At 47.1% G+C, this 115,343-nt stretch carries 113 protein-coding genes, 3 tRNA genes and 1 other annotated feature (2 of these 117 running past the window's edge); of the genes, 9 read left to right on the top strand and 107 right to left on the bottom strand.

Going from position 1 to position 115,343, the window contains the following annotated elements; genetic code table 11:
- The 11 genes from MKY73_RS08580 to MKY73_RS08530 form a co-directional block, all read right to left on the bottom strand.
- Positions 1–509 carry the start of a DNA polymerase gene (locus MKY73_RS08580; protein WP_339306848.1) on the bottom strand. It extends 577 nt beyond the left edge of the window, so only the first 509 of its 1,086 coding nucleotides appear in the window; the start codon lies at positions 507–509; its stop codon lies off the left edge, out of view.
- Positions 503–1,051 carry a hypothetical protein gene (locus MKY73_RS08575; RefSeq protein ID WP_339306847.1) on the bottom strand — a complete coding sequence of 183 codons (549 nt, stop codon included), beginning with the start codon at positions 1,049–1,051 and terminating at the stop codon, positions 503–505. Before MKY73_RS08575 ends, MKY73_RS08580 begins: the two co-directional genes overlap by 7 nt.
- A gap of 2 nt (positions 1,052–1,053) precedes the next feature.
- Positions 1,054–2,826, bottom strand: a complete 1,773-nt coding sequence (locus tag MKY73_RS08570; RefSeq protein WP_339306845.1) for a DNA polymerase — start codon at positions 2,824–2,826, stop codon at positions 1,054–1,056.
- 100 nt (positions 2,827–2,926) lie between these two features.
- Positions 2,927–4,384, bottom strand: a complete 1,458-nt coding sequence (locus MKY73_RS08565) for a hypothetical protein (RefSeq protein ID WP_339306844.1) — start codon at positions 4,382–4,384, stop codon at positions 2,927–2,929.
- 71 nt (positions 4,385–4,455) lie between these two features.
- On the bottom strand, positions 4,456–4,884 hold the full coding sequence (locus tag MKY73_RS08560) for a hypothetical protein (RefSeq protein ID WP_339306843.1): 429 nt from the start codon (positions 4,882–4,884) through the stop codon (positions 4,456–4,458).
- Positions 4,885–5,160 carry a hypothetical protein gene (locus tag MKY73_RS08555; RefSeq protein ID WP_339306841.1) on the bottom strand — a complete coding sequence of 92 codons (276 nt, stop codon included), beginning with the start codon at positions 5,158–5,160 and terminating at the stop codon, positions 4,885–4,887.
- Between the two features lie 34 nt (positions 5,161–5,194).
- Positions 5,195–5,989 carry a hypothetical protein gene (locus MKY73_RS08550; RefSeq protein WP_339306840.1) on the bottom strand — a complete coding sequence of 265 codons (795 nt, stop codon included), beginning with the start codon at positions 5,987–5,989 and terminating at the stop codon, positions 5,195–5,197.
- A 132-nt stretch (positions 5,990–6,121) separates the two neighbouring features.
- Positions 6,122–6,694, bottom strand: coding sequence for a hypothetical protein (locus MKY73_RS08545; RefSeq protein ID WP_339306838.1), 573 nt, complete (start codon positions 6,692–6,694; stop codon positions 6,122–6,124).
- Complete coding sequence (locus tag MKY73_RS08540) at positions 6,694–6,891, bottom strand: hypothetical protein (RefSeq protein WP_339306836.1); 198 nt, start codon at positions 6,889–6,891, stop codon at positions 6,694–6,696. The genes MKY73_RS08545 and MKY73_RS08540 overlap by 1 nt, the downstream gene beginning before the upstream one ends.
- A gap of 206 nt (positions 6,892–7,097) precedes the next feature.
- The gene (locus tag MKY73_RS08535) at positions 7,098–7,766 is read right to left on the bottom strand and encodes a hypothetical protein (protein WP_339306834.1); all 669 of its coding nucleotides are present in this window, start codon (positions 7,764–7,766) and stop codon (positions 7,098–7,100) included.
- Between the two features lie 398 nt (positions 7,767–8,164).
- Positions 8,165–9,154, bottom strand: a complete 990-nt coding sequence (locus tag MKY73_RS08530) for a toprim domain-containing protein (RefSeq protein ID WP_339306832.1) — start codon at positions 9,152–9,154, stop codon at positions 8,165–8,167.
- Positions 9,155–9,279: 125 nt separating this feature from the next.
- On the opposite strand from MKY73_RS08530, the gene MKY73_RS08525 reads away from it, so the two are divergent.
- Positions 9,280–9,492: a helix-turn-helix transcriptional regulator gene (locus tag MKY73_RS08525; protein WP_339306830.1), complete on the top strand. Its 213-nt coding sequence runs from the start codon at positions 9,280–9,282 to the stop codon at positions 9,490–9,492.
- A gap of 7 nt (positions 9,493–9,499) precedes the next feature.
- Here the strand turns inward: MKY73_RS08525 and MKY73_RS08520 are convergent, their stop codons facing one another.
- From MKY73_RS08520 to MKY73_RS08440, 17 genes are all read right to left on the bottom strand, one after another.
- Positions 9,500–10,858, bottom strand: a complete 1,359-nt coding sequence (locus MKY73_RS08520; protein ID WP_339306828.1) for a DnaB-like helicase C-terminal domain-containing protein — start codon at positions 10,856–10,858, stop codon at positions 9,500–9,502.
- A gap of 263 nt (positions 10,859–11,121) precedes the next feature.
- Positions 11,122–11,898, bottom strand: a complete 777-nt coding sequence (locus MKY73_RS08515; RefSeq protein WP_339306826.1) for a DNA replication protein — start codon at positions 11,896–11,898, stop codon at positions 11,122–11,124.
- Between the two features lie 17 nt (positions 11,899–11,915).
- Positions 11,916–12,161 (bottom strand): DUF3850 domain-containing protein, encoded by a 246-nt coding sequence (locus tag MKY73_RS08510; RefSeq protein WP_339306824.1) that lies wholly within the window; start codon positions 12,159–12,161, stop codon positions 11,916–11,918.
- Positions 12,162–12,343: 182 nt separating this feature from the next.
- Positions 12,344–12,712, bottom strand: coding sequence for a hypothetical protein (locus tag MKY73_RS08505; protein WP_339306823.1), 369 nt, complete (start codon positions 12,710–12,712; stop codon positions 12,344–12,346).
- A 14-nt stretch (positions 12,713–12,726) separates the two neighbouring features.
- Positions 12,727–13,161 carry a hypothetical protein gene (locus MKY73_RS08500; RefSeq protein ID WP_339306821.1) on the bottom strand — a complete coding sequence of 145 codons (435 nt, stop codon included), beginning with the start codon at positions 13,159–13,161 and terminating at the stop codon, positions 12,727–12,729.
- A 212-nt stretch (positions 13,162–13,373) separates the two neighbouring features.
- Positions 13,374–13,847, bottom strand: coding sequence for a hypothetical protein (locus tag MKY73_RS08495; RefSeq protein WP_339306820.1), 474 nt, complete (start codon positions 13,845–13,847; stop codon positions 13,374–13,376).
- Positions 13,847–14,212, bottom strand: coding sequence for a hypothetical protein (locus MKY73_RS08490; RefSeq protein ID WP_339306818.1), 366 nt, complete (start codon positions 14,210–14,212; stop codon positions 13,847–13,849). The genes MKY73_RS08495 and MKY73_RS08490 overlap by 1 nt, the downstream gene beginning before the upstream one ends.
- Positions 14,213–14,283: 71 nt before the next feature.
- Complete coding sequence (locus MKY73_RS08485) at positions 14,284–14,565, bottom strand: hypothetical protein (RefSeq protein WP_339306816.1); 282 nt, start codon at positions 14,563–14,565, stop codon at positions 14,284–14,286.
- A gap of 4 nt (positions 14,566–14,569) precedes the next feature.
- Positions 14,570–14,968 (bottom strand): hypothetical protein, encoded by a 399-nt coding sequence (locus tag MKY73_RS08480; protein WP_339306814.1) that lies wholly within the window; start codon positions 14,966–14,968, stop codon positions 14,570–14,572.
- A 102-nt stretch (positions 14,969–15,070) separates the two neighbouring features.
- Complete coding sequence (locus MKY73_RS08475) at positions 15,071–15,418, bottom strand: hypothetical protein (protein WP_339306812.1); 348 nt, start codon at positions 15,416–15,418, stop codon at positions 15,071–15,073.
- Between the two features lie 123 nt (positions 15,419–15,541).
- Positions 15,542–15,904, bottom strand: coding sequence for a hypothetical protein (locus tag MKY73_RS08470; RefSeq protein ID WP_339306810.1), 363 nt, complete (start codon positions 15,902–15,904; stop codon positions 15,542–15,544).
- Between the two features lie 22 nt (positions 15,905–15,926).
- The gene (locus MKY73_RS08465; RefSeq protein WP_339306808.1) at positions 15,927–16,112 is read right to left on the bottom strand and encodes a hypothetical protein; all 186 of its coding nucleotides are present in this window, start codon (positions 16,110–16,112) and stop codon (positions 15,927–15,929) included.
- A gap of 287 nt (positions 16,113–16,399) precedes the next feature.
- Positions 16,400–16,912, bottom strand: a complete 513-nt coding sequence (locus MKY73_RS08460) for a hypothetical protein (RefSeq protein ID WP_339306806.1) — start codon at positions 16,910–16,912, stop codon at positions 16,400–16,402.
- Positions 16,909–17,301, bottom strand: a complete 393-nt coding sequence (locus MKY73_RS08455) for a DUF2726 domain-containing protein (RefSeq protein ID WP_339306804.1) — start codon at positions 17,299–17,301, stop codon at positions 16,909–16,911. Before MKY73_RS08455 ends, MKY73_RS08460 begins: the two co-directional genes overlap by 4 nt.
- Before the next feature lie 743 nt (positions 17,302–18,044).
- Positions 18,045–18,941, bottom strand: a complete 897-nt coding sequence (locus MKY73_RS08450) for a tyrosine-type recombinase/integrase (RefSeq protein ID WP_339306802.1) — start codon at positions 18,939–18,941, stop codon at positions 18,045–18,047.
- Positions 18,942–19,158: 217 nt separating this feature from the next.
- A tRNA-Leu gene (locus MKY73_RS08445) sits at positions 19,159–19,244 on the bottom strand.
- A gap of 429 nt (positions 19,245–19,673) precedes the next feature.
- Positions 19,674–20,123, bottom strand: coding sequence for a hypothetical protein (locus MKY73_RS08440; protein ID WP_339256380.1), 450 nt, complete (start codon positions 20,121–20,123; stop codon positions 19,674–19,676).
- Positions 20,124–20,330: 207 nt separating this feature from the next.
- Between MKY73_RS08440 and MKY73_RS08435 the strand changes: the two genes are divergently transcribed.
- Complete coding sequence (locus MKY73_RS08435; RefSeq protein ID WP_339256381.1) at positions 20,331–20,555, top strand: hypothetical protein; 225 nt, start codon at positions 20,331–20,333, stop codon at positions 20,553–20,555.
- 118 nt (positions 20,556–20,673) lie between these two features.
- On the opposite strand, the gene MKY73_RS08430 is transcribed toward MKY73_RS08435, so the two are convergent.
- The gene (locus MKY73_RS08430) at positions 20,674–21,156 is read right to left on the bottom strand and encodes a NucA/NucB deoxyribonuclease domain-containing protein (RefSeq protein WP_339306801.1); all 483 of its coding nucleotides are present in this window, start codon (positions 21,154–21,156) and stop codon (positions 20,674–20,676) included.
- Between the two features lie 109 nt (positions 21,157–21,265).
- Positions 21,266–22,414 carry an ATP-binding protein gene (locus tag MKY73_RS08425; protein WP_339306799.1) on the bottom strand — a complete coding sequence of 383 codons (1,149 nt, stop codon included), beginning with the start codon at positions 22,412–22,414 and terminating at the stop codon, positions 21,266–21,268.
- A gap of 643 nt (positions 22,415–23,057) precedes the next feature.
- On the opposite strand from MKY73_RS08425, the gene MKY73_RS08420 reads away from it, so the two are divergent.
- Positions 23,058–24,281, top strand: coding sequence for an MFS transporter (locus MKY73_RS08420; protein ID WP_339306797.1), 1,224 nt, complete (start codon positions 23,058–23,060; stop codon positions 24,279–24,281).
- A 39-nt stretch (positions 24,282–24,320) separates the two neighbouring features.
- On the opposite strand, the gene MKY73_RS08415 is transcribed toward MKY73_RS08420, so the two are convergent.
- The 21 genes from MKY73_RS08415 to pyrR form a co-directional block, all read right to left on the bottom strand.
- Entirely contained in the window at positions 24,321–24,650 is a 330-nt protein-coding gene (locus tag MKY73_RS08415; RefSeq protein WP_339306796.1) for a DUF1904 family protein, read from the bottom strand.
- A 159-nt stretch (positions 24,651–24,809) separates the two neighbouring features.
- Positions 24,810–24,929 (bottom strand): YjcZ family sporulation protein, encoded by a 120-nt coding sequence (locus tag MKY73_RS08410; RefSeq protein WP_339306794.1) that lies wholly within the window; start codon positions 24,927–24,929, stop codon positions 24,810–24,812.
- Between the two features lie 116 nt (positions 24,930–25,045).
- Entirely contained in the window at positions 25,046–25,720 is a 675-nt protein-coding gene (locus MKY73_RS08405; RefSeq protein WP_339306792.1) for a hypothetical protein, read from the bottom strand.
- Positions 25,721–25,890: 170 nt separating this feature from the next.
- Positions 25,891–26,070: a hypothetical protein gene (locus tag MKY73_RS08400; RefSeq protein ID WP_339306791.1), complete on the bottom strand. Its 180-nt coding sequence runs from the start codon at positions 26,068–26,070 to the stop codon at positions 25,891–25,893.
- A 145-nt stretch (positions 26,071–26,215) separates the two neighbouring features.
- A complete protein-coding gene (locus tag MKY73_RS08395; RefSeq protein ID WP_339306790.1) occupies positions 26,216–27,772 on the bottom strand; it encodes a tetratricopeptide repeat protein in 1,557 nt (518 codons plus the stop codon).
- A gap of 236 nt (positions 27,773–28,008) precedes the next feature.
- Complete coding sequence (locus tag MKY73_RS08390; RefSeq protein ID WP_339306789.1) at positions 28,009–28,431, bottom strand: hypothetical protein; 423 nt, start codon at positions 28,429–28,431, stop codon at positions 28,009–28,011.
- A gap of 184 nt (positions 28,432–28,615) precedes the next feature.
- Positions 28,616–28,689 (bottom strand) — tRNA-Ile (locus MKY73_RS08385).
- Between the two features lie 56 nt (positions 28,690–28,745).
- A tRNA-Met gene (locus MKY73_RS08380) sits at positions 28,746–28,819 on the bottom strand.
- A gap of 71 nt (positions 28,820–28,890) precedes the next feature.
- Positions 28,891–29,082, bottom strand: a complete 192-nt coding sequence (locus MKY73_RS08375; protein WP_047843730.1) for a hypothetical protein — start codon at positions 29,080–29,082, stop codon at positions 28,891–28,893.
- 107 nt (positions 29,083–29,189) lie between these two features.
- Positions 29,190–30,641: an extracellular solute-binding protein gene (locus MKY73_RS08370; RefSeq protein ID WP_339306787.1), complete on the bottom strand. Its 1,452-nt coding sequence runs from the start codon at positions 30,639–30,641 to the stop codon at positions 29,190–29,192.
- Between the two features lie 21 nt (positions 30,642–30,662).
- Positions 30,663–31,526, bottom strand: a complete 864-nt coding sequence (locus MKY73_RS08365) for an ABC transporter ATP-binding protein (protein WP_339306785.1) — start codon at positions 31,524–31,526, stop codon at positions 30,663–30,665.
- A 2-nt stretch (positions 31,527–31,528) separates the two neighbouring features.
- Entirely contained in the window at positions 31,529–34,435 is a 2,907-nt protein-coding gene (locus MKY73_RS08360) for an FtsX-like permease family protein (protein WP_339306783.1), read from the bottom strand.
- Complete coding sequence (locus tag MKY73_RS08355; protein ID WP_339306780.1) at positions 34,435–35,544, bottom strand: efflux RND transporter periplasmic adaptor subunit; 1,110 nt, start codon at positions 35,542–35,544, stop codon at positions 34,435–34,437. The genes MKY73_RS08360 and MKY73_RS08355 overlap by 1 nt, the downstream gene beginning before the upstream one ends.
- Positions 35,507–36,454 carry an ABC transporter ATP-binding protein gene (locus tag MKY73_RS08350; RefSeq protein WP_339306779.1) on the bottom strand — a complete coding sequence of 316 codons (948 nt, stop codon included), beginning with the start codon at positions 36,452–36,454 and terminating at the stop codon, positions 35,507–35,509. Before MKY73_RS08350 ends, MKY73_RS08355 begins: the two co-directional genes overlap by 38 nt.
- A gap of 272 nt (positions 36,455–36,726) precedes the next feature.
- Positions 36,727–37,368 (bottom strand): orotate phosphoribosyltransferase, encoded by a 642-nt coding sequence (gene pyrE, locus MKY73_RS08345; protein WP_036674850.1) that lies wholly within the window; start codon positions 37,366–37,368, stop codon positions 36,727–36,729.
- Entirely contained in the window at positions 37,365–38,105 is a 741-nt protein-coding gene (gene pyrF / locus MKY73_RS08340) for an orotidine-5'-phosphate decarboxylase (protein WP_339306777.1), read from the bottom strand. The genes pyrE and pyrF overlap by 4 nt, the downstream gene beginning before the upstream one ends.
- Before the next feature lie 102 nt (positions 38,106–38,207).
- Positions 38,208–41,426 carry a carbamoyl-phosphate synthase large subunit gene (gene carB / locus MKY73_RS08335; protein WP_339306775.1) on the bottom strand — a complete coding sequence of 1,073 codons (3,219 nt, stop codon included), beginning with the start codon at positions 41,424–41,426 and terminating at the stop codon, positions 38,208–38,210.
- Between the two features lies 1 nt (position 41,427).
- Entirely contained in the window at positions 41,428–42,570 is a 1,143-nt protein-coding gene (gene carA / locus MKY73_RS08330; protein ID WP_062835434.1) for a glutamine-hydrolyzing carbamoyl-phosphate synthase small subunit, read from the bottom strand.
- Between the two features lie 425 nt (positions 42,571–42,995).
- On the bottom strand, positions 42,996–44,300 hold the full coding sequence (locus tag MKY73_RS08325) for a dihydroorotase (RefSeq protein WP_339235870.1): 1,305 nt from the start codon (positions 44,298–44,300) through the stop codon (positions 42,996–42,998).
- A 127-nt stretch (positions 44,301–44,427) separates the two neighbouring features.
- Positions 44,428–45,342: an aspartate carbamoyltransferase catalytic subunit gene (locus MKY73_RS08320; RefSeq protein WP_339306772.1), complete on the bottom strand. Its 915-nt coding sequence runs from the start codon at positions 45,340–45,342 to the stop codon at positions 44,428–44,430.
- Positions 45,339–45,902: a bifunctional pyr operon transcriptional regulator/uracil phosphoribosyltransferase PyrR gene (gene pyrR / locus MKY73_RS08315; RefSeq protein WP_017687330.1), complete on the bottom strand. Its 564-nt coding sequence runs from the start codon at positions 45,900–45,902 to the stop codon at positions 45,339–45,341. The genes MKY73_RS08320 and pyrR overlap by 4 nt, the downstream gene beginning before the upstream one ends.
- Before the next feature lie 708 nt (positions 45,903–46,610).
- On the opposite strand from pyrR, the gene MKY73_RS08310 reads away from it, so the two are divergent.
- On the top strand, positions 46,611–49,286 hold the full coding sequence (locus MKY73_RS08310; protein ID WP_339306771.1) for a YhgE/Pip domain-containing protein: 2,676 nt from the start codon (positions 46,611–46,613) through the stop codon (positions 49,284–49,286).
- 91 nt (positions 49,287–49,377) lie between these two features.
- Here the strand turns inward: MKY73_RS08310 and MKY73_RS08305 are convergent, their stop codons facing one another.
- From MKY73_RS08305 to lspA, 8 genes are all read right to left on the bottom strand, one after another.
- Positions 49,378–50,682, bottom strand: coding sequence for a DUF6080 domain-containing protein (locus tag MKY73_RS08305; RefSeq protein WP_339306769.1), 1,305 nt, complete (start codon positions 50,680–50,682; stop codon positions 49,378–49,380).
- A 218-nt stretch (positions 50,683–50,900) separates the two neighbouring features.
- Complete coding sequence (locus MKY73_RS08300; RefSeq protein ID WP_339235883.1) at positions 50,901–51,221, bottom strand: EamA family transporter; 321 nt, start codon at positions 51,219–51,221, stop codon at positions 50,901–50,903.
- Positions 51,208–51,537: an EamA family transporter gene (locus MKY73_RS08295; protein WP_339306768.1), complete on the bottom strand. Its 330-nt coding sequence runs from the start codon at positions 51,535–51,537 to the stop codon at positions 51,208–51,210. Before MKY73_RS08295 ends, MKY73_RS08300 begins: the two co-directional genes overlap by 14 nt.
- Positions 51,525–52,157, bottom strand: a complete 633-nt coding sequence (locus tag MKY73_RS08290; protein ID WP_339306766.1) for an HAD family hydrolase — start codon at positions 52,155–52,157, stop codon at positions 51,525–51,527. Before MKY73_RS08290 ends, MKY73_RS08295 begins: the two co-directional genes overlap by 13 nt.
- 18 nt (positions 52,158–52,175) lie before the next feature.
- A complete protein-coding gene (locus MKY73_RS08285) occupies positions 52,176–53,066 on the bottom strand; it encodes a decaprenyl-phosphate phosphoribosyltransferase (protein WP_339308529.1) in 891 nt (296 codons plus the stop codon).
- Positions 53,067–53,279: 213 nt separating this feature from the next.
- A complete protein-coding gene (locus MKY73_RS08280) occupies positions 53,280–54,533 on the bottom strand; it encodes an LL-diaminopimelate aminotransferase (protein ID WP_339306764.1) in 1,254 nt (417 codons plus the stop codon).
- Between the two features lie 110 nt (positions 54,534–54,643).
- On the bottom strand, positions 54,644–55,615 hold the full coding sequence (locus MKY73_RS08275) for an RluA family pseudouridine synthase (RefSeq protein ID WP_339308527.1): 972 nt from the start codon (positions 55,613–55,615) through the stop codon (positions 54,644–54,646).
- Positions 55,599–56,093, bottom strand: a complete 495-nt coding sequence (lspA, locus tag MKY73_RS08270; protein WP_091028497.1) for a signal peptidase II — start codon at positions 56,091–56,093, stop codon at positions 55,599–55,601. The genes MKY73_RS08275 and lspA overlap by 17 nt, the downstream gene beginning before the upstream one ends.
- A 221-nt stretch (positions 56,094–56,314) precedes the next feature.
- On the opposite strand from lspA, the gene MKY73_RS08265 reads away from it, so the two are divergent.
- The gene (locus tag MKY73_RS08265; protein WP_339306762.1) at positions 56,315–57,052 is read left to right on the top strand and encodes a TraR/DksA C4-type zinc finger protein; all 738 of its coding nucleotides are present in this window, start codon (positions 56,315–56,317) and stop codon (positions 57,050–57,052) included.
- Between the two features lie 30 nt (positions 57,053–57,082).
- On the opposite strand, the gene MKY73_RS08260 is transcribed toward MKY73_RS08265, so the two are convergent.
- From MKY73_RS08260 to MKY73_RS08080, 37 genes are all read right to left on the bottom strand, one after another.
- Entirely contained in the window at positions 57,083–57,439 is a 357-nt protein-coding gene (locus MKY73_RS08260; RefSeq protein WP_339306761.1) for a DUF5665 domain-containing protein, read from the bottom strand.
- A 165-nt stretch (positions 57,440–57,604) separates the two neighbouring features.
- Positions 57,605–60,703 (bottom strand): isoleucine--tRNA ligase, encoded by a 3,099-nt coding sequence (gene ileS / locus MKY73_RS08255; protein ID WP_339306759.1) that lies wholly within the window; start codon positions 60,701–60,703, stop codon positions 57,605–57,607.
- 429 nt (positions 60,704–61,132) lie between these two features.
- Positions 61,133–61,424 (bottom strand) — a binding site (T-box leader).
- Positions 61,425–61,481: 57 nt separating this feature from the next.
- Positions 61,482–61,991: a DivIVA domain-containing protein gene (locus MKY73_RS08250; RefSeq protein ID WP_339235898.1), complete on the bottom strand. Its 510-nt coding sequence runs from the start codon at positions 61,989–61,991 to the stop codon at positions 61,482–61,484.
- Between the two features lie 147 nt (positions 61,992–62,138).
- Positions 62,139–62,921, bottom strand: coding sequence for a YlmH/Sll1252 family protein (locus MKY73_RS08245; RefSeq protein WP_339256407.1), 783 nt, complete (start codon positions 62,919–62,921; stop codon positions 62,139–62,141).
- 15 nt (positions 62,922–62,936) lie between these two features.
- Positions 62,937–63,197 (bottom strand): YggT family protein, encoded by a 261-nt coding sequence (locus MKY73_RS08240; protein ID WP_090810047.1) that lies wholly within the window; start codon positions 63,195–63,197, stop codon positions 62,937–62,939.
- Positions 63,198–63,213: 16 nt separating this feature from the next.
- Positions 63,214–63,681 carry a cell division protein SepF gene (locus tag MKY73_RS08235; RefSeq protein WP_253439303.1) on the bottom strand — a complete coding sequence of 156 codons (468 nt, stop codon included), beginning with the start codon at positions 63,679–63,681 and terminating at the stop codon, positions 63,214–63,216.
- Positions 63,672–64,373 (bottom strand): YggS family pyridoxal phosphate-dependent enzyme, encoded by a 702-nt coding sequence (locus tag MKY73_RS08230; protein ID WP_339306758.1) that lies wholly within the window; start codon positions 64,371–64,373, stop codon positions 63,672–63,674. The genes MKY73_RS08235 and MKY73_RS08230 overlap by 10 nt, the downstream gene beginning before the upstream one ends.
- A 6-nt stretch (positions 64,374–64,379) precedes the next feature.
- The gene (pgeF, locus tag MKY73_RS08225; RefSeq protein WP_339306756.1) at positions 64,380–65,279 is read right to left on the bottom strand and encodes a peptidoglycan editing factor PgeF; all 900 of its coding nucleotides are present in this window, start codon (positions 65,277–65,279) and stop codon (positions 64,380–64,382) included.
- Positions 65,280–65,330: 51 nt separating this feature from the next.
- The gene (locus tag MKY73_RS08220) at positions 65,331–65,723 is read right to left on the bottom strand and encodes a YlmC/YmxH family sporulation protein (protein ID WP_339306754.1); all 393 of its coding nucleotides are present in this window, start codon (positions 65,721–65,723) and stop codon (positions 65,331–65,333) included.
- 174 nt (positions 65,724–65,897) lie between these two features.
- A complete protein-coding gene (sigG, locus tag MKY73_RS08215; protein WP_017687309.1) occupies positions 65,898–66,680 on the bottom strand; it encodes an RNA polymerase sporulation sigma factor SigG in 783 nt (260 codons plus the stop codon).
- A gap of 111 nt (positions 66,681–66,791) precedes the next feature.
- Entirely contained in the window at positions 66,792–67,514 is a 723-nt protein-coding gene (gene sigE / locus MKY73_RS08210; protein WP_017687308.1) for an RNA polymerase sporulation sigma factor SigE, read from the bottom strand.
- An 11-nt stretch (positions 67,515–67,525) separates the two neighbouring features.
- Positions 67,526–68,506, bottom strand: a complete 981-nt coding sequence (gene spoIIGA, locus MKY73_RS08205) for a sigma-E processing peptidase SpoIIGA (RefSeq protein WP_339306752.1) — start codon at positions 68,504–68,506, stop codon at positions 67,526–67,528.
- Between the two features lie 262 nt (positions 68,507–68,768).
- Positions 68,769–69,884 carry a cell division protein FtsZ gene (ftsZ, locus tag MKY73_RS08200; RefSeq protein ID WP_253439311.1) on the bottom strand — a complete coding sequence of 372 codons (1,116 nt, stop codon included), beginning with the start codon at positions 69,882–69,884 and terminating at the stop codon, positions 68,769–68,771.
- 150 nt (positions 69,885–70,034) lie between these two features.
- Positions 70,035–71,321, bottom strand: coding sequence for a cell division protein FtsA (gene ftsA, locus MKY73_RS08195; protein ID WP_339235912.1), 1,287 nt, complete (start codon positions 71,319–71,321; stop codon positions 70,035–70,037).
- 294 nt (positions 71,322–71,615) lie between these two features.
- The gene (locus tag MKY73_RS08190) at positions 71,616–72,383 is read right to left on the bottom strand and encodes an FtsQ-type POTRA domain-containing protein (RefSeq protein ID WP_339235914.1); all 768 of its coding nucleotides are present in this window, start codon (positions 72,381–72,383) and stop codon (positions 71,616–71,618) included.
- Positions 72,384–72,441: 58 nt separating this feature from the next.
- Entirely contained in the window at positions 72,442–73,725 is a 1,284-nt protein-coding gene (gene murA / locus MKY73_RS08185) for a UDP-N-acetylglucosamine 1-carboxyvinyltransferase (RefSeq protein WP_339306750.1), read from the bottom strand.
- Positions 73,726–73,742: 17 nt separating this feature from the next.
- Entirely contained in the window at positions 73,743–74,648 is a 906-nt protein-coding gene (murB, locus tag MKY73_RS08180) for a UDP-N-acetylmuramate dehydrogenase (protein WP_339306748.1), read from the bottom strand.
- 147 nt (positions 74,649–74,795) lie between these two features.
- Positions 74,796–75,905, bottom strand: a complete 1,110-nt coding sequence (gene murG / locus MKY73_RS08175; protein ID WP_339235919.1) for an undecaprenyldiphospho-muramoylpentapeptide beta-N-acetylglucosaminyltransferase — start codon at positions 75,903–75,905, stop codon at positions 74,796–74,798.
- Positions 75,906–75,912: 7 nt separating this feature from the next.
- Positions 75,913–77,010, bottom strand: coding sequence for a stage V sporulation protein E (spoVE, locus tag MKY73_RS08170; RefSeq protein ID WP_278298912.1), 1,098 nt, complete (start codon positions 77,008–77,010; stop codon positions 75,913–75,915).
- A gap of 48 nt (positions 77,011–77,058) precedes the next feature.
- Entirely contained in the window at positions 77,059–78,480 is a 1,422-nt protein-coding gene (murD, locus tag MKY73_RS08165; RefSeq protein WP_339306746.1) for a UDP-N-acetylmuramoyl-L-alanine--D-glutamate ligase, read from the bottom strand.
- Between the two features lie 3 nt (positions 78,481–78,483).
- A complete protein-coding gene (gene mraY, locus MKY73_RS08160; RefSeq protein ID WP_278298911.1) occupies positions 78,484–79,452 on the bottom strand; it encodes a phospho-N-acetylmuramoyl-pentapeptide-transferase in 969 nt (322 codons plus the stop codon).
- Between the two features lie 12 nt (positions 79,453–79,464).
- Entirely contained in the window at positions 79,465–80,877 is a 1,413-nt protein-coding gene (gene murF, locus MKY73_RS08155) for a UDP-N-acetylmuramoyl-tripeptide--D-alanyl-D-alanine ligase (protein WP_339308526.1), read from the bottom strand.
- Positions 80,877–82,364: a UDP-N-acetylmuramoyl-L-alanyl-D-glutamate--2,6-diaminopimelate ligase gene (locus MKY73_RS08150; protein WP_339256427.1), complete on the bottom strand. Its 1,488-nt coding sequence runs from the start codon at positions 82,362–82,364 to the stop codon at positions 80,877–80,879. The genes murF and MKY73_RS08150 overlap by 1 nt, the downstream gene beginning before the upstream one ends.
- Positions 82,365–82,504: 140 nt before the next feature.
- Positions 82,505–84,457, bottom strand: a complete 1,953-nt coding sequence (locus tag MKY73_RS08145; RefSeq protein ID WP_339256429.1) for a stage V sporulation protein D — start codon at positions 84,455–84,457, stop codon at positions 82,505–82,507.
- Positions 84,458–84,551: 94 nt separating this feature from the next.
- The gene (locus MKY73_RS08140; RefSeq protein WP_339306744.1) at positions 84,552–86,885 is read right to left on the bottom strand and encodes a penicillin-binding transpeptidase domain-containing protein; all 2,334 of its coding nucleotides are present in this window, start codon (positions 86,883–86,885) and stop codon (positions 84,552–84,554) included.
- Between the two features lie 12 nt (positions 86,886–86,897).
- Positions 86,898–87,326, bottom strand: a complete 429-nt coding sequence (locus tag MKY73_RS08135; protein ID WP_339235933.1) for a hypothetical protein — start codon at positions 87,324–87,326, stop codon at positions 86,898–86,900.
- Positions 87,327–87,353: 27 nt separating this feature from the next.
- Positions 87,354–88,304: a 16S rRNA (cytosine(1402)-N(4))-methyltransferase RsmH gene (rsmH, locus tag MKY73_RS08130; protein ID WP_339256432.1), complete on the bottom strand. Its 951-nt coding sequence runs from the start codon at positions 88,302–88,304 to the stop codon at positions 87,354–87,356.
- Between the two features lie 18 nt (positions 88,305–88,322).
- A complete protein-coding gene (mraZ, locus tag MKY73_RS08125; RefSeq protein ID WP_017687291.1) occupies positions 88,323–88,760 on the bottom strand; it encodes a division/cell wall cluster transcriptional repressor MraZ in 438 nt (145 codons plus the stop codon).
- Between the two features lie 273 nt (positions 88,761–89,033).
- Positions 89,034–90,299 (bottom strand): adenosylhomocysteinase, encoded by a 1,266-nt coding sequence (locus MKY73_RS08120; RefSeq protein ID WP_278298908.1) that lies wholly within the window; start codon positions 90,297–90,299, stop codon positions 89,034–89,036.
- A 44-nt stretch (positions 90,300–90,343) separates the two neighbouring features.
- On the bottom strand, positions 90,344–91,975 hold the full coding sequence (gene bshC, locus MKY73_RS08115) for a bacillithiol biosynthesis cysteine-adding enzyme BshC (protein WP_339306742.1): 1,632 nt from the start codon (positions 91,973–91,975) through the stop codon (positions 90,344–90,346).
- A gap of 157 nt (positions 91,976–92,132) precedes the next feature.
- Positions 92,133–93,902, bottom strand: a complete 1,770-nt coding sequence (locus tag MKY73_RS08110; RefSeq protein ID WP_339306740.1) for an ABC transporter ATP-binding protein — start codon at positions 93,900–93,902, stop codon at positions 92,133–92,135.
- Between the two features lie 17 nt (positions 93,903–93,919).
- Complete coding sequence (locus MKY73_RS08105) at positions 93,920–94,846, bottom strand: ABC transporter permease (protein ID WP_339306739.1); 927 nt, start codon at positions 94,844–94,846, stop codon at positions 93,920–93,922.
- A gap of 2 nt (positions 94,847–94,848) precedes the next feature.
- Complete coding sequence (locus tag MKY73_RS08100; protein ID WP_339235945.1) at positions 94,849–95,781, bottom strand: ABC transporter permease; 933 nt, start codon at positions 95,779–95,781, stop codon at positions 94,849–94,851.
- Positions 95,782–95,971: 190 nt separating this feature from the next.
- A complete protein-coding gene (locus MKY73_RS08095) occupies positions 95,972–97,669 on the bottom strand; it encodes a peptide ABC transporter substrate-binding protein (protein ID WP_339235947.1) in 1,698 nt (565 codons plus the stop codon).
- Between the two features lie 153 nt (positions 97,670–97,822).
- Positions 97,823–98,197, bottom strand: a complete 375-nt coding sequence (locus MKY73_RS08090) for a DUF3397 domain-containing protein (RefSeq protein WP_339235950.1) — start codon at positions 98,195–98,197, stop codon at positions 97,823–97,825.
- On the bottom strand, positions 98,197–99,156 hold the full coding sequence (locus MKY73_RS08085; protein WP_339306737.1) for a 2-dehydropantoate 2-reductase: 960 nt from the start codon (positions 99,154–99,156) through the stop codon (positions 98,197–98,199). The genes MKY73_RS08090 and MKY73_RS08085 overlap by 1 nt, the downstream gene beginning before the upstream one ends.
- 150 nt (positions 99,157–99,306) lie before the next feature.
- The gene (locus MKY73_RS08080) at positions 99,307–99,957 is read right to left on the bottom strand and encodes an RsfA family transcriptional regulator (protein WP_215077527.1); all 651 of its coding nucleotides are present in this window, start codon (positions 99,955–99,957) and stop codon (positions 99,307–99,309) included.
- Between the two features lie 313 nt (positions 99,958–100,270).
- On the opposite strand from MKY73_RS08080, the gene MKY73_RS08075 reads away from it, so the two are divergent.
- Both MKY73_RS08075 and MKY73_RS08070 read left to right on the top strand, forming a co-directional pair.
- Complete coding sequence (locus tag MKY73_RS08075; protein ID WP_076332330.1) at positions 100,271–100,507, top strand: DUF2626 domain-containing protein; 237 nt, start codon at positions 100,271–100,273, stop codon at positions 100,505–100,507.
- Positions 100,508–100,690: 183 nt separating this feature from the next.
- The gene (locus MKY73_RS08070; RefSeq protein ID WP_339306736.1) at positions 100,691–101,770 is read left to right on the top strand and encodes a hypothetical protein; all 1,080 of its coding nucleotides are present in this window, start codon (positions 100,691–100,693) and stop codon (positions 101,768–101,770) included.
- Here MKY73_RS08070 and MKY73_RS08065 read toward each other — a convergent pair.
- Together MKY73_RS08065 and MKY73_RS08060 are read right to left on the bottom strand one after the other, a co-directional pair.
- Positions 101,762–103,039 (bottom strand): ABC transporter substrate-binding protein, encoded by a 1,278-nt coding sequence (locus tag MKY73_RS08065; RefSeq protein WP_339306735.1) that lies wholly within the window; start codon positions 103,037–103,039, stop codon positions 101,762–101,764. The two genes, MKY73_RS08070 and MKY73_RS08065, sit on opposite strands and share 9 nt — an antisense overlap.
- A gap of 223 nt (positions 103,040–103,262) precedes the next feature.
- The gene (locus MKY73_RS08060) at positions 103,263–104,597 is read right to left on the bottom strand and encodes a PhoH family protein (protein ID WP_024628438.1); all 1,335 of its coding nucleotides are present in this window, start codon (positions 104,595–104,597) and stop codon (positions 103,263–103,265) included.
- A 152-nt stretch (positions 104,598–104,749) separates the two neighbouring features.
- On the opposite strand from MKY73_RS08060, the gene MKY73_RS08055 reads away from it, so the two are divergent.
- The gene (locus MKY73_RS08055) at positions 104,750–105,448 is read left to right on the top strand and encodes a YhcN/YlaJ family sporulation lipoprotein (protein ID WP_339306733.1); all 699 of its coding nucleotides are present in this window, start codon (positions 104,750–104,752) and stop codon (positions 105,446–105,448) included.
- 7 nt (positions 105,449–105,455) lie between these two features.
- Here the strand turns inward: MKY73_RS08055 and MKY73_RS08050 are convergent, their stop codons facing one another.
- The 6 genes from MKY73_RS08050 to MKY73_RS08025 all read right to left on the bottom strand — a co-directional run bounded on the left by MKY73_RS08050 (position 105,456) and on the right by MKY73_RS08025 (position 111,228).
- Complete coding sequence (locus MKY73_RS08050) at positions 105,456–105,908, bottom strand: pyridoxamine 5'-phosphate oxidase family protein (RefSeq protein WP_339306732.1); 453 nt, start codon at positions 105,906–105,908, stop codon at positions 105,456–105,458.
- A gap of 98 nt (positions 105,909–106,006) precedes the next feature.
- Complete coding sequence (locus MKY73_RS08045; RefSeq protein WP_339235969.1) at positions 106,007–107,068, bottom strand: LCP family protein; 1,062 nt, start codon at positions 107,066–107,068, stop codon at positions 106,007–106,009.
- A gap of 91 nt (positions 107,069–107,159) precedes the next feature.
- Positions 107,160–107,456, bottom strand: coding sequence for a YlaH-like family protein (locus MKY73_RS08040; protein ID WP_339235971.1), 297 nt, complete (start codon positions 107,454–107,456; stop codon positions 107,160–107,162).
- A 298-nt stretch (positions 107,457–107,754) separates the two neighbouring features.
- Positions 107,755–109,599, bottom strand: coding sequence for a translational GTPase TypA (gene typA, locus MKY73_RS08035; protein WP_339306730.1), 1,845 nt, complete (start codon positions 109,597–109,599; stop codon positions 107,755–107,757).
- A 176-nt stretch (positions 109,600–109,775) separates the two neighbouring features.
- On the bottom strand, positions 109,776–110,270 hold the full coding sequence (locus tag MKY73_RS08030) for a hypothetical protein (protein ID WP_339256452.1): 495 nt from the start codon (positions 110,268–110,270) through the stop codon (positions 109,776–109,778).
- Positions 110,271–110,568: 298 nt separating this feature from the next.
- Complete coding sequence (locus MKY73_RS08025; RefSeq protein WP_339256454.1) at positions 110,569–111,228, bottom strand: TerC family protein; 660 nt, start codon at positions 111,226–111,228, stop codon at positions 110,569–110,571.
- An 87-nt stretch (positions 111,229–111,315) separates the two neighbouring features.
- Between MKY73_RS08025 and MKY73_RS08020 the strand changes: the two genes are divergently transcribed.
- Positions 111,316–112,026 carry a TerC family protein gene (locus tag MKY73_RS08020; RefSeq protein ID WP_339235981.1) on the top strand — a complete coding sequence of 237 codons (711 nt, stop codon included), beginning with the start codon at positions 111,316–111,318 and terminating at the stop codon, positions 112,024–112,026.
- Positions 112,027–112,148: 122 nt separating this feature from the next.
- Here the strand turns inward: MKY73_RS08020 and thiI are convergent, their stop codons facing one another.
- From thiI to MKY73_RS08005, 3 genes are all read right to left on the bottom strand, one after another.
- Positions 112,149–113,390 carry a tRNA uracil 4-sulfurtransferase ThiI gene (gene thiI / locus MKY73_RS08015; RefSeq protein WP_339308525.1) on the bottom strand — a complete coding sequence of 414 codons (1,242 nt, stop codon included), beginning with the start codon at positions 113,388–113,390 and terminating at the stop codon, positions 112,149–112,151.
- A 6-nt stretch (positions 113,391–113,396) separates the two neighbouring features.
- Positions 113,397–114,545 (bottom strand): cysteine desulfurase family protein, encoded by a 1,149-nt coding sequence (locus MKY73_RS08010; protein WP_339306728.1) that lies wholly within the window; start codon positions 114,543–114,545, stop codon positions 113,397–113,399.
- Between the two features lie 171 nt (positions 114,546–114,716).
- A protein-coding gene (locus MKY73_RS08005; RefSeq protein ID WP_339306726.1) for a lytic transglycosylase domain-containing protein crosses the window boundary here: on the bottom strand, positions 114,717–115,343 show its 3' portion. 126 nt of this gene lie beyond the right edge of the window; only the last 627 of its 753 coding nucleotides appear in the window; its start codon lies off the right edge, out of view; the stop codon is at positions 114,717–114,719.

The following is a 115,343-nucleotide window of genomic DNA, read 5'->3' as shown; positions in this document are numbered from 1 at the left end:
CGGATATCGGCCACCATCGTTTTAAACGACGGAAACGTTTGGTCGAAGTTTTCGAAGAACATCTGCGCAACGTCGTCCATAACCTGCATCTTCTTCGCGAAAGACTTAACGGATTGGTCGTACGAGACCGCTAGCTGACCGGTCTTCATCATGGCGCGCGGCTTGAACTTGCCGGTCGGATCGTACGCTTTGTCGACGCAATATTCTTCCTCCAGACCGAATGTCATCATCGCCATCGTCGTATAAAGGTCAACGCCGTCTACGAAGATTTGACGCATCGAGTTGTCGCTGTAACGCGTATACATGATGTGCGCCATTATTCGCGGTTCGATCTGTCCGAGGTCGGCGCCGACAAACGTGTAGCCTTCCCGCGGTACGAATTGATTACGGACACGGCTGCCTGCGCCTTTAGATGGTAAGTTCTGTAAATTCTGGCCGCGTCTTACCTTACGGTTGTCGGAGATTAGCTTCTTTACTACCGCATGGTAGTTATTATCCGTAATCAACAAACGCGTTGCCCCCTCTGTAGAGGCTCGTATGTTCCTGCACGGATTTCCTCCGCGCACTTAACCGCCTCGTCAAAATCCTTTCTCTTGGCTCGTGTTACAACGCCGTTCCTCATTACGGAAGCAATCCAAACATCCTCGAATCGGTTATAGTGCACGTTCAAAACTCCTGACTTACTATTTCGACTAGCTTCCTGAATGTTTTGGGCATTTCCGAACAAGTCAGTAACTCGAAGATTTGATTTACAGTTGTTAAGCGTGTCGCCGTCGATATGGTCAACAACCTTTCCGAGTGGTGCATCCATCAAGACTCGGTGAAGTTTTACAAACTCTCGTCCTCCGCCTTCTTTCGCCGCATTACGAATCGCATACGGCTTTCTTGCGGCATCCTTCGGGTTGTACGGAAGGTCTACGCACCAGGAACCGCCATCCTCTAGTAAACGTGGTAAGTCATCCGTGTCTATCAAGAACTCGTAAACATCGCCATTTCTCCGCTTGATGAAAATCACGGTCGTATCTCCGCGGATCTCATAATCGTTTTTCAACGTCATTCCTCCGTTTCAAATTCGCGTAATATATCGATCGGTCTTCCGCTGTATCCTGACGAACTGTAACGCCCTGTTGCGGTTCCTCCCGCTTTAAACTCCGAATGTACGCGCCCATCCACTTCGATAATGGACGATTTGCCCGCGCTTCCTAACATCGGTTGAATATACGTTGTTAGCAGCTTCTCGTACGCAGCGACGGTCGCCAGCGGTTTGAGCGCTTCTTCCTCTTCGTAATACGCCTCCATGACGTCAGCCGCCGTGCTACGTGTCTTACCGCGCTTAAACTGTCCGGTGCGGTCGCGTATTCCGAGGTGGTCGTAGATCAGATACGCAAGGTGGTTGCCGTTCGTAATCGAAAACTCCGTTATATTAAGTGGCGCGTGCTCTTCGTCAGCCGGCGCTAAGTTCTCCGCCTTCAATTGCGCAAGCCTATCGAGTGCATTCGTATACTTCTTGAGGTGCGTTTTGCCCTCGGCTTTGCATTCGGATATAATTGCGAGCTGTTTCGCCTGAGCTTCCGTATTCCTTGCGATCCTCTTGCGCTGCTTCTCGATCCAGTCCGCAACCTTAGTCGCGTTAATCGTCCGGTCCATCTCACGTACAAACGCGTCGTCAATCTGGTACGCGTCAAATACGTCGGCACGCGCCTTCTCAAGTAGCGGTTCGAACTCGGTCTCTAACGCGGCGAGTCCGTCAATGTCGACGCAGAAGCCGGAACGCGCCAGGAATACGTCTGTTTCCGGTAGCTTCGAGTCTATTTGCGCATAACATTCGAGGAGCTTGCCGGGCTTCTCTGCGGACGGCGTAACGCGCATCTGTTCGAATTGCCATTCCGTAAGACGCCAGCCGTAAAGTACATCCTTGATCGCGTAGATTCCGACGAGTTCGATACTGAACGGAGCCGGCGAACGGTTTCCAAACATGTCTTCAAACGTGTAGACCGGACCGTCAATTCCGAAATAGCGTCCATACTTCGCGGTTAGCGGCTTGAGACCGAAATACTCTTCGTGTTCATTCAGCGAGTTCATCGCGTCTAACGAATCCCATACGCAGCCGTGAATTTCGTATCCGTCCTTAATCGCAACATGTAAGTCATAGCGCGCCGATCCCATATGAAACGATTTACCGTGCGTTGGTTGCGATAGATAAGGCGCGATTGCCGCGAGTACTTTAGACCGCGTGAGTTGACGGTCGGCAGCTTTATGCGCGCTCATATCGTCTAAGAACTCGAAGCCCGATTCGCCGCGCATATCAACGTGTCCATACGGAAGGTAATAACCTTCGTCAAGTAGCGGAAGCCACACGCTGTAACCGATAGAAACGTCGATGTACGTATCGACTCCGGTTCCCTCGAAGTCATTCGCGGTCAGCGACTTTACGCCAAGTATCGCCCACCGGTCCGGCCACTCCGCCATTTGACGCCGGCACTCTTCGCGAATCCGCTCTACGAACGCCGGTAACTCCGCGTCATCCGTTACGATGTTGAAATTATCCGGCTTCGACCGCAGCGTCTCCGCAACTTTCTCCGCGCGCTCATCCGTCTGCCTTTGCCGTTGCATCTGTTCAGCCGCGCGGATTACGTCTTCTTTCGTAACTTGGCCGCCGGAGGTACGGAGAGTCGGACGATTGCCTGTTTCGCCCGATTCGTATACCTTCCGTAGACCCTCGACAACTTCGCGTTGCTTATCCGTTAATGACATCCGCAGTACGCGGTCGATCGCCTCTTCGTCCGTCTCCTGCGCCGCCTTCTTCCGTTTGGTTGCATCGGCCACCCGTTCGGCGGCTCCGTCATCGGCGGGTGGCCGTAAGTTTAACGTTAGTTTCGGTATGATATGCGTCACTCCCTTCGTTCAGATTGCGTGGAGCTTGAGGTTACGCGGCGTACACCTCCCGGTCAAAGCGTTGTTCTACCGGGACGATTAGCGTAATTGTGTCGCCAGAATACATAAATGCTCCGTAATATCTGGTTCCATCCGTGTAAGCTTCCGAAGCCATCCGCACGCCTACCGCTTGATCTCCCACATCCTCCACCGCGCCCACTCCGCGTACGGAATCTCTCTTACGTACGATCTCAACGATATCCCCGCGCTTATACTCGTTCACCTTACGGCCGATTGCGTTCCAACGGGCCTCCTCAGCGCGTTTGGCGTCTTCTTCCGCTTGCTTACGTTCGATTTCCGCGATTTCGGCTGCGGTGAGTTTAACGATTTGCTTAGCGGTTACGTATGCGGTCGGTTGCCCTCCGCCAGTGATCTCGATTTTGTCTTCGCGCCCCCATATCGGATTACTTACCGTGTAAACTTCGCCGTTAACGTAATGCCAAACGCCAGGTGTACCGCCTCCGCTAACCAACCGCACCTTATCGCCAACCGCGAATTGACTACGCGGATCTTTAGCGGCCGCCACTTCTTCGTCTGTTGCGCGGACTAATTTATCAGCAGGTGCCCACGCTATATAACCGTCAGTCAAGCGTTTAACACGATAGGGAACGCGGCTTTGATCAACGTCTACAATCTCTACTACGTCTCCGGTAACCATCGCGGAAAGTCCGTCTTTTACGTAGCGTACATAATCTCCGACGGCCAGGCGTTCAGGTTTCGTCGGTTCCCCGGACTTCGTTACCGGCTCAAGTACGACGTATTCGCGATGGTAGATTGCGTTATTAACTCCGCGTACTGAAACGGCCCGTCCGTTGTTCCATCTATCCTCGTCAGTAACAACGTACTCTTCGCCGTCTACGTAAAGTCCGCCGCTCTGTTCCGCTGCTACGATCCTAATCCGCTCGCCTACGTTAGCTTTCCGCTTAACCTCGCGATATTCGACCGCCGCGCTATCCGTTACCTTCTCGTAGACTTCGTAGTCGTCTCCTCCCGCGTCGTAGCTGTCTTCGTCATCATCCGTAATATGCGGGTCGCTATTGAAATCAACCTCGTTTACAACGTACAGCTCCGCTTCGGTCAAGTAGCTCGAACGGTCCTCATCCGTAAACTTAACCGCATCACCTTCGCGAACATCGCGGTCGACTTTGCGCCAGATTGCGCCTTGGAACGTGATCGTGTCCGTTGTAGAGTCGCTGATTGGCGCGTAGACTTCGAAGTCCTCTCCGGCGGTATCGTAATCATCATCGCCGTAATCGTCAGTAATCCGCGCGTCACCGAAACTATCAATTCTGTTCACCGCGTAAAATCCTCCGCTAGTGATTTCCTCTACGTCAGTTTCGTTATCAAACCGGATAATATCTCCCGCCTGCGCCTTGCGGTCAACCTTGCGATAAGTCACGCCATCCACCGTTACTTCTACTGCCGGTATTACTACGCTCAACTTCGCCATATTATTTATCGTTCTCCTTCGCGTGGGCTGTCCGTAGGGACCTCCGCCCGGTATTGCGTTGAGTTAGCGTACTAGGCCACTGTCTCCGCTTCTAACAACGCGAGCATCCGACGGTCAAGCGATATTGGCAACTCAGGCCACCGCTCAGCCAAGCGCGACTCTACGCACCAGTATTCGGATTGACACGTGTTCTCCAAAAGGAATACGCGAGGCGGCGCGCCATCTTCCGCAAGTACGCCCGCGATCCAGTCCGCCTCGGCCAAGTCGTACGTCGTTCCATTACCTTTCCGCGTATAGATGACGAGGTCACCGTTGCGGTCCGTCCGGCGCCGGATCGTTTTGACCTGTACTTTTTCTGCGCGTCCGGTAGCCGGATTCGTAGCGAGGATATCGTACGCCTCTTTTGTACGTGGCACATGCGTTGTCCATCCGTTAGCCAATAACGCTGTCTGCGCAATCAGCTCCGAATACATGGCGACTGTTTCCGTAATATGGGCCAATTAATCGTCCTCCTCGTCATACTCGTTTTCTACCGTCTGTGGCGCTGTGAATCCGACAATTGACGAACCATCTGCGTTCTTACCTGGCGTCGGTCTCGGGGCAACTGCAGCCGCGATATTCACGACGTAATCAATACCGGTTAGTTCGCGGATCGTATTAACGAACTCAGATACGTTAACTGCGGCTTGCGGCAATTCAGCCGCTCTGCCAACGTTGAGTGCCACGGTCAATTCCGATGTTAAAACTTCGTAGCTTACTTCGGTTTCTTCGCTCATACATCCGCCTCCTTAGCGTTCAGTTCGCGTTAAGTTAGAACGGGAGAGATTCGTCATCAATTTCGGCAGGCGCGTCATTATCGGAAGGAGCTGGCGCAGTATTAGTGCTGGCACCGATCGAGAGACCGAGACGTCCGATATCAAAGCCCGCGATTACGAGGTTCTTAACCTGTTCCGCTTCGTCAGCTACGTACAAGCACGTTTCGAAATCCGCGAAGTCGAACGGTTCGTCTCCGATCTTGGTGAAGTTGGCGCGCTCCTCATCCGTCAGGTCGCGGTCCATTTTAACGATTGCGTTAAGCGATACTACGGCGGCCGTGCTTGCGCCTTTCTTGGCGAGTTTAAACGCGATTACGTCCAGGTCGTCTACGTTGTCCTCGATGACGGATTTAAGCGTTTGTTCCTGTTTCGGCGATAAGTCAACTACGATATCTTTGCCGGTAGTCAGATCGTAGAATGAGCGTAGGTAGCGCTTCTTGCCTTTGTATAGGTACGCTTCGTCCGTAATCTCTTTGACTGCGTCCTCACTTGCGCCCGCTTCTTTCGCTGCGTTTGCTTCCGCGTAGAGAAGTTCGGAGGCTTTATCCCATACCGTGTGGCCGCCGGTGATATAACCTTTAGCGTTACGAGCTGCGGGACTTTTCGGTACGAACGTGTTTACTTTGTTGTAAATGCTGTAACCGTAATACTCCGCGACATTGTTGATTGACTTGACGCCGACTTTGAAGAGGCTGCCGGACTTAAAAGATACAATCGGACTTTCTTTCGCGGCTCCTTCGTTGTTACCTGCCGCTGCTGCCTCTGCGCCAACCTTCGTAAACATTGACATTCGATCACGTTCCTTTTCGATTTATTTTCGGGTCGCGTTGTTCCTACGCCCGCTGTACGGTACTAAACGTTAATACCGAGCAGCCGACGTAGGGGCCGACTTGTTACGCTATTTAATAGGAAATGACGCGGTTCAAACGTAAGCAACTACGCTTTTCATAACGTTAGTTTTCTCGCGCTGCACCTGCAATAGTTCGCGTTCCAACGCCTTCAATTCGGAGTCAATTTCGTTGATCCGCGCAACCATCTCGGCGACAATGCGGCCCGACTCGGATTTAACGCGGCGCAATTCGGCCTGTGCGCGTTCAACGGTGAGCTCCGCCATGCGTACATTAATCCGTTTGACCTCGCGCTTTTCCTTACGTTCAGCCGCCTTCATTGCGCGGAGAATGATTCGTTCGATCGGGTTGCGAACGGATTCGTGCGCCTTGTGTTGCGGATACAGCGTGATCACCGTGTCTTCCGTTGGGTGAACGATGAATACCGTACGGCGGTACGAAAACATGCGGCCGGGATTGCCTTCTTCGTCGACTACGTGTTCGGATACGAGCGACGCCTTACGCAACATATCCATTACGTACATCGGCGCCTTACTCCGCTCAATACCGAAATGTTCAACCGCGCGGTCGCAAGCGTGAGGTCTAACGAATATCTTGCCGACGAAGTGCGTGCCCGCCTTCGGATCAATAGCGTACATAACGGTCATTACGCAATCACCCGTCCTCTCGTAATAGCGCGGACATCAACGTAATCAGCGGCGTCTTCGTATTCGCGCACGCCTCCGTTGTAGCATACGTCAGGGTAACGGCGGGACTGTAGGCGTTGTTCCGGGGAATATTTGTTAATAAAACGTGAAACTTCGTTGTTAGATGAACGTAAATTATTAGCAAGGGCGCGTTTCAAGGCGGCCACCTCCGGGTATAATATAGTTAGATAGCGTTGACAAGCGTTATCAACCGTGGTAACATGCTAATTGTGAGTTAAGCGCGTTACCAAAGATTTACAACATAAACGATACATACGTGTTACGTAATTGTTAAAAAAGTGTGATATACTCTTTTTGAGCAAGGTCGGGCTTCGTGCCTGAAACTCCGACCAAGCTTAAAACATTAGGCAGGAATGTGTTGTTGTTTTACTCGCAGTCCTACTGGAAAGAAGTCGCGAATGTCTCCGTCTTTATCTGGTCTGTACTGCTGAGCTAAAACTTTCAACTTTCTTGCGAACGTCTTATGGCACATATTTAGCTCTTTGGCGAGAGCATTGTCCGTAAGATGGGTTGTAATGGTTGGTTGGTTGAAGTTATGTGTAGCGATGGCTGTCGCTACAGGGTCGTTGGCACGATCCGCTAGGATGTCCAGGAGTTGGCGCTTCTGGGCATCTTTTGTTTCTAGGGCAGTTATATCAGTTAATGACTCGTCAACAACTTCGTACGTTGGCGCATACTGGTCGTCGTCTTTGTCTCTCTGGGAGTCTACGGAAAGAACGAATCGCTCTGTTCGGCGTTTTGTTTTACGCAACAATTCCAGTCTCAAGAGCTTTAACCTTCCAGAGAGCATCGCGCCGTGGTTGTGGTCACCTTGCAAATCCGCGATGTACATTACTGCATCATTGAAAGTCTCAAGAGCGTCGTGTTCAGAAAGAGTTTTAGTCGCCACCACAGCATTTGTATGTAGGCGTAACAGTGAGGATTTTGCCTCAGTGTACAGGTCCGCGAAAGTTTCTTGTGATGGGGTTGCTTGGTATGCGGCAACTCGTTTATTCAGTTGTTCAAAGGTCACATGTACCATCTCCTTATTGGCTTATATTGTATTAATGCCGTCCGACTAAAATCTCGGGCGTTCATTATAAATAATTTTCTGATTATTCTGTGGAGGCGTTTATGACTTCTCGTAAAGTCACTAAATGCCTACTCGGTAACATCTTAGAAGAGGTTGACATGTCCCAAATCGAGCTTTCACGTCGAACCGGTATCCACAAGAGTCAGATTAGCTCATACGTTAATACGCGGTATGGAAAGACGATGGAGCTGGCTCACGCTCGTAAGATATGTAAGGTCTTAGGAATAGACAACCCCTATGACCTCTATGAATGGAGCGATAATGTAACGAGTAGGCGCACGGACGATTAATCGTCTTGTGTGTCTGAGCGGACGTGATTCACGTCCAATTTCCTTATATTACATTATTCGACGATATGTGTCGATACTATGTTGCGCCATTATGAAAATATTTCTTCTAACAGCGTGTGCAACCGCATTCCGCACCGCAATCTCATCGCCTACCTCGTTCGCATCCTTCACGCCATCCGGCCACCTCGCGTCATATAACTCGCAATATCCGCGCATCTTATCCGCAACCTCTTCGCGTAGCTTCTCGCCGGCCGCATCGTTATCCGTCCCGATCACAAGCGCCGTCACCGGAGACATACGCAGCATTTCCGCCTGGTCATCCGTAAATGTCGAACCGCCGACCGCAATCGCAGGTACTCCGCAGCTCCACAGATATAGCGCGTCGGTTTCGCTCTCTACGATAACTACACGGCCGATCTTCCGCGCATAAACGAGGTGTATTCCGTATATCATGTTACGGACAGGCGCGCCGCCCTTAGCGTAAAAGAAGACCTTCGACCACGTTGCGCGCCACTTAGCGTTAATAATCGTACCGTCCGGAGCGTGCCACGGCATAACTACCGCGTTCTTCTCGGTATCAAAGCCGCAATTGAAGTCGCGCTGTACTTCCGGATCGATTCCGCGTCCGGTTAGATACGGAACGGCTTCGGTCTTATACGCGCTCACATCGATCGGCTGCGGCTTAGGCGGTGGGCCGGGCGGTACGAGTTTAACCCGGAGTTTAGGCGGACCATCCTCCATCACCTCACCGCTTATCAGTTCGTCGCGCGCCTCTTCGTATGTGATATTACGGAGAAACGCGTAGAGCTTAACCGGACCGCCGCGGGCAAAGTCCGGATTATTAGCGCCTGAGTCACGCCAGCAACCGAAGTCGGCCGAGTCCGGATCTATAATTACGCTGAATGACGGCGTCTTATCATCGCGGAGACCGAACGGTGATGATGCGTTGAGGCGGCCGCGTGTATTCGGTTGTACGTTGCGCCAGTCGTGCGAGTCGAGTGCGGCAAGGAACGTGTCAACGTTTATGACATTGGTCAAGGTTTTGTCCTCCCTTCCTATTGCTCACTTATGCAAAACGTGGTATAGTGGTTAAAAATACCGATTCACGTTTCGTGTATCCCAATCCTAATACACGTTTCGTGAAGAGTCAAGGAGAAATTTACATGAGTTATGAAGAGATTGTTGCTAGAAATATCCGACTTCTTATTGATAAAAACAACGTAGAGCAAAAGGAACTTTCCGCAGCCCTCGGTATTACACCGCAGAGCCTCAGCAATTACCTCTCAGGAACTCGCAAGTTTCCGATCGGATTGATTCCCGGAGTCGCGGACTATTTTAAAGTCTCGATTGACTACTTGTACGGACGCGAAGCATAAGCGGTAATCAAAAACCGCTCACGCTCGCAAACTGTTCCGCCTGCCCTTGCGTATCTAACTCGCGCACCACACCGTAATTCGGCAGGTATACGATTTCAACGCGCGTGTCCTCGCCGCCGTTCCGCCCCTTACCGAGCTCAATAACCCCGCGTCCTTCCTGAGCCAGCGTATCGATACCGAACACGTTAGCCGCGTCCTCCAGTATCGCTTTCGACTTCTTAATTCCTGCGCGTGGTGGTGGACTTAACTCCCGCGTACCATCTTCGTTCTTTTCTTTCGCGTCTTCCTCAGCTTGCGTAACGACGTGTATCACCGTTTTAGTCTGACCCGCGAGCCGCTTGAGTTTAACGGATGTCGCCGCAACATCACCGCCTGCCACATTCGAAGTATTGCGCTCAAAGTCCATCAGATATATCGGATCGACTACGACAACATCCGCATCAATCTCCGCGATATCCAATTCTAGCTGCGCGATCGAACGTTGCGTAAAGCTTTCGCTATCTGCAGCGCGTATAACGATACGTCCCGGTACAACATCCGCAAGCATATCGACGAACGCCGCAAGTCCGCGTTCATAATCTTCGTCCATACTGCCCATCAACATAGCGCGATTATCGAATCCTACCGTATAATCCACGCCGTCTATCCGACGAATCGTCTCGCTTATCCGTGCGCTAATCGACGAGTAGGCCCGCGCCATCCATTCGTACTCCGACATCTCTAACGCCCATACTAGGACCCTTGCTCCTTGGAATGCGGCCTCAATCGCGTCTTCCATTACCATAACGGATTTACCGCGGCCGGATCTCGCATACCAGGCGTAAGTGTTGCCGGAAAAGTATCCGCCAATCTTCTCGTTAATCGTGCCGAATTTGCTACGCCATATCCGGAAAGAGGTACCGGCTTTACGTGCGCGGAACTCCGTTAGAAATCGCTCACCTGCCGTGGAAATATCCGTCATTTTAGGAACGCTTGTTCGTGTTTCCATTTTAATCCGCGAAAGTGTATCGGTCAAGCTATTAATAAACGCTTCCGTCGGCAATGTCTCGTAAGACTGCGCGAACGCCGGGCTGTTAATATATTCCGCTAGTTCACGCTTACCGGTCGCGTCTTTAAGTTCGCCCGCCAAGTAATCGAACGAATCCGTAACTTCCGGAATGTGCGTTACGTTTCTCACATTCGCGGAGAACGTTGCGTAAGAGGGCGCAGCTCCACCATTTTCAGCCGCGTACTTAACGATGAAATCGTAAGCCTCGCGTTCGGCCGGCGTTGGAAAGTCCGATCGCTTAACGTTATACTTCGTTAGGGCTTGCGTGGAGCCTTCGTCTATGATTTTCGAAAGCAATTGCTGACCTGTAACTGCCATAATTCCTACACCTCCTGTTGTACACTGTATGGACACATACCGTCAAACCCCAAATTAGGACAAATTTCCCCCTTGACAAGGTACATATCTTTCGACACAGATTCCAATTTACGTAATTAATTGGACAGATTTAGGTAAAAACTTGATTAAATTGTGATGTTAAACACTGTTGTCAAGTCGCATTTTGTCGAACTTAGTTTTGATGTTTGGGCCTGAGTTATGCACAGGCTCCGGAATGCTTCCGTTTACTGCCGTTTTCGTTTTCACGCTCTTTTTATTCCGCGGTGACTTTTTCCGACAAACTCGCGTTCGATACAGCGGTCACGTATGCGGTCTATCAATCGCGGCGTAGTCTCGCGTAACACCGTGCCGAGGTCTTTTAACGCGACGTTTGACGTATACACCGTTACCAGTTCGTTAGTTACGCGGTAGTTAATCACGCTATGCAAGTCGCTTCGGAATCCCTCCGTATCTTCGCGCACTCCGATGTCGTCAAGCACCGCAAACGGGGCGGATTTAGCGTGCTGCATTTGCGCGTAGTATTGGCGTGCTGCAGGCTCCGCAATGTCGTCCGGTACTTTGGGTCGGTTGAACTCCGTATAGAGCGTCTGCCACGCGTTTACATCGAGGAAATACGCCGGCCGATCCAACGCTTGCCTGTTGCGCTGGATTGATCCGATATAATGACGTACGATGTATTCGCCGATTAACGCAGCCGCCGTCGTAGTCTTGCCGGTGCCGGGCCCGTCGCTATGCAAGTACAGCGATTTGATCGGTTCCTCCGGTGACTCTTCGAATTGGCGCGTGAACGTCTTTACATACGCATCTAGTGCGCGGTATATCGACGCCTGGTCGTCGCGTGCTGGCGAATTGGCTAACGTTAAGCCGCGATATCCTGACGGTAGGTTTGCCGCGCCTACACGTCCTCCTGCGCCGTTTAAGCCGTGTGTTGCGATGTAAGATCCGCAGAGCTTCGTACATTGCACGTCGCCGGCTAGCGAACAGTGCTGCGCGAGTATGCAGTTTTTAGCGTTGGACAATTGCGTTCCTCCTTTCGTTAGTTCGGCGTAACGATACCGAATATCACGCATCCTTCCGGAACATACGCAGGTTCGTCGAGCACGTACGAAATTTGCCTTAACACGGATTGACCGCTGTACTCTCCTGTATCTGGATCATACTCTTGCAAATGTACGTAATCACCCTCCGCGTAAGGTCGGTCAAACTTGCGCACCTCAAACGTTTTTCGTCCAGAAACTACGGCGTCAAAATACGGTTGCACAAGTTTAAGATCGTGCGTCATTTTTCCACGCTCCCTTCCGTTCGGCCTCCGTCATTCCCGCGTTATTCAGCGACGCGTAGTGAGCGCCAACCCACGTTACTGCGAGCTGATCGGGAGTGTAGCGGTGGCCTGCGTTTGATATTACGGTGATGCCTTGCGCGCTGGATTGCGCGGCTTCGAGTAGAGTCATGCGCGTTCCTCCTTTACGATACCTGGTGGAAATCTACCGACTCCGAGTAGTAACCGTTAGATTCTCCGTACCAGCGGATTGTTACGTAGCCCTTTACCGTTGCGAATTTATAGAACGTCCAAGTTCCGTCCCCTTCGCATGATTCGAATTCGCCGGAATATCCGGACACCTCTTCCGCCATTAAAATAGGAACGCCGATTAAATCGTTAAGATCGCCGCAAATATCTTCGATGCGTACGTACTCACAACAATCTTGCTCGTGGTACATACGGAACCTATCTCCGTCTGTTGTGATAAACGCCATTTCGTCATCATGCGAATTCTCGATATTTAATAACGTCTTGCCTATCAACACCGATACATTTTCGCTATTCCATCCCATATCTCCGCGCCTCCTCAGAATAAATCGATAATCTCATCGTCAGTCAATACGTTGTTATCCGCATTATTACCGCAATACTCCGCCTGTTTATCCGCTCTCGCCTGTTCCGCCAGCACCTGCGGCATAATCCGCGTGAGCATAAACGCAACCATAAATCCCGCCGTTAATTGCGGATACTGCGCCGTCGGCTTATATTCGCGGAAGGCTCGCGTAATGGCTTCGCGCAGGGCGGCCGCTCCGTAATCGGTGAGTGCACGTTTGAGTACGCCCTGTTCAAATCCGTATCCGCGCATCGGAATGTAAACGGTGACTCCGTAATGGTCGCGGTTCAAGTCGGCGAACATCTGCTGTAGCGTAAGTACGTTCCAATGCTCGAGCGGAAGTTTGCGCCAGTCCTTGCGTTGGTCGGCGGTGATCTTCGGTTTAGGCGGCTTCTTAGCGCGTGGCATCTTCGCGTCCTCCTTTTACGTAGAATACTGTGCAAAACTTCCGGTATACGTATTTGTCTAGCGTTTTACGCGTCTCGCACGACTTACATACGATTTCATAACGGACTTCTGGCGAATCGCTAAGAATAAAACGGTCGACCATCCGCACGTCTACCAAGAACCACTCGTGATAGCAGATTGGTTTCGGCGGTTTAGGTGCGCGCTTCTTCCACTTAAAGCCCCACATCGGCGGACACCTCCGAATTAAGTTTCCGCACATGTTCACGCGCACCAAGGATAACGTAGTCCGTCCCGCTTGACAGCCGCGTTTGCTGAATCCTTCCGTCATCTAACGCGGATACCAGCGCCTTGAGCCAGCGGTGTGACTCCGATACATCTACGTACTCGGACGGTGACGCGTCTAGCGCAGCCTTCGCGATCCGTGCCATTTGAGAACGCGGCATCATCGCATGTTTACGGTCGTCAAATCGATATAGTACGGATCGTAGCCGCTCAACCTCCGCCTCCGCCGCGATCGCCCTGCGTATAGCGTGCGCCCACCCTTCGTCCGCCTCTTCGAAGTAATGGCGCGGGTCCTCGTCTGGGTAGCCCGCTTGGTATCCGCCGCCCTCATCGTAGTACACTCCGCGGACAGACTCACACAGCGCAAGATCCGCGTTCAAATCCCGTTTAGTTTCCGTTGTCATCACGCGTTCACTCCTTCGATTTTGACGCCGAGCATGTTAATTGCGTGCTTGATGCCATCAGCAAACGCGTAGTCTTGAACATACTCCTCATAGTGCCCTTCTCCGTCTCGATAGCGACTGTAGTCCTGCGCAAGATCACGCTGCTTGACCGCCCGCTTCTCTTCCTCCGACAGCTCACGCTCATACCCGTTAACCAGCGCGGCCAGCAACGTATCAAACGATATGGCGCGTAATTTTTCCCTACGCCCAGGATCGCCGTCGTATGCGTTGGTAATATCGCGATTGTTACAGTACGGAATTTTACGCATCTCCTCGATAATGTCCGCAACCTCTGCGGGAATTACCGGCCTGTTTACGTTACTCATTCGCGTCATCTCCTCCGTTTTGTTTCCGATAATATTCGATGATATCGTCGATTGTTTCGAATGTGGGTGCGTTATTCATTTCCGTTAATCCTCCGTTTAATATCGTTCCTTACGTCATCTACGGTAACTATTCCGCTCTTAATTAGATCAATCCGACTTGAATACGATTGGAATCCGCAGAGGTGCCGCGTTTCTTCCGCTTCGATTGCGCGGATAATTTCGATGTCGGTATCGCTGAATCCGAGGCTACGGAAATAATCGGATTCCTCGCGTTCGATTCTCGCGATGAGATCTTCCGCGCGCTTAATCTCTTCCGGCGTCGGTGCGAATGCTTTGCGGAAATCTGCGAGCATGGCGTCACTCCTCCGTTGATAATTTCGCGATGATGGCCGCGAGTCCGATCGCTTCTGGCGCTTCTTTAATACTTACGTGGTAATTAACGTCATCCTTGTGTATACATACGTGAGTCCAACCTTCCGGAACCTCACCGCTTCTTACGTTGCTTGACCGACTGCTTGTCGTGTTAATTAGTGGCTCGCACCCTTCCGCAAGTAGCGACTTCCAAACGATCCACGCGTCGCTCATGTCCGTCGTATAGCTCGGATATTGATCAATGCCTGTCAATCCGGCCTCGTACGCAAAGTCAGCGGTATCGACGTCAGCACCCGTCCATCCGAATAATACGTGCGCAATCCAAGCGTCCCTCTCACGCGCTGACATTCCGTCCCACTTTGCGATGATTTCTTCTCGTTTCATAAAGCGATCCCTCCCGTAATTTAACCGTGTTATTAACGCTTCTCCTCCGTACCCTACCGGATACCCTCCGCCTACCTCTACGCGCCTATTTAGACGTAAAGATCACGTCTTTACAACGCTAAACTCAGGCGATAAGCCAGCGTTAACAGCGGCGATAATCTCCGCCGTCGTTTCCCGGAATGCTGCGCCAAGTTCCGCCAGGTTTGCGACATCGTGTTCCGTAGCTTCGCGCATCCTTACGTGTTCAATAAACGAGGTCAGGCCGGCGGACGTTAGCGGATAATATGCGATCTCATCCCACCGTTCGCGGAGTTCGGGTGGCGCCGATCCTTCAACCGCTTTGTAACCGGGCGCCTTCGTAGGGTCGACGATCTTGCGCTGCAATACGATAAAGTTGCGGTCGTCCGTTTTGAGTGCGTAATTTTGCGTGATTTTAACGTTGTTTAACATGCGGAAACACCTCCGGTGTATTTGTGACGAGTGACGCGTAATCGACGTAAATCCACGCGATTATTACGGTAATAGCAAGGGCGTAGACGATGAGGATTGCGACGAGTAAACGGTTAGGGCGTATCATAAGCGTCCGTCCCACGCTTGGAATGCGTCGATGGCGGCGGACTTGCGTTGTGCTTGCGCGCTACTCTCTAACGCGGCAACTCTGTGATCGTGAAGCTCTGTGCGGTAGTCTTCGTATACTTGACGTGCGATTGCGATATAGTCCGGATTGCTCTCGTTGTAAACTGATCCGCGCTCGTCTACATAGCGGGTGCTGTACAATCTTCGATATCCGAATCGCTTACGCGGAATATACAGACGACAGACTACCGATGAAAATCCGATGTATCCGATATAATCTTCGTCCTCTTTTATCGTAACGCGAAGCCCCGTGCCGTCTTCGGCAATGACGGGAAATTTCGTGAGTTTGCGGTTTGACATTTATAACGCCTCCTTTAGCGGATTAATTTTCGTTGAACTTTAATACGTATTTCCGTCCAGTCGGTGAAGTTACGAAGAATGCGCGATCCCAGGACGTCCGGTGATACTTGCCGTCAAATTCGTTAACTACGTAGCCGTCTTCGCGCAGGCATTCCGAGATTAATTCGGCCATTAGCGTATCGTCGAACCGTTTGGCTTCGTTGCTCATAGCGCGATTCCTCCGTTTCTTTTATAAGTGCGTATATGCTCGCGATTCACTTCGTTCATACTCGCCGTCGCCTTTGGCTCCGTATCATTTACCGCGCGGATAAATATGTTCTAATGTAATTCGTCCCGCGCAGTTTAGTTTGCGATAGCAAAATCAACTAAGCGGTAATGTTTTGTTTCTCTTTTACATCTTTCTCTTTTAAAACCTTTCTATCTTTACAGTCGGCCTCAGGCATACTACCGGTAGTCGGCCCTGGGCATATCTCCCGTAGTCGGCCCTAGACCTACTTACTCCCCTCCTCCTCTTTTTCTTCGCGCCGCATAGACGCTGATATCCGGTATCACTTCCGCCCCATCCTCGTCGACTACGTAACCATTATCGGAGACACGCGGACAGTATGACGGGAAGTACCACTTGAATTTGCGCGTACTCTCCCACCGCGTCGCCGTCCGTATAATCCCGTTAGCTTCGAGAATATCCGCGAGAAACTTGATACGGTTACGCTCGATCCGTAACGTCCCCGTCAACGTATCGTATGAGATGAAACACGCCCCGAACCGATCGTTTACCGTTCCATCTGCGCGGAGATAGTTTCCGTCGATGTACGATTGCAGCGTAAAGTAGAACGAATAGATATCGCGTATTTCCGGTTTTCGTTGGCGGGAACCTGCGTAGGCCACGTCGTAAACCTCACGTATAATGCGCGGGAATACCTTGCGTACCAGCTCGCGGTTATACACTTCGAATCCACCAGGTGCGTCGAGTAGCGATTGCTTATCGTTGGGTAGCGGCGCGTTCATGCTGCGTCCTCCTTTTGCGTATTATCGTTGTTATCCGTATTACTGCGTTTGCCTGTTACGCCTAATGCGGATAGTTCACGGTCGAGAATCGCTTCGATTTCGTCGAACTGCGTGTGTTTTATTCGGATTAGCGGAATGCCGTTAACGCGGCAGTATTCCGTTTTTATTGCGTCGTTGCGTTGAACTCTGCGGAATTGACGTTCCGCCCACTTTGCGCCGCGTCCTGCGAAGTCTACCGGACGTGAATGCTGCTCCCCGTCGTATTCAATAATGATCACTTGATCCGTGAGCGTTACCGCGAAGTCGAATCGGAGGGGGCGCTTATTGCGACAATCGTCAAATGTCTGCTCGCGGGTGAATGTGTACTCGCATCTGTCTAGGTAATTCACAACTCTTGCCTCCCCTTTGCTAGCCGCACATGCGGGGCACCTCGTTCCTCCTGAAAGGAAGTTACTGGGTATAATTGACCACGAATAACCGCAGGAATTGTGTCGCATTAGTATATGGGAGCTACTATATGTGTACTCACTTAATACTGTATACCTATCCCCCACAATCCCCTCTACCTCTCTAACAAACGCAGCGTGCGTTTTTCTATACCCTGACGAAGCACACATGGGGCATGAGGCTCCAAAACGGATTATAGTGTGCGGCAAAACTAACCATTCATGTCCACATACATTGTGCCGCACCTTCACAGGGATATGAGTGGTTAGGTAGTCGCCAATAATCGAATACTTCCCACCCGTAGTCTTGCCTATATGCGCATTGAATGTTTGGGTCGTCCACCGTGTACGTTTCCGTCGTTTCCCACTAGGGTTACCGCGTTTCCTTAGTGACGACCCAACCTTCCGAGAGCATAAAAGGCACCAAGATAACCTCCCGCCTTTACCGCGTCTATTTATCGCAAATTCCCCCAACGCCTTAATCTCGCCGCATTTCGTACACTCCTTCGCGTCAACCTCTACGCCGTCTACTGTTAGCTTAACGATCTCAACGCGTTTCCCTCTCGCCACGTCTCCGTCTCCTCTCCGATTTGCTTTATACTATATCAATGCCGACCGGACATCATCTCGGGCATCTTACGCAAAAAAAAAATAACGCACATCTCCGAAGAGACGTGCGTCAGTGTTTATCGTTTTATTTTAGTATTGCGTTTCGCTTTAGGCTTCGATAGCAACCGGTCGATCGGACTAGCCTTCGCGTGCTCCGCTTTTAAATCGTTGTTTACAAGGGCCACGTATCTGCGCGTCATCTCCATAGAAGAGTGGCCGAGTGATTGCTGTACCGCAAATGAGTTAGCGCCATTACGTAAGAACTCCAGAGCGAAAACATGCCGCAAGTCATACGGACGAATATGTACGCCGATTTTCTTACAATATATCTCCATACGATCTCCCCAGGTGTGCCGGTTGAGCGGTCGCCCCTCGTACGAACAGAATATCGGAACTTCTGGACCCCACTCGTCATCCCGTACGCCGAGCAACTTCCGCATGGACTTCGTAGTCATATCCGATAAAGGAAGCGTCCGCGCATTTCTATTCTTCGCAAACTGTGCCGGTATGTGCACTTCCTTCAATGATAACTTAAAATCCTGCGGTACCAAGCTCAGCGCCTCCGACGGCCGAATGCCTGTATCCAACGTCAGAACGATCAATGTATAGTCGCGGAGGCCGACGAACGTACGCTGATCCGGCGCAGCTAGTAACGCCTGCAGAACCTCCGTCTCTACTGCCACAGCCCGATTCCCCGTTTTCCGTTTCTTCATATTCTCAAGCGGATTGATCGATAAATAACCCTCCGCCACGCTGTACTTTAGGAATGCGCGGATATAAACCAGACGGTTGTTGAACGTAGCCGGCGCCATCTCTGCGGAGAAATGTTCGAGGCACGCCTTTTTTAACGCAGCCTCCGTCTTCCATGCGTTAGGAAAACGCTTAAATAGCAACTCAACCGCGTTAGTATAATCCGTTAATGTCTGCGGTCCCACTCCGTCATCCAACCGCTTATGCGCTAGAAACTCCGTCAATACTTCCGACCAACCCGGCCGCTTGCTTCCGTAACTCTTTTTAATTTCGCGTAATCGCGCCAATGCAAAAAGCACCCCTTCCGAATGTAAATGGTGGGATGCTCCGATGTGTTTGCGCGAATCCTGTGTACCTGCGAATTGCTTCGCTTCAAGTACGCAGGACCCATCGCATTTTGACGCTCATTTAACGCTGTGTTAGCGGGCAAAAACGCTGTGATGCCGAGGACCGGGATCGAACCGGTACGGTAGTCACCTACCGCAGGATTTTAAGTCCTGTGCGTCTGCCAATTCCGCCACCCCGGCAGGATTATGTATTTCTTGGCGACAAGAAATATCTTACCATGAACTAATTAACTTTGCAACACCTTTATATAAAATAATCCAACTATATAAGTTTAACTAATGATTTACACGATAACGGAGAGGACAGAAAAAACTTGAAAAAGCGAAGCGTTCGCCTTTATCACCGGATTTTCCCTTGAGAAAAGGGAATCGAAAAAATCTGGGGATAACAGCAATTAGAAGGTAATTCTGTCATCGTAGTCTCAGTGTAAATAATCTTTAGTTCAACTTATAAAAAATGAAACAGGCACTGCAAGCGATCAGCTCACAGTGCCTAGAAAGTCCGAGTTGCGGTCCCGGACTTCCGGTAAACCAATCTATATTAAGGGAGGTGTGAGATAAGAATACCTCCCCAACATTAAAGAAACCTAAAATCAGCCTTAAATTAAACTAAAAAAGTAAAATAGGTCGAACACGAGCCGCCTCTTCCTCACTGCACTCCACGATAACCAAGATATGGTCCTTTAACAGCCAATCTTCATAATACCGTGCGTCTTCTTCCGAGATCCCCGCTTCAGTCAGTGTAAGCACCAAATCATCGGTTTCACTCCCAATCTCATTGCCGGCGAGTCTGCGTACTGCTTTTCCAATCGACATCGTCTGATCCATCCGTTTCCCCAGACCAGCCAATATACCTTTTAGCGCGCCAAAGGCACCATCCGTTCCTGCACCCTTCAAAGGCTTAGGCAGACCCGTCTTCTCGCTCACTAGCTCCAGATTAAGCTGTTCTTTCGCCACCGCTCCCAAATATTTATCCTTAATCCCTTCCTCTTTAGCTTTATTCAGCATGATTATAGCCTCGTTCTCGGTACGGGCCAGCCCAATAATCAATTGTGTCATTCCGTTCCCCTCCTTTTACCCTAATATAACCCCGTAATCCCCATTCAAAAACGGCTAATCCACAGCTAAGACAAATCACCTAGGAGATTGTTGATTTCTCTTCTGGAAATCTATACCTAGTTCTGATAGACTAGATAAAGAAGACAAATTAACCATTGAAAACATTGACATATGGATTTATCATCACATAATCAGGAGCAATGACTTATGAAAAAAGAGGTAGAAATTGCCATCCGGCGCAAGCAACAGATCATGGTTCGTAATACAAGCGGTCAGACGGTAACCGGATATCCCGAGCGTACCGCTGATACATCGATTCTCTCCTTACGTACGGTTCACGGAAGTCTGTGGATACCGTTTGATGAGGTTGAACATGTTACGCGTCTGTTAAGCATCCGTTCTCATCATTTAAGTGGTATGCAACTCGTTTAGTCAGCTCTGTAATCATAGAAATCAGTTCTCGTATATTTACGTTAACAACATTTATTTATGCCAGCACTTCATACCAAAGAAAAACCAGACGATTGAACGTCTGGTTTTTCTCTTCTACTTACTTCACTACAAACTTCACTCGTGTTCCATCCGGATATGTACTTAACTGATTCCCTACCCATGAACCTGCACCGCGATTATCCTTTGGGGTAATGTATTGGATATCTGCACCTGATCCTCCCTCAGCGCACATCGCCATGGGCCACTCGTCACGATCCTTACCTTTTTTGACCGGAACACCCTTTAGTGATAGATCCCGATTGCTTTCAGCTCCGTTACGATCAATGGTGCATACATCCGAATGCCCTGCCTTGATCGCAGCTTTAATATGATTGGCTGTTTCGGGATAACGCTCTGAAGGGAACGTAATGGTATGGTCTACACTCTTATTAGTCCCTCCGAATGGATTAGGAATCTCCTCCGGCCATTCTCCCCCAGCCCAGGCATAGAGGGCTACGAGCAGCATGGCTACCAGTGTCAGTACCTGCTTTTTGAAACCTTGCTTACCTTTGCGTGTTCGTCTTGTGCGTCTCTTACTCATGCTGTGTCTCCCCCATTCAACACTTACATTATAACAGAACGCCCGTTCGTAAAACAATTCAATACAATAAAAAAACAGCCGAGATCACCCGGCTGTCCTGCTCGTTTGGTTATCCTACATTGGGAATGGCCTGTTGGCGCAGCAAGGGTAGCGTCACCTCAAACTGTGTACCTTTCCCCTCGGTACTCTCCACCGAGATCTGACCATTCATCAGTTCCAGCAGTTCTTTGCAGATGGTCAGACCAAGCCCGCTTCCGCCAAATCGGCGCGCATGGGAGATATCGGTCTGGGTAAATGCATCAAACAATTGTTCGATCTGATGCTGAGGTATGCCAATTCCCGTATCACGCACAGAGAATACCAATATCACGGTATCCATCATTTGTTGCCTCACATCCACCTGTAACTGTACTTCACCCTGTTCTGTGAACTTGATGGCATTACTCAGCAAGTTATCCAGAACCTGCCGAAGTCTTAGCGGATCCCCCATCAGTACATCAGGAACATTCAGATCAGCATGACAGAGCAAACGTATTTTTTTATTCTGCGCCGCAGGTTCATGTGTCTTCACAATCTGTTGGATCAGCTTCAACGGCTGGAATTCAATGTTTTCGACATCCATTTTACCTCTGCCCAGCTTCGCCATATCCAGGCTATTGTTAACGATGTTAAGCAGCGCTTCACTCGATTGACGGGCAAGCTCCAGATATTCTCTCTGCTCATCCGTAACTTCACCCATACTGGCAAGTTCGATCATGCCCATAATACCGTTAAGCGGGGTACGAAGCTCGTGATTGAGCTTGCCGATGAACTCCAATTGCCCTCTGCTATTCATCTCAGCCATCGACGTTGCGAATTTCAACTGCTGTTCGGCATACTTCCGTTCAGAAATATCGTATTGAATCCCCACAAAATATAGACACTCACCGGATTCATTAAAGATCGGATTAATATTCAGTTCGTTCCAGAACTTCTGACCACTTTTCGTATAATTTAAGATATCAATCTTAATGGACTGTTGTTCTTTTAATGCCTCACGAATCTGCATTACCGTTTCAGGGTCTGTATCCTGCCCTTGCAAGAATCGGCAATTCTGTCCGACAGACTCTTCATACGTGTATCCTGTCAGCCGGGTAAAGTGTTCGTTTACATACATGAGCGGAAACTCAGGCAAGGTTGCATCGACCACGGTCACGGAGGATTTCACTTTCGAGATGATAAATTCCCATTGTAATGAGAGTTGATTATTTTGGCTCATGCCTTCCTCCTTCATCTCACACACGTTAATGTTTATATAGTCTACATTCGAACATTATATGGAGATACAATTCACCAGATGGTATGTGTTGATATAAAAACAATATATTTTAATTGTAACACAGTTATTCAAGTCATGTGGTTGTTGGGTAATAGTTCATAACTAACATTCGACAATAACCTAACTATCATCAGGAGGAACAGGCATGAAATTTCTGTTAATCATCATCATTATTATTTTGATCGTAGTCTTTTTTACCAGACGTAAACGTTAAGATGAGATTGTTATGTAAGTAAGAAAGGAAGATGGGTATGAGAACCCTCTTTTTTATATTCATGGTACTCTGTATCATCAATTTCTGTTTCCCAAAATTCGGCTGGTATCTGCGCTATGGCTGGATTTTCCGCGGTGAGGCCGAACCCAGCAGGCCTTATATGACGATGGTGAGAACGACCAGCCTGCTGATGTTACTTATCGCCTTCACACTCACCATGGCATGAACGTTAACCATTGAAGATGACTGCCCTGTTGGGCAGTTTCTTTTTTTGTGCTGAAATGACGGGAAAATGATAACTTTGTTTGTGGTGCAATGATGACAATGCCCGTAATATAGATATATCGTTTCGGAAAGGACATCACTGGCATGAACATCGCATTTTATCCATATTGGGCCGCCAAAACGCTGCTCTCGCTTATTAATGTCATATATATCATGGTCATTACTACGTTGATTTACAGTCACACTGGATCGGTACTCTATGCTGCAATGTTTCCACTAATTCAGATCATTACACATATAACAGCAGGTTTCACTTTGCCATTACTTGTGAACCATTTCCCATTCTCCAAACTATTGATCCGCATTTCCATAGCCAAAACATTCATCATGACCTGTGTAGCCATTTCATTGAGCCACTTAATTTCACAGCTGCCGCTTCTATTGATCGGCACGGCCGTACTATCCTTTTTGAATGGATGGGAATCTCTGTTACTAAATGCTTTGACACCACAATTGGTTCAGGGGGAAGATCTTGCAAAAGCCAATAGCCTCCTCACTTTCTCCAACCAGACTGTAACCATTGTCGGGTACGCCATGACGGGATTCGCCGTGATGAACTGGGGGGCGTCACAGACTTTCTGGGCAGCTACAAGCCTGTCCTGGGCCGTTCTAATTTTCCTAATTACCCTTGGCTCGCTCACAGGCGGTATAGAACAATCCCAGGAATCTGATGTACCGCGTCACGAATGGAGGGAAGGCTGGAGTATGCTCCGGAAGAATCCAACATTACGACTGATCACGCTTATGGATATTGCCCAGGCACTCGCGAGTTCGATCTGGATTGGAGCTATAACGCTGGCCTTTGCAAAAGAAGTTCTGGCACGAGGAGAAGGCTGGTGGGGACTTATGAACTCGAGCTACGCTGCTGGAACCATGCTTGGAGGTATGCTGGCTCTTGCACTGGCCAAACGGATTCGGAAGCATCTAATCGCTAGCATGACCATGGGTTCTCTTCTCTTCAGCCTGCTGACTATCGTTTATGGTATAAACAACCTGCCATGGCTCGCTCTGGTGTTATGCATTATCATGGGTCCAGTTCATCAGATTCGTAATCTGGCTCAGCAGACAGCGCTTCAGAACAGTGTACCTGCCCTATCTCTAACCAAGGTATACGCCACACATGGCGTCCTGATCTCCACGGTTACGAGTGTGTCCATAGTCATCTTTGGTCTAGCCGCTGATCAACTGGGCGTTCAATGGGTGTACCTCATTGGTGGAGTCTTATTTCTCGCGTCTGCAATATGCTCATTATTACTCAGCACGGTTCACAGGAGCCAGCCCATTGCTAAACATACGAAAAATATGTAAATCAAAAAGACGAGCAACCTCTGCTCGTCCCATACAATCTCAATCCAATCGATAATCTGTCAGCGGCTTGCCTTGTTTATAGTACAAGGTGGGTGACAATATGTTGAAGAAAATATGTACATCCGGCATGTACGCTTCTTCCAGAATAACCTGCAACGACGATGCAATCCGGTTATGAACCTCCTGATCACGTTGAAACATCAAAATCTCTATAGAAGCCGGAGAAGGTGTTAGCGCTTGTACATCATGACGCTCTGCCTTCATTCTCTCCCGTGGAATATGAGTAATAAGGGCCATCTGCTCTGTAATTTGCGGTACAACTTCCTCTAGTTGAGGACCTGTAAATCCTTTAAAGCGAATAAACGGCATTGCTATCCCTTCTATCTCTGTTAATAGTCTCTTATGTGATTTTAAGCACATTGTTTTCAGTTGTCAAATGTCATGGATGACATATGTTGTTTCTTATTTATAGGAAAAGCCCCGCTGAAGTCTCAGCGGGGCCACTGTTTGCACGTTACTATACGTGACTTACAGCCAGAAAGATTTTGTGATGATTACGAGCAGGATGAAAAGCACGAGAATCGCACTTGTGGAAGTCCATCCGCCGAACCCACCAACATGACCATAACCGTATCCAACTTGACTCATTTGATTGGCCTCCTTTGAATTTCAAGGTATGCCATAACATATGCGTATTCTGTGCAAGTGACCGGGCGAATCGGCAAGTTCAACAGCCCATTCATCTTGGATTCATGCCCGTTATTTTAACTGAATGGGGCGATGGAGATTTTCAATTGTTTTTCTTCTGATTCCTTAGATGAAGGCTCCGTAATTCCTCTGTCTAGAAGGATTGTACGAGTACGTGTATCACTTCGGGATGCCAGAACAACCTCGCCATCAGGTGTTATACAATAGGAAATTGGAATGGAGATCTCGCTGTCGCGGTAGGAACCATCCGCATGGCTTGTCCCCATGACAAGACAATGCTGCTGCATGGCGATCTTACTCGCCTCTTCAACCCACTCACTGTACTGCTCTTCACTGAACATCCCCACACCAATGGAATGCATCACAATATCCACATTTCCTATACTCTCATTGCAAAATCCTTGCAGGACAAGCTCATCACACAACAACGTGCTTATTTTCCACCCCTGTTCCACGATCGTCTCAGCAGGTGTATATTTAGCTTTCTCCAATACAATCTCTCCAGCTTTACTGATGATGATCGATCGGTCCTTCGGACGTTCTTGCAACCTGCGATGACCTGATACAATCATGGTTCCGTATTCAGCCGCCAAGCGGCAAGCGTCTTCGACATTCTGGTTTAGATAACCTTCAGGATAGAATATTATATCCGCATCTGGGTGTTGCTTAAGTTCGGCTTCAAGCTGCAGCAGATGTTGTTCCAGCCTGGGTTGTCCAATGATAATCTTCATTCGGTATCCCCCGTTCAATAATAAAAACCGGTTCATACCTGAATAAGGTACGAAACCGGCTTAAAGGTTGTACGAGCAGTATTCATGCGCATCGTATTTGCTTCAAGAGTAATTGGTTCTCATGTTATTGTTCGATAAATCAATTACCTTTACAGTTCAAGGGTATGTAGTTAGGCATTTCTACGTTCAATATTATCATAGATAACCTGTCCGTCATAGCTTCGATCTGTAGCGATATCCTTAGCCAACAAGGCACTGTCTGCGACACTGTTAGCATTTCCAGATAAAACACTTAGTGCCCCCAGCACCCAAGCAAGTGGATATAATGCAACGGATAAGGCTTTTTTCATGTCTTTGTCTCCTTTATGTACTATAGAAATGTTTGGTTGAATATCCCAGTAATACGCTGAAGTTCAATTAAAGGTTTCAATTCTATATCATCATTACCAATTACATCCTACATACATATAGGAGACAAGACTACAATTTTTTACCTCAGATCAACTCAAAACTCTGGAGCAACGCTGCCGCCTCTTCATGTTCCGGTTCCAGAGCGAGCACTTGATGGGTATAGGAAAGTGTTTCTTCTTCCAGTTCAAGTTCATAACAGCACACGGCCAAGTCGTACAAGACGGCTGGATTATGGTTACTTGGGTCTGCAACCAATGATATCTCCAGAAACCGTTTCGCATCCTCATACATATACATTTCATATAATAGCTGCCCTGCCAGAAATGCAAGCCCCCCTTGCTGTTCCATCACATAATAGGACGACCACATCGTATGAATACCAGACTGAATATCGAGCATTTCCTCATCACTTGCATCAGGAAGAAGACTGGAGATATGCGTCGCACTATGGATTAAGAACTCAGCGTCATATCCACCCAGACGCCAGAACGGCAATATATGCTTCAACTCCATAGTCTCTATTTGAGAGTCTACCCATTGTTTCATGCTAAAAAAGTCATCCGGTCCGAAACGTTCCACAAATCGATGATAGGCCAGACGTGTGTTCACGAAACTGATTGGTTCATCCACCATCAACATGCACCCGACATTCAGATCTTTATAATGATGTGTTGTGAATCGAGTATGTGCTCCCTGTTGTTCCAAAACATATTGAATCGCATGGTAGTTGGCTGTCAAAGAAAAACTTCCATGAAGAACGAATTCAGGTGGTTCTGCGAACTTCCAGTTATCCAGACGATGATCCCCTTTATCAGCAGTAATCAACACATAACCTGACTGCGACAGCTTGTTTAACCGTTTAAGACAGGACAAGCCAATTGCGGGAAAAAGGATGTGTGAGTCCTCCAGCTCCTCTTTGTACAATGTGATAAGGCTCTTGTATGGATAGTTATCTGCACTGTATTCAGGCGCCCGGCGATACTCATAACTGAGTGTCATGTTCTTCAACATCTCAGCGGGATCCAGATCATGACGACGATCAGGAGACTGAACGAGCAGATCACACTCATATATCTCGCCAGACCCAATATAGATTAGTTCCTGCGGAATGCTGTCAAAAAAGTAATTGGCAATCAGCAACAACGGTTGTTTCAGATCACCGGGCCGTATAACCGTGCCTGCGACGACCAGATTTAATTCTGTATCCTTTACAGCGTCAAAACGTGCAAAATCCACTATGCCTTGTTGAATAAAGGATTGCATGGATGGATGCTCTTGCCAACCGAGCACATTCTCCGCTACAAGATCGGTCATTACATATCTGAAAGGTGGTAACTGTATTCCCGCAAATTGTTTGAGTTCCAGCAGCTTCAGGAGAATTTGATGCGCCAAACGCCCGACTCCTGCCCCAAGTTCCAGAATGGTGACGGTCTCGGTGATCTGTCCCTTGTTCGCGAGATCCTGAAGAAATCCAAAAATCATCTCTGCATACGCCGTGGCAATCATCGGATTACTGGTAATATATTGTGGGACTTGATTCTCTGTCCAAGCTTGCAAGCCCTTCTGTTCATAATAGGCTCTCTGCCAATCCCAGACCGGAGCTTCACTGTAACGAAAACGTTGACTTTCATTTGACGTCATTAAAATGGAAACCTGCTTTCTATCACTAATTTCATAAGATTCTCGGATGTTCTAGACACTACTTTATTTCCAATGCCAATCAATCTCTGTACAAGCATTATATCATAGAACCCTGCCTACTCGATGAAGATCAGTTTCCCCTCTTAAACACGAAAAAAACCTGCTTTTGAGGGCAGGTCTGTGAGTCTTTTCATTAAGAAGACTATTGATTTATTTTTAAAGCAAGGATGGTAACATTAGTCCGAATACAAAGCTCCCTCAAAGTTTTCAGGTCCTACACGGATCGTACCAAGCAAGTTGGAGCTGATAAATGCCGTGTACGTCAATTGAGGGGTTACTGGCGGATCGAAGTCACTCGCGGAGAACGTAATAACCTGAGGTGCCAGAACACTCAAGCTGAACGTAGAAGTTGCCGAATAAATGACAGGGTCTGTTGCCAAAGTCCCTCTGACAATCGTAATCGTTATACCTACGAGTGCCAATGGCAGTTGCACAGATACTGTTCCTGTAAATTGTACCCGTGGGTTTGCCCCTGCTCCTGCTGTTTGCAGACCAATCTGACCAAACAATTGTGGTGTATTAATAACCAGGATTGGTATTGCGATAGAGTTAGCCAAACTCGCATTCTGAGATGTTCTTGCATCAAGAAATTGACTCATGAAATCTACCTCCTATTGGTTGGGATAAGGTAGTATATGCGAGATTTGAGATGTGGCATGGACATACATTGACTTTAACAAAAAAGGGCATATTAGAAAGATACCAACAACAAAGTTACGCATTTGCTCTAGCAGCTGACTGCAGACAGAAAAAAACCCTTGCTAGGCAAGGGTTTCAAGAGTATGGGCCCTACAGGACTCGAACCTGTGACCAATCGGTTATGAGCCGACCGCTCTAACCAACTGAGCTAAGGGCCCTAGACATAATGTATAACGTGCAGATGATGGCTGTAAATCATCCAAGTGAAACTAAATTGCGGGGGCAGGATTTGAACCTGCGGCCTTCGGGTTATGAGCCCGACGAGCTACCGGGCTGCTCCACCCCGCGTCAGTAAGAAATATTAAAACAGCGACTTAATTAATATACACTATTGTTACAATATAAGTCAAGGGGTAATGTCAGGGAATAAATCGCACACCGTAACGACCCTTGCGTGAACGATAAACTTCCACTTCCGCCGGTTCATTATGACCATATATCCATCCATCCTGTTCCATACGCTTGGCCAGACATCCTGCCTGAAATTTGGTTGCATACAACTTGCTGAAATATACCCAGTGCATACCGCTCGTCCTTTCCGGAGTCGTCATTATATTCCTGCTTTTTGTAGAATACCCCATTTTCATAAAAATAGCCGCCAAAGATAAAATCTTCAGCGGCTATCCTTAAATTATGCTATTAAATCAACTCTCATTTCTCATTGAAACGTGGCTTTAGGATCCTTTTTCAATTTCTGCAGCATCTCGTTTCCTTTAGCTGCCCACTCACCAAGTGCTTCTTTTGGTGTCTTTTTGTTCTCAAGTACCTGATTGAAATATTCCATTCCTTTTTCATTTACTTGCCATAAGCCCGGGGATTTTTGATACAGTTTATCCAGATTGGTATTCGTTGGCGGAACAGGCTTCAGAGAATAGAAGGCTTGAATGTTGTAATCCAGCCCGTCTTTAGGTTTAATGAAACTCTTCCGGGATACCATCTCATAGCTGCTGCGCGCTTTGATCTTGGCCCAATCTTCACTGTTCATATATTTGATCAATTCCCACGCGTCATCCGGGTTCTGAGCGGCACTGTTGATCGCCATCAGGTTGCTTAGATAGATGCTTCCTCCGATTTCAGGAGCTTCCGGGTGAACCGGAGGTGTAACTACATCCCAATCTACCTTTGTAAAATCTTTCATTTTATCTGCGTTTTTATTCGCATCAATCAATTGATTAATATAGCTGTAATCGCCGATAGCCATGGCTGTCTTGCCACTCAGGAAGAGATCACCCTGAACCGGATCATAACGTCCACTCGTATTCTGATCCTGCGGTTCGTCGCCTTTAGGAATCACTTTGTCAATTGCAAGTTTGCTGATGGTGCTCCATACTTTTTCCCATTGTGGGGAATCTACGGTCATCTTCTCTGCTTTGTCGTCAAATGTCTTCAACTGCAACGAGCTATAGTACTGCTGCATGGAGTAGTACGGCGAACCACCCTGATATGTCGTGAAGGCGAAACCAAATACGTGATCTTTACCCTCGCCTTTTGTAAGTCGGGTACCCAGATTGAAGATATCGTCCCAAGTCATATTGTCCGTTGGCGGTTCCACGCCTGCTTTTTCAAACATGCCCTTGTTATAGAACAAAGCGGAAGAGGAGAACGTTGGTGTCAATGCATAAATGCTCTGATCCCCCAGATCTTTGATACCCTCCAGCACACTAGGAACAATGTCTGTCGTATCAAACTTGTCTTCTTGCATTAATGGATCGAGCTGTTTCACCAGATTTTCCTGAATTAATGATTTGACTGTAGAGGTATCTGCCACGATGACGTCAACCGGATTATCTCCAGTCATTATCTTCTTCAGACTTTCCATCGTATCCGGAACTTCCTGCTGTTCTTCGGTGTTGCCATACCCATACATGCTGCTCTGATCAACGGCAGCTACAATCTCAATGGTTACATTGGGATGGGTCAACTCAAAAGCATCGGTAAATTGTTGACGGAAATAACTGTCGTCTTGTCCTCCCCACATAGTAGCCACACGTAATACACGTTGCTCTGTATCCTTGGCCTCACTTGCCGTACATCCTGCAATCAGCGGCAATGCAAGCGTCGCAGTAGCCATGACAGCCAGCACACGTTTTCCCCACAACCTGTTCTTCATCTCCCAATTCCCCCTCATTAATTATCTTGGCGGTGTAATGACAATACGTTCGCCGTCAAATTCCAATGTAGCCCGGTTATCAATGGATAAGGCCTCCAGATACTCTTTTGGCACCTGAAGCCGCCCTGCACGGTCAATAATGACGAATGCTTCATGAATATCCGGCATCCCCGTTTCGGACAAGTTATGCTCATCGTCCAAATTCGGGTTGCGCTTCACAAACTCGGTACTGGTCAAGCCGTCCCGGATCGCAACGATCCGGTCTACCTTGCCAGCTAGCGTCAAGTCATGGGTAACGATGACAATCGTAACGCCGAGTTCCTTGTTCATTCTTCGGAAAATGCCCATGATTGTATCACATGTCTCGGAATCGACCGAACCCGTTGGTTCGTCTGCAAGCAGAATTTTGGGACGATTGGATAAGGAGATCGCAATCGCTACCCGTTGCTGCTCTCCTCCTGACAATTGATGCAATTTGTTATTCATCCGATCCTTAAGCCCTACCCATTCGAGCAATTGTTTCGCGTAAGCACGATCACGCTTGCCTCCCAGAATCATGGGCGTCTCCACATTTTCCAATGCAGTGAGATAAGGCAGCAAGTTGCGACCGTTATTTTGCCAGATAAAACCTACCGTATGACGTTTGTATTCAACCAATTGGGCATCTGTCATCTTCAACAAATCCCAGTCTCCCACAACAGCCGTACCCGCCGTAGGACGATCAAGTCCACCCAGAATATTCAGCAGTGTGGATTTACCGCTACCGCTGTTACCAATGATGGCCATCATTTCACCTTGATTGACAGTCAGGTTGAGACCCTGAAGGGCAACGACTTCCACATCGCTGGATTTAAAAATTTTGACAAGTCCTTCGCATTGGATCACGTTTACCTCTCCTCTCCCATTTTGACCGCCTGGTGAACACGCAGTCTGCGAATCTGCCAGAGCAACATCGTTGCACCAATGACCAGCATCACCACAGTAACCCCATACAGTTGCAACATATCCTGCTGCTCAAAGACAATCCGGAACGGAGGTACCTGAGCAGATACATTATCCGTCGTTTGCAGGAATGGCAGGAATAAGCGACTGGATACCTGACCGATACCAATACCTAACAGGATCGATAGCCCCGCTGTGAAAACCTGCTCCAGCAGCAGCATGCCGCTCAGTTGTGCACGAGACAATCCCATGGCACGTAATACACCGAACTGCACAACACGTCCGGACAGGTTGAAGAACCAGTACAGCACGTATCCAATCAACGAGATAATCACCGATACCAGGAAACCAAGGCTCAGAATTCCGAATACGCCACCTCGTGATGGGTGTTTACCCTGAGATACCAATTCGGTGCGTACGTCACGCACAGAAGATAACTCAATCCCTTCTGCTGCAAGTTTCTCCATTAATGGAGCCACTTTGGCATCCGGTTCCATTTTCAGCCATACTTCATAAGGAATTAGAGGCACCTGATCATAGATATAATCCAGATTAGCCACGAAGAATGGCATCTGATCCGGATACTGGGATGGCCAGTAAGGAATGATCCCGAAGACTACGAATTCAATCGCCTGTCCCTGTATACCCATGGAGACGAGGTCTCCGGTTTTCAGCTTGAATTTGTCAGCAAATTTGGAAGAGATCAATACAGCCCCTTCATATTTGCCGAGCAAGTCAAGGTACTTGTAGGGATGTGCCGGGAACAGATCGTTGCGGAACCAAGCCACTTGAGCGAAATCCACATTATCAATCCCGACCAGCATCCCCTGCCCGCCCGATTTACCAGAGACGATAATATTGCCTTTGGTCTGCAGTACTCTTGCTGCATGTTCTACCCCATCTAATCTGCGGAACACTTCGAATGGAGGTTCGGAGTATATGACTTTGGATGGCTGCGAAGATCCACCGCCACCTGGAGCACCTCCACCGCCATTCCCTCCGCCGGGCGCGCCACCACCAGTACCACCGCCGCCTTGTTGACCTCCACCCGTCCCGCCATTCTGCCCGGAACCGCCGGGTTTAACCTCAGGTGTTCCTTCCCATACCGTCTGCATAATCACATCAGAACCATAACGGTACAAGGTGCGCTCAGTGGAATTCAGATCAATAGTCCGAGCCGCAGCCGAGTTGTACACCCCAAGTCCCAATGTCAGTACAAGGAGGATCATCAGCGGATAATAAGACGAAGATGAACGCGATAGCTGTGTTAATGTCAGATACAACGGGACCGGGAGCAACTTGCGACCAATCAGCTGAATCAGCTTCAATATCCACGGGAACAAGCGCAGGAAGAATAGTCCGAGCGCAAAGATCGCAAGTGCGGGTACAAAGAACAGAAACGGCTGTACCTGTAACTGATCGGTTGTCATTCCCGTCTGGAAGGTCAACATCTGGCGTTCATAGAACAGGTAGTATCCATATCCAGCCAGACCCAGTAACACAACATCCAGGAACCAGCGTTGCCATACTGGAGCACGGTCTGTACGTGCTTGCCGCCGTTTGGCTGATACAATGGTTGCCCGTGCATAGGTTATCGCAGGGATCAGGGAGGCAATAATGGCAACAAGCACTGCTGCTACACCTAAAAGAATGGCTTCTTTGGATACGCCAATCGGAATCGACTTTCGATCAACAAAGGATAGAAATCCACTCGCTGAACCAATACTCTTGGCCATAAAATAACCGAGCAACGGCCCGATAATTAGCGCTATAGCGCCCAAAAATATACCTTCAAGCAGGTAGAGAGAGAAGATCTGCCGAGCGGAAGCTCCACGGCTGCGCAATACCGCAATATCACTCTCTTGCTTCTGTAATGACTGTCTCGCGTTCATTGCAATAAAATAAAAGACCATCGCAATCATCGGTGCTGCCAAGGTAAACAACATGGTCTGCAATTGCAGACTCTGACTGCGGAACTGCTTGAGCAGATCACCGAAGGTAATGTCCACTTTTGTATCTTTCAGCCGCTGATACAGGTCGATATCCAGCCTTTCCAGCATGGAAGTCAGACCTGATAACTGACTGGTTTGAATTTCCTTCAGATCGAAGGCATAGTACCAACGTGAGTTTTGAAGTGGAATGCCTTTTTCTTTCAGTAAAACATCATTAAAAACCGATTCATCCACATAAAGTCCATTCATCATGCCGTCAAATCCCTGTACCCAGTAAGGACTGTTTGGATCATCTGCCTTGAAGGATCCCGTAATCTTCACACGCAACGTTATATCAAGACCGCTGTATACCGGATATTCCAGAATATCACCGATATGCAGATCGTTACGGTACATGCCTTCTTCCAACATGACCGCCTCGATAATATCGTCCTTGACCTGATTGCCAGGTTTCACTCCGGCAGAGTAATTCACCTGTGCATCCAGTCCACTCATCGTGCCCATACTCATACTGCGCACCCGGCTGGCGTCCACTTTGGTTGGATCCTCTGGACTCACCTCGGTGCTGCGAATGGATCTGGCATTCACATACGTATGGAATGGGAAACCGATCTCGCGAGGAACATCCTCACGAATATAACGATCTACTTCATCCAGACCCCTTGTGTCTGTCTTCACACCACCAGGTGCCTGATAACTCATGAGCAACGAACCGGCTGGCAATCCTTCACTGTTATCCTGCAGCGTTTGCGCGACGACTCGTTTCAACGCACCATCGGCATACATGGGGATACTGACGGTGAACGCAACCGCCACAATTAATCCGATCAGTGTGCTGAAGGTCATCCAGCGCGTGTTCCACATTTTGCGGAACAGCAGTCGAAGCAATGGCAGCCCCATTAGCGTCCCACTACTTTCTCGCCTACGGTCAGACCTTTCAGAATCTCAACATCTGTCGATGTCTGCTGGCCCACTTCAACGTCCACTTCACGCTTGCTGCCATCACTCTCCACGACTTGTACATACGTTCTTGAACCGATGGAGCGTAAAGCGGATACAGGAATCACAATCGCGTTCTCGGTACGCTGCGTCACAATAGAGACCGATAGAGGTGTGCCACGTTCCACGCCTTTTGGCATTTTTGCAAGTGTAACGATAACATACTTATCCAGGGTTTCCTTCGTTGGAGGCGTCCCGCCTTCCCCCGTTCCTTCGCCACTGCCGCTTCCCGATGCTTCAGCCAGAGGCATGACTTTAATTTTGCCAGCGACTCTACCTGCTCCATTGATGTCCACTTCTGCCTTCATACCGGCTGAGAACTTCTCCAGATCTTCCTTGGCAAAGGTAGCTGCCACAACCAGATTCGATGTATCCGCAATCGTAGCAATCGGGTCATACGCTTTCACGGCTGCGCCCTTCTCAACCTGCACAGCAATTACGGTACCACCGAACGGAGCAGTCAACGTAGCTTTGCCCAGTTGCGCTTCCAGATCGGCGAGTTCCTGGCGTAGTTCTTCAAACGCAATCGTTGCCTCTTCGAACTCTACCGGGTCCATCTCATCTTTTTTGCGGAGTGTTTCCTTCATTTGAACTTCGGATTTGCGAATAGCCAGTTTCTTGCCACGGATCTCCTTCTCCACACTTTCCACATCGAGCACGGCTAGAAGTTGACCCTTTTTCACTTTATCTCCTGGTTTAACATTTAACTCTTTGACATGCATGCCATCAAGCGTGAAGTACACCTTCTCTTCTCGCTGACTCATCATCTTGCCACTTCCACTTACTCTTTTCTCCAGCGTTTCAGTCCGGACTTCATATTCCGGTTTCTTGGAGATCGTTGGTGGTGTAATTGGCGGAAGCACTTCTTCCTCTGTTTCTGACGGCAGCAATGAGCAGCCAGACATCGTTGCAACCATTATCGCACCAAGTACAATAAATGCTGCGCGTTTCCCCCTCTTCGGAGCGGCCCCTTTACTTGATAAATCTGCCGTCCGCCATTTCATAAACATGGTCCGCAACCTCCAAAATTGTAGGATCGTGTGTAGTCATACATATCGTTACTTGTTCTACTTCAATAATATTGCGGAATACGGCCATGACCTGAGCGCCCATCTTGGAATCCAGTTCCGCTGTAGGCTCATCCGCAAGCAACAATCTGGGTCTGTGGGCAATTGCCTTGGCTATAGCTACCCGCTGCTGCTCTCCCCCGGACATCTCGAAAGGTCGGTGCTTCACCCGTTTGGATAGTCCAACCAGGTCCAGACAGTGACCAACCCTGTCCTTCCACTCCGCTCGCGGAACATCCGCCATTCGCAGCGACAGTTCTACATTTTCCCAAGCAGACAATAAGGGCATGAGTGCATACGCCTGAAAAATAAAACCGATCTCTTTGCGCCGCAAAGTGGTCCGCCGCCGGTCTCCCCAATCCTGAAGAGGCTGGCCGGAGAACAGAATGTCTCCACTTGAAGGCTGATCCAATCCACCGAGCATATTCAGCAGCGTTGTTTTGCCTGAGCCTGATCGCCCCTTCAGCATGACCAGTTGTTGCGGATTCACTTCCATATCAATGCCTTTGAGCACATGGATGATACGACTGCCTGTCTGGAAACTGCGATGCACGTTACGCACCTCCAGTACAGGTCCATCATATGGAGGCAATATATCCTTCTTCGGTTTGATCTTCTTCTGGGGTTCATCAATGGTAGTGACAGCAGCTGCAGCCACTTCATCTGAAGCGATTTCACTTTCAGGTAACGGAGGTTCACTCGTCGGGTGATCGTCTTCATTGTTGTATGTATTTTCTCCCGAAACCGTCGATGTCTCCAGCTGCGCTTCCTCCTGTTCATATTCATCGCCTGACTGGCTCTTGGCAGGTCTTTTTCTGAGAAATAAATTCTTCATGCCAGCAATCACGCTCATCCTTTCTTCATATCCCGTTCACTTCTTCAAAAAACCTAAAATTAGAAATCTGTTCCAACCTACACTGAATTATAAACGACCGATCACAACTAAAAGTTACAAGCTTTTTACAACGGTAGAGGGAAAAAGTTAATATTTTGATGAACAAACGAAAAAAGCACCCCAATGTATGGGATGCCTCTTGCATATTCGATGGTTTTGCCGCTGTGACGGCAATCATTACAATTTTGATACCGTTTAACATTGAACACATATTGCATTATACAATGATATTATTTTCCAAATGAAGAAGGATCTTCACGCCAGGATTTCAGCAACTCAAAGTCACTCTCCTGAATCGTTCCCTGAGCCAAAGCCACATCCATCAGAGCTGTGTAATTAGACAGAGTCTGAAGCGGAATTCCAGCATCTTCGAAGGCTTTAACCCCTTTATCCAGCTGGTAGCTGAAGATGGCAAGTACGGCGAGCGGTGTTGCACCTGCTACACGTACAGCTTCTGCTGCTTTGATCGAGCTTCCACCTGTGGAGATCAGATCTTCAATGACAACCACTTTCTGACCCTCAGTAATCAGACCCTCAATCAGGTTCTCCTTACCGTGTCCTTTCGCTTTATCGCGAATGTACGCCATCGGCAGATTCAGCTTCTGAGCCACCCAGGCCGCATGCGGGATACCCGCGGTTGCCGTACCTGCGATGACTTCTGCATCCGGGTATTGGTTACGAATGATCGTTGCGAAGGCTTCAGCAATATCGTTGCGAATCTCGGGATAGGACATCGTTAAGCGGTTATCGCAGTATATTGGTGATTTGATGCCGGATGTCCATGTAAATGGCTGCTGCGGACGCAACGCCACGGCTTTAATTTTCAACAGTTGGGAAGCTATATGATTCGGAATCTCATTCAGTTCGATCATACGTTCAACATCTCCTTCAAAATGGTTTCTGCCGCTTCACGCGGATTGGGAGCGCCAGTAATCGGTCTGCCTACAACAATGTAATGACTTCCTCTGGCAATGGCTTCACCCGGCGTCAATACGCGTGTCTGATCTCCCAGGCCACTGCCCGCTGGACGAATTCCTGGTGTAACGGTGTGAAAAGCACTGCCGCACGCTGCCCGAATTGCGGGCACCTCCAGTGGAGAAGCAACAACTCCATCCAGTCCGGCCTCTTGGGCCAGTCCTGCATAACGGACCACAGCAGCTTCCACACTTCCCGGGATGCCAATCTCGTTATTCATCGTTTCCAGACTTGTACTGGTGAGTTGGGTGACTGCAATGATCTCGGGCTTGCTAAGGGAAGGGTCGGCAGCGATTGCTGCCTCAGCACCTTCACGTGCAGCACGCATCATCATGGTTCCACCTGCTGCATGTACATTAAACATGTCTACCCCAAGACGTGTGATACTCTCAGCACCCCCACGAACGGTGTTGGGAATGTCATGCATTTTCACATCCAGAAAAACGGAGTATCCTTTGGATTTTAGCTCCCGAATGAAGTCCGGTCCTGCTGCGTAGAACAGCTGCATGCCCACCTTCAGATAACAAGGAATGCCTTCAAGAGCTTGTACCAATGCTTTTGCTTCTTCCGCTCCAGGATAATCGAGTGCCACCATCAGACGGCCAGCCATTTCATTGAAACTCGCGTGATTCATCACCAGCGCTCCCCTCCACTTCCTCATTTTTTCCGTTTTTGCCCGATATAAAGGACATCCCGCCAGCCCTCAGGCTGACTGATGTCCTTCATCAGTAATTATTTATTTTATAAAGGCAGGCATTGCTTCCGAAGAGAAGTTGATCGTTTGCAGCATGATCAGCAGCGCACGAATCGTATCCAGTGAAGTCATACATACAATGCCGTTCTCTACCGCTTCACGACGGATACGGAATCCGTCACGCTGCGGTGTTTTACCTTTGGTAAGTGTATTGAAGACAAAGTTCGCTTCGCCGCTGCGGATCATATCCAGAATGTTCGGCGAACCTTCGCTTAACTTGTTCACCGTCGTTACCGGAATGTTCGCTGCTTCAAGCGCAGCTGCTGTTCCGCCGGTAGCCATGATTTTGTAACCCAGTCTGTAGAAACCTTCGAGCAATGGTACAGCTTCGTCTTTGTCTTTGTCTGCTACAGTCACAACAATCGCTCCGGTTGCCGGAATTTTCATTCCTGCGCCGATAAGACCTTTGAACAACGCTTTAGCATAATTCGGGTCACGACCCATAACCTCACCTGTGGATTTCATCTCAGGTCCGAGGGTTGGTTCAACACGACGCAGTTTCGCGAAGGAGAAGACCGGAACTTTGACAGAGACATGGTCTGACTCAGGCCACAGCCCGTCAACATAACCAAGATCTTTCAGTTTTACACCCAGGATGGCTTGTGTTGCCAGGTTCGCCATTGGAATGTTGGTTACTTTGCTCAAGAAAGGCACGGTACGGGATGAACGCGGGTTCACCTCGATAATGTACACTTGGCCATCATGGATAACAAACTGGATGTTGACCAAACCTACCGTTTTCAGTTCTTTCGCAATTTTGATTGTAATCTCTACAATTTTCTCTTTCATATCCTGGGACAGGTGTTGAGGAGGATATACCGCGATGGAGTCACCAGAGTGAACACCTGCACGCTCGATATGTTCCATGATTCCTGGAATCAATACCGTTTCACCATCACAGATGGCGTCAACCTCAACTTCTTTACCCATCATATAACGGTCGATCAGGACCGGATGTTCCGGATTGATTTTAACCGCCTGTTCCATGTATGTCAGCAATTCAGCATCGGAGTATACAATCTCCATCGCACGACCGCCGAGTACATAGGAAGGACGAACCAATACTGGGTAGCCCAGACTTTGAGCTGTTTCTACCGCATCATCAACGGAAATGACTGTTTTACCTTTTGGCTGTGCAATCTCCAGACGGGAGAGCAGACGTTCGAACTTCTTGCGGTCCTCCGCCTCATCGATGCTTTCCAGATCCGTTCCGAGAATGGTTACACCTGCATTACGCAGTGGTGCTGCCAGGTTGATGGCCGTTTGACCACCGAACTGTACGATAACCCCTACTGGTTTCTCCTGTTCAATCACGTTCATGACATCTTCGAAGAAGAGCGGTTCAAAGTACAGGCGATCGGATGTATTAAAGTCCGTAGACACCGTCTCCGGGTTATTGTTGATAATGACTGCTTCATATCCTGCTTTTTGCAAAGCCCATACGGCGTGAACAGTAGAGTAGTCAAACTCAATCCCTTGACCGATCCGGATTGGTCCTGAACCCAGCACCACAACTTTTTGCTTGTCTGAAGGGATCACTTCATTCTCTGTCTCGTAAGTTGAGTAGTAATATGGCGTTGTTGCTTCGAACTCAGCTGCACATGTATCTACCATTTTGTACACTGGGCGCAGGTTCTCTGCTTCCCGGCGAGTTCTAACTTCCGCTTCAGTTGTTAATGTGCCTCCAGGTTGACCTTGCGCACGCAGTTCAGCAATGGCACGGTCTGTGAATCCAAGGCGTTTCGCTTGATACAGAATGTCGGAAGACAATTCGGATTCTTCGCGAATGCGATCTTCAAATGCGATCAAACCTTCGATTTTGTCCAGGAACCACCAGTCAATCTTGGTCAGGTCTTGCAGTTGTTGCAACGTATATCCTCTGCGGAATGCTTCAGCAATCAGGAAGATACGCTCATCATCTGCTTTGATCAGACGCTCGTTCAGGGTAGCTTCGTCCAGCGTTTCGGCATCCTTCAGGTAGAGGCGATGTACGCCAATTTCGAGGGAACGAACTGCTTTGTGAATCGACTCTTCGAATGTCCGGCCAATGGCCATTACTTCGCCTGTTGCTTTCATCTGAGTTCCCAGTTTACGGTTCGCCGAGATGAACTTGTCAAACGGCCAGCGAGGGATTTTGCTCACGATATAATCCAGTGTAGGCTCGAAGCAAGCATACGTTTGGCCTGTTACCGGGTTCACGATTTCATCCAATGTGTAACCCATGGCGATTTTGGCAGCCATTTTGGCAATCGGATAACCCGTTGCTTTGGAAGCCAGGGCCGATGAACGGCTTACCCGTGGATTTACTTCGATAACATAGTATTGGAAGCTGTGTGGGTCCAGTGCAAACTGTACGTTACATCCACCCTCGATGTTCAGGGCACGGATGATTTTCAGGGAAGCTGAACGCAGCATTTGATATTCACGGTCCGACAATGTTTGGCTTGGTGCCACAACGATACTGTCGCCTGTATGAACCCCTACCGGGTCAAAGTTTTCCATGTTGCAGACAACGATACAGTTATCGTTTTTGTCCCGCATAACTTCATACTCGACTTCTTTCATGCCTGCAATGCTCTTCTCGACCAGACATTGCCCAATCGGGCTGTAACGAATTCCCGCTACCACAGTCTCGCGCAGCTCTTCTTCGTTCGCACAGATTCCGCCGCCTGTTCCGCCCAGCGTATAGGCTGGACGTACGATGATTGGATAACCAATCTCATTTGCAAATTCAAGTGATTCTTCAAGTGTCGTCACGATCACACTCTCAGGTACTGGCTGTTCCAGTTCACGCATCAGGTCACGGAACAGATCACGATCTTCCGCTTTCTCGATGGAAGTCAGCTGTGTTCCGAGCAATTTCACATTTTCACGTTCCAGCACGCCTGCACGTGCCAGTTCTACCGCCATGTTCAGACCTGTCTGACCACCCAGTGTTGGCAGCAAGCCGTCTGGACGCTCCTGACGAATGATTTGGGTTACAAAATCCAGTGTGATTGGCTCAATGTAGACTTTGTCAGCCATGTTTGTATCCGTCATAATGGTCGCCGGGTTGCTGTTGATAAGTACAACTTCCACGCCTTCTTCTTTCAGAGCCTGGCAAGCTTGTGTACCGGCATAGTCGAACTCGGCCGCTTGACCGATGACGATTGGACCGGAACCAATCACCAGGATTTTTTTGAGATCTTTGTTAATCGGCATGTTATTGTGCTCCTTTCACTGCGGCTGCCAATACGGCTTGACGCGGCTTTTGCGGGTTAGTGATTTTGTGCTCGCGAATCATCTCGATGAAACGGTCAAACAGATAGCTGTTGTCGTAAGGACCCGGGGCTGCTTCTGGGTGATACTGAACCGAGAATGCCGGGAAGGATTTATGTTTCAGACCTTCAATGGTCTTATCGTTATTGTTGATATGTGTAACTTCCAGGTCCGTGCTCTTCACAGATTCCTCGTTTACGGTAAAACCATGGTTCTGGGATGTGATGAAGCAACGTCCGCTCTCCAGCTCTTTCACCGGGTGGTTTCCTCCGCGATGTCCAAACTTGAGTTTTTCGGTGTCTGCTCCTGCCGCAAGTGCGAACAATTGGTGACCCAGGCAGATGCCGAAGATCGGGTATTCGCCAAGCAGTTCACTGATCATTTTAACTGCGTGAGGTACGTCTTTCGGGTCCCCAGGGCCGTTGGACAATTGAATGCCGTCCGGGTTCAGGCGACGAATCTCGTCCGCTGTTACATCGTGCGGAACAACAACAACGTCACAGTTACGTTTGCTGAGTTCGCGCAAGATTCCTGTTTTGGCACCATAATCCACGAGCACAATACGTTCAGCCGTTCCCGGGCTGTTGTAGACATGCTCTGTAGAAGTCATAGGCACCTGGTTACGTAGCTCGGCGATGGTGGTATCTCCCATCATCTCCAGCAGTTCTTCCACAGGCTTCGATCCTGTTGTGAGAATTCCCTTCATTGTGCCGTGGTGACGAATCCGGCGAGTCAACATGCGTGTATCAATTTCGCTTATTCCTACGATACCGTATTCCTTGAGCAGATTGTCTACGCTATATTCCGCACGCCAGTTGCTCGGCGTTGGCTCATGACGACGTACAACGAAACCGTGTACGTATGGACGAATCGACTCAAAGTCATCACGCGTAATACCGTAGTTTCCGATCAGCGGATACGTCATGGTTACGATTTGACCGCAATAGGAAGGATCCGAAAGCACCTCTTGATAGCCTGTAATTCCCGTATTAAAAACGACCTCACCTGTCGTTTCACCTTCAGCACCGAATGCTTTCCCGGTGAACAGTGTGCCGTCTTCCAACAATAATCTTGCCTGTGCCTGCATCCCATTTCACTCCTCTGTGTTTATCAACGTTGAATACTTTGAGTTGAACATGGGCGTTACGTGTGGTGCGGCTCCGCGTACAGAAAACCCTTTGATCGCTGTTATCCCAGGATTACTTTTTTTATCATTTTTCAAATGATGTAATCCGGTGATAAAGGCGAACGCTTTGCTTCTTCGGGTCTTTTCTGTCCGCTCCGCAGTTACGTTGGTGTCCATGTTCAAAAGCATTATTCAACTGTGTTTTGTTTCGTATGTTAGACTCTCGGCATGATTTGCCTCGAGTAAGTTGAAAAGATGTTACTGGTGTAAAAGTTGTAGATTAAGTTTTAGAATTAGAAAGATGTGTTTCTTTAAAAAGTTAAGAATTACTGTTACTAATTGAAAGATATAGAGTTAGTAATTTATTAATTTACTAAATTACCGTTTTATTGTTGTACAGTGTTGCTCCATACGCTTTTGCCATCCACCCATGTTTGTACGGCCCAGCCTTTCAGCTTCCAGCCTGTGAATGGTGTGTTTCTTCCTTTGGTTGCAAACGTTGCAGGATCAACCGCTTTTTCCTCGTTCAGGTCAATCATCGTGATATCCGCTGGTGCTCCTTCTTCCAGTTTGCCTGTATCCAGTCGGAATACACGTGCCGGATCAGCTGTCATTCGTTTCACCAGGAAATCCAAGCTCCAAAGTCCAGTTTCCACAAACTTCGTGTACAGCAGTGGGAAGGCTGTTTCGAATCCTACGATTCCGAAAGGTGCCAGCTCCATGCCTTTGGCTTTCTCTTCTTCACTGTGTGGCGCGTGATCGGTTACGATCATGTCCAGCGTGCCGTCCAGCAAACCTTCGATACAGGCCTGCACATCACGTGGTGAGCGTAGCGGCGGATTCATCTTCCAGTTGGCGTCCATGCCCGGGATATCTTCATCCGACAACACCAGATGGTGCGGACACACCTCAGCAGTTACTTTAATACCGATGGATTTCGCCAGACGAATCAGGCGAACCGATTGCTCTGTGCTTACGTGGCAGACGTGGTAATGAACTCCGGTTGCTTCTGCGAGCAGAATATCCCGGCCTACGTGGATAGCCTCGGATTCATTAGGAATGCCTTTGATGCCATGACGTTTGGAAAACTCGCCTTCCGTCACATATCCACCGACAACCAGTGAGTCATCTTCACAGTGAGCGATCACTGGCATATCCATGCTTGCTGCGAGGCTCATGGCATCTTTCATCATTTGAGCGTTTTGTACGCCGACACCGTCATCCGTGAATCCGATAGCCCCTGCTTCTTTCAAGGCGGCAAAATCGGTAAGTTCACGACCCAGTTCGTTTTTGGTAATGGCTGCATAAGGCAACACTTTTACCAGATCAGCTTCTTTCGCTTTATCCAGTACCAGTTTCACAACTTCCGCTGTGTCTGTAACCGGTCTTGTGTTCGGCATGCAGGCGATCGTTGTAAAACCGCCTTGTGCTGCTGAACGGGCACCTGTCTCGATCGTCTCTTTGTGTTCGAATCCAGGTTCACGCAGATGCACGTGCATATCGATCAATCCCGGAATGACCAGTTTGCCTGATGCGTCTGTCACATGATGCGCTGACTTTTCGGCATCCAATACGGCTTGGTCTTCCAGGCCAGCGATCTTTTTAATTTTACCTTCATCTATAATGATGGTTTTCCGTTCAAGTTCCCCTTGTTGGTTCAAGATGTTCGCATTCTTTATAATCTGTAGCATAATTGCCCTCCGCTTCGGTTCTGTCCGGCTTACCAGGCAAGCCGGATGATTTTCTTTATCGTGTACTCTCTTATTGCTCTATAAGAACTGCCATCTTCGTCAGCCTATGACCCACAGCCAGACCCTGTTACAGTTTCATCGCACGTTCCATAACCGCCATGCGGATGGGGACGCCGTTTGCCATCTGCGGGAAGATCCGCGATGCTTCACTTTCCACAACCGCGTCATCTACCTCGACGTTGCGGTTCACTGGAGCAGGGTGCATGATAATGGTGCTTGGTTTTAGGCGTGACGCCCGTTCTTCCGTCAATCCGTAGTGTTCGCGATAATCCTCAGCTGAAGTGATCAGACCATGTTTATGACGTTCCAGTTGAACACGGAGCATCATGACTACATCTGCATCCAGCGCTTCTTCGAGACCGACATAAGGAGCATGTTCTGCAAGTTCCGGTGCCTGCATCGTTTGCGGAGCACAGAAGCGTACATCTGCACCAAACTTTTGCAGTGCCCATAGGTTGGAGCGAGCTACACGGCTATGCAGGATGTCGCCAATGATGGAAACACGCAAACCTTTCAGTTCGCCAAATGCTTTCCGCATCGTGTAGAGGTCCAGCAACGCCTGTGTGGGATGCTCATTGTTGCCGTCTCCGGCGTTTACGAGCGGGACACTCACTTTCTGAGCCAGTTGTTGCAGAACGCCTGCCGGTTTCAACCGGATCACGCCTGCATCAATGCCCATCGACTCAAGTGTTCGCACCGTATCGTAGATGGACTCTCCTTTTTCCACACTGGATGCGGCTGCCGTAAAGTTCAGCACTTGTGCGCCCAGGCGTTTCTCTGCCATTTCGAAAGAGAAGCGGGTACGTGTGCTGTTTTCGAAGAACATGTTCGCAACGAAGCGTGATTCAAGTACAGGAACCAGTTTCTCTTTCTGCGCTTCCCAGTGAGCCGCCCTGTTCAGAATGGACTCAATCTCTCCTCGGCTAAGTTCCTTCAGTCCAAGCAAGCTCCGGTCTCTCAATGCTGTCTGTGTAATCATCATGCTTGCTCCCCCCGGTTCTGAGTGATTTTGACTTCGTCCTGTCCGTCCGTTTCCATGAGTGCAACTTCGATCTCTTCTGATTTGGAAGTCGGCACATTCTTGCCGATAAAATCAGGTCGAATCGGAAGTTCCCGGTGTCCACGGTCTGCGAGTACCGCCAGCTGTATGTTCTGTGGTCTTCCACAGTCCATCAGGGCATCCATCGCTGCGCGAATCGTACGTCCGGTATAGAGCACATCATCGAACAAGATCACTTTTTTGTTATGGATCGAAAGTGATTCAGGTGTCATAATCAACATTTCCTTGCGATTCGCCTTGTTTTCGTCTAAGCGATCATCGCGGTAAGGAGTCACATCCAGTTCTCCCCAGGGGACTTTGGCGCCTTCGATTTCTTCAATCTTCGCGGCAATCCGTTCTGCGAGGTAAACCCCGCGTGTACGGATACCGACCAGCACACAATCATCGATTCCTTTGTTTTTCTCCAATATCTCATGGGCAATCCGTGTTAATGCGCGGCGGATCGCCGTCTCATCCATAATGACATGTGTCTCTGTGCTCATGCGTTCAGCCTCCTCAGGATTTCCCTTCAGATCATGGCCCCGTGACGAGGAGAACAAAAAAGACTCCTTGCCGTGTTTATTGGCAAGGAGTCTCCGAACTTCAGACAGCTCTGAAGAAAGTTTACTCTCGGGGATGCATCGCTTCATTTGCCGCAGCAAAAAACGATGTATCGTTCACGTTACCTTGCCAGTCTCACGGGACTGATTTAAAGGTGCTATTCATGTCGTTCATATTGCAGGACCTCACAGGGTTCTGTAATCAATATGTCCGTTTGTCTTCATGAATTATGACAGAAAGACAACCCCCTGTCAACACCTCACCATCGCAGGTGAAAACCCTCTGCTACGTTCTTGTTAGAATCAGCAGTTAGCCTGAAAAACATCCATGCACAATTCATCTCATTGGTTATTCATAATTATACAACATTTCTGCATATTTATCCATAGGCAAATGAGAAATTTGATATAACCAAAATAAACCTCTGCCTATGCTTAAGTAGACACAAAACACTTCTTTTTGGAACAAGCAGTCAGTTTCATCTTACCTAATATATGCAGGCTCTGCATTAGTACCCACTGAAATGGGTACAGTTTATAAACATAAACCCATTCATAGATGCTGCTGTAATGCCGATATACATAAGATTCGCAGCTATGCGACATGGAATTAATATACGCCCTACATTTATGTACATTTAGGAGGAAGTCATGCGTCACATTTGGCACGTTTACAAAACAGACTGGTTGCATATTCTGAAGGTTCCCACAGGTATATTTCTAATTGTGGCTATCATCTTACTGCCCGGGGTGTATGACTGGGTCAACGTGAAGTCCGTATGGGACCCGTACAGTAACACCCAGGGGATCAAAATCGCAGTGACAACTGAAGACGAGGGTGCAACTGTTGCAGGAACCAATGTCAATATCGGAGATGAACTGGTATCCAGCCTCAAACACAACGAAAAGCTGGGCTGGACTTTTGTAGATCGGAGCGAGGCCAGTCGGGGTGTACAAACAGGAGATTATTATGCAAGTCTGCTCATTCCCGGAGATTTTTCATCCAAAATTACAGGCATCGTTGACGGAAAGCTGGAGCGCCCGGAGGTCATCTATACCGTTAACGAGAAGGTGAATGCCATTGCTCCCAAAATCACAGGCTCTGGTGTGTCTGCCATCACAACACAAATCAATGAAAATTTCACTGAAGCCGTCAGTGAGGCTGTTCTAACCAAGTTGAAGGAAGCCGGGGTTGAAATTAATGCCCAGCTTCCAACTTTGCGCAAGATGGAGAATGGCATTTTCACACTGGAGAAAAATCTCCCGGCCATTCAAGCCGCAGGTCAAAAGGTACTGGAAGTGGAAAAAGCCATGCCTGAGATTGTAAAAGATGCTCAAAAGATCGTTGAGATCGAAAGAAAACTGCCTGAAATCAATGAAGCGGCAAAGTATGTGCTCAAGGTGCAGGAGTATTGGCCCCAAATTAATGATGCAGCTTCCGAAGTACTGGCTATTCAAGGTCGGATACCGGATATACAAAAAGCGGTAGAACGCATTCGAGAAGTGGATGAAAACTTTGGTCAGGTATCAGCTGTCATCCAAACGGCGCTGGATAAAACCAATAAAGCTCTGTCTATCGTAACGGCCGCGGAGCAAGATTTGGACAAAGTATCCCAAATCGCTGGCAACGGGATTGAGCTTGCAGAGGGATTAAATCAGTTCGTGGATTCCAGTGAGGATGCGTTTCAGGCTATTGGCCCAACGATCCGCCAGAATTTGCTGCTGGTACAGCAGATTACTAACGCTGCTGGAGACGTATTTGCACAATTGCAAAATTCGGATCTGGATAACCTGCCCACAGCAGAAGATCTGGACCGGATTGCTGCACGCTTGGGGATTGCGGTAAAACTCGTTGACAGTATGGCAAACCTACTGGGCAAAATAGACAACTTGCTTCCAAGCCATCCACTTGCCGATCAAATTCAGCAGTTGAACTCCGTTTCAGATAAACTACAGTTGCAAATTCGTCTGGCTGGCATCATGAGTGATGCCATGCGTCGCAATACTACGCCGCCCGCTGACGTCATCGCTCAGTTGAATTTGCTCTCTAAAGACATTAGCAGCGGCATTGGCAATCTCTTGAACACGTATGAGAGCGACATATCGCCGGCTCTATCAGCGGGAGCGGATAAACTAAGATCCATCCTCTCCACTTCAGCAAGTACACTGCAGGGAGCAAGAGATCGAATTCCGGATATTGCGGATATTCTTGCATTTGCCAAAGAAGGCATTACGTTTGGGCAGACCGAGTTGACCAAAATCCAGAGCGAACTGCCTCAAATCCAATCCAAGATCCATGAGATATCGGAGACACTTGCCAATAAAAGTGAAGGTTTTATCCAGGCTTTGAACACCGTCTCTTCTTTCATTCGGACCGATCTGCCCAAGCTGGGAACCAAACTGAACGAAGCGGCTGATTTTGTTCGTAATGATCTGCCTAATGCCGAGAAACAAATAGGCAAGGCATCCAATTTTGTTCAGAACCAGCTTCCGGAGGTCGAAAAAGGAGTACATCGTGTTGCCACGCTGGTACGTGATGATCTGCCAGCATTGGAAAGTGCCATCAGCAAGGCTGCAGACAAACTTAGGGAAGTTGAAGGTAATAACCAGTTTGCCGAGCTCGCCAAACTTTTGCGCGGCGATATCGAAGAAGAGAGTGATTTCCTTGCAAGTCCAGTACAAATCAAGGAACAACAGCTTTATCCGATTCCGAACTATGGATCGGCCATGTCACCCTTTTATGGCGTGCTGTCCTTGTGGGTCGGCTCAACACTGTTGATTTCTCTTCTTCGTGCCGAAGCTGAGAATCCAGAGGGCAGGTTCCGCGGATATGAATTATATCTTGGACGTCTCGCTACTTTTCTGACCATTGGCTTACTTCAGGCGATAATCGTCACCTTGGGAGATATCTTAATTTTGGGTACCTATGTTGCAGATAAACTGTGGTTTGTTCTGTTTGCCATGCTGGTGAGTACCGTATTTGTCACCATCACGTACACGCTGCTGTCCGTTTTTGGGAATATCGGAAAAGGGATCGCCATCATCTTTATGGTGTTCCAGTTCTCCAGCTCCGGTGGTACGTTCCCAATCAGCATGACATCCCCCTTTTTCCAGGCATTGAATCCGTTCATGCCCTTCACGTATGCGATCAGTCTGCTGCGTGAGTCGGTCGGTGGTATATTGTGGTCTACTGCCATCAAGGATATTCTGTGGTTGTGTATGTTCATCGCGCTGAGTCTCATTGTTGCTCTCGCTTTGAAACGCCCACTCAGCAGTCTCACCAAACGTTCAGCCGAGAATGCCAAGAAGACCAAAATTATTGCTTAACTCATTAGCTTGACACAAATAAAGATAAGGCCATAGGACTTTCCATCCCATGGCCTTATCTTATTTCCTTATATGAATCGCTGCATCTTGATTATTTCACTGACCGGTCCTGTTCCAATTGATCATAGGATTGCTTGATTGTTGTTAATGTTTCTACGTGGCGATAGATGTTGTTACTTGCCGTAACGATAACACATAACATGATTAAGCCTATAATCGCTTTTTTCCCCAATCCCGGACGCAGGCTGATGACGAATCCTCCACCCAACAGGAAGAACGCAAACAGATAGTGTCCCGCATACAGGTACATATCATATTGAAATACTGCCAGACCAAAGCCCACGACTACATGAAGCAAAAAGGCAAACAGAATATATGGCACAAGTGTCCACACTTCACGTTCACGAATGCCCTTGATGAAGCCCATGAGTGCCAGTAATAAAATTAAGATACCTGTAATCTGTACAACGATTGGATTGGAACGGGATAGATCCGTAACAAATGCAGCCATGCCCGGGTCCAGTAAATGCATCTTCGGTGTCATCATCGGATTGATGGTTAACATGTTCAATGCTTTCCAGTGAATGGCGAACTGGAATGGTGTTGCATAGCTAGTTCCACCATTTTGAATGCCCAATAGCCAGTTACTAACCCAGCTGCGACCTCCAAATGCAACATATTGAACACCTGTTAATACGGCAATCATCAGAACTGCCAGTGCCATGATGCCGATGTATTTTTTCAAATTCGCCTTATCACGCCATGCATGCATATTGAAGAAAGTGGCAGCTGCAAACGGTACAATATTGGTCGAGGTTAGTCCGAAGTTAATGGACGCAATCAATGCATTAGGTACATAACGTACGTCCTGACGCTCACGAGTATACTGCATGTAAACCACGGAGAACAGAATAACGAACTGTACATAAGGATAAGAATCCGGGATCAACGCGGTATACATCAGGTAGGAACTGAAACCAAACAGTAAGGCGAACAGCAAAGGTACGATGGTTGGTTTATCTTCTTTTTGACTCAGGAACAGATACGCCAGCACCACCGAACCCGCATTTACCAGCGATTGCAGGACTAGAAAGAACCAGTTACCTCCCAGCAGCTTCGCTACAGCCGCAACGGTGACTGCCAAAAAGGAAATCAGCGGATGAATAACAGAAGAACTGTTGTCCCCATAATACATTGAAGGATCAAAGTTGAATAAATTGAGTGGAAACAGCGTCGTATTAAAAGGGCTATACTTCCCAAGCAATTCCGCATTATTTTCAATGTACAGAACGTACGAGCCGTTCATTAAACCATAAAATAGAGCAAATCCTGCAAACAGGTAAAAGGCTGTCCAGTTGGCTCTGCGATTATAAAATAAGTAGTCCAAAAATTTCATGCTTTCATTCACATCCAATAATTTTATAAAAAAACTATATAATTTGATCTAATCATTTATACAAAAACGGAGAGGACAGAAAAGACCTGAAAAAGCGGAGCGTTCGCCTTTATCACCGGATTTCCCCTTAAGAAAAGGAATCAAAAAATCCGGGGATAACAGCGATTGGAAGGTTATTCTGTCATCGTAGTGCTCGTATAAATAATGGATAGTCCAAATTAGAACACCAGTAAACATAGGCCACCCATAATACACGCCACGCCAATCCAGCGTAAAGGCCCCACTGCCTCTTTAAATACCAGCATCGCAATGATCAGAGTCCAAACATAGGTTAATGCGTTGGCAGGCAGTACTACGGTTAATGGGAGAAACTTCAACAATACAATATTCAGCAACGCACCGGTTCCGTAGAATCCGAGTCCCATGAGTACATGCAGACGATTGCGACTAGATGCATAAGCCTTCAGTCCAGCCCCGCCCAGTGCACCACACAATGTCATGACAACTAAAACGGCAACCATCCAGCTATCGATCAACACTGGTTAATGTCACCCCGATTCCAAGCAACATAACTGCTGCCAGCTTCTGCACCGTAATTTCTTCCCCAAGCAAAAAATATCCATAGATTAAGGCAAATACGTAGCTGGCACACATCAGAGGATAAGCAACGGAGAGTTTTTCCAGAGCAAAAGCTTTAATCATCAAAATCGCTCCAAGTCCATAACACAGAAAACCAACACCAAGGTAAATCCACTCGGTTAGTCCCCATTTCCAGAACAATTGACCCGTTGCTGTCAGAAATGCGGAAACGAGCATCAACCATTTACCGGTATGACGCGATTTTATTTCCCCCACGTTAATGCCTCCATGTCCGGAACACGCTTGTTAATAAAGTATCGTTGACTCACTAGCTGCATGACTGGAAGGTCCGATAAGGAGTCCGAGTAGGAACATGACTGGTCATAGTCAATGACCATATTTTTCTCACTCAGATAAGCCTGAATTCGGCGTACCTTCTCTTCCCCTTTGCAATTGCTGCCATCAATTCTGCATGTGTAACCATTCGCATGACGGACAAGCTCAGTTCCAATGACATGATCGACCCAGGGAAAGTTTTTAAAGTATTTCATATAGGCATGCGGAGAAGCGGTGACCAGCAAGACATGATACCCTGCTTCTTTGCGATGCTGCATCTCTACACTGGCCTCTGCAAAAATGGACGTACGCAAGCGGGTATCGAAGAAATGTTCGAGATCTTTTTCAGACATACGCTCAATTTCTTGAAAGTAGGATCGTTTGACTTGTTCAACAGTCATGAAGCCTGCCTTGAATAAAACAGTATGTAATGCGATGACAGGTAATCTCCATACCTGCCACGGGTAACGGCGAACACCGTAGTGCACAAATTGAAACATGGAATCACTGCGTATGATCGTTTTATCAATATCAAAAATTGCGACTTTCGTGCTTTTCACCCTGATCCCCCTCAGCCTTTATTCAAAGATAGTAAAAATGGTAACAACACTGATCACATACAAAATCACCGTAATTAATATGGGCTTGTCCTCAAACAGTACACGATCGGGCGAGCCGCCCTGGTTCTTCATGTGGATCAGATACAGATAACGGAACATGCCGTAAATGACCAGTGGAATGGTCCACATCAGGTGAATGGTGCGATCTGAAGTGAATGTGAATAGAGAGTAACTGATAATCGTAGCTGTCGTCACAATCGTATTGAATTGATCCAGCAACGTTATGGAGTAGTTATCCAAAACCTTACGGTGTGATCCCGTATTCCCCTCAAGCAGCGTAAGTTCATTTCTGCGTTTGCCAATAGCCAAAAACAACGACAACAGCATGGTACAGATCAAAAACCACGGTGTGAATGGTACATGGATCAGCACACCTCCTGCAATGGCACGAAGTACAAAGCCGGCTGCTATGGTCATCATATCCAGGATAACGAGATGTTTCAGGACAAATGAATATGATACATTCAATAGGAAATAAACAATACATAACACGCCGAATAGAGGGTTCATCATGAAGGCCGTTCCTAAGGAAAGCATTAACAGAATAATGCCAAACAACAAAGCATGACTCGGATTCACCTGCCCAGAAGCCATGGGACGATATTTTTTAACTGGATGCTGTCGATCTCTGTCCCGGTCTACAAAGTCATTTAAAATATAAACACAGCCTGCGACGAGGCTAAATAGAATAAAACCAAGCAACGTCGCAAGAATGGTTTCCGTTCGAATCTCCTCAAAAGAGAATAGCAACGCAGCAAATAACAGCAGATTTTTCGTCCACTGTTTGGGTCTTAACAATCTAATTAATCCTGACACTGTACTGCCTGTTCCTGTAGCCGGTGAGGACACCGTACTTGTTCGTGATGATAACAATTGTAATAACTCCCTTCAAAAACAACTTCTGTATATAACAAATAACGTAAAGATCTAATCATATGTTGCTTGTATAATTTTGTAAAGGGAGTAAATCAAAAAAATTCTAATATGAGCATAAAAAAAGAGACCGTTACCGGTCTCTTCGTTTTCATATGTTTAATCTATAGGGAGGGTGTTACATTTCAATTAAAATTCGAATTGTACGTCACTCAGGCGACGTTTGATCTCAGCAATAACACGTTTCTCTTCCTCTTCACCCTTCGCTTCAAAGGTTACGGAGAAACGAACAAAGTTACCTGCATCATCCCAAGGTACGGATGAGATCAATTTCTCACGGATCAGGAATTGGGAGAAATCTTCACCGGATTCGAAGCGACGTCCGCCAACCACACCTTTAGGTGCTTCCACATACAGGAAGAATGAACCTTTAGGTTTTTCAGCCTGGAAGCCCAGTTCGTTCAATGCGGCAACGAGCATGTCGTGACGACGGGAATATTTCTCTGCAATTTTCTCCGTAATTTCTGGGTGATTCAATCCATAAGCAGCAGCCTTTTGAATCGCGATGAACTGACCGGAGTCATTGTTGTCCTTCACGTCGCTGAATGCTTTGACTACAAGCGGGTTACCCGCTACGAATCCGATTCTCCAACCCGTCATGTTGTAGGACTTGGATAGAGAGTGCAGCTCTACGCCGACATCCTTCGCTCCAGGTACGGACAGGAAGCTGAACGGTTTTTTGCTATCATACGTCAATGCTGCGTATGGAGCATCATGTACAACCACTACGTTATATTTCTTAGCCCACTCAACAACTTCAGTGAAGAACTCCACCGTTGCGCTTGCGCCTGTTGGGTTGTTCGGGTAGTTCAGGTAGAGCAACTTCGCACGCTTTGCGATGTCTTCCGGAATAGCCGTCAGATCAGGCAGGAAGTTGTTTTCTTTCGTCAATTGAATGTTGAACACTTCTCCACCCAGATATTTTGTGTGTGTACCCATAACCGGGTAACCTGGAACGGTCATGATGGTCACATCACCCGGATTGATGAAGCATGAAGGCATCATCGCCAAAGCCGGTTTGGAACCAATGGAGTGCACGATTTCAGTATCAGCATCGATACCTTCTACGTTAAATACGTTTTTCAGGTAAGAAGCAGCAGCAGCCTTGAATTCAGGAATACCATTGTCGGCATAACCACGGTTCTCAGGTCTGGAAGCTTCTTCTGCAAGTGCAGCTACAATGCCTGCATCCGCCATTTCATCCGGTTCACCTACACCAAGGTCAATCAGTTCCACATCGGGAAAATCTTTTTTGGCCGAAGCTTTGGCACGTTTGATTTTCTCAAATTTATAAATGTTCGTGTCTTTACCATAGTTGGAGCCACCGATACGGTCGGCAAAATTAGTCTGAATGTAAGTTTCTTGATATTTATCGATACTCATAACGTTGTTCATCTCCTCATTTGACGCAAATTTCTACACTTTAATATGAAGCATTTGCGTGATCAAAGCCATGGACAAAGTATCCGAACATTTGTACTTTCTTGGAGCTGTTAACGACTGCGTAGCGAAGCAAGAACGTCCTCCATATCTTGAGGAAGCGGAGCTGAAAATTCAAGGTATTCTCCCGATGTTGGATGCACAAATCCAAGAATGGCCGCATGAAGAGCCTGTCCTTGCATTTTAATGCCTTTATTACGTCCATACGTTGGATCTCCTACAAGCGGGTGACCAATAAATTTCATGTGAACCCGAATCTGGTGAGTACGTCCTGTCTCCAGTTTCAATTCCAGCAAGGTGTAATCATTAATCCGCTCTGTCACGGTAAAATGCGTAACGGCATGTTTACTGTTACGTTCCGTGACCGTATACATTTTGCGGTCATTGGTATCTCGTCCAATCGGTGCATCAATAGTCCCTTGATCATGGTTAAGATGACCATGAACAAGCGCAATATACCGTCTGTTCACCGTATGGTCCTTCAACTGGGCAGCCAGTGATGCGTGAGCGCGATCGTTCTTGGCAGCCATGATCAGGCCTGATGTATCCTTATCGATACGATGCACAATGCCAGGGCGCAGCTCGCCATTAATACCCGAGAGGTCTTTGCAATGATACATGAGTGCATTAACGAGAGTACCCGACGTATGTCCTGGTGCTGGATGCACCACAAGACCACGCTGTTTGTTAATCACGATCAGGTCACTGTCTTCATATACCACTTCCAGTGGAATATCTTCAGCAACGATCTCCACAGAAGTTGGTTCCGGAATCTGTAACTCCACCAGATCGCCTTCGGATAACTTGGCATTGGCTTTGACAACAGCACCATTTACCGTAACCATTCCGTCCCCGATCCACAATTGAACTTGGGAGCGAGATACGTTATCCACGGCTTCCGTAATATATTTGTCAATTCGTTCTTTTTTATGTTCAGCGGCAACGGTCCATTCCATACGTTCATTGCCATTCATTAGTTCTTCGTCGTTAATCTGTTCCTTATTCGGATTACTCATGATGTTCATTCCCTTCAATCTTCGCGGCAGCTTTTTCGCGCCGTCCTTCAAGTAACGTCTCCACAATGATCAACGCTACACCGATGCAGATTGCCGAGTCTGCGATGTTAAAAATGGGAAACGTATAACTTCCAAAATTAAGTTGTACAAAATCCACAACTTCTCCGGTCAATGCCCGGTCAAGGAAGTTGCCAATTGCTCCACCAAGCACCAAACTAAGCGCCACAGGCAGCAATTTGTGCGGGGTATCTTTTACTTTTTGCAAATACCAAATCAAGGCAACGACCACAATCAACGTAACCACGATAAAGAACCAACGCTGGTCCTGCAGAATGCCAAAAGCTGCTCCTGAGTTACGATGTGATGTGATGACAAAGAAATTGCCGATGACCGGAATTTCTTCTCTGAGTTCCATCCGGGTTGCAATCAGATACTTGGTTCCCTGATCCAATAAAAATACGATAAAAGCGAGGATATAATACACCACGTTTGTTTGTCACTCCGTTCTTGTCTTTTCCAAACGATACCAGGCTTACGCCAGACTTGTTTATTGTAGCACAGCTGTTTGGAAATCGTCCACGACGCGCTACATCGCAATGCTCATGGCAAAAACGATAACATTTCCCTTCTGTAATCTTGCCCATAATGGCACATCCTACAATAGAGTCAACATCCGGATTCCAGCATGAAATCAGAAAGGGGAAAATCATGTCACATTTTACTGCTGAACAACAGCATTTTTTACGTTCTCAACTGATGTCCGATAAGCGCGATATTGAACATAGACTGTCGGAAAACGAGCATTACGGCCTTGGAGACTCCCTTAAACTACAGACTGGTGAACTATCACCGATTGATAACCATCCTGGCGACTTAGCCACGGAAGTGTATGAGCGCGAAAAGGATATTTCCCTGTTGGAACATGATGAATTCCAATTGGAGCGAATCGATTCTGCACTGCACTCCATCGAAGAAGGACATTATGGTACATGTGCAGTCTGCCAGCAACCCATTCCTTATGAACGCATGGAAGCTGTTCCCTACACGAAATACTGCAAAAAACATCAACCGGAAACCGTTGTCTCCGAAAACCGCCCTGTAGAGGAAGAGTTCCTCGCCCCGGCATTCGGTAGAACAAGTCTGGACGAGCGTGATGATCAAAACGGCTTCGATGGTGAGGACACCTGGCAGATTGTTGAAAGCTGGGGCACATCGAACTCGCCAGCCATGGCTGAAGGACGAGATATCGACAGCTATGATGTTATGGCCATTGAAGCCACCGATGAAGTGGAGGGCTGCGTTGAAGCGTACGAAAGCTTCGTTGCAACAGACATCTATGGTCATGACGTCTCCATCGTGCGCAATCGGCAATATCGCCAGTATCTGGAGAACCGTGAGGGCGAGGGTCTGTTAGAACCGGATATGGAGACGGATGACATTTACTAACTCTAACTTAATATCATTCACCTTAATTGCTTAATAGGTGTTCATATCAAGCTGACGCTGGACAATACGCACAATATCAGCGATGTAGTCTCCAACAATGGGAAGATTGAGCGCCCCGAGTAACTGTAAAACGTAAATAATCGTTGCTGCGAAAAAGGTAAACCCAATCGCGATCCCCACACCTCGTGCGGCTCCAGACAACAAGTTAAGTCCGATTAATTTCCATGGTCTGTTCAGCAATTCTGTGTATTGCCCAATCCGTGAACGTTCCAGTTCATTCGCCAGACGGTTCGTCAGGGTATGCAGCTCTTCAATTTTGTCATGTGAATTCAGATGATCTGATGTTGATGGTGTAGCCGTTGCTGTTTGCTTGTCATGTTCGCTCATGTTTTGGTCAGTTCCTTTGATCAATATAGATTGACTGCACTATAGAATCATTTCCTTTTTGCCTAAAAAACAAACGAGCCCAGAACTAGGGAAAATGTCCCTGCCTCTGCGGCTCGTTTGTTTATGCTCTATATGCTCTCCCTGTTGAATGGAAAATGCTTCGAATTATGCTTCGATGTAAATACCGATCGATTTGCCTCCGGCTTCAACACGTTCCATGGACTGATTCGAGCCAAATGTCACTTCGGTTACGAGAACATTCTCACGCAACACATCATCAAACGCCTGAATAGCTTCCTGTAGGGATGAATCCACATCCAGTGTCAAACGTACTCTTTTCTCAATCGGCAAGTCCAGTCGTTTCCGGGTATCCTGCACAGCACGAACCACTTCACGAACCCAGCCTTCTTGTTCCAGTGCTGCTGTGATTTCAGTATTAAGCGCAACCGTCAAACCGTAACCCGATGCTGAAGCAAAACCTGATTTGGCCTGTTTATCAACCAATAATTCTTCGCTCGTCACTTGCAGCTCTTCGCCTTCCGGAGAAACGATGTTCAGCACACCCTCCGAAACGATTTTACGCGTATCATCAGCCGACATTCCCTTGAAGAAGTTTTGCAGGAATCCTACGTTTTTACCGTATTTCTTACCTGCAACTTTCAGGTTCAGCTTCAATGTAAAGTCAACGAATTCCGCATCGTTATGCTCCGTACGGATTCCTTTTACATTAATCTCTTCCTTGATGATCTCTTCATAACTTGCCAGGTCAAAGCCTTTATCCAGGGAAACGATCAATTCGGACAGCGGCTGACGTGTCTTGATGCCTGTTTCGTTACGAACGTTACGGGCAAGTTCAACCACACGGCGAGCCGTCTCCATATCCTGTTCCAGTCCTGCATCAATTAGCGATTCATTCGCTACCGGATAATCTTCCATGTGCACACTCTCGCCTGTTGCAAGGTTCAGATAGATATCTTCTGCAAGCATCGGCGTAAACGGAGCAACCAGTTTTGCAGTAGTCACCAATACCTCAGTCAATGTGCGGTAAGCATCCAGTTTATCCTCTGTCAGGCCACTTCCCCAGAACCGGTCACGGGAACGACGGATATACCAGTTACTCAGCTCATCGACAAATGCTTCAATCGCTTTGGAGGAGTTCAGATAGTCGTTAACCAACAGCGCTTTTTCTACAACGAGGATCAGACTGTTCAGCCTGGACAGAATCCAGCGATCCAGCTTGTGTGCGGACAGTTGGAACGGGTGCTCCTGCGGATCAAATCCATCAATGGTAGCATACAGCGTCAGGAATGCATGGGTGTTGACCAGTGTATCCACCATTTTGGATTTGGCTTCGCCCACGATACCTTTGGAGAACCGTTTGCTGTTCCATGGTGCACTGTCAGACAACAAAGCCCAGCGGAATGCATCAGTACCGTATTCTTCAATTACTTCCCAAGGATCGATAACGTTACCTTTGGATTTGGACATCTTCTGTCCGTTCTCATCAAGAACGTGTCCTGTAGCCATAACTGCTTTGTACGGCGCTTTGCCTGTCAAAAGGGTGGAAACCGCCAGCAAGCTGTAGAACCAGCCACGTGTCTGGTCAATTCCCTCACAGATCATATCAGCAGGGTACTGCTGTTCAAATACTTCTTTATTTTCAAATGGATAGTGCTGCTGGGCAAACGGCATGGAGCCGCTGTCGAACCAGACATCGATCACTTCCGGTGTACGTTTCATTTCATATTTGCCACAAGAGCTCATGACTTTAACGTCATCCACATATGGTTTATGCAATTCAAGATTCTCAGGCACATCACCAACCGCACGAGCACGCAATTCTGCAATGCTGTGTGGAGCAAATTGTTCACCAGTCTCCTCGCACACCCAGATGTTCAACGGAGTTCCCCAATAACGATCACGGCTGATGTTCCAATCCACCAAATCCTCAAGGAATTTACCGAAACGTCCTTCACGAACGTGACCCGGGTACCAATCCACCTCACTATTGTTGGCAATCAATTGGTCCTTGATGGCTGTTGTTTGGATAAACCAGCTGTCCATTGCATAATACAGAAGCGGTGTATCACAACGCCAGCAGAATGGATAGCTGTGCTCATATTTTTCTTTGCTGAACAGACGTCCATTCTCAGACAGATATCGTACGATATCAATATCACAGTCCTTCACGAAACGTCCGGCAAAGTCAGTAACCTCAGCGACAAATTTACCTTCCAGGTCCACCATGTTTACAAAGCTGATTCCATTCTCACGACATACACGGTAGTCATCTTCACCATGGGCAGGAGCCATGTGTACGATACCCGTACCACTTGCATCCGTTACAAAGCCTGCGCCCAGAATGATGTTGGCTTTCTCAGCCTGTACGTAGTTAAACGGAGGATCATACGTTTTGCCAACCAGATCGGCACCTTTCAGTGCACCAATGATCTCATACTCACCCTTGGTATCTTTCATCACTTTCTCCACCAGATTGGTTGCCATGATGTACACTTCATCCCCGTGACGTACACGGGAGTAGTCCATTTCCGGATTCACGGCAAGTGCGACGTGTGAAGGCAGCGTCCAAGGTGTCGTTGTCCAGGCAAGCACGAATTCTCCGCTGTCATTCAGCTTGAATTTTGCTGTAGCGCTCAGGTCTTTGACGTCTTTGTACCCTTGTGCAACTTCATGGGAACTCAGTGTTGTCTGGCAAGATGGGCAATACGGACTCACACGGTGACCCCGATACAACAGGCCTTTCTCATGGATTGTCGCGAGGATGTTCCATACACTCTCAATGTAGTTGTTATCAAGGGTGATATATGGGTTATCCATATCTGTCCAATATCCGATACCTTCTGTCAGATCACGCCATTGTTGCTCGTACTCAAATACACTCGCTTTACATTCGTTAATGAATTTCTCTACGCCGTAATCTTCGATTTCCCACTTGTGGGAGATGCCAAGCTTCTTCTGTACACCCAGTTCTACGGGCAGGCCGTGTGTATCCCAACCCGCTTTACGAACAACACGGTAACCCTTCATTGTGTTATAACGACCAACGAAATCCTTGATTACGCGTCCCAGTACGTGACCGATATGCGGTTTTCCGTTCGCTGTAGGCGGCCCTTCATAAAATACAAAGTTTGGCTTGCCCTCGCGGTTTTCGATGGATCTTCTAAATGTATTCTCCGTTTTCCATTTATCCAACACGCGTAATTCTCTGGCACGTGCCTTCTCTTTGACGTCAACTCGTTGCATGGTGATCATCTTCCCTTTCTTTGGTTAAATTGTGGACCGTCCACAAAAAGCGTTTCAATCCCCCTAAATCCCCCTTGCCAAGGGGGACCCCATAGGCGCTCCGCCCTCTGGACACCCGGGATGGCTTGTCGATTGGGGGACAGTTGCGCCGCTTGTGGGCGAGGGTTTATGTGCGTGGTGGCGGCCATTTTGCGGCTTGTTCCCTGCGTGAACGCCGCATGGCCTTACCGCGAGGCGGGTGTTGCCGGGTGCTTCGCTTCCCCGGCGGGCGGCTCTCTCCCTGAGGCACCTTCGGGCCTCATGGACGTTCGCCTTAGCGAACCCTGTGTGCCGGGTGCTTCGCTCTCCCGGCGGGCGGCTCTCTCCTTGAGGCACCTTCGGGCCTCATGGACGTTCGCCTTTTTTGGACACAAAAAAGCCCCATCCCTGGAAAGGGACGAGGCTATGCTCGCGTTACCACCCTAATTCTGTTCATCACAAACCACATCCAGGCAAGCTGGGTATGCTCTGTCATCAACAGCGCTTATGCCCCGCTAAACTACCGCAGGGTGCCGTTATAACGTACGGCTTACGGTTCGGCTTACACACGGCAATCACGATCACCGCTTCAGCGTCACTTCTCCGGGGAGATATTCGGCTATAACTCATCCATTGGTTTGCACCAACCACCAACTCTCTGAGGGATGAGATCATAACGTACTGAACCCGTCATGGAATCACTATTCATTATGAATATAGTTATAGCCTCTTTGCAGACAAAAGTCAACCAGGCGACAGACTAATAAATTTCTTTCATCTCCCGCTCACGGTCACGCACTTCCTGCTCCCGGCTCTCCAGCACTTCCCAACCATCCTGAGTCAACAGTTCAAGCTGCGCTTCAACAAGCGTGCGGAAACGGGCACGATAGATCGATGCCTGCTTTTTCAGTTCCTCTACTTCCAAAGCAATCTTTCGTGATTTACCCAACGCTTCGTTCACGATCCGGTCTGCATTTTTCTCTGCTTCCTTCACGATCAACTGCGCTTCTTTCTTCGCATTATTCTTCACATCATCAGCAGCTTCCTGCGCAATAATGATTGTTTTGCTGAGCGTTTCTTCAATCGTTGCAAAATGATCCAGCTTTTCCTGAACGGACAGCAACTGATTGCTCAGCTCTTTGTTCTCGCGAATGACGCCTTCGTAATCTTTGATGACTTGGTCTAGGAATTCATTGACTTCATCCTCGTCATACCCGCGCAAACGTCGGGAAAATTCCTTGTTGTGTATGTCCAGCGGCGTTAATGGCATGCTGTCCACCTCCTGTAAAAGTTCCTTCCCGTCCAGAGAAGGTTTGCAGCATAAATCTTTGACTTAATGTATATCGGATACACCGCGTATTTTCTACACCTTTATGATAAACATTTCGACAAGAAAGCGGATTTTCCTGCAACAGACTCAGGCAAATTTGCCGATTTTCACTCGGCATCGTCCTTTTTTGGTCATCCCATCCTGTTCAATGACCTTGAAGCGGCCAAATCCCTGAATGGATACGACATCACCCGCTTTAAGCGATTTGGACGGATCTTCCTCAACCTTCCAGTTTACACGACAGCGTCCAGCTTTGATTGGCACCAACACTTTACTGCGACTAAGCCGGTATACATCTGCACAGATTCCATCCAAACGAAGCGAAGCGACTGTAATGTCCATCGTCTCCAGTTTGTTCTCTGACCACCGCATCTGTTCCAAAGGAAGCAACTCTGTGAACACATGTAACCGATGCACCTGATTCAGTTGAAGCGATAAAAAAGCGCCGGTTTCCGCCGCCACCACTGTATGGCAACCGTCCTCCAGCACTTGGATATCCCCGATCTTTCCACGTTTCATCCCAAGTCCGAGCAGGGAACCCATATAGTCCCCGTGCTCCAGCTCTGAGATTTTCTGATCATCAGACGTGATGCTGAGCACCTGCATACCCATATCCTCATCATCCAGATACATGTAATCAGGTGCAACCAGCGCACGCTTTCGCTCAGCAGCCTCGTAACCACCATCCAGACGAATCTGTACGTCATTACGACGATTGACAAGAGTTTGTAAGATAAACACCTGTCTTGGGTCAAGAAAGTCAGTTAGCTTCATCTCATGATACTTGCCTGCACCCTCAACCCAATCTGAAGCCTTATCTACGAAATCTCGCTCATCATGGCTAAAATGTTCGTAAATTTCACCGCTCATCTATGTCACCCTACCCTAATATACAAAATACCGAAGTATGGAGATCAATCCATTAAGCGCAAGTTGAAGAACGATTAGCGCCACAATCGGGGAAATATCCAGTACACCGAACAAAGGTGGGATAAATCGACGGAATGGTCTTAGATATGGCTCCACAAACTTGCCTAGCCATTCACCAATGAAGCTTTCCCGCGCATTGGGAAGCCAAGACATCAATATGTAGACGATGACCATGTAAAAGTAAATCTGGTATAACGTGTACAGCACGCTTTCAATCTGATACAAAAGTGGCTCACCTCATTCTGTTATAATCTTGCTCGCTGTCAGCCAGTATTTCCGTAATTGATCCCTGAATTTCAACCGTATCTGGCGTGCAGAGAAAAATGTTTCCGCCGATTTTGGAAATACCGCCACCCAATGCGTATACCGTGCCACTCAAAAAATCTATAACCCGTAGCGCTTGGTCCTGACGTATCCGCTGCAGGTTTACCACAACGGTACGATGCGAACGCAGATGGTCGGCAATCTCCTGAGCCTCGTCATAAGAACGTGGTTCATACAGGACAACTTTAACATTTTTCTGGGAATGAATGCTCACCACATTATTCCCCCTTTGGTTTCTACGTTTATCGAGACTGGAGGTTTCAGCTTCCTGCTGTTCAGCCTCATTTTCCTCCTGCGAAGCCATCCGTTCACGTTCCACAATCTCTTCCTCTTCCTGAAGTCCGAGGAAATTCATAAATTTATTCATTACGCCCATCGTGAACCCTCCTCTTTTCCTACGAGAATCGATCCCAGCCGTACCCAGGTTGCCCCTTCTTCAATGGCCACTTCAAAATCATTGGACATCCCCATCGACAGCTCAGTTAATGGCTCTGCTGTAAGGGCCTGTCCATTCAATTGATCTCTCAGCTCACGCAATCCACGAAATACAGGACGCGTCAGCTCCGGATCTTCCTCATGAGGTGCCATCGTCATCAGGCCAACGACCTTGAGATTGTTGAACGAACGAATATCACGCAAAAAAGAACTTGCCTGTTCAGGCTGTAAGCCATACTTGCTCTCTTCACCCGAAATATTCACCTGCAAAAACGTTTCCACTTGCATGCCAAGTGAAGCTGCTTTTTTATCCAACTCCTTCGCCAACGACAAACGATCGAGTGAATGTATGTAACGAAACTTCCCGACCACGTCTTTCACCTTGTTCGTCTGCAAATGACCGATAAAATGCCAGGTACCCAGTTGACCAAAAGCTTCCCATTTGGCCTGTGCATCCTGCCACCGATTTTCTCCAATATGCTCAAGACCATGATTCAGCACCGATCCCGTTGTTTCCAGTGAGACATATTTCGTGACTGCAATCACATTCACATCATCACGATGGCGGTTACTGCGCCGACATGCATCCTCGATCTTCTGATTTACCTGTTGTATACGCTCCTCCAATGACACAGAGGGTCACCTCTCTTCCAGCCCAATCCAGCTCGCCATCCGCCCTGTAACACCATTTTCCTTCCGATAGGAGAAAAATAATTCGGGATGACAACTTGTACACCATGTTGTACATTCGATATGATCCGGCAATATTCCTGCTTTCATCATAATGTGTCGATTACATTCTTTCAAGTTTAACATCGTTTTACCGTTATCTAAGGATCGATATGCTTTTTTAGAAGCAGAATCCTTGTATTCATCATTAACCGGGGAATCATCAAACCAAACCCGTACATGCTGCATAACCGCCTCATCCACTTCATAACAGCAGTCCCCAATGGACGGACCGATTGCAGCTCGAATGTCCTGTCTGCGACTTCCGTACTCCCGTTCCATCGTCTCCACCATGGATACAGCGATACCTGCGACTGTTCCTTTCCAACCGGCATGAGCAAGACCGACGGCCTGTTGCACAGGGTCATAGAAATAAAGCGGGACACAGTCTGCATAGAAAGAAGTCAACAGCACACCCGGCACATTTGTAACCAATCCATCCGTATCCTGCAACGCCGACTGACGATCAAGTAATCCTCTGCTCCGATCTTCAGCTTTAATTACAGCCACATGTTTGCCATGTACCTGTTCTCCACAGGTCCAGGCCTCCGCTTCATAGCCAAGCTTCCCGGTTACAAGCCTGCGGTTGTTAAGCACAACTTCAGGATCATCCCCCACATGATAAGCGCAGTTAAGCGAAGCATAGGGTACACTTCCGACTCCCCCATGTCTTGTCGTAAATCCGACCGATAACTGTTCAAACTGCTGTCTCCAGGGCTCAACATATAATAATAACGGGTCAGAACCGAAATCTGAATTAGGGTTCTCTGTCCGTTCAAGTAATTCCTTATTCAATACAAAGGGTTCCATTCTCTCACCTCACCACTTCCAGTGTACCAAATGAGCCACATTCTGTCTCCTTTATATCGTTCGACGCTGATTACGGTCTGATCGTTCAATGCGTTCTACACGCTCCGTGCGGTTATGCTGCTGTTCGTCATACAGACGCGCTTCCCGATCACGCTCGTCATACGTGGTTTCCTTCACCTCATCCATCTTCACAAGAATCACATCCGAACCAATCTTTACAATATTTCTCCAGGGAATCACCAGATCCGTTCCCCCGCCAAAAAGTCCCATAAACCGGCTGTACCCCGGCACAACAATCGCTTCAATTCGTCCCTGCTTCAGATCCAGCTCCAAGTCACTGATCTGACCTAGGCGCTTACCATCCGTAATGTTAATGACATCCTTAGTCTGAAAATCCGAGATTTTCATGCCTCGTGCCGCAACTTCGCTCGTATTTACTTTCATTCATTCCCGCCCCCTGTTGTTCCTCTTCTTTCCGTTCCACACGCTTCTATACAATATATGTTTCAGGGGCGAAAAATGTCCTGTTTTTCATCGAATGTGGGGACGTCTTAACACAAAAAGACGACCAACGGTATACATAGCCCCGATTGATCGTCCTCCTGCCCTTACATTGTGTTACGACTTCACATGTTTTTGCATCTGTTGTATCGCTGATTTCTCCAGACGTGATACCTGTGCCTGGGAAATGCCAATTTCATCAGCTACTTCCATCTGGGTCTTGCCTTCGAAAAACCGCATGGACAAAATCATTTTTTCCCGTTGGCCGAGACGATGCATCGCTTCGCGGAGCGCAATTTCCTCGATCCACGACACATCCTTGTTTCGGTCATCACTGATCTGATCCATAACATAGATCGGATCTCCACCATCATGATAAATCGGTTCGAAGAGCGAAACCGGGTCCTGAATGGCGTCCAATGCAAAAACAACATCTTCCTTCGGCACATTCAGTACTTCCGCAATTTCGAATATCGTCGGTTCCCGGGAATTTTTATTCGTCAGGCTGTCACGGACCTGAAGTGCTTTGTAAGCAATATCCCTCAAGGAGCGAGATACCCGAATTGGGTTATTATCACGCAGGTATCGACGGATTTCACCGATAATCATCGGCACCGCGTAGGTTGAAAATTTGACATTCTGGGATAAATCAAAATTATCAATGGCTTTCATCAGGCCGATGCAACCAACCTGGAACAGATCATCGACAAACTCCCCCCGATTGTTAAAACGCTGAATGACACTGAGTACCAGACGCAGGTTGCCATTCACTAATTTCTCTCTTGCTGAGCGATCATGGTGTTGCTGAAGGGAATGAAACAATTCCCGCATTTCAGTGTTGGTGAGGACAGGCAATTTTGCGGTGTCCACGCCACAAATCTCGACTTTGTTTCGGGTCATCGTGATTTACCTCCCAAGGAGAAACATTAATGTACATTATCTCCGGGGCAGGCTTTTTTATTCGTACTTGGCACCCTTGCCAGTAATACCCATTCTGAGCAATGATGGTTTTCAGACCATTTTATTGAACTCCTTGCGGAGTCTTTTAATGATTCTTTTTTCGAGACGAGAGATGTAGGATTGGGAGATTCCAAGTAGATCTGCTACGTCCTTTTGTGTCTTTTCTTCCCCATCCGTCAAGCCAAAACGAAGCTCCATAATCATTCTCTCACGCTCCGTTAATTTTTCCAGTGCCTTGTGCAAAAGTTTTCGGTCTACTTGCTCTTCAATATTCCGATAGATTGTATCGTTTTCTGTACCCAGTACATCCGATAATAATAGTTCATTTCCATCCCAATCAATGTTAAGGGGTTCATCAAAAGAAACTTCAGTTCGGATCTTACTATTACGTCTCAGGTACATCAAAATTTCATTTTCGATACACCGTGAAGCATAGGTTGCCAGTTTGATTTTCTTTTCCGGGTCGAATGTATTAACTGCCTTAATCAGTCCGATGGCTCCAATGGAGACCAGATCTTCAATATTAATTCCTGTGTTCTCAAACTTGCGTGCGATGTATACCACCAGACGCAGATTGCGCTCAATGAGCATCGCGCGAATGGCCGAGTCTCCCGAAGATAATTTTTGCAGTAAAAATTCTTCTTCTTCCCTTGTCAAAGGCGGCGGAAGTGCCTCACTTCCCCCGATATAATAGATCTCTTCACTTTTTAGTCCCAACAAAAATAACAGACGGTAATATTGCAGCTGCGCCACCAGTTTCCATTTCACAAGCATGTACGTTCCTCCTATACCACATTCAGCGGCTTTTCTGTTGCTCCCGCAGAGAGAGCCGTAGACTGCGCAGAAGCAGCGTCTTGCACAAGTTCAGGATGAATCACGGCCTGATATTTCCCATCCGACGACAAAACACCTCCATCCAGCCCAATGAGTACCCTTGTCGTCTCATAACATGTTTCCCCCATCGTCACCTTCACCCGGTCCGGCTTCATTGCCAGCATAAACGCAGTGCCTTTGTTAATGCCTCGATAGGGCACTAGCCGCAGTCGATCCTGCCACTGAAAACTTTCCTGATCAAGCTCCAGAATAAGGTTGTCCGGCGCCTCGTCCTTGAGTCTACCCTTCCACGAAGCCGGTAACATGTCTTGCCACAACAATACCTCCATCACCATGACTGGCATACGCGATAAGGGATCTGTAAGTTGATTGCCCGTATCCAGAAGGCCTGTACAAGAAATGACTACCTCATCGATGCAGACCTCAACTTTACCCAAATAGGTCGTCATGCGATCTGTTTTCCGTTTTGAGCTCTGCACAGCTTTGAATACAAACAGGACAGCAAAGAATACGATAAACGTGAACCAGAAGGCAATCTTCAGATCAAATGACATCCCGCCAGAAGCCGTGAACCAAATGCCGTTAAACAGCTCACCGGAGCTCTGAAGCATGTAATGCGCACCCAGAATACCTCCGGCAGCGACAAAATTAATCACATAGAAGGTACCCAGCGTTTTCGTAAAAGCCTGCAGACCCTTAAAACCAAAAGCAATCGTAAGCATGACCAGCGAGAACCCGAACTTGATCAAAAAAGTGAACATAAAATCAAACTCCGGTACAAACATCATAACCACGTATAACGCGCCCACAATGGCTGACAGCAACCATCGCCACCAAACCAGCTTTGTTTTTCGCATCCAGGCGGTCATGCCGATGAGTGCACCGTCAATACACAGGTTTGTCAAAAAAATAAGATCCACATACACAACCAAACTCTTCACCTGCCTGCGCGCAACATATCGAAATACCGGTATCCCGATATCCTGATATTCATGAGCATATTCACAAGTATACGGAGACCCCTGTTCAAAGTCTGTCTAATCATGGGGGTGTGTTTCCAACTTTTTTTGTCGGAATTGCTCAGCCCTTTTGTTCAGAATTTGTTCAATGCTGTATGCTATGATATTTAAAAAAAACAGAAAAACCCGGTCGCTCCATAAGGAGTACCGGGTTATCTATAATTTGATTTGGGTATTAATCGTTATTATTATTGCGTGAACGATTGCGTAAAAATGTCGGAATATCCAGCTGATCATTGCTCGGCTGATTTCCGAACGGACGCAGATTCGGCGAACGTGTATCGGTTGTCTCCGTTGTTGCCGGAGCTGGCTTACGTCCTTGTGGAGGTGGAGCAGGTTTGTCTTCGAAACCAGTTGCGATAACTGTAACCTTGATCTCCTCTTTCAAATCTTCATCGATGATGGCACCAAAGATCATGTTCACTTCCGGATCGGAAGCAGAAGTTACGATCTCTGCCGCTTCGTTCACTTCATACAGGGACAGATTAACGCCACCCGTAATGTTCATGATTACGCCGCGAGCACCTTCAATGGATGTTTCAAGCAAAGGACTCATAATGGCTTTGCGTGCTGCTTCTGCCGCACGATTCTCACCTGTTGATTCACCAATCCCCATAAGAGCAGATCCACGTTCATGCATAATCGTTTTGACGTCAGCAAAGTCAAGGTTGATTAGACCCGGTACAGCGATCAAATCCGAGATACCTTGTACCGCTTGACGAAGTACATTATCCGCTTGACGGAATGCTTCAAGCATCGGTGTCTTTTTGTCTACAATTTCGAGCAACCGATCATTCGGAATAACGATCAGCGTGTCCACTTTTTCCTTGAGAGCTTCAATACCTTGCTCTGCATGGCTGGAACGTTTACGTCCTTCAAATGTAAATGGGCGAGTTACGACACCCACTGTAAGTGCACCGCACTCTTTAGCGATTTCAGCAATAACCGGAGCCGCACCTGTACCTGTACCACCGCCCATACCGGCTGTAACAAATACCATGTCTGCACCTTTCAACGTGTTCATGATCAGATCGCGGGACTCTTCCGCTGCTTTTTTACCTACATCCGGGTTTGCGCCAGCGCCAAGACCACGAGTCAATTTATCACCGATTTGCAATTTATGCTCGGATTTCGCCAGGTGTAATGCCTGAGCATCCGTGTTCACCGTAATAAATTCAACACCTTGTACACCATTTTCAATCATACGGTTGACTGCATTGCTTCCGCCGCCGCCTACACCGATGACTTTAATTTGAGCCAAGCTCTCCATCTCGAAATCAAATTCCAACATATTATTCCATCTCCCCCTCAATGTGCATGGATGGCCCGTCCAATTTTTGCTTTGAACCGAATCAATTTCATATATCGACGAACGAAAGCGTTTATGTTAGTACCAGCGCATTCAGACGGCTTCAAGAATGTATGAAATGGATCCAACCTGTTATATAAATTCACTGAACATATTCTTCAGCCGTTCGAACAGACCAGGTTTTTGCTCCGATTCCTGTGCCGTATTTGGCTTCGGACGGTTGGTCGGTTTCTTATTATTATTATTGTTATTGTTGTTATTTCCACCGCCGTTATTGATCGAGGGACGAATGCGCAAACTGCGAATTACACTGTGCAATATGCCGACTCCGCTTGTGTAGCCAGGGTCACGCACACCAATGTAATCCGGAACTGCAACTCGTACTGAAGCCGCAAGCTCATGCTGAGCGACCTGCAGAACCCCAGGCATAGAGACCGTACCTCCCGTTAGTATATAACCTCCAGGAAGCTCATTGTAACCAAGACGCTTCACTTCTTGAGAGATCATCTGGAATATTTCCTGAACCCTAGGTTCAATAATAGCCGCCAGATCCTCCTGTGAAAATTCCTTGTCTACATTACTGCCGATTCGGGTTACTTTGAACATCACATCTGCAGCAGCATCATCCAACCAGGCGCATCCGTATTTCAATTTCACCTTCTCCGCCTGATCCGTCAACGTGCGTAAGCCATAGGCGATATCATTCGTTACGAATTCCCCACCAATAGGCAATGTTGATGTTGCAACAAGACTGTCTTCTTCAAAAATGGCGATGGTTGTTGCGCCTGCTCCAATATCCACAAGCACTGAACCCATCGTTTTTTCATCTTTGGACAAAGCCAGTTGACCCGCTCCGAGCGACATGAGAACCAGATCGCTTACTTTCAGACCCGCTTTTTCCACGCAGCGCAAAAGATTATGTATCGCGGTTTTTGCACCCGTAATGATCGTTGCTTCAACTTCCAGACGAACACCAATCATTCCACGGGGGTCCTGTATGCCCTCCAAGCCATCTACAACATATTGCTTGGCGACAACATCAATAATTTCCCGTTCCGGCGGAACTGCAATTACTTCGGCTGCTTTCAACACCCGTTCCATGTCTTCTTCTCCGATTTCACGATCCTCGTTAGAAACAGCCACAACACCGTGACTGCTCATCAGTCCGATATGATTTCCCGAGATTCCAACATACACTTCGGATATTTGAATACCCACCATACGTTCTGCATGATCCACTGCGTTGCGGATCGACTGCACCGTCTGATCGATATCTACGATTACACCTTTGCGAATTCCCTCCGAGTCGGCAGATCCAACTCCTATAATATTAAAGGTTCCATTATTCATTTCCCCAATAATAGCGCGAATTTTGGATGTACCGATGTCCAAACTAACAATGATGTCATTGTTGCTCAAGTCTGTGGCACCTCCTGACTCCAATAGTAAATTACGTTCGAATTTAAACACTCTTAAAACATATTCAACACACTTCAGGCTTTCCCTCTTTTTTCTACAATGTTTTTGGGTGTCAAAATCTGGTTGCGAGACATAAAACCTTGAAGAAAAAAGAAGGAGGCAACTCATGTGCCATAAGTTCAAGTGTATCATTTTTTCTTCATCTCAGAAAGAACAAGTTTCATTGCTCTGACGGGGCCCAACCCCCGACCAGCCTAGGCTTTCATATTCAGTACAGCCTCATCATGGCAAAGGTCAAGGGCTTGCTCCTGGCTCAGCATCATCTTCCGGGTCATCCGGGATGAACGGGACATAGGTATCTGCCTCAAGCATGGTGATTTTCCCAGGCCGTTCGGTCTCTATCACCTGATTTAGATATTCCACTTTATCCGATAAAAGAGAGACGGTCGTAATCACTTCAAACTGTGATTTGGTATACATCCGAATCTGATCCGGAAATGAAGGCGTTGGATTCGGAATAATTTCCGAAATATCCGTCGTCAATTCATTCGGAATTTTAGCCAGTGTCTGACTCAGTTTGGCTTTGAGTGGATCATCAGCCTTCCATTGAGTCAATATGGGCTTCTCCACAGCAACACCAATTGTAGCCGGAACCGTCAAGCTTGTCCCACTGGCCAAAATCGCTTTAAGTGTACCGTCAGAACCAAGCTCATACGCAACGGTGTCATATTCCTGAACCTTGATATGGATAATACCCGGAAATTGCTTGTCCACGGTAACAGTTGAAATGGCCTTGTTGGTCTTGAGACGCTCAATCACCTCGGCAGTACTTGTCCCAAAAAATTGATCGCCTTCTTTCAGACCACTTTTCTCCAGCAGCTCTGAAGTCGCTGTATATACATTACCCGTAATTTCTATTGCCGAAATCCGACTCATGGAAGAACGAAAGAATAATACAGCGAGCAATACAATAAATAGTAATAAGAGAATAATTACAATTCTACGGCTTGTGTTTCCTTTTGGCCGATTCTTCTTCAGAACCGGAATTTGACTTTTAGGCATAAGTAGCGCTCCACAAAGCCTCAGGTCCCCTCCCTTCAAGAAGGGGACTCCAAGGACGTTAATTGGCAAAATCCAACTGTTTTGAAACGGGTGACTGTCGCTCAACCGATGCTCCAAGACTTTGGAATAACTTCTCGATCTGATCGTAGCCCCGGTCAATATGATGCACTTGCTCCACAACCGTTTTGCCTTGAGCAGCCAGACCAGCAATGACCAGAGCTGCACCTGCACGAAGATCGGTTGCTTCTACTGTAGCCCCGTACAGACGGGGAACACCACGGATAAATGCTGCGTTCAGATCGACTGAAATATCAGCCCCCATCACATTCAGTTCATCCACATGTTTGAACCGGCCCTCGAATACCGTTTCCTTCATCACACTGAATCCGTCTGCCAGACTGAGCAGCACCATGATTTGCGATTGCAAATCTGTCGGAAACGAAGGATACGGAGAAGTCACAATACGGTCTACTGATTTGGGACGGCTCATACAGCTCACCGTCATTATATCATTGCAGACTGTGATTTGAACACCAGTGCGCTTCAATACATGTATAAGTGAAGTAAGATGAGCAGGATTGCAGTGTGTAAGCGTAACATTGCCACGTGTGGCTGCTGCTGCAATCATCACGGTTCCGGCAACGATTCGATCCGGTATAATCTCATAGGAACAAGGCTTCAGTTTCTCAACGCCATTGATCGTAATCGTATCCGTTCCTGCACCAATGATACTTGCACCCATAGCATTCAGAAAGTTTTGCAGATCCTGTATTTCAGGTTCTCTTGCCGCGTTGCAAATGGTTGTCGTCCCTTTAGCCAGAACGGCTGCCATCATGATATTCTCGGTTGCTCCCACACTCGGGAAATCCAAAAGAATATCTGTACCCTCCAGATTGCGGCCATGGCAGATAATCTGTTGGTCCTGCTCTTCAATCAAAGCTCCGAGCGCTTCCAGGCCCCGGAGGTGAAGATCAATTTTGCGTTCTCCGATGGCACAGCCTCCTGGCTGATACACTGACACATGCCCAAACTTAGCCAGCAATGGTCCCATCAAAAAAATGGAAGAGCGCATCTGCTTCATTAGATCTTCTGGCACATCATATGACCGAATCTGCGAGGTATTAATGGTCACTGTTCCCTGTTCATGCCGACACGTGCATCCAAGCCGTTCCAGGATATACAGCATCACTTCAATGTCCAGCAAGTGTGGAACGTTATGCAGTGTAACTTCTCCATCTGCCAACAAACTTGCGGCCATAATCGGTAAAGCGGCATTTTTTGCTCCATGGATGCGTATGGATCCTGAGAGGGGTTTCCCGCCTTCAATCACCAATTTGTCCAATGTATCACCTCCGGGGTTTACCGTTCACCCACTACGAAGACTTCCGGTACCAGGTTAATACCGTTTTGAGATGATATAGTGCTCTGAATCTGCTGCATTAGGGTGATAACGTCCTCTGCTGTTGCTTGGCCTGTATTGACAATGAAATTGGCATGCATGGTGGATACCTGTGCGCCTCCCTGAGTCATGCCTTTGAGCCCTGCTGCTTCAATCAGACGGGCTGCATGGTCACCCGGTGGATTTCGGAATACACTGCCTGCACATGCCATCTGCAGTGGCTGTGTGCGTCGTCGGCGATCTTTGTAAGCTGCCATGGTTTCCGAAATGACTTTGCGTTCTCCATGCTGGAGTTCAAATGTAGCTTCCAGCACGATGCCTCTCCGATCATGCAGAACAGAGTGGCGATAAGCAAAATCCATGTCCTCCTTGCTGTAACGTACCAATTCCCCTGTCTCCAGTACAATCTCAGCGAATTTGAATATCCGTGACACATCCGATCCATGAGCACCTGCATTCATGTATACGGCTCCACCGACAGTGCCGGGGATACCGCTGCCGAATTCCAGACCGGTCCATTCCTTTTTGGCAGCAACCACACTGAGTTTAACAAAAGAATGTGCTGCTCCGGCAGTTACACCACCTTCGTGAAATTCGGCATAATCAAAGCCATCGCCTGGTTTCACCACAACACCACGTATTCCTTTGTCTGACACCAGCATGTTCGAGCCCCGTCCAAGTTGCATCCACGGAATCTGAAACTTGTGAAGCAATTGAACGAGATTCATCATCTGCTCTTTATTCTCGGGAATGACCAGTGCATCCGCAGGACCGCCGATCTTCCATGTGGTGTATTTGGCTAGCGATTCGTTTTCAAGAACTCTGCCAACATTATTCTGGGATAGTAACGACATCCACTGGTGCATGTTTGCTTCCTCCTTTGCTTCCAAACCGATGAGCACGGTATTCTGTTGCTAAAGAACGTGCTCTGGCGCCATGGAACGATGGTCACGATTTATACGGTATCTTATGTCAGCCCCGTCTTGTGTGTGACAATCGCCCACAAACGCACTTTACCGGCGTGCAGCAAGACGCTGAATTTCATGAACAAGCACTTCAGCAGCATCGGGTTTACCCAACTTCCGGGAGGCCTCAGCCATTCGTTTGCGTCCCAATTCATCATTCATAATTTTGGCGATGGCTTCATACAGGACTTGGCCTGTAAGATCCTTCTCCAGCATCGTGAGTGATGCGCCCCCACCTTCAAGCGTACGTGCATTGGCTTCCTGATGATTGTTAGTCACGTTAGGCGAAGGAATCAGAATGGAAGGAATACCCAGTGACGTAATCTCCGCAAGGAATGATGCACCTGCGCGGTTTACAATCAAGGATGTACAAGCAAGCACCTCAGGCATATTATGCACGTAAGGCAAGACATGCAGATGGTTCGGCATCGTACCCAATGAGCTGCGAATGGCTTCACGCGTTTCATCAAAATAGGTATCCCCTGTCACATAAACCACATGTACATCGTCCAGTTGTTCCAGCATTGGCGCCATATCCACCATGGCCTGATTGATTGCTTTTGCCCCTCGACTGCCACCAACCACAAGAACAACACGGCTGTTCATCGGTACACCTAACGTGGCAAAACCACGATCACGGCTAGCCTGGGCTACCGTAGTCGCCCGTGGATTACCGGTGTAGATCACCTTTTTCGCGCCGGAAAACGATTTTTCAGAACCTTCAAAGCTAACTGCAACCGTGTCCACATACCGCATCAAAAATTTGTTCGTCAGACCCGGGATGGCGTTCTGTTCATGAATTATACTCGGAATCCCCAGTTTTGTTGCTGCATATACCACAGGTCCACACACATATCCACCTGTACCGATCACAACATCCGGTTTGAATTCCTTCAGCATTTTTTTGGACTTGCGTACACCTTGAATGAAACGCATGACCGTTTTCAGGTTGTCGATGGATAATTTCCGCCGAAAGCCCGTAATATCAATGGATTTAAAAGGAATATTTTCCTGGGGAACCAGCTTGCTTTCCAGCCCTCTGGTTCCTCCAATATATAGAAATGTCGAGTCCGGGTTCTCCGCCTCACATTGTCTTGCTATGGCAACGGCCGGATAGATATGTCCACCCGTACCGCCACCGCTTAGAACGACTCGCATCGCATAGTCACCTCGCATAACGGGATAAATTCACTAAAATGCCCAGTGCTGTGAGCATGAGGGTCAATGATGATCCGCCGTAGCTGATCAGAGGTAATGTAATGCCTGTGACAGGCATCATGCCAATGACAACACCAATGTTAATAATGACCTGCACAGCGACCATACCGACGATCCCAACACCAAGCAGACTGCCGAAGGCATCCGGAACGGTCATCGCTACACGCATCCCTCTCCACACCAGCACCAGAAACAGCAATAATACAATCATTCCACCTATAAAGCCGAGTTCTTCGGCCAAAATACTAAAAATAAAGTCCGTTTGAGGTTCAGGTACATAACTGTACTTCTGCCGGCTCATCCCCAATCCCAATCCCGCCAGTCCACCAGGACCAATGGCGTATAACGATTGAATGATCTGATATCCGGCACCCAGCGGATCGGACCACGGGTCCAAAAACGCTGTGATACGCTGCAACCGATAAGGTGCTGCGGCAATCAAAGCTGCAAACCCGGCTACGCCGCCAAGAGCAAGCAGGCTCAGATGTTTCATTCGCGCTCCGGCTGTGAAAATAATAAGCATCGATGCACCCATCATCACGGTGCCTGTCCCCAAGTCAGGTTGCAGCATAATAATCCCAAAAGCCAAACCGATCAATCCCAGCGGTGGCAGGAGCCCCGTTGTGAAGGTTTTGATTTTGCCCGGTTCCTTGCTCAGCCAGTGAGCGAGAAACAAAATCATGCCCAGCTTCATGAATTCTGAAGGCTGGATACCGAATGAACCAATGCCCAGCCAACTTCGTGCACCACCGCGAACCACGCCGATGCCAGGAATGAGCACCGCAATGAGCATAATAAAACAGGCGATTAATATTGGCTTGGCATACTTTCTCCACACCCGGTAGTCCACGTTAGCGGTGACGAACATGGCCACAAGCCCAAGCACCGCAAACAAGGCCTGTCTTTTTACAAAATAAAATGAATCGCCATAGTCATGAAAGGCTAGTACCGAGCCCGCACTATATACCATTACGATGCCGATGGCAAGCAAAGCCAAAATACTAATCAGCAACCAAATATCTGGTGCCGGTCGCGTCTGTTTCATCAGGAGGCCACCCCTTGCATGGAAGTAGGGGCTTTTCCACCCCCCTACTTACAAGTTATGCGCCGCCTCTTTAAAAATGCGTCCCCGCTCTTCATAGGAAGCAAACATGTCCCAACTTGCACATGCCGGGGATAACAAAACGACATCACCGGCACTGGCAAGCTTTGATGCTTCCTGCACAGCAACGGTTAACGTCCGGGCAGCGTCCTCCTCATTATCGACGACCTTAATTTGCTTTAATCCGGCAAGTTCCGCGACTTTGGCAATTTTCATCCGTGTTTCTCCAAGCGCAACGACAGCTTTTACCCGTTCCTGGAACAAGGGTAACAACTCCATCATGTCTGACCCGCGATCCAACCCTCCAGCAATTAATACAACTGGCTCCTTAAACGAGTTCAGAGCCATGACCGTAGCCTTCGAATTGGTCGCTTTGGAGTTGTTGTAATACGTAGCGCCATTATGATCTAGTACATATTCAAGTCGGTGTTCAACCGCCTTGAAATCTGCAAGTGGATCAGCCAGCACTGCTGGATCAGCTCCTGCCGCTACGGCGATGGCTACAGCAGCCATTGCATTCTCCACATTGAATCGTCCAGCAATGCCAATGTTCTCGATGTCAATAATGGTGTGGTGATTTCCCTTTTCATCCGCGTAGATCATCTGACGCTTCACATCATCCTCTTCTCCATCCACATAAGAAGGATCTGCATATACACCTGTATCCAATTTCTCGGTCATCGAGAACGGTAGCAATCTGCCTTTAATATAAGGAACCAGTTCGCGACATACCGCATCATCCCAATTTAGAATGGCTACGTCGTCAGGCTGCTGATTGGCGAACAGTTTGGCTTTGGAAGCCACATAATCATCCATGTTCCCGTGATAGTCCAGATGTGTCTCTGCAACGTTAAGTAAGCTGGCAATCCGGGGACGGAAATCAACCGTTCCTTTGAGCTGGAAACTGCTAAGCTCAACAACCATCCAGTTATCTGGAGAAGCTTGCTCTGCCGCTTCACAGAGAGGTGTTCCTATATTACCGGCAACGATCGGTTTGAGGCCGGCATGCTCCAACATTTTACCCACCCAAGTGGTCGTTGTTGTTTTACCGTTGGAACCCGTAATCCCGATCATGGGTGCAGCACATAGATGATAAGCTACCTCGACTTCGGTCACCACTTCAATGCCCAATGCCATAGCTTGCTGCACAGGAGCTGCATGGTATGGGATACCCGGGTTTTTAACGACCAGCTTCACACCACTGTGAATCAGATTATCCGGATGTCCTCCGCATACAACAGAAATTCCCAAAGCCTCCAATTCGGAAGCTTCGGGACATTGATCTCTCTCTTTTTTATCATTTACTGTAACCTTCGCTCCGGCGCGATCCAGCACTTTGGCGACCTGTACGCCGCTTTTGGCCAATCCGAGCACGACTACTTGTTGTCCGCGATATGATTCAGGATGGTTCATGATCTACAACCCCTTGTTGAGATAAAGTCCAAGAGCGGCCAAAATTGCGCCTACCGCCCAGAAGGTAATAACAACCCGCCATTCCGACCAACCACTTAATTCAAAGTGATGATGAATGGGGCTCATTTTGAATACACGTTTGCCACGAGTCTTGAATGATACCACTTGAATAATAACAGACAGGATCTCGATGACAAAGATACCGCCAATGATGACAAATAAAAGCTCTGTTTTAGTTACTATCGCTACCGCACCTATGGCACCGCCAATCCCCAATGAACCCGTATCGCCCATAAACACTTTGGCTGGATGTGCATTGTATACCAGGAAACCGAGCACGGCTCCAATCATCGCTGCTGCACATACTGCCGCCGGCATCGACGTGGCTTGCATCGCCACAATGGCAAATGCGCCAAAGGCAATCGCACTTACCCCTGACAGCAACCCATCCAGACCATCGGTAAAGTTAACCGCATTGGTAATGGCAAGCATCATGAATACGACAAACGGATAATAGAACCATCCAGTCCAGTCGAACGAGACTGACGTACCCGGAATAGAAATGGCTGTACTGTGTCCATTCTGAATCAGCAAGAAACACATCACTGCACTGAAGAACAACTGGCCCAGCATTTTTTGTCTGGCCGTCAGTCCAAGGGAACGTTTGAACACAATTTTGATGTAATCATCCAGGAAGCCAATCAGCCCGAATCCCAGCGTAGCCACAAGCAAGACATAAAAGTCTGTATTCTTGACAGCCGAAAATTTCAAAAAGGCCAATGTGAACGCAACTAAAATGACGACTCCACCCATTGTAGGTGTTCCGCTTTTTTTCAAATGGCTCTGAGGCCCATCTTCCCTAACTTGCTGTCCGAATTTCATGCGTCGTAACAGCGGAATCAGGAGCGGTGCGGCAATCACCGCCAGAATAAATGAAACGCCGATTGTTAACAGTAATACCTGAAAATCCATGGGTTCACCCCTCTAGTCTACTCGATTCTGTAATGTTGCCATTTGTAGTGCTTCGACCACGTCCTCCAGCTTCATGCCCCTTGAGGCTTTGAACAAGACAACGTCTCTGGGATGTAGTTTCTCCAGTAGATAACGGGTCATTTCTTCTTTATCTATAAAAGCATGCACAGCCTCTGCCGGCATATGCTTTCTTGCTCCTTCGGCAATATGCGCTGATAGCGGGCCGTATACAAGCACCATGTCCATTTTGGCAGAAGTAATATACGCTCCAATTCCAAAATGAAGGTCCTGCTCCTGAGAACCAAGTTCAAGCATATCACCAAGCACAGCCACTTTCATGCGGTATCCTTTCAGACCTTCTAGTACATCGATTGCGGCCTTCATGGAGGTAGGACTTGCATTGTATGCATCATTCAGCAGGGTTAGACCACTAACACCTTGAGTAACCTCAATACGCATGCCTGTCAATTTCAAGCGAGACAACCCAGCGGAAATCTGCTCCGTTGTCACTCCAAAATGACGGGCTACAGCCAAAGCAGCCAGACAGTTAACGACATTATGCGTTCCCAGAAGAGGGAGCGTAAATGCATGTTCTCCAGACTGTTTGGTGGTGAAAACGACTCCGCTCTGCGCATTCATAAGTCCGGTAGGATAATCATCATTATCGGTTTGCAGACCAAATGTAAACCGCTGCAAACCATCGGGTTGTTTCGTTGCGGGCTCTTCAAGAACTTGTGCAATTAAAGGCTCGTCTCCGTTGTAGATCAGTAATCCGCCATGCTTCAGTCCCGCGGCAATCTCAGCTTTGGCTCTGGCAATCTCCAGTCTGGACCCCAGCTGAAGCAGATGAGATTCACCAATATTGGTAATGATCGCTACATCAGGCTGAGCAATAACCGACAGATCGTTAATTTCCCCGCGACCACTCATACCCATTTCCAAAATGATAATCTCCGTATCCGGGGCCATACTTAATACGGTCAGTGGTAGACCAATGTGATTATTGAAGTTGCCTTGTGTCTTATGCACTTTGAATGTAGTTGAGAGAATCGCATCCACGATGTCCTTCGTTGTTGTCTTGCCGTTGCTGCCTGTAATGCCAACAACAGCTGCTTTATTCTCCGTTAGATAAGCCGATGCGAGTGCTTGCAGTGCGACAAGTGTGTCATCAACCACAATGACAGCTCCTTGCGGTGGAATACCATGATCCTTTTGCCAGATCGCCCCTGCGGCACCCTTCTCTAAACAATCTTGCACAAACTCATGTCCGTCAAACCTTTCACCCACTAGCGGGATAAACAAACTGCCTTCCAAGGGTTTACGCGAATCGGTAAACACCCCTTCAACCGTTACATGGCCATGAGCAGCAGCGTCACTTAATGTTCCTCCACACATCTCGGCCAATTGTGCCAATGTTCTTTTTATCAATTGGATTTGCCCCTTATCGCTTCTTTGGCTATGATTCGGTCATCAAAATCGGTTTTGGTTGTGCCGATAATCTGATAGGTCTCATGACCCTTGCCCGCAATCAATACTACATCGGCTGGGCTTGCCATTTCAATAGCTTCATGAATCGCCTGGCGCCGATCCACAATCATCGTATAACGTTCAGCAGGAACAGATTCTTCAATCAGGCCCTGTTCAATGTCTTTGAGAATCAGATCCGGATCTTCTGTCCGTGGATTATCGGAAGTAACCAGTACATAATCACTATACTTCGCAGCAATTTTCCCCATGAGAGGGCGTTTGGTACGGTCCCTGTCACCACCACAGCCAAACACGCAGATTACACGTCCTTCGGCAAACTCCTTCACCGTCCGTAACACATTCTCCAGTCCATCCGGTGTATGGGCATAATCGACAATAACAGCAAATGGCTGGCCTTCGTCCACTCCTTCAACACGTCCATCCACGCCTGGAACCGTCTCCAGACTGCGCTTGATCTCTTCCAGTGGAATACCTTCCACCAGTGCTGCAGAGATTGCTGCCATGGCATTGTACACATTGAATTTGCCTACCATGCGCAAGCGAATATCCGTGCTGCCCGCAAATGTATCCACGTGGAAAGAAGTTCCTTGAGAAGTGATTGAGATTTGGGATGCACGTACATCGGCCTCTTCACCCATGCCATATGTAATCACTTCAGCAGCCGTCACAGAGATGAAATAATCCGCAGCTGCATCATCTGCATTGATGACCGCGAACTTACGCTGCGAAGCATCTTGCGTATAGCCGTTACCCAGCCGTGCAAAGAACAATCCTTTCGCCCCACGATATTCCTCCATGGAATGGTGGTAGTCCAGATGATCCTGCGTCAGGTTAGTGAATACCGCAGTACGGAAGTTGGTTCCCTTTACTCGTCCTTGTTCCAATGCGTGAGAAGAAACTTCCATGACACAGCAGTCCGTACCCTTCTGAACCATATCATGCAGACTGCGCTGCAGATCAAGCGCTTCTGGTGTCGTTCCTGACATCGGGTAGGTCCGACCGTCATACCGCATTTGAATGGTACCGATCAATCCTGTCTTGCGTCCATAATCACTCATGATTTTTTCAATCAAATACGTGGTTGTTGTTTTTCCGTTCGTTCCCGTAACACCAATCATATTCATCTTCTGGCTTGGCGAGTCAAAAAAGAAATCTGCCAGAACAGCCATTGCAAACCGGCTGTCCTTCACCAGCAATTGTGGTACAGGCAGATCCAGTTGCCGTTCAACCACCAATGCGACTGCACCGGAATTAACCGCTTTTTCTGCATAATCATGACCATCTACGGTATGTCCCGGAAGACAGATAAACAGATCACCCGGTTTTACCTGCCGGGAATCTGTCTGAAGGTTTTGGCATTCTGTATTTGGTTCGCCCACGAGACGGGCGGTGGTCAGCATCGATGCAAATTGTTTTAAAAGCACATGAATAACCTCACTTTTCCAATTATACTTCTGTTTTAGCATATGTCTGTATTTATTAATATCGTCAATACAGCCAAATAATGAAACGCACTTGGATGAACTTTGTTGCGCTTGAAGCCGAAACTGCTCCAGTGCACAAGTTATTCATCCTTCGTGTGATCGTGCGCATCGTTCAGTACATTCCCCATATAAATGCGGATGGTGGATCCCTGATCTACCCTTGCCCCGGGCTTGGGTGCCTGATTGATTACGTATTTACCACTGCCAGACTTGGCCAGCATAAAATTCATGTTCAGGTCTTCGTACAGATCTTCGACAGTAGCTCCTGTCAGGTCTGGAACTGTCACGATTTTGGTCTCACCGTACTTGTATTCTTTCGCGACCTGATCCTTCCGAACAGGGACATTCATATAATGCAGTGCATCTTCAAGGATGTTCTGTACAATTGGGGCGGCAACCACGCCTCCGAACTGAATTCCTTTGGGATTATCCACTGCGGTATAGACTACAATCTGAGGGTCATCAGCTGGTGCAAATCCAATAAAGGATACGATATGCTCGGTTGAGGAATAACGTCCGTTGATGACCTTCTGGGCTGTACCTGTTTTGCCACCGACTCGGTATCCATCAATGAACGCTGGACGTCCTGTTCCTTTGGCGACAACACTCTCGAGTGCTTCGCGTACTTGCTTGGACGTATTCTCCGAGATCACCTGACGAACCAGTTCCGGTTTGGCTTCTTCCATGACTTCTCCCGTGACCGGATGGACCCACGCTTTCGTAACATATGGCTTGTAAAGTTTACCCCCATTGATGGCCGCTGACACAGCTGCTACTTGCTGAATGGGTGTTACCGATACACCTTGACCAAAAGCGGTCGTTGCAAGCTCAACAGGGCCAACTCTGGACAGTTTGAACAAAATTCCACTGGCTTCTCCGCTGAGGTCGATCCCTGTCTTGGTGCCGAAGCCAAAGTCTTTAATATAGGAGAAGAGTGATTCTTTTCCCAGCCTCTGCCCCAGCGCTACAAATCCCGGGTTACATGAGTTCTCCACCACTTGCAAGAAGGTCTGACTTCCGTGGCCCCCCTTTTTCCAGCAACGCAAACGCGCTCCACCCACCTCAACATATCCGGGATCAAAAAATTGATCCTGTTGCAGATTGACTTTTTTCTCTTCAAGCGCTGCTGCCAACGTAATGATCTTAAAGGTAGAGCCTGGCTCGTAGGTCATCCAGATTGGTAAATTCCGATTGTAGATCTCTGCGGGATATTGCTGATAATCGGCAGGTTCGTATCCAGGCCTGCTGGACATGCCCAAAATTTCACCTGTTTTGGGATTCATCGCTATGGCCAATGCTGAGTTCGCCTGGAACTTCACCATGGCCTGATCCAGTTCTCTCTCCATGATGGACTGAATGGATTTATCAATGGTCAGCTTGAGGTTAAGGCCGTCCTTCGGTTCCACATACTTCTCGGATGAGCCCGGCATTAGCCTTCCGGCCGCATCGGACAAGTAGGACACACTACCATTCAGACCATTCAGCTTATCATCATATTTCTTCTCGACACCCGTTAAACCCTGATTATCAATACCCGTAAAACCAAGAATATGGGCAGCCAAATCATCATAGGGATAAAAACGTTTATTATCCTCAGCAACAACGATACCCGGAAGCTTCAAATCACGGATGCGCTGAGCTTTCTCCATCGTAATTTTGCGGCCGCCGGGTTGTAGTCGTACAATCAGTTCTCGTTTCTTGATGGTTGCCAGCACTTTTTCTTCCGTCATTCCAAGCAATGGTGCCAGTGCTTTAGCTGTCGTTTCAGCTTCTTTGACCTGAGCCGGAATGGCCATAATGGTCGGTGTTGTCACATTATAGGCCAGAGAGGTTCCATTGCGATCCAGGATCTCACCTCGCTTGGCTGAATAAGGAATATTACGCCGCCAAGATTCTTCTGCTTTTGCTGACAACTCCGGGCCTTTCCCGAGTTGTACATAAGCAAGCCTGATCATCAGGGCCGAAAATAACAAAACTAAAATCATTAAACTCCATAGCAACCTGCGCCGCAGATTTACACTTGATCCCTTCACGAAAAGATCCCCCCACTCGTCCCAAAATCATGACATTCGTTCCCTTCATGAATATTCAGGACAACCGGGGGTTAGAACAAGCTGTCAAAGCTCCCTATGGTAGCGAAGCCCCGTCTGTTGCTGGATCATCAGAGGATTCGGATTCATTGGCAGGAGCCTTGTTGTTATCTATTTCTTCTGTTCCGTCTGTTTTACCATCTCCACCCGAAGCCTCTTGTTCTTTCACTTCAGAATCTGACGACGGATCAGAAGAGATCGGAGCCTCATCGGCTATACCTGTCACTGCCGCTTTGGCAGTTTGCAAGTTCAACTTCACGGTTCTCTGCTCACCTGCGACCTGCTCGGTTTGCTTCACGACATAGCCCTCACCTTCGACCGTTACCCCTACTTTCATGAGTGAAAGTACTTCAAGGGCATCACGAAGAGATTCACCTGTTAGATCTGGAATCTTCATCTTGCTGCTTTCTTCCGTTAGCAGATAGATTCGTTGGCCTGGATTCATAGAGGCGCCAGCAACCGGATACTGCCGAATTACATTATCCCCTTGACCAAGAGTAACATAAGCAATACCTGCGCTTAGAAGTTGGCTTCTGGCCTGTTTGGCTGTCTTGCCACTCAGGTCAGGCGCCTTCGCTTGCACGACAGAGACTTCTTTTGACTTTTTGTCAGGAGTTTTGGCAGTGTCCTTCGGTATTCCCATGTATTGAAGAGTCTGGCTGACAATCTTTTTGAATACCGGAGCAGCCGCGGTTCCTCCACCGATGTTGGTTCCATCCGGTTGGTCAATGACAACAAGTATGGCAATCTTCGGATTATTCACTGGTGCAAATCCAATAAACGATACAACGTCTTTGGACTTGCTGTATTCTCCGTTAACTACCTTTCTTGCCGTACCCGTCTTACCAGCTACACGGTAACCTTCAATATAGGCATTACGACCGGTACCAATCGTTTGATCTGCAACCACTTGTTCCAGATAACCGCTCACCAGCTTGGAAGATTCCTTGGAAATCACCTGACGAACCACTTTAGGTTTGATCACTTCCGTGGTCCCATCATTCGGGTTCTTGATCTCCTTCACCAGATGTGGCTCCAGCAATTTGCCGCCGTTGGCAATCGCAGAGATAGCTGCGACCTGTTGAATTGGTGTTACCTGTACAAGACCATGACCGTAGGCTGCCGTGGCAATCTCGGATTTGTATATAAGTGGCTTGATCGGTGACGCTGACTCATTCGGCAGATCAATACCTGTCTTTTTACCAAAACCGAATTCGTCTATGTAATGACGCAGACGTTCACCACCAAGCATGTTATAACCCAAGTTAACAAAGGCAATGTTACTCGACCGTTTGACACCTTCAAGATAAGATATCCAACCATAGGCATGTCCATTATCACTAATTGGGAAACCACCGATATATATGCGTTTGGATTCGAAACTAGCATTGGGATCAAAGAGTTTTTCTTCCACAGCTCCTGCCAGCGTAACTATTTTGAATGTACTACCTGGCTCATAGATGGATTGAGTGGCATGATTGATAAAATTCTTTTGATCAGGTGTACTCCCATACGAATTAGGGTTAAAGGTTGGCCAATTCGCCATGCCTAGAATCTCCATCGTGCTCGGATCTGCTGCAATGACCGTCATACTCAGTGGATTATATTTGGCAACGGCTTCTTTCATTGCATCCTCAATGTAAAACTGGATCGTGTCATCGATGGTTAGCGTAAGGTTTTTCCCGTTCTGAGGCGGCAGATAGTTATCCTGTGAATCCGGAAGTTTGATGCCTTTGGCATCCTTCTGATAATTCAAATATCCATCTGTTCCAGTCAGTGCTTCATCATATGAGACTTCAAGTCCATTGACAGCTTTCCCGTCACGGCTCATATATCCCAACAGGTGAGAAGCAAGTGTTTCTTCAGGGTAAAAACGCTTCGACTCTTGAGCCATGACAATGGCATTACGAGCCTTGTATTCTTCTTGTAATTCCTCACGCAGTTCGTTGACTTTTTCCGCAAGCTCAGGACTTATCTTATACCCTTCACTGCGTACTTCACGCTGCTGATAGAACTTGCCATCTTCCTTTTTGGCTGTGACCAGAGCACGCATCTCACTCTCATTTTTACCAAGAAGGGCTGAGAGCTTTTCCGTCACTACATCCTGAATCCCAAGTTCATTAATTAACAGAGGATTCACGGAAACCGTGTATGCAGGTGCATCAGTAGCCAGAACGTTACCATTGCGGTCCGTAATCGTCCCACGTGCGGCCTTAATCGTCTGTTCCCGCTCTACCAAACCGGCCGCCCGTTCCTGCCATACACCACCATTTACTACTTGAATGAAGAAGATTCGGGTTACGAGTACAAGAAAAAAGAGGGTAATACATCCCCCTATAAGCAACGTGCGCATCTTTATTCTTTTTATCATCGGAACACCTCTTTACTTACTGCTTGCTGTATTCGAAGACGATTCAGTACCTGTTGATTTCGTACTTGTTGAGCGTGGTACAAAAATGACATCCTTACCGGAAGCTTCAACGTAACCAAGTTGTTTTGCATTTTCGATGACCTGATTATTTAAGGTTTCTTTTTCCACCTGCAGGTCTGCAATTGTCTTCTCATACCCCTTGATATCCGTAATAGTAGCCTGGGCCTGTTTGTTCAGATCATAGATATGAGCATAACGAGACATTAAAGCTCCACCAACAAGGATAACTGCAACCAGGGTAATCAGATACAAAATCTTCTCGCGTGCCGGAAGACCCGTACGACGGGTCACCACTTTGGTGGTTTCTTTGTATCGTTGCTGGGTCACACGTTCCTGGGACGCTTTTTCTTTTACAGCGAGATTACCACGTGTATATGCCATACTCCGATTCTCTCCTCCACTCTTGATCTACAATTTCTCGGCAACGCGCAGCTTGGCTGAACGAGCACGTGAATTTTCGGCCAATTCCGTTTCCGTTGGAATTAGCGGTTTTCTGTTAACTAAACGCAGGGTACCCTTGCCGCCGCATACACACAACGGAAAATCGGGTGGACATGTACATTTTTCCAGATAACTGCTGAAAATCTGTTTACATATCCGATCCTCAAGGGAGTGGAAGGTAATAACAGATACACGTCCTCCTGGTGCCAGACAACGAACAGCCTGATGCAAGCCTTCTTCAAACGCACCCAACTCATCATTAACGGCAATACGTAATGCCTGGAAGCTGCGTTTGGCAGGATGTCCACCCGTACGGCGAGCTGCCGCCGGGATGCCTTCCTTAATTAGTTCCACGAGTTCACCTGTCGTCTCAATGGTGGACTGCGCTCGTTTTGCAACGATAACACGGGCAATTCTTCTCGAAAACTTCTCTTCACCATAGCGATACAAAATTCGAGCAATCTCTTCTTCAGGCCACTCATTCACAATCTCTTTGGCCGTCAGCATTGCATCCTGGTCCATTCGCATATCGAGCGGAGCATCGTGATTGTAGCTGAATCCACGTTCTCCTTCATCAAATTGCGGAGATGACACACCCAAGTCATACAAAATACCATCAACCTGTGGTGCACCATCCTTCATTGGCACATCCAGATCCTTAAGTACCTGTTCCAGATCTCGAAAATTGGTTTTCACCAATGTTACACGATCTCCATAGGCAGCGAGCTTCTCGCGCGCATTATCCAAAGCCCAATCATCCTGATCTAGTGCGATCAGACGTCCCCCTGGACCGAGCTTGGACGCAATCACGGAGCTGTGTCCGCCACCGCCTAAAGTGCAGTCCACGTATATACCGTCCTGCTTGATGTTTAATCCCTCTGTTGCCTCTTCTTTGAGTACGGTTATGTGGTGAAACAACCTGCACCCCTCCTGACTTTATAAATCAAAATTAAAATCGACCAGCTTTTCGGCAATGTCGTTGAATGCTTCTTCGGATTGATTGAAATAACTCTCCCATATGCCTTTGCTCCAAATCTCCACCCGGTTCGACACGCCAAGGACAACACAATCCTTGTCCAGCTTGGCATACTCTCTTAGATTGCCCGGCAGATTTACCCTGCCCTGTTTGTCCAGTTCACATTCGGTTGCACCCGAGAAAAAAAACCGGGTAAACGCACGTGCGTCAGATTTCATCAATGGCAGTGCTTTGAGCTTCTGTTCCATGACCCCCCACTCCTCCATGGGGTACACGAAAAGACACTGGTCCAAACCCCGTGTGACAACGAAAGACGGTCCCAGAGATTCGCGGAATTTGGCCGGAATGATCACCCGACCCTTATCATCAATGCTATGTTGGAACTCCCCCATAAACATTGGCCCACTCACTCCTCACCCGTTTCTCCCACTTTGCCCCACTTTCCACCACCTAAGCATAATAGATTCGCACAAAAAAATCAAAACCCTTCTTGCAATACTTGATTTTTTAATTTTTCAGCATAAAAAAACGTCTTTGATCCTGTCACTCAGGATCAAAGACGTTTCCCGTAAACGAGCAATCGTATGTCTACACGCACATGAGCCATATCATCAATAAACCATTCTATACCCTTTGAATCAATTCATCAGCTTGTAATTATTGGATAAAACTTAAAATTTCCAGCTATCCAGGTATTTTTCTTGCTCAGCCGACAAAGAGTCGATACCAATATTCAAACTTTCCAGTTTATAGCTGGCTACCTGTTGGTCAATATCATAAGGTACATTAACAACGTTTTTACCTAACTCCGCATAGTTCTCACTCACATAACGCAGGCCCAGAGCCTGCAGAGCAAACGTCGTATCCATGATTTCGGCAGGATGACCATCTGCTGCACCTAGATTCACGAGACGACCTTCTGCAAGAAGGTACATTTTGCGACCATCTTTGAAACGATATTCCTCAATGTTACGACGAACTGTGCGAATCGATTCCGAACGTTTAGCCAGTTCAGGTTTGTTCACTTCAACATCAAAGTGACCTGCATTACTCAGGATTGCTCCGTCCTTCATCACATCGTAATGCTCGCCCGTGATAACATCCTTATTGCCTGTAACTGCGATAAAGAAATCACCCAATTTGGCTGCTTCCACCATTGTCATGACACGGAACCCGTCCATATGTGCTTCTACCGCTTTGATTGGATCAATCTCGGTAACGATCACATTCGCTCCAAGACCTTTAGCACGCATCGCTACACCTTTACCACACCAGCCATAACCTGCTACCACTACGTTTTTTCCAGCGACAACCAAGTTGGTTGTACGAATAATTCCATCGAATGCAGATTGTCCTGTACCGTAGCGATTATCGAACAGATACTTGCAGTATGCGTCATTAACTGCAACCATTGGAAACTTCAATTGGCCTTCTTTCGCCAATGCTTTCAAACGAATAATACCCGTTGTCGTTTCTTCTGCTCCGCCGCGAATTGTTGCTGCGAGGTCAGGGCGCTCGGATGCAATAATGGTTGCAAAGTCTCCGCCATCATCAATAATGAGATCAGGCTTCACTTCAAGCGCACGCAGTTGCAGAGATTTGAATTCCGCAGGTTCCGGATTGTATTTCGCATATACGGTAACACCGTCTTCCACTAATGCTGCGCAGACATCATCTTGTGTAGACAATGGGTTACTGTGCGTAATCGTTACTTCCGCCCCACCCGCTTGGATCACTTTTGCCAAATAAGCTGTTTTTGCCTCCAGATGAAGACATATCGCAACCTTCAAACCTTTGAAAGGCAGATCCTGTTCGAACTGGCGACGAATGCGGTTTAATACTGGCATATGTGCCTCTACCCAGTCTATTTTCAGATGACCCTCTGAAGCGAGTCCCATATCTTTAACAATACTGTTTTGCAACGCAGGTGTAGTCATTCCATATCCTCCTTGTTTATGTGTTTCTTCTATTATAAAGGGCTCTATAGTTCAATAACCTTGTGCTCTCCAAGGAATTCGCTTGAGGCCTTAATCAGTTCTTCGATCCACTCGGAGCCATAACGATTCAGGTAAAAGAGTGCATTATGTACTCGTTCCTGTGGTTTGCCCGTTGGAAACAAGGAGTTTTGAATGCCGTTCCAGTGCCTTAGGCTCACATTGTGTTTATCCTCAATGGCTTTGTGAGTCTGCTGTTTCAGATACTGCATTTGCTCGTTAATTTTACTCAAATTGGTATCGCCAATTCGCTCCAGCCCCGGATGAATCTCCGCGATCTCATCTAGCAATGGTCCATACAGATCAAGAAACGCTTCCTGAACCTTGTCAAACTGCTCATCTACCTGGAACGTCTCCTGTTGTGCGAGCCACTGTTCCTTCTTTTCTTCCAGATGATATTGTACATCCTGGAAAGAAAGTCCATATTGTTTCATATGTTTGTGATGAATATCTTCCATAATAGTGAAAGACAACCGCGGCAACAGAATGGGCATTTGCAGTCCGAACTGACAAAATGCTTCCCGAGTCAAACCCCAATATGCAATTTCACCTTGCCCCAAAATCACAGCGGCTACAGGCAGCACGGAATCCTGCATTAAAGGTCGCGTCAATACGTTGTTACTGAAGCGCTCCGGATGTTCTTCCAGTTCCTGAAGCAAACGCTCCTCTGTGAAAGAAACCAAACCTTTGCGATCACTATACAAACCGTCCTTCAACAACAGGAGCAGACGCGTACCTTCGTGAATGTAGAACAGATTCGCTCCATCCTCTGCTACTTCGGCAGGCATAGCATAACCCGCTTGTTGTACCAGCGAAGCTCCTTGTGCATATGCGTTGCGCAGCACTTCATTTTTGCGTATCATCCGCTCAAACACGGGCTGTTCCAACCTGCGTAACTCTGGATCGGCTGCATCCATTAGAACAAGTCCACTGCTGGCAAACAAGGCAGATATCATACGGGCAAATGCATCACTCAGATTTGAACTGGATTGATGGATCTCCGTGATACTTTTCATCAATCCTGGTTTATGTATCGTATCAGGTAACAGATGCTCCACCTGTTCGAGTACATTCATCCATTGCTGCGTATCCACATGAACATTACTCACAGAATCCCTTCCTGCGAACCGTCCTTGTAACTTGATCTTCTTCATATCTCCCTGATGATCAGGTAGATACGTATGATTAACTTCATCCCAGTCATGGTCTTCACCGGCAATCCAAAATACAGGGACTACCGGACGTTGAAGTTTATCTTCCGCTTCACGCGCAGCTGCCACTACACTGGCGGCTTTGTATATGACGAACAGTGGTCCGGTGAGCAGACCGCTCTGCTGTCCTCCTGTAACCACCAGTGCATCTTGTTCTGCAAGACGTGTAATGGACGCATGAACTTCTTCATGGTCGTTCACCCGCTTATTATATATACGTAAATACTCTGCCAGATCACGACGATCAATACGTGTGTTCTCCGATTGATCCAGCCACTCGGCACGCGCCTGAAGTCCTGATTCCCAGCGAATGTCATACTCGTAAAGGCCACGCGCAGCATCTCTTGAACAGATATAATCTTCTGCAAGTCTTGATCCGCTGCGGAGTGCCTCGGTAATACCGTTCATGAGGTCTGCCTCCTATTCTGCTTCAAAGAGCCTTTCTTGATTGTACCGAATTCAAGGCCGCTTCGTCAAAAGAAAGTGATGAAAATACGAAAAAAACCGCCGAACGAGTCGGCGGCACTTAATACATCAATAATAGCATATCGCTTTAATATTCCTATTATACGTAAGGCTCTGCGACCCAGTGACCTTTGGAAACCTCAATCAATTGAGCATTTTCCAGATTGTACGGGTCATTCGCAGGACCACCAGATCCATTCTGAATCGGGCTCATATGCTCTTCCGGCAGCAAGATGCGACGTTTGTTCGCTTCCACTTCCGGATCAGGTACAGGGATCGCTGAGAGCAACGTTTTGGTGTAAGGATGGACAGGGTTCGCATACAGTTCTTCACTTTCAGCGAGTTCAACCACTTTACCCATGTACATTACGGCAACACGGTCACTGATATGTTTAACCATTGACAAGTCATGCGCAATGAACAGGTATGTCAAACCGAGACGTTGCTGAAGTTCTTCTAGCAATTTAACGACCTGCGCCTGAATGGATACATCCAGTGCAGACAATGGCTCATCACAGATGATGAATTTAGGGTCTACAGCAAGTGCACGCGCAATCCCGATCCGTTGTCTTTGACCACCGGAGAATTCATGTGGATAACGAAGTGCATGACTTGGATTCAGACCTACCAGATCAAGCAGCTCTTCCACTCTTCTCTTGCGCTCTTTGGAGCTGGAAGCCAGGCCATGAATATCCAGGGACTCCCCGATAATATCCATAACGTTGAAACGCGGGTTAAGAGATGCATATGGATCTTGGAAAATCATCTGCATATCTTTACGCATTTCTTTCATTTTGCGCGGGGACAACTTGTAGATATCCGTTCCGTTGAAGTTAACATTTCCGCCAGTTGGCTCATAAAGACGCAGAATGGTACGACCTGTTGTGGATTTACCACAGCCGGACTCGCCTACAACGCCAAGCGTTTCACCTTCAAAGATATTAAAGCTTACGTCATTGACCGCTTTGAGAATGTTACCCTTACCCAAATTAAAGTACTGTTTCAAGTTTTTCACTTGTACCAGAGGCTTATTGCTGCCTTTGATAATACCAGCCGGAGCTGGTTTTTCCTTTTTGGGCTCGTCCAGACGAGGCAAAGCATTCAGCAATTTAATGGTGTATGGATGTTGAGGGTTACTAAAGATTTCAGCAGTTGTTCCTGTTTCAACAACTTCGCCTTCCTTCATAACAACAACACGGTCACACATACCCGCTACGACACCAAGGTCATGCGTGATCAGCATGATCGATGTTCCCAGCTTTTGCTGCATGTCTTTCATGACATCCAGAATTTGAGCCTGAATGGTAACGTCAAGTGCAGTTGTCGGCTCATCCGCAATCAGAAGGGATGGACGACATGCAAGCGCGATCGCAATCATGGCACGCTGACGCATACCACCAGAGAATTGGTGAGGATAATGATTCATGCGAATAGCCGCATTTTTAATACCTACAAGTTCCAGCATCTCCAAAGCCGCTTTATTCGCCGCTTGTTTGGACATGTTCTGATGCTTGCGCAATACTTCAGTAATTTGTTTACCAACTTTAATGGTAGGATTCAAAGAAGTCATTGGATCTTGGAAGATCATACCAATATCTTTACCACGAATCGCTTCCATTTGTTTGTCTGTCTTATTCAGCAGGTCTTGCCCGTGAAAAGTAATTTCTCCGCTTTTGACCTTCGAAGGCGGGGAGGGAATCAATTTCATGATGGTTTGGGCGGTAACACTCTTACCACTGCCCGATTCACCTACGATCCCCAGCGTCTCTCCTTTGCCAAGTTCAAAACTCACATGTTTAACGGCATCAAATTCACCAGAACGTGTTGAGAACGACACACTCAGGTCTTTGACAGTTAAAATCGGCTCCATAATCCCACCTCCTGTTTCTATTTACGTAATTTCGGATCGAGTGCGTCACGCAGACCGTCTCCGAGCAAGTTAAATGCAAGCATTGTAAGAACCATCAGACCTGCTGGGAACCACATCCGCCACGGGAACAGCGTCCAGCCTGTAAGTGCATCATTGATCATAGAACCAAGTGAAGATCTTGGTGCTGATACACCCAATCCAAGGAAGCTCAGGAACGCTTCGGCAAAGATTGCATTTGGAATGGACAATGTCAATGTTACAAGAATCGGTCCTATTGCATTTGGCAACAAATGACGGAACAATTGACGCCCTGTGCTTGCTCCCATGGACCTTGCAGCAAGAATAAAGTCTCTGTTTTTAAGTTGCATAATCTCACCACGCACAATCCATGACATGCTGATCCAGCCTGTGATGGTGAGGGCAATGATAATCGTTGTCAGACTTGGTTCCAATACAACCAGCAACAAGATAACAACGAGCATGTACGGCAGGGAATAGAGGATTTCGGAAAACTTGTTCATAATTCCATCTACACGTCCACCGTAGAAACCCATGATCGCTCCATAAATAACCCCGATAACAAGGTCAATCAAGGCTGCGGCCAAACCTACAGTAAGGGATACACGTGCTCCTACCCAAGTTCTTACCCACACGTCACGACCAAGCTCGTCCGTACCGAACCAGTGCTCCGCACTCGGCGCTGCATTGGCATTCAACAAATCATTGGAATAATAATTATAACTTGTAAACAAAGAAGTTGGACCAATCAAAGAGAAAATCACGACAAGAACCAATACACCCAGACTTATCATAGCAGCCTTATTGGTTGCAAGTCTGTACATGGCATCTTTAAAAAGGGATACACTTTCTTGCGGGTTAACCGCTGCCTGACTAGTCAGGTTCGTGTTCGCCGTTTCATTCTTTTTATTATTCGTGCCAGACAACGTTATGCCCCCTTCCGGCTTTCCAGCTTAATTCTAGGATCAATCAGCACGTAAGCGATATCCGTAAAGAAACGAGCCAACATCAGGAGGATACCATAGAAAATCGTAATCCCCATGATCATCGTGTAATCACGGTTTGTGATACTCTCTACGAATACTTTACCAATTCCCCCGATGTTAAAGATCTGTTCAATTACAACGGAACCTGTGATGATATTCGCTGTCATTGGACCAACATAAGTTACTACCGGTAGAATACCGTTTCTTACAACGTGTTTAAACATAATTGCAGGCCATTTTAAACCTTTGGCTTTAGCTGTTTTGATATAATCTGCATGTAAAACTTCAAGCATGCTTGAACGCGTCAAACGAGCGATAAAAGCAATCGGAGATGCAGATAGCGCTGCAACCGGAAGAACGTAATCCAATGGACCATCAAAGCCCATAACGTTAAACCAGCCTAATTTAGTAGCAAAGAGATACTGCAATAGTGACGCAAGCAAGAAGCTCGGTACAGCTATACCTATGACAGCGAGGACCATTGTGATATCATCAATGAGTTTACGGTGGTAAACTGCAGCAATAAGGCCCAGCAAAACACCTACGATAATGGAGATAACAATTGCAAACACTCCAAGCTTCAGCGAAGCGGTGAATGTTTCGCCGATCATTCCGGCTACATCTCGATTGAGATATTTCATTGAGACTCCGAAATCTCCCTTAAGGATTCCACCCATATACTTCAGGTATTGTTCATACATTGGTTTGTCCAATCCATACTTCTGTTCCAGCAAGACCCGAATTTCAGGCGATACTTTCTTCTCGGATGTAAAAGGGTCACCCGGAATAGCCTTCATCAGGAAGAAGGTTGCAGATGCGAGTATGAAAAGCGATAGCAGCATAAATAGTAGTTTTTTCAACACATACTTAACCAACCCTTGCACACCTCCACAAACAATATTTTGTATACAAATCGATTGTAGAATTAGACAGAAATAAAGTCCAATCCATTTATCGGAAATTTCAAGAATTATAAGGAAAATCGGTGCACATACAAAAAAATCGGGATATATATGGAATTCCACATATATATCCCGAAGTAATCATATTAGACTTCAGAACAACTTATTTCTCTTCCAGATATGCACGAGTGAAGTCAATAGCTCCACTGAAATCAAGTTGTACGCCTTTCAGGTAAGGCTTAGTCAAAGATACGTTAGTGTAGTAATAGATCGGCATAACGCCCATTTCATCTTGAATCAGGATTTTCTCAGCGTCAGCAAATGCAGCCATACGTGCAGCTGGATCAGCGGATTTTACAGTTTCTTTAACATCTTTGTCATACTGTTCGTTGCTGAATTTGGAATCATTGTTTGTGTTTCCAGTAGTCCACATTTCCAAGAAGTTGTATGGATCGTTGTAGTCAGCAGACCAACCTGCACGAGCTACTTGGAAGTTTTGGTTTTGACGGTTCTCAAGGAATACGCCCCACTCTTGGTTTTCTGTTTTCACATCAACACCAAGATTTTGTTTCCACATATCAGCAATTGCCAAAGCGATTTTCGCGTGACCATCACTTGTGTTGTAGATCAAAGTAACAGCTGGCAATGTAGTGTAACCTTCTTCTTTCATACCTTCAGCAAGCAACTTTTTAGCTTCATCCACATTTTCTGTGAAGTAATCGTCTTTGTGCTCATCACGGAATTCGCCGTTTTCACCACGAATACCTGGAGGTACAAAGCCGAATGCTGGAATTTGACCACCTTGTGTTACTTTGTCAACAATCAGTTGACGTTGAATTGCCATTGCAAATGCTTTACGGATTTTAACGTTGTTGAATGGTGCTTCATTTACGTTGAACTGGTAGTAGTACGTACTTGCAATACCAGTAGCTTTGAACTCGTCCGGCAATTCCGCTTTTACAGAAGGAATTTGGTCGGATGGGATTTCACCGTTAGGTGCACCAGTGTAGTCCAATTGTCCTGATTTGTAAGCTTGCAGTTCGGAAGCACTGCTGTTTGTCAAAGACATATCGATTTCAGCCAGTTTAATGTCAGCAGCTGCATGGTAACCATCGTTTTTCTTCACAACAATTTTTTGACCTTTAGAGTATTGATCCATTACAAATGGTCCGTTAACGATCATGTTTTTGTAGTCTGTGAAGAATTTGTCATTTGTATCAGCAGATGCATGTACTGGGTAGTACGTGTAGAATGCTGTCAGACCCAAGAAGTAAGGTGTTGGGTTTTCCAACGTTACTTCAAGCGTGTGCTCATCAGTAGCTTTAACACCTACTTGAGAGAAGTCTGTAACTTTAGTACCTTTATATGTTTCGTCTTTGCTCAGGTTGTAACCTTCAGCACCTTTGATGTAGTACAATTGGTATGCATATGGAGAAGCTGTTTCCGGTTTCAAAGCGCGTTCCCAAGAACGAACAAAGTCTTCGGCAGTGATTGCATCACCATTGCTCCATTTAGCATCCGGGTTCAGGTTGAAAACATATTTCAAACCATCTTCGGAGATTGTCCAGTCTTTAGCTACGCCCGCTTGTTCTTTACCGTCAGCATCGATGCGTACAAGACCTTCATACAAGAACTTCAGAACTGTGTTGGTTTGGCTGTCTTTTGCTTGAGCCGGGTCCAACGTAGGAGGTTCAGCTGACAGGTTAATTTTCAGGATTTGATCTTTAGCAAGACCATTTCCTTCGCTTGCAGAACCAGTATCGGTGTTACCTGTGCCTTCGTTTTTCGATCCGCACGCTGCAAGTACGGTACCGAACGCCAGAATCAGCGTCAAAAGGACTAATAGACTTTTCCTTTTCATCTAACACGTTCCCCCTAAATTGATATGGTTTATATGTTTATAGATTATACAACCACCGGTCAAAAAAATCTACATTACTTTTTCAGAAAGTAATGTTTTTTTCAGTTTTCGACAAAATCGACACATTTTTCAGCTCTTTTGCGTTATGTATCCTTACATCTGTTGCATGAAGTATCTAAATAATCCAAATAAAGTAAACAAAATGTATCCGAAACTCATGATTACAAAAGCCATGCGCCAAACGGCCCGGAACATTCTACCCCCATCCACCTTCCCCTTTAGTCGATTTTGCGCTCCCCCGATGAATCCAAGTGCTAGTAGTATGAGTAATAATGTCAGATAAAAACCAAAATTCGAATCAAATGTTAAGTTGAATAACGCCGATACTGAAAATACAAGGAAAAAGGTGGTTACATCCATTGCCGTTCGCAATGCTGTGCGCTTGTCTTTTTTCCATAAGTACATGCCCCAATAGACGAGAAAGAACGGAAAAAAAGGTAATATACTCAGCACGATAAAAAGTCCCATTAATTCACTCCTTCCGGTTGCATTCCTTCAATCAGATGAAGCAGTAGTTCATGTGTAGGTGCAGTAAGGCCCGACTTTTGTGCCATCTTTACAATATGTCCGTTAATTGATCTGACTTCTGTACCACGTCCAGCGAGAACATCTGCAAGCATGGAAGAAGTGTTCGTTGCAGTCGAACGACAGACTAATATCAGTTGATCCCACATATCCTGATCCAAACATATTCCACGTTCAGAGTAGACTAACAATACTTCTTCATATAACTGCCGCATTAGCCTCTTGCGTTCTTCCGTGGTGATCAATTCTCCGTTAGGGATTCGCCATAACGCTGTAAGCGGGTTAATGACTGCGTTAATTAATAGTTTCCTGTATATCAGCTTATCGATTTCATTCGACACTGTACAGTTAAATCCTGCCTGCTCCAGGGCTCTTGAAAGAGTAAATATTCCTTTTTCCTCTATAGAGATAGAAGCTTCTATATGTGTATTATGATTTCCCAACCTGGTTTCACCCGCCCCTGCACGAGTCACCTGACGCTGTGAACGCTTCGCACCTTCTGTTGTAACCGCACTACAGAGAAGCGAATTTGGCATAGCAGCATGAAGTTTTTCCAGATGCCCCATCCCATTTTGAAAACAAGCGATATTCAGCATATGATCTTGCAATGGACTAATCTCATGAATGAAATCATCAATGCCTGTCTGCTTAACCATGAGCAGTAACCATTCTCCTGGCGTGTTCTTCCATGTGTCAGTCAGCTCACTTATGGGTTTCACATGTATTTGATCCGGTAGAATATGTATCTCCTTGCCTCGTTCCACAAGGGTTACTCCATCATGACTGAGAAGGTCTGTCTGAGCCGTTGTTCTAGTCCAGAATCTGACCTGGTTACCTGTCAACAGCAGTTTCCCGCCATATAATAGACCCAGCGCCCCCGCTCCAACGATGTCAATGATCATATCATGCACTCCTATCCGCTTCAGTAGTTACGCTTCCCTTATCTATAATAGAACAAAAACACTAAACTAAAAACCCGTCATACCTGCCGTTATGTAACGGAGGTGTGACGGGTTCATACCTGACTCTCACAAATCAGACGTCTGTACTTGCTATTCAATTCGTTCCAGATTCCCGTTGGCATCCATCTTGAAACGTGTCTTGAGTTCTTCTTCTTCTTCGGACAAAAATGCAAGTCTGCGAGCACGATCCATAATCTGAATCAAAGCTTTGTAGTCGTCGTTCACCACGCGGTAATCCGTTTGTACTTCATTCACTTCCTTGGAGAGACGGTCATTCTCAAGACGCAGTTCAAGCAATTCATCTTCTTTCTCCCGAAGCTCCTTCTCCAACATCTTGAGTTGACGATTACTCTCCTGCACGGTTCCCTTCCATTGTCGCAGGAAGCGAATGACTGCATCCATCGATAATGAATCGTCCGAGATCCCATCTGATTTGTACAGATGTTCTTCAGTGTCCAGTGTAGACAATGCAGCAACCTGTGGTCCGAGCATCGCTGGCTGCTTTCTGAGATAACTTCGTTTTTGCCGTTGTGCCTTGGCGTTACTGATGGCAGACTCATACTTTTTACGTACACAACTGTTCCAGCGAAAACCGCATGCGGCAGATGTTCTGCCTATTTTTTCGCCTACCTCTTCAAAAGCGGCCAATTGTGTACTGCCTTCCCGAATATGACGCAAAGTAACCTCAGCTAATATCAAATCGTCCTCTGTACTCCAAGCATCCTGTCTCACTGCAGTCATGCTATAATACCCTCCTAACAACATCCTAAAATAACCGTCCGCATTACCGGAAGCCCGGTATGTGAATTAGGTATAAAAGCTGCTTCATTCATTCTTATGCCTCTCATAGAGTTCATAGAATTGATTTCATACTAAAATGTATTTCCACATTCAGGCTTGCTCATACGTGACACAAGTAAAACTTCTCTCTTTATACTTCATTTGAGCAAAAAAAGAATTCGCTTTCATATCCAAATTTGTTTACACGTTTTTCCTTTCCCGGTATAATGTTGTGTAGACAATCTATGATCGTACTTAGAGAGGAGGATTTACCGTGGCACGCATGTTTCGGGTACTCGGGTTCTTCACGCTTGCGATTGGCCTGATGGCTTTTGCGGGAGATCTGGTCGAAATGGCTTTGCTTTTTTTCCTGCAGACTGCGTTTTTTGTCATTTTGGGATACTTGAAATTTACTGAAAGAACGTACATATTGCTCTTCTGGGGTTATATGATCGTCACATTCACGGGGTTCAGCTACTGGACCGTATTCCAAATGGGTTTGCCGCTATAATCCACCTGCAGCATCAAAGTAATCCGATATCTGTCGGGTTACTTTTTTGTTGTGTTCAGATTAAATGGTTGTTCATGGTGTTATGTAACCTCTAAGGATAATTCACGTATTTGTTTCATATATTGTCTGGAAGACAACTAGCCTGTACTATTGTCATTGAAGAAGTGGAAAGGAGAATGATCGTTGAGACGTCATAACGGCATCGCCGCATTTATATTATGCATCATCGTATTTCTGCAACTACCCTCAAACTATGCCTACGGAGAGCCTTCATCTGAGGATACACGTGAAATATTGCAAAAAAGTCTATCCATCGTCGAAATCGATCATGAAATTGAACGTATCGCAGGCACACAGAAGCAGCTGGCTCAACAATACGAGAGATTATCCGTCCAACTTCAGGATCAGGAAGAACAGATACATATTCAGCAAGTTCGGGCCGGAGCTGTAGTGAGATCCTACTATACTGGAGAACGTGACAGTCTTCTTATGACGGTCCTAGGGGCCCGGTCATTCAAAGACCTGTTTGTACTGTATGATTATTATCAGATTATTATTGGACGGGATCAGGCTGTGCTGGACAAGTATCAGGACCGGTATCGCAACCTGCAACAGACTTCCACTCAGATTCGTCAGACTACAGCAGAACTAACCGAAATGAAGACTAATCTTCAAAACCAGCGGGAACGTGTAGTCGCCTTGCAAAAAGAAGTAGATGCCCAAATAGCCACCAGCGGAGATGCGGCGGCGATTCAGAAACTAATGGATGAATTAACTCTCTATTGGGAGAATATCGGCATCTATGAGGTGAAACGATATTTCAAAGCATTGGCATCTGCCATGCAGAACATGCCTGATTTTATACAAAAACAAAACGGAGGCATATCCACAACTGGAACAACGTATACGATTCGTATTGGGCAGGATGAGCTTAACGCATTTTTACGTTCGCAAAATCCTATCTTTAAAGACTTTGCCTTTCAGTTTAATCAGGATAAGATTATCGCATCCGGTCAGCGGGATCAGTTGCAACTAAGCATTGAAGGACATTATACGGTTGAAAATGAACCTCAAAACTCCATTCGTTTTCATGTGGACAAACTAGTATTTAATCAGCTTGATTTGCCCGACACCACCCGCAGAATGCTGGAAAGAGAATTCGACCTTGGATTCTATCCACAGAAAATCCTGTCTTTTGTCAAAGCAACGGATGTTTCAACAAGTGAAGGCATACTGGAAGTTAAACTGGCTATATCATTTTAAAGAGCTTGTTCTAATACTATTTACGTATTGATACGCTGTAATCTCTCCCTTTAAAAATTGTTGTACCTTTTTATGAAAACGAGTGATTAGAGCAAGACTTTCGGTCGTTGACGCAGGGGCATCTTGGGTTGTTGAGAACCAGGAATGTCTCTTTGTCATTTCATAACGTCCAGCAAGTTTCTCGGACTCCAAATCCAGTTCCTGTTGCTTTGCCGGCAAACGGTTGACCTGTTGGTACCATTTTAACTGTGACGTAGCGGACGTCATGCCTTCAATCCATCTACTGGCCTCCTCAGCCTCAACCGAACCCGAAGTAATGACAAGGCTTCTTGAGCTTACTGTTTCCAAGGATTCAAAAGAAATGTGCTCCAAAGAATCTTTATGAACGGTACTCGCTTGATCTGCACTTAATAATTGAGATAACAAGGATACAATCATCGGTATGTTAGTCTCGTCAGCAGTTGATGAGAACAACGGATAGGTAGACTGGACCATTATATGAGGTTGAATGTGATTCATCAATTGAATCCCCTGCTGGAGGTCTCCCGGTTGCGAGTCTAATTGCGTTTGATTAACTTGATCAGGCGCCATTCTCGGTTCAAGATGATTTAACCACGCATTTGTCCCGTACATATCATTAATGTTCATTGTAATTAAAGGGATTCCTTCGGCATTGGCTTGTTGAGTAAGTTTGACCCACTGATCTTTATTGTGAGGTAATGACTCCATTCCAGCTCTCTTCAGAAATGAAGATTTTGCAGCCAGAATGTACGGATCAAAATCAAAAGGCATTCCCCATTGATAACCATTCCACTCTGTCATTCCCCGTAATCCAACTACTGTATCACCGAGAGACTTCGATAATGTTGTTCCATTTAACGGATACAGGTACCCTTTTTGGGCATAGTATTGCACTTCTTCACTATCAAGCAGAACCACATCGCCGTTCTCTCCTAGTGAAAATTCAAGATCCAAAACACGCTTATATGTATCCGGCTTCTCATTCCGAAGATTAATCTCTACCAGCTGGGAAGCAGCAACTTCTTTGGCTAACTTTTGAAAGGCTTGGAACTCTTCATCCGACATGGCAACCACAATCTCCAGCGGAGATTGAGCATCTTCATTACGTGACGAATTACCCGGAAAAGCATCCTTCTCCTTCTCTTGTTCCTGATTGAGCTGCGAACCTCTAAAGTCAAAACTCGGTGACAAGATCGTTAACGAAAGCAGCAATACCGCGAACAAAACAACCTGATGTTTACGCTTCATTAACTTCCCTCCTTGTTCACCTAGTTTTTTCCTGCAGCAATTATTGTAACAAATAAGTAGTACTCTTGTCCTACCCTGCCGAAAAACACTTTTTCGGATTTTTGCATACTACGAGCATATCGAGTTCTGTGCAATAACGCTTTCTTATTTTTTCAGCAAAAAAGCCGGCTCCAGGAGCCGGCTTCAATAACAACATTTTCCGGGAAATAAATCCCATGGGGACTTACAATAAATCAGCCGCAAGTTGTGCCAGCTTGGACCGCTCACCTTTTTCGAGCATAATGTGTCCGCTGATTCCCTCTTGCTTAAACCGTTCCACAATATACGTCAGACCGTTACTGGCGGAATCAAGATACGGATGATCGATCTGTTCGGGGTCACCCATCAAAATAATTTTACTGCCTTCACCGACTCTGGATACAATGGTCTTCACTTCATGGCGGGACAGATTCTGAGCCTCATCAATGATGATAAACTGTCCAGGTATCGATCTTCCACGAATATACGTTAAAGCCTCCACCTGAATACTGCCAAGTCCCATTAGGATTTTATCGATATCTCCAGCTTTTTTGGTATCAAACAAAAACTCCAGATTATCATAAATCGGCTGCATCCATGGACGAAGTTTTTCTTCCTTCTCACCAGGCAAGTAACCGATATCTTTCCCCATCGGAACGACAGGACGAGCGATCAACAGTTTTTTGTATTTATGATCATCCTCTACCTTAAGCAGACCTGCTGCAAGTGCCAGCAAGGTTTTCCCTGTTCCAGCTTTACCGGTAATGGTAACAAGCGGGATGTCGTCATTCAAAAGCAGTTCCAGTGCCATGCGTTGTTGTGCGTTACGTGCGCTAATACCCCAGACATTATCATTACTGAGGAAAAGCGGCTCCAGCTTGGTTCCCTCTGTATTCACTTTAAGTAAAGCCGATTTATTGGTTCCCATCTCATCCTTGAGAATGACGAATTCATTCGGATATAACGAGTAAGACAACTGTAGCGGTTTGATTGGTAAAAAACGATATGTGTAAAACTCATCAATCACTGACGGATGAACTTTTAGGGCCGTATAACCTGGATATAACTCGCTGAGTCCTGCCGTCCGATCTGATAAGTAATCCTGTGTAAACAGTCCAAGTACATCCGCTTTGATACGCACAAGAACATCTTTACTGACAAGCACGACCTGACGTTCGACTACTTCCTTTTCATTCTCTTCGATCTGATAATTCAGTGCGACAGCCAGAATTCGATTATCGTTGGATACTTCACCAAACATTTCCTGAACTTTCACGAAACTCCGATGATTCAGCTCTACTTTCAGGTTACCTCCATTAGCCAAAGGTACCCCACTGTGCAGGTGACCCAGCTCACGTAATCCATCCAACAGTCTGGATACATTACGGGCATTACGCCCAATTTCATCGGCATTTCTTTTTTTGGAGTCGATCTCCTCCAATACAACCGCGGGAATGATTACCTCATGTTCCTCAAAGGCAAATATGGCATTGGGGTCATGCAGAAGCACGTTGGTATCCAATACAAAAATCTTTTTCATTCAATCCCCTCCAAAGCGGCGTCGTTAAAGGCATGGATAGTGTGATCTTTCAGCAGCGGCATGGACAATCATGATCCCATACATAAATGTATTCGACTAGGGCAAAATAATTGTCAACCATTCTGAAAAACTCCAAGAAAGGATGAACATTTATGAAAATATGGGTTAGCACGCTGCTTCTGATCTTTATACTTACAGGTTGCAACAGTACCACTCGTAACGCTTCTCAGGAACCGCATACGTCACATCCAAGAAGCTACGGAGGAAATATTACAACTCAGCAAGATCAAAGGAAAGGATCTCACATGCTCGATGCACAGGAAGATCGGTTGAATCCTTCACGTTTGGACCGTCTTAATGAAAATACTGGTGAAGTCCACGATACCAACATTGCGGATGATGCAAAGAGTGGCCGGATGCCAAATGAAAAACGGATCAATCACCTTAAAGCACTTGCCAAGCAAGTGGAAGGTGTTAAAGATGCGAACTGCGTTATACTCGGTAATACGGCTGTCGTTGGTATTGATGTTGATGGTGAACTGGAACGTGCTCGGGTAGGTACCATCAAATACGCTGTTGCCGAAGCGCTTCGTAAAGATCCCGAAGGTGTAGACTCCATTGTTACTGCTGATGCCGATGTCACTGAACGAATTAAAGAGATTGGTGAACATATCCGTCAAGGGCACCCCATATCCGGTTTTGCTTCAGAACTCGCTGACATGGTGGGACGAATTATCCCTCAACTCCCGAAAGACGTCAAAGTCCGTCAAAATCCGGATGAACACGTGAATCAAAAACAACAAATGCAGCAGCTGCATTCATCTGACAAAAGACAACAAAAAGCCCAGTGATCTCTCACTAGGCTTTTTTCATGGCAGCAAAAACCTGCCCATCTAATTTTTCAGCAGCACGCTGATCATATACTTTGACATATTGAGGCACGGAGGACAGTTGAGCGCCGTAAAACAGAGCATTCCTCACCGCTTCAATCGTAATGTCGAAACAGCACATATTAAATGGAACATCCTGCAGCGGATCTTGTCGTACCGCAGCACGTCCGTTCACTGCGTACACTGTCTCTTCTCCAAAGACAGTAATCGTAATGAGCGGGTTAGTCATCATGTTATTCACTAAGCGCGAACGATGATCGATCGCCACACGAAAAGTAGAAGCATTCTCCGCATAAATCCAGGAGATGGCTGTTGAAGTCGGACCTCCGGATTCTACATCCACTGTGCTCAGCAGCACAAAGGTCTCATTCTTGAATTGCTGTAAAAGAGATTCAGTTAATTGTGTGACGGCTTCGGACATTCAACCAGCCCCCTAACCTTCTTTATGCAATTCTTAAACTTGGTTTATATTATTATAGCATACGAATTAATGTGCTTCCAATCCAAAAAGAATGAAGGTTATTCACTCGAAGTTGAAGTGGTTACTTTGCCTGAAAGTGTATCTTGTAATGCCTGCTTCGCATTGGCAAGTTCCGTTTCATTAATATACACATAAGGACTTCTCCACTCTCCGGTTACCGGAGTATAGTGTACATCCGAGGTGGAAATGTTCCAATACGTCGAGATGAAGTTTTTCATTTGTTCCGATTCCACATCTGTCGTCATGTTCTTGTCAACTGCACCAATCACTTTGCTAATCTTCGTAATTCCCCCAAGAGATTTCATCTGATCCAACATGGAGTTCAATACTTGGTTTTGACGTTTGTTACGGTCAAAGTCATTGGATTCAGCAGTCTTCGGATTACAATTGGATTTGCGGTAACGCACAAAATCCAGTGCCGCTTTACCATCAAGATGTTGTGCGCCTGCGACCAGATTGATATCTGTCCCATCGGCTGTATCTCTATAACACATATTTTTATCCACAGTCACATCCACGCCACCCACGGCATTAACAGCATCACGGAAAGCCTGGAAATTCAGTACGGTTGTATAATTAATATCTACATCCAAATACTTACTCATCATTTCTTTCATCTGATCCTCTGCATTTTTGCCAGTGGTTTTTTCCTGTGCTTTAAACCTCGGATAATAGGAATTCAACTTGTTTGATTTGTACCCATCCAATTGAATACGCGTGTCTCGTGGCAAAGATACAATGGTTGCCGTCTTGGTCTCCGGATTCAACGAAGCCACCATTACGACATCCGAGAGATATGTGCCCGTTTCAGGACGGTTATCTGTGCCTAATAACAGCATCGTGATCGGTTTGGTTGTGGCTGACATGCCGGGAGGTACCGGTTTATCGATGCCTGTATCCACGACTTGATTGTATACCCAGTACGCATATCCACCGCCTACCAGAATGGCAATAACCAATAGACTTAAAAAGATTCTGCCAAAAGCATTCATTCTCTTTTTCTTCTTAGGCTGCTTGCCCTTGCCATTCTTCGATCCAGAAGCACCGGATTGCGTTGGTGCCTGTCTCCGTGGAGGCAGTCCGTTCGAATTTGAGTTCATATCTTCAACACCTTTATCACATCTGTTTTTTGTCTAAATAAAAGACAACCGCTTTCCCTAAGGAAAACGGATGGTCTGTACAAGACAGGATTTATGAATTTCGAGCGGTAGCTTCCGCTTTTTTCTTTTGACGGCCTTCGATAAAATAACGCACTCTCACTAACAACATCAAACCAACCGCAACCAACAAACATTGAATGATGGGAAGCTTGTCGATCTGGAAAATAAGAAGCATGAATGTGCCCATCGCCATCAATATATAGAGAACGATTTCCTTACCAAGCGGCAATTTCTGACGTACCCGAAACACCTTGTTATATACGTAAGTAATCAATACAAAGATGACGATGTAGGCTACGATCGGGTGTGATGCGAACCATGCTTGCATGCACAGCCAGCTCCTTTCGTGTTCATGCTAGGATATAAGTTAACTGGTTGATGAAACTCCCTTTAGCAACTTAGAGAGCCAGTACGTGCATCGTGACCGTTTCGGTCTCAGCTCGTTCTTCCGATCGCTGTTATCCCCAGATTTTTTCGATCCATTTTCAATGGTAAAATCCGGGGATAAAGGCGAACGCTTCGCTTCTTCAGAATCGATTCTGTTCCCTACACTACGTTAGTTGTACAAGCTCTCGTTACTAGCCGGGCCCATCAAACGTTAACTTATAACTTTTATTTTATTGTTATTAGGCTTTGGAAGCCATTTTGCGTTGTTTTTCTGCACGTTCACGCTCGGATTTATTCAGGATCTTCTTACGAAGACGAATGGATTTCGGTGTGATTTCACAATATTCATCTTCATTCAGATATTCAAGCGCCTGTTCCAATGAGAAGATAATCGGAGTTTTAATTTTAACTGTATCATCTTTACCAGAAGAACGAACGTTAGTCAGTTGTTTTTCTTTGCAGATGTTAACAACGATATCATTGTCACGTGTATGTTCACCAACAATCATACCTTCGTAGATCTCAGTACCCGGCTCCAAGAAGAGCGTTCCGCGATCCTCAACACCCATCATTCCGTAGAACGTAGATGTACCCGTTTCAGTTGAGATCAGTACTCCTTGGTGACGTCCACCCACTTGACCGGATACTACTGGAGCGTAGCTGTCAAATGCATGGTTCATAACACCGTAACCACGAGTCAATGTCAGGAAGTTTGTGCTATATCCGATCAAACCACGTGCTGGAATCAGGAACTCCAGACGAACTTGACCACTACCTGTGTTAACCATGTTAACCATCTCTGCTTTACGTGCACCCAGGCTCTCCATTACGGAACCCATGCTCTCTTCAGGGATATCAATCAACAAGCGCTCAACAGGTTCCATTTTCTTACCGTCAACTTCTTTAACGATAACTTCTGGTTTGGATACTTGAAGTTCATATCCTTCACGACGCATGTTCTCAATCAGGATTCCCAAGTGAAGCTCACCCCGTCCGGAAACGACAAATGCATCCGGGCTGTCCGTTTCATCAACACGAAGGGAAACGTCAGTTTCCAGTTCTTTCAACAAACGCTCACGAAGTTTACGGGAAGTTACCCATTTACCTTCACGACCTGCGAATGGACTGTTGTTCACGAGGAACGTCATTTGTAGTGTAGGCTCATCGATTTTCAAAACTGGAAGTGCTTCTGGATTGTTCGGATCGGCAATGGTTTCACCAATGTTGATGTCCTTGATCCCTGCAATGGCAACGATGTCGCCTGCTCCTGCTTCTTCCGTCTCAATACGTTTGAGACCCTGGAAACCGAACAGTTTCTCGATACGTGCAGTTTTGCTCTTGCCATCACGCATAATAACCGTTACCGATTGTCCTTGACGGATCACACCGCGGTTAACACGACCAATGGCAATACGGCCAAGGTATTCATTGTAGTCCATCAAAGTAACGAGGAATTGAAGTGGTTCTTCAACATTTTCGGTAGGGTGTGGGATATGACTAACGATCGTATTGTAGATCGCCATCATGTTGTCATCCTGTTTAGCAGGATCACTTTCCATGCTGGATGTTCCGTTCAATGCGGAAGCATATACAACAGGGAATTCAAGCTGTTGATCGTTGGCACCCAGTTCAATGAACAGGTCCAATACTTCGTCAATTACCTCAGCCGGACGAGCCGCTGGACGGTCAATTTTGTTTACAACAACGATAGGTGTCAGGTTGTGCTCCAGTGCTTTACGAAGTACAAACTTCGTTTGTGGCATACAGCCCTCATAAGCATCAACGACGAGCAATACGCCGTCAACCATTTTCATGATACGTTCCACTTCGCCACCGAAATCGGCGTGTCCTGGTGTATCCACAATGTTGATCAGATAATCTTTATAAGTTATAGCCGTGTTTTTGGCCAAAATCGTAATACCGCGTTCACGCTCCAAATCGTTGGAGTCCATTGCGCGCTCCTGTACCGTTTCGTGATCACGGAAAGTACCGGATTGCTGGAGCAACTTGTCGACGAGCGTAGTTTTCCCGTGGTCGACGTGGGCAATAATCGCAATATTGCGAATGTGTTCTCTTGAATGCATGGTTTGTATCCATATCCTTTCCAATTTCAATTCTTATCTACTAAACTTCCCGCAATTTCGCAGGTTACTCACAAAATAAGCGTCGGTGATATCCCGACGCATGTCTATATCCCTTATATTATAGTTTATTATAGGTAAAAATCAAGATATTTCGCACGAAAAGACCATTGGGAATGTTACCAGCCTCTCCCTTGCCGTCCTCGTCCAAGCAATAACCAGACTCCGCCCAGGATCAAAAGAACAGCAAGGACATAGATTATTCCCGTTTGCAGCAAGGTAAATCCGAATAATATGATGGATACCGCACCAAGGATCAAAGCTGCAGGTAATACATATTCCGGTCTTCGACGCTCAGCCATTCCATATTCGAGCAGCCCTATGGCGATCCCAAGCAAAATTGCTGGCCAGAGCCTGCTCATTAGTCCAGCACCCCATGTATTGGTTATACTGAATAACACACCATACACCGTTAGTATGCCGGCTGGAACAAGTGACCACGACGGTGAAATACGCGCATAATATAACGCATGAAGGGCTATGCCTGGCAGCAAGATCAGCAAAGGCCAGAAGTTACGACCAATAAATCCAAACACGCCAAACTTACCAAGCAGAATAATAATTCCAGCAGCTACAATAAATATGCCAATTGCTTTTTCATTTCTCATCCTCATCTGCAATCACCTCTTATACCATGGCTATGTACTTTATTTCTTTGATAAACATTTTATAATCCATGCTGACTGTTAATTTCCTAACCTGTTATCCTGCTTCTAGTGTATCTGATGTTTCGGCAAAAAACTATACTTTATGTCGCACTTTGCAGGTGCCCTTTACCTGTATTACCCTAAAATGTGCAACTTATGACTAGCCCAATGGAACTTCTAATGGCAAGAGTATTCGCTCAACACAAAACCGCCTAAACCTGCGGGTTCGGACGGTCCTGTGTTCAAGCTTTTATCCATAGTCAAACTATGCGTTCTTCCTCACAAATTTATGGGCTCCTCCAACCGCTATTACAAGACAAGCCATTGCTGCGGGCAGCAGCGTGTGTACCTCTGATGCCATTCCTCCCAGCCATTCTCCTAACTTTGGGTCTTTCATCACCATCTCACCAGCTGTGAAAGCCAGAATGCCTGATCCGGCGAATACCAGAATCGGAAATCGCTTGAGCAAACCAACAATTAGCCCACTGCCCCATACGACAATGGGGATACTTATTGCAATCCCGATGACGATCAAAGCCAAATCTCCATCTGCCAAAGCCGCTATAGCCAAAACGTTATCCAGGCTCATTACAAAATCGGCAATCAGAATGGTTTGAATGGCTTTCCACGTCGTAGAAGCTTCCCGAATATGTACTTCATCCTCATTTTGAAGCAGTAGCTTCACTGCAATCCAGAGTAGCAACAGTCCACCTGCCGCTTGGATAAAGGGAATCCCGAGTAATAACACTGCGACGAAGGTTAACACACAGCGTAGCAGCACCGCCCCAAAAGCTCCCCACCATACCGCTTTTTTGCGTTGTATCGGTGGCAGATCCTTGCTGGCAAGCGCAATAACAACCGCATTATCTCCACTCAATACCAGATTGATCATTAAAATCTCAGTCAACAGCCAGAGTGTATCCATGTCCTCATCCCCCCACATTAACTTGTATGTCAGAGTTGTCCATGCTATTCTTAATGATTGAACCGTATATAAGGAGTGACATAATACATGGAGCTATTTAGCCCCGCTTTCTGGCTGGCTTTGCTGAACGTTGTCTTTATTGATCTCATTCTGGCTGGAGATAATGCCATCGTCATTGGTCTTGCAGCTCGAAATTTGCACCCTTCCGTGCAGAAAAAGGCGATTCTATATGGAACGGGCGGCGCACTTCTGATTCGAATCTTGGCAACCGTTGTTGTTTTATGGTTGCTTAAAGTGCCTTGGCTCTTGCTGGTGGGAGGCATACTGCTGATCTGGATCGCCTATAAATTATTGGCGGATCAGGGAGATGAACACAATGATATTCAGGCGGGGACTTCCTTATGGACTGCTGTTCGTACCATCGTGATCGCAGATGCAGCCATGGGACTCGATAACGTGATTGCCGTTGCCGGAGCTGCGCAGCAGCATCTTGTGCTTGTCATTCTCGGACTCCTGATTAGTGTACCTATTATCGTCTGGGGCAGCACCCTGTTTATCAAGCTCATTAATCACTTTCCCTGGATCATCTATGTCGGAGCCATCGTTCTCGGGTATACGGCATCCAATATGATTACCGAGGAGCAGCGACTCTCGCCTTACTTTACTGAACATCCGGCATTGCGAATTCTCTTCATCGTTGTGGTTATCGCAGGCGTAGTCTTTGCGGGTTATCGCAAACGCTCCAGCAGTTCGAGTCACAAGGGATCTGGCGGGGAACAGCAGCGCTCCTATTCGTAGGCTATTTAATTTTATAATTGCTCCTGAACACAGCAAAGGACTGAACGATATTTTATCGGACAGTCCTTTTTTTGCAGTTAACATAGCCTTTATTATGTCAGCCATGCTCATTTTTATTGAGTTTAGAACCAGTCATCCTTCATGGCATGATCGCCTGACTGATTCGTTACCACAGAAGTTTCACCTGCGTGCAGCGTGATGGTTTCTGTTAATTCCACCGCTTGATCCACCCATTCTGACAGATGGCTCATTGTTGATTCTATTTTATCCACAATTCGAAGGTTTGGATTGGTTGAAGGTGACTTTGGCACAAAGAGAGTACAGCAATCCTCATATGGCAAAATCGATATGTCATACGTTCCAATTTGTTTGGACAGGGTAATGATCTCCTGTTTATCCATCATAACCAGTGGTCGCAACAGTGGTAGATCCGTCGCACGGCCGATGACATTCATACTCGGAAGAGTCTGACTCGCTACTTGGCCCAGGCTATCCCCGGTGATCAGTGCTAGTGCGCGCTCCCGCTCTGCAAGTTTGGATGCAATTCGCAGCATTGAACGTCTCATTAGGGTAATAATCAGATTGTCCTGACCCAGTTGGGTGAATGCCGTTTGGATCTCCGTAAATGGAACCAGATGCAGCTTAATTGTTCCTGCATGATCAGCAAGGGCACGCGCCAAATCAATGACTTTTTCTTTGGCCCGCTGGCTTGTGAACGGATAACTGTAAAAATGTACACATTCCACTTCGAGTCCACGACGCATGGAAGACCAGGCAGCAACAGGGCTATCTATCCCACCTGATAGCAGTACCATTGCTTTGCCATTCGTCCCCAGCGGAAACCCACCCACTGCAGGAATGGTTTCATTGAAAATATATGTGCCTTGATCCCGAATTTCCACTCGCAGTTCAATATCAGGCTGACGAACATCAACACTCAATTGCTGGAACTTCCGAAGGATCGGGGAACCAACCAGATGATTCATTTCATGTGAAGAGTTCGGGAACTCCTTCCATACCCGCCTTACATTTACCTTGAATGTGGTGCCTTCCTTAAATTCGTCTTCCCTTTCGTCCATAAAAGCAACTGCGGTTTTCACAATCTCATCAAGCTCGGATGGAGTAACTTTAACCGGACTAATCGACATCACACCGAATACCCGCTTTAACACCTTAATCAGTTCAGTATGTGATTCACTGCCAAGATCCACATAGACACGGCCATATTCTTTGCGAAGACTTGCTCCTGGATAAGGTTTAAGTAAAGCTTTCACCTGTGTAATGATCGTTTTCTCGAATCGCGCACGATTTTTTCCTTTTAACATAAACTCTCCGAAACGGAGAAGCAGCATATCATATTTCATATCCATTCACATCCGCCTTTCAAGGGGTCGCAACTGCGCCACCATCTGATGTAAAGCCCGTTCAAGCGAGGCTACATCTTCTTCTGTATGTTCATCTCCAAGACTAATACGCAATCCGCCAGCAGCACAAGCTGCATCTCTGCCCATCGCAAGTAGAGCTCTACTCGGTTCAGCCGAACGCGAAGAACAGGCAGATTGGGTGGATATGGTTATGCCAAGTTGCTCCAAGGTGTGCAGCGCCACTTCTGCCTTCATCCCGGGATAGGAGAAGTGCACAATATGAGGTGCACCCTCTGTGCGACTGTTCAATTCAAATTCAGGAATGTGACGTATCGTTTCCATCAATCGATCACGGAGTACCTGAGTACGACGGGCATAATCAACCCGGCCTTCTGCTGCCATCCGCATGGCCTTTGCCATGGCTACTAACAAGGCCACGTTCTCCGTGCCAGCTCTTAGACCCTGCTCCTGTGATCCCCCTGACATGAGTGGCGTAAGTTCCACTCCACTTCGCACATACAAGAGGCCTGCTCCCTTCGGCCCACGGATCTTGTGAGCAGACAAACTGTACAGATCTGCGCCCCAAGCGGCAGGTGCGGCCTCCATTTTCCCAAAACCCTGAACACCATCCACATGGAAGAGCACTCGTGGTGCTTTCTTTTTCAACTGTTTGCCAATCTCTGCAATCGGATGGATGGCCCCCGTTTCATTGTTTACATGCATCAGACTTACTACCACCGTATCCGGTCTGATTGCGTCTACAACCTGCTGAGCACTCACCACTCCATCGGAATTCACAGGAAGTAATGTCACTTCCCATCCCCACTGTTGCAATTGCATAACACTTTCATACACCGAAGCATGTTCGGTAGCCGTTGTGACGATATGTCTGCCCCGTGACTGATAACGTAATGCCGCACCTTTTATCGCCAGATTATTGCTCTCAGTCGCTCCAGAAGTAAATACAATCTCCTCAGGTTTAACACCTATTGCTGCAGCACAGCCAGATCGTGCACGACGCAACAATTGATGAGCACGCTCTCCATATCCATGAATAGAAGACGGATTACCGAATTGTGTCTCCATAATTTCGGCCATCGTACGAATGACATCAGGATGGGGAGGCGTGGTTGCAGCATAATCAAAATATTTCAAATGAGGTTGGACCTCCCTTATCTCTTCGTTCATGATCCTACAGTGAGCATTGTAACATGATACCCATACAACACAAAAAGACCAACCGGGAACAGGCGTTTCAAGCGCTGCTGCTCCCACATTGGATCTCATCCTGCCTATCATGTGTTATCGCAAATGTTTTTTGAGAGTTTAGATCACATATTTCGCGCGTGCCTTCTCCACTTTGGAGATATAATTCTGTGTTTCTGAAGGCAGACGGTTAAGTACACTCATCAGTTCACTATCACTCGACACGCCCAGACGTGAAACACGACCCGGTCCTGCATTATATGCAGCAAGCGCCATGTTCACTTCTCCACCGAAACGCTGGAGCTGAAGAGAAAGATATTTGGTACCAGCATCAATGTTCTGAGCAGGATCAAATGAATTACTCACACCTAGCCCCGCAGCCGTCCCATCCATTAATTGCATGAGCCCTTTGGCACCGGCGGAGGAAACAACATTTGGGTTAAAATTGGACTCTGTGTCAATGACGGCCTTAATCAATGATTCAGGCACACCATATTTCGCACTTGCTTCCGAAATCAATGATTCAAAATCCGTAGGTACGGATGCACCGGAATCCACGATTCCTGTATTGGATGAAGATAATAAAGATTCAACGATGTTATTGGAGACAGAAGACGATCCTGCCGTATTTATATCCGGATTGTACGTGCTTCCGAGTTGCAGCCACAACAAACCATCACTGGATCTTTTGGAGACCGTAGCGGTGGAATCCGTATTGCTCGTCGAATTGGCACCCGTGCCTAACAG

Origin of the sequence: Paenibacillus sp. FSL R5-0519, assembly GCF_037974275.1 — a bacterium.
GTDB lineage: Bacteria > Bacillota > Bacilli > Paenibacillales > Paenibacillaceae > Paenibacillus.
The sequence above is the reverse complement of the archived record's forward strand: the minus strand, read 5'-3'. Positions and strand labels throughout refer to the sequence as shown.

Coding starts and splice junctions, on each gene's coding strand:
- MKY73_RS08040 (WP_339235971.1), bottom strand. CDS start 107,456: ATGCAAGCATGGTTCGCATCACACCCGATCGTAGCCTACATCGTCATC.
- MKY73_RS08405 (WP_339306792.1), bottom strand. CDS start 25,720: ATGAAGATTATCATTGGACAACCCAGGCTGGAACAACATCTGCTGCAG.
- pyrF (WP_339306777.1), bottom strand. CDS start 38,105: ATGAATCACGCGAGTTTCAATGAAATGGCTGGCCGTCTGATGGTGGCA.
- MKY73_RS08430 (WP_339306801.1), bottom strand. CDS start 21,156: ATGAGTAAGAGACGCACAAGACGAACACGCAAAGGTAAGCAAGGTTTC.
- MKY73_RS08055 (WP_339306733.1), top strand. CDS start 104,750: ATGAAAATATGGGTTAGCACGCTGCTTCTGATCTTTATACTTACAGGT.
- MKY73_RS08410 (WP_339306794.1), bottom strand. CDS start 24,929: ATGAGTCAAGTTGGATACGGTTATGGTCATGTTGGTGGGTTCGGCGGA.
- pyrR (WP_017687330.1), bottom strand. CDS start 45,902: ATGAGCACAGAGACACATGTCATTATGGATGAGACGGCGATCCGCCGC.
- murD (WP_339306746.1), bottom strand. CDS start 78,480: ATGAACCATCCTGAATCATATCGCGGACAACAAGTAGTCGTGCTCGGA.
- carA (WP_062835434.1), bottom strand. CDS start 42,570: ATGCAGGCACAGGCAAGATTATTGTTGGAAGACGGCACACTGTTCACC.
- sigG (WP_017687309.1), bottom strand. CDS start 66,680: ATGACCCGAAACAAAGTCGAGATTTGTGGCGTGGACACCGCAAAATTG.
- MKY73_RS08370 (WP_339306787.1), bottom strand. CDS start 30,641: ATGAAGAACAGGTTGTGGGGAAAACGTGTGCTGGCTGTCATGGCTACT.
- MKY73_RS08310 (WP_339306771.1), top strand. CDS start 46,611: ATGCGTCACATTTGGCACGTTTACAAAACAGACTGGTTGCATATTCTG.
- MKY73_RS08565 (WP_339306844.1), bottom strand. CDS start 4,384: ATGGCGAAGTTGAGCGTAGTAATACCGGCAGTAGAAGTAACGGTGGAT.
- MKY73_RS08110 (WP_339306740.1), bottom strand. CDS start 93,902: ATGGAGCCGATTTTAACTGTCAAAGACCTGAGTGTGTCGTTCTCAACA.
- MKY73_RS08250 (WP_339235898.1), bottom strand. CDS start 61,991: ATGCCATTAACGCCGCTGGACATACACAACAAGGAATTTTCCCGACGT.
- MKY73_RS08465 (WP_339306808.1), bottom strand. CDS start 16,112: ATGAGCAACGAAGCCAAACGGTTCGACGATACGCTAATGGCCGAATTA.
- MKY73_RS08475 (WP_339306812.1), bottom strand. CDS start 15,418: ATGTTAAACAACGTTAAAATCACGCAAAATTACGCACTCAAAACGGAC.
- MKY73_RS08030 (WP_339256452.1), bottom strand. CDS start 110,270: ATGAGGATGAGAAATGAAAAAGCAATTGGCATATTTATTGTAGCTGCT.
- pyrE (WP_036674850.1), bottom strand. CDS start 37,368: ATGATCGAACTGAATGAGATTCCGAATCATATAGCTTCCCAACTGTTG.
- MKY73_RS08415 (WP_339306796.1), bottom strand. CDS start 24,650: ATGCCGTTTATTCGCTTTAAAGGATTTACAGGTCCTCAACTAGAGGAA.
- MKY73_RS08065 (WP_339306735.1), bottom strand. CDS start 103,039: ATGAAGCGTAAACATCAGGTTGTTTTGTTCGCGGTATTGCTGCTTTCG.
- MKY73_RS08460 (WP_339306806.1), bottom strand. CDS start 16,912: ATGAACGCGCCGCTACCCAACGATAAGCAATCGCTACTCGACGCACCT.
- MKY73_RS08525 (WP_339306830.1), top strand. CDS start 9,280: ATGAGTTATGAAGAGATTGTTGCTAGAAATATCCGACTTCTTATTGAT.
- MKY73_RS08265 (WP_339306762.1), top strand. CDS start 56,315: ATGTCACATTTTACTGCTGAACAACAGCATTTTTTACGTTCTCAACTG.
- MKY73_RS08420 (WP_339306797.1), top strand. CDS start 23,058: ATGAACATCGCATTTTATCCATATTGGGCCGCCAAAACGCTGCTCTCG.
- MKY73_RS08425 (WP_339306799.1), bottom strand. CDS start 22,414: ATGAGCCAAAATAATCAACTCTCATTACAATGGGAATTTATCATCTCG.
- MKY73_RS08275 (WP_339308527.1), bottom strand. CDS start 55,615: ATGAACATCATGAGTAATCCGAATAAGGAACAGATTAACGACGAAGAA.
- mraZ (WP_017687291.1), bottom strand. CDS start 88,760: ATGTTTATGGGGGAGTTCCAACATAGCATTGATGATAAGGGTCGGGTG.
- MKY73_RS08375 (WP_047843730.1), bottom strand. CDS start 29,082: ATGACGACTCCGGAAAGGACGAGCGGTATGCACTGGGTATATTTCAGC.
- spoVE (WP_278298912.1), bottom strand. CDS start 77,010: ATGAAACAGACGCGACCGGCACCAGATATTTGGTTGCTGATTAGTATT.
- MKY73_RS08435 (WP_339256381.1), top strand. CDS start 20,331: ATGAAAAAAGAGGTAGAAATTGCCATCCGGCGCAAGCAACAGATCATG.
- MKY73_RS08280 (WP_339306764.1), bottom strand. CDS start 54,533: ATGAGTATCGATAAATATCAAGAAACTTACATTCAGACTAATTTTGCC.
- MKY73_RS08355 (WP_339306780.1), bottom strand. CDS start 35,544: ATGTTTATGAAATGGCGGACGGCAGATTTATCAAGTAAAGGGGCCGCT.
- MKY73_RS08395 (WP_339306790.1), bottom strand. CDS start 27,772: ATGACGTCAAATGAAAGTCAACGTTTTCGTTACAGTGAAGCTCCGGTC.
- MKY73_RS08235 (WP_253439303.1), bottom strand. CDS start 63,681: ATGGGCGTAATGAATAAATTTATGAATTTCCTCGGACTTCAGGAAGAG.
- MKY73_RS08060 (WP_024628438.1), bottom strand. CDS start 104,597: ATGAAAAAGATTTTTGTATTGGATACCAACGTGCTTCTGCATGACCCC.
- MKY73_RS08470 (WP_339306810.1), bottom strand. CDS start 15,904: ATGTCAAACCGCAAACTCACGAAATTTCCCGTCATTGCCGAAGACGGC.
- MKY73_RS08140 (WP_339306744.1), bottom strand. CDS start 86,885: ATGATAAAAAGAATAAAGATGCGCACGTTGCTTATAGGGGGATGTATT.
- MKY73_RS08490 (WP_339306818.1), bottom strand. CDS start 14,212: ATGAGTAACGTAAACAGGCCGGTAATTCCCGCAGAGGTTGCGGACATT.
- MKY73_RS08320 (WP_339306772.1), bottom strand. CDS start 45,342: ATGATGATTACACAGACAGCATTGAGAGACCGGAGCTTGCTTGGACTG.
- MKY73_RS08360 (WP_339306783.1), bottom strand. CDS start 34,435: ATGGGGCTGCCATTGCTTCGACTGCTGTTCCGCAAAATGTGGAACACG.
- bshC (WP_339306742.1), bottom strand. CDS start 91,975: ATGAACGGTATTACCGAGGCACTCCGCAGCGGATCAAGACTTGCAGAA.
- MKY73_RS08495 (WP_339306820.1), bottom strand. CDS start 13,847: ATGACAACGGAAACTAAACGGGATTTGAACGCGGATCTTGCGCTGTGT.
- MKY73_RS08390 (WP_339306789.1), bottom strand. CDS start 28,431: ATGAGTCAATTTCTTGATGCAAGAACATCTCAGAATGCGAGTTTGGCT.
- MKY73_RS08325 (WP_339235870.1), bottom strand. CDS start 44,300: ATGCTACAGATTATAAAGAATGCGAACATCTTGAACCAACAAGGGGAA.
- ftsZ (WP_253439311.1), bottom strand. CDS start 69,884: ATGTTGGAATTTGATTTCGAGATGGAGAGCTTGGCTCAAATTAAAGTC.
- pgeF (WP_339306756.1), bottom strand. CDS start 65,279: ATGGAACCCTTTGTATTGAATAAGGAATTACTTGAACGGACAGAGAAC.
- ileS (WP_339306759.1), bottom strand. CDS start 60,703: ATGCAACGAGTTGACGTCAAAGAGAAGGCACGTGCCAGAGAATTACGC.
- MKY73_RS08555 (WP_339306841.1), bottom strand. CDS start 5,160: ATGAGCGAAGAAACCGAAGTAAGCTACGAAGTTTTAACATCGGAATTG.
- MKY73_RS08080 (WP_215077527.1), bottom strand. CDS start 99,957: ATGACTGCAGTGAGACAGGATGCTTGGAGTACAGAGGACGATTTGATA.
- MKY73_RS08545 (WP_339306838.1), bottom strand. CDS start 6,694: ATGACCGTTATGTACGCTATTGATCCGAAGGCGGGCACGCACTTCGTC.
- MKY73_RS08025 (WP_339256454.1), bottom strand. CDS start 111,228: ATGGATACACTCTGGCTGTTGACTGAGATTTTAATGATCAATCTGGTA.
- MKY73_RS08305 (WP_339306769.1), bottom strand. CDS start 50,682: ATGAAATTTTTGGACTACTTATTTTATAATCGCAGAGCCAACTGGACA.
- MKY73_RS08085 (WP_339306737.1), bottom strand. CDS start 99,156: ATGATCATTGACATCGTTGGAGCGGGGGCGCTGGGTCTATTATATGGC.
- MKY73_RS08505 (WP_339306823.1), bottom strand. CDS start 12,712: ATGGGATGGAATAGCGAAAATGTATCGGTGTTGATAGGCAAGACGTTA.
- murB (WP_339306748.1), bottom strand. CDS start 74,648: ATGCACCAGTGGATGTCGTTACTATCCCAGAATAATGTTGGCAGAGTT.
- MKY73_RS08260 (WP_339306761.1), bottom strand. CDS start 57,439: ATGAGCGAACATGACAAGCAAACAGCAACGGCTACACCATCAACATCA.
- MKY73_RS08510 (WP_339306824.1), bottom strand. CDS start 12,161: ATGACGCACGATCTTAAACTTGTGCAACCGTATTTTGACGCCGTAGTT.
- MKY73_RS08350 (WP_339306779.1), bottom strand. CDS start 36,454: ATGAGCGTGATTGCTGGCATGAAGAATTTATTTCTCAGAAAAAGACCT.
- typA (WP_339306730.1), bottom strand. CDS start 109,599: ATGCATTCAAGAGAACACATTCGCAATATTGCGATTATTGCCCACGTC.
- MKY73_RS08520 (WP_339306828.1), bottom strand. CDS start 10,858: ATGGCAGTTACAGGTCAGCAATTGCTTTCGAAAATCATAGACGAAGGC.
- MKY73_RS08095 (WP_339235947.1), bottom strand. CDS start 97,669: ATGAAAAGGAAAAGTCTATTAGTCCTTTTGACGCTGATTCTGGCGTTC.
- MKY73_RS08500 (WP_339306821.1), bottom strand. CDS start 13,161: ATGCCACGCGCTAAGAAGCCGCCTAAACCGAAGATCACCGCCGACCAA.
- MKY73_RS08090 (WP_339235950.1), bottom strand. CDS start 98,197: ATGGGACTTTTTATCGTGCTGAGTATATTACCTTTTTTTCCGTTCTTT.
- MKY73_RS08120 (WP_278298908.1), bottom strand. CDS start 90,299: ATGACTACACCTGCGTTGCAAAACAGTATTGTTAAAGATATGGGACTC.
- MKY73_RS08480 (WP_339306814.1), bottom strand. CDS start 14,968: ATGAAACGAGAAGAAATCATCGCAAAGTGGGACGGAATGTCAGCGCGT.
- mraY (WP_278298911.1), bottom strand. CDS start 79,452: ATGGATTTTCAGGTATTACTGTTAACAATCGGCGTTTCATTTATTCTG.
- MKY73_RS08220 (WP_339306754.1), bottom strand. CDS start 65,723: ATGAAAGTAAATACGAGCGAAGTTGCGGCACGAGGCATGAAAATCTCG.
- MKY73_RS08400 (WP_339306791.1), bottom strand. CDS start 26,070: ATGAAAAAAGCCTTATCCGTTGCATTATATCCACTTGCTTGGGTGCTG.
- murG (WP_339235919.1), bottom strand. CDS start 75,905: ATGCGAGTCGTTCTAAGCGGTGGCGGTACGGGTGGACATATCTATCCG.
- sigE (WP_017687308.1), bottom strand. CDS start 67,514: ATGCTTGTGAAATGGAAACTGGTGGCGCAGCTGCAATATTACCGTCTG.
- MKY73_RS08050 (WP_339306732.1), bottom strand. CDS start 105,908: ATGTCCGAAGCCGTCACACAATTAACTGAATCTCTTTTACAGCAATTC.
- carB (WP_339306775.1), bottom strand. CDS start 41,426: ATGCCGATTAACAAAGATCTCAAAAAAATCCTGGTGATTGGTTCCGGT.
- thiI (WP_339308525.1), bottom strand. CDS start 113,390: ATGAAATATGATATGCTGCTTCTCCGTTTCGGAGAGTTTATGTTAAAA.
- MKY73_RS08020 (WP_339235981.1), top strand. CDS start 111,316: ATGGAGCTATTTAGCCCCGCTTTCTGGCTGGCTTTGCTGAACGTTGTC.
- MKY73_RS08245 (WP_339256407.1), bottom strand. CDS start 62,921: ATGAGCGGTGAAATTTACGAACATTTTAGCCATGATGAGCGAGATTTC.
- MKY73_RS08485 (WP_339306816.1), bottom strand. CDS start 14,565: ATGCTCGCAGATTTCCGCAAAGCATTCGCACCGACGCCGGAAGAGATT.
- MKY73_RS08190 (WP_339235914.1), bottom strand. CDS start 72,383: ATGCCTAAAAGTCAAATTCCGGTTCTGAAGAAGAATCGGCCAAAAGGA.
- MKY73_RS08440 (WP_339256380.1), bottom strand. CDS start 20,123: ATGACACAATTGATTATTGGGCTGGCCCGTACCGAGAACGAGGCTATA.
- MKY73_RS08045 (WP_339235969.1), bottom strand. CDS start 107,068: ATGAACTCAAATTCGAACGGACTGCCTCCACGGAGACAGGCACCAACG.
- MKY73_RS08550 (WP_339306840.1), bottom strand. CDS start 5,989: ATGTCAATGTTTACGAAGGTTGGCGCAGAGGCAGCAGCGGCAGGTAAC.
- MKY73_RS08135 (WP_339235933.1), bottom strand. CDS start 87,326: ATGGCATATACACGTGGTAATCTCGCTGTAAAAGAAAAAGCGTCCCAG.